We start from the raw sequence: 115,343 nt of genomic DNA, 5'->3' as shown, positions 1-115,343 counted from the left end.
TTTCGTATAACTGGCCAGATGATCGAGCATGATGGAGATGTTCTGAGCAAAGAGCATTTCTATAACGGAGGAACGCCACTTTTCCCGGTCGCCGGCCATGGAGAGTCCCTCTATGTTTTGAAGGGAGAAGGAGGGAAGCCAGCTGTGCTTTTCCTGTTCATCGATAATGATCACGTTTTGAACCCTCATATCAAACTGCTTGTTTCTTATGGAGAGCGCATAAAGGGATGAAGTCAGGCAGCAAAAGACGTACCGTTTAAAAAATAAAGAAGCAGTGACTCTTTCTTCCTGAGAACCTATTTTTTTGCCTGCTTCTTTTATGAAAGCAAGCATATTCTCTTCTTCCAGTAAGTATTCTGCAGCAAATGCCGCTTTTTGTTTTGAAAAAGAGAATTGAAAGCGGCAGTGGTTCTCGATATAGATTCTTTCTGATTCGGACCATCCGATAACATTACGCATATTGAGCTGAACGTGTGCCATGACCAGCTGTTCGCCCCTTTCCGTAGGGAATGCACATTGGGGTTCCGAACAATGGATCATTGACAATTTTGCACTGCAGGCGGAAAACGTCAGAAACCAGCTTCTCGTCCATGATGTCTTCCGGACGGCCTTGTGCAAACACGGTGTTATTCTGAATTGCTACAAGATGGTGGGCATAGCGGCAGGCTAGATTTAAGTCATGCAAAACCATAACGATTGTCCGCTGCTCTCTATGGTTTAGTTCAAAGAGCAGATCGAGAATTTCAATCTGATGTGTCATATCCAAATACGTCGTCGGTTCATCCAGAAGGATGGTTTCTGTTCCTTGAGCAAGCGTCATGGCGATCCAGGCACGCTGTCTTTGCCCACCAGAAAGAGAATCAACACTTCTTTCGGCAAATTCGAGCATGTTGGTCGCGTCAAGGGCATGATAAACTGCCTCTTCGTCTTGTGTTGACCACTGTTTTAGCCAGGACTGGTAAGGGAATCTGCCTTGCTTGACAAGCTGCAGCACAGTCAATCCTTCGGGTGCTACAGGACCCTGAGGCAATATGGCGAGCTCTTTGGCTACTTCTTTAGTTGATCGTTTGGCAATGTCTTTACCGTTTAATAGAATGGACCCTTTTTCAGGTGATAGGAGACGGGCCATCGACCGGAGAAGAGTAGACTTTCCACAGCCGTTACTGCCGATCAATACGGTGATTTCCCCTTTGGGTATGGCTATTTTTAAATCTTTTATCACAGGATTTTTTCCATAAGACAATGTCAGTGATTCTGTTTTGATAGACATGAAATCACTCCTTAACCATGGTTTTTAAAAAGCAGATAGATAAAATAGGGAGCTCCTATGGCGGCAGTGAAAACGCCTGCGGGCACTTCTAATGGTGAAAACAGTGTCCGGCCGGCCAAATCAGCGAGCAGGACCAGAATAGTACCAATTAAACCCGATACTGGAAGCATAGCACCGAAGGAAGAACCGACGAGCCTTCTGGCAATATGCGGTCCAATCAAACCAACAAAACCGATAGCCCCTGTAAAAGCAACGGCAGAACCGGCCAGTGCGGTACTGAGGACAAGCAGCACAAAACGTCCTTTATGAACGGAGTGGCCGAGACTTGTCGCAACCTCATCTCCTAGTTCCTGTACATTAAGCATTCGGCTTAGTAAGAACAGGATGGGCACAAGGATGATAAACCACGGCAAAAGGCTGTTTACATCTTGCCAATTTGTTGCATAAACCGTTCCAGTCAGCCAGATGGTCGCCTGTGAAGCGGCGTAGATCGGACCCAGTATGATCATAAGGGTAGTGAGTGCCTGTGTAGCTGACATCAGACCGACACCGATTAAAATGAGCCTGACTGGGGATATTCCTTGCTTCCAGGCAAGTATATAGATGACGGCGGCCATAACAAACGCTCCAAGTACGGCGGCAAATGGCAAATAACCGATACTTACTTTCAGATTGTTGCTTTGATTGCTGAACATCGTGATGAAGGTAACGGCTGCAAAACCTGCTCCAGTTGTTATACCGAGCATATCCGGCGATGCCAGCGGGTTGCGTATTACCCCCTGCAGAATCGCTCCTGCAAGGGAAAGGGAAGCTCCGGCAATAACGGCGATCAAGATCCTTGGAAGCCTGAACTGCTGGATGACGACATCGTTCATACCTGAGCCGGTTCCCGTTAATGACTTGAGTACTTCAAGAGGGGAAATGTACAGTTCCCCGATACCAATGCTGACAGACATGATTCCTGCCATAATAAGAAAAAGAACGATGGATACGATCAAAGCTTTTTTATCAAATAACATGGAATATCTCTTGGATCTAACGGTTAAATACTTGCTCATTTGAAGTTTCCTTTGCGTGCGATATGAATAAAAAAAGGTGTGCCGATTAAGGCGGTCATTACACCAACTGGCACTTCTTCGGGCATGATGATGTATCTGGCGCTAATGTCAGCTGCTATCAAAAGAATTCCGCCAAGAAGTGCCGCATATGGAATGACCCAGCGGTGGTCATTGCCAACAAGATAACGTGCGATATGGGGCACCACAATACCGACAAAGCTGATAGGACCGGCAACTGCAACCGAACCGCCAGCGAGAAAAACGATAAGGACGCCGGCCAGTATTTTAAATAGGAGCGTATGCTGTCCAAGGCTTTTGGCAACGTCTTCTCCGAGCAGAAAAATATTCAGCTGTCTGAACATCAGCATGGAACCCGCCCATGCGAGAAGAAGATAGGGCAATACAGGATAGAGCCATTCCAGCTTTCTCCCTTGTATGGACCCTGCGAGCCAGAACAGCACTTCTTCAAGCGCCTTTTCATTGGCCACGAGCATCCCTTGTGTGAGAGAGGCAAACATAGCAGCGATAACCGCTCCTGCAAGCGTCATTTTAACCGGCGTTAAACCGCTGCGCCCGGCTGATCCCAATATGTACACGGCAAGAGCTGAAACCGCAGCTCCTGCAAAGGCGAGCCAGGTGAATTGCTGAAGGGAACTGATGTTGAAAAATGAAACGGCTATGACAATAAAGAAACCTGCCCCCGCATTCAGACCGAAAATATCGGTTGAAGCGATTGGGTTCCGAGTGATGGCCTGCAGCATTACACCGGCTAAGGCCAGTGAGATGCCTACTGCTGCGCCAATAACTGCCCGCGGCAGCCTTGCGTTTAGAATGATCAGATGTTCATTCGAACCATTAAAATGGGTAAAAGCCTCAAGCACTGTTTTCCAGCTCGTATTGGTATACCCGAGCACTACACTTAAGGCCATACAAGCTGCAAGAAGTACGGCCCCGGCAAAAAGGAAGGCCGTCTTGTATTTGGTTGTTTGAATAATTCCGTTCATAATTACCTCAATAATTTGAATTTACATTTATAGTGTAGTAAAGGCGAACTGCCATGTCAATGATTTTGAAAATCATTATCAATTAGTATTGACAGTTGTTTTTGACATCGGGTATGATGCTAATTATAAATGAAAATCATTATCATTTGAAGGGGAGAAAGAAATGAAGGCGTTAAAATCTACATATTCAAAATTAGGAATCATACTTACGGTTCTATCGGTCATGCTGTTGGCTGCTTGCGGCGGAACGGGTGAAAAAGAAAAATCCGGAAGTGAGCCGAAAGGATACAGTGTTAAACATGCGATGGGAACGACAAAAGTTAATAGTGCAAAGCGTGTTGTTGTATTGACGAATGAAGGAACCGAAGCCGTATTGGCAATGGGGGTTAAACCAGTGGGTGCGGTGAAATCATGGCTTGGGAATCCCTGGTACGACCATATTAAAGCTGACATGAAAGGTGTCGAAGTCGTTGGGGATGAAAGCCAGGTTAACCTGGAGAAGATCGCTTCTTTAAAACCAGACCTTATCATCGGGAATAAGATGAGACAGGAAAAAATCTATGATCAGTTGAACAAGATTGCGCCAACCGTCTTTTCGGAAGATCTTCGAGGCAACTGGAAAAACAATTTCAAATTATATTCCAAAGCATTAAATAAAGAAAAAGAAGGAAACAAAGTGATCAGTGATTATGATCAGCGAGTGAAAGATATTAAAGAAAAAGCAGGCGATAGCTTGAATAAAGAAATTTCTGTCGTCCGCTTCATGCCTGGAGTTTCCCGCATCTACCTTACAAATTCTTTCTCAGGGGTGGTTCTAGATCAATTAGGCTTCAAACGTCCAAAAGTGGAAACCAAAGATGACTTTGTGGCTGAAGTGACAAAAGAGCAAATCCCGCAAATGGATGGGGATGAACTATTCTATTTCACGTATGAAGCAGGAGACGGAGGAGCGACAAAACAAGAAAAAGAATGGACAAACGATCCGCTTTGGAAGAACTTAAGCGCTGTGAAAAAAGGACATGTCCACAAGGTGTCTGATGCTATCTGGAATACAGCCGGTGGTGTTAAAGCAGCAAATCTTATGCTCGATGACATCGAGAAATATCTAGTAAAGTAATAGAAAACATTCAAGTCCGCAATGATTTTAATGCGGGCTTTTCTTTATGTAGAAATGGAAGTATATATGTTGGCTTTCCAGTTTTGTTTGCGTGCGAGTTTTGTGGATTTACGGTCCGCTTTTGGGAGTTTACGGTCCACTTTTCCAGGTTTACGTGCGAGTTTTCGCGTTTTACGTGCCAAACACGGCACGTTACATGCCAGACAACGCATCAGCCTCACTGACGTCTCATCAGATAGGCAGTCCAGGCGCTTGCGCTTTTCAATAAAATGTCACAATTTCCCTTAAGAAAGGATGTTAATTAGCGTATCATGAAGATATAGATACATCCTAAAATGGCAAGGGAGGTATAAATGGTATGAAAGAAAACGAGCTGGAAAAGGAACTTCAGAAGAAAGAAATTCTTATGAAGGATGAAGACACAGGCTGGTATTACGAAGACCATCTAACTGCCATTGTAAAACGTGCCGAAAAAGAAGGAGCCTTTGATAACCTTAAGGGAAAGGGCAAGCCGTTAGTTTTTGAGGATAATGATCTTACGTACAATCCGGAAAAACAGCTGAATAAAATCTTGAAGGAAAACAACATTCTGCCTAACTGGGTCAAGCTTGGAAAAGAGATTGAACAGTTGAAGGAAGAAGTTAAAACCTATACCGTGGAATATAACATCAAAAGAACAGTGGAAGAAATTAATAAAAAAGTTACAGCTTTTAATTCATCATGCCCGCCTTCTGTACAAAAACGCAAGGTTACGGTGGAAGAATTTTTACAATGAGGAAAGCGATATCACGTCATCAACTGCCGGTTATGAGATAACCGGCAGTCTTTTTTGAATATTTTTATAAAAAGATAAAAATAGACGGCTGCTTTATTTTGTCTTATAGTTTACTGCAGAAGGAAAACATCCAGGAGGCAATCTATGCTCTTTTTATCACTGCCGCAATCATTTTTGCAGATGAATACGATATTTATTTCGATTTTAATTGAGGCACTGCCCTTTGTAGTTCTCGGTGTTTTTATGGCGGGAATCATACAAATCTTTGTTTCGGAGGAATTGGTGGCAAAGGTTATGCCAAAAAATCCAATTCTTGCAGTTTTGTTCGCCTCGTTTTTAGGCGCCCTTTTCCCAGCATGTGAATGCGGGATCGTACCGATTGTCAGGAGATTGGTCTCCAAGGGAGTACCCATCTATGCGGGTATTGCCTTTATGCTGACAGGACCCATTATCAATCCGGTCGTCCTTTTTTCAACCTATGTCGCCTTTGGAAGCAACTGGACCATGCCTTTATACCGTGCTGGCGGCGCTGTTGCTGTTTCAGTGGTGGTAGGTCTGATTCTTGCTTTCTTTTATAAAGGGGACGGTTTGAAGATTCGGATCGAACATCATCATTCTCTTAAAAAGCTTACGGTTAAACAAAAGATCGGGGAAACCCTGAATCATGCTGTTGAAGAATTCTTTTCGATGGGTAAATACTTAGTAATCGGCTCACTTATTGCAGCGGCTGTTCAAACGTATGTAAAGACATCCACATTGCTTGCCATCGGTCAGGGACAAGCTTCATCTTCTCTCGTTATGATGGGACTTGCCTTTGTCTTATCCCTTTGTTCGGAAGCAGATGCGTTTATTGCGTCCTCATTCAGAAGTACGTTTTCCACAGGCTCCATAGTGGCGTTTCTTGTGTTCGGGCCGATGCTTGACATGAAGAATCTCTTGATGATGCTCGGGACATTTAAGACAAAACTGGTTCTGATCGTCGTTGCATCACTGTCTGTAGTTGTATTTTTATATTCATTGCTGTTCTAAGGAGGTGGCACTATGATTCGAGGATATCTATTGATGGGATTTACATTTTTGATCATGCAGCTTCATGCATCAGGCAACATCAGCAAGTACATTAATATGAAGTACTCGTACCTGTCATTCAGTGTCATGTTTGCTTTAGCGCTCCTGACCATTGTACAGTTTCGCAATGCCGTAAAGAATGATGAGAAAGATGCCAGCTGCGATTGCTGCGATCACAGCCACTCTGTTGAAGATACATGGTATAAAAAGCTGTTCGTTTATTCGATTTTTGCATTTCCGGTGATTACGGGAATCTTCCTTCCTGTCGCTACGATGGATTCCAATATTGTTAAAGCGAAGGGGTTTCACTTTCCTGTAAATCAGGAATCCAAAGGCGATCCGTATGCTCAGAATCAATTTTTGCGGCCGGATACAAGCGTATATTATGGCAAGGATGCCTATGATAAATTGATGAGAAAAGAGAAAAAGAAGTACTCTAAATACGAAACACTTGCCTTAAATGATACAAATTATCTAAAGGGCATGGAAACCATCTATAATTATCCAGGTGATTTTGATGACAAGAGTATTTCGTTTAAGGGATTTGTTTATAATGATTCAGATACGAAAAAAAATCAGCTTTTCGTTTTTCGATTTGGAATTATCCACTGTGTAGCAGACTCCGGAGTATTCGGCATGATGGTTGAGATGCCCAATGGTGTAAAGCTGAAAAATGATGAATGGATTACCGTTAAAGGCAAGATCTCGGAGATTTATTATCAGCCTTTTAAAACCAATATCCCTTATGTCAAAGTGGACTCCTGGTCAAAAACAACTGCACCGAAAGAACAATATGTTTACCGGGGCAATAATTAATCGTAAGAAACCGCAGACCTAAAAAGGGTCTGCTTTTTTTTTCAGCAATCAAGAAGTGATGTCTAGCTCAAGCGCTTGTTGGACTTGAACAAGGCGCTTGCGCTTTTCTTGTATGAATGTTTTTTTCAATATGAAACAAGCTATAAGAAAAGAGCAGGAGTGATGATGTTGGAAAAGCAGCCGTATTACGTCAATGTAGAAACAGGAGAGGTACATAGCGATAAAACAGCTTCCAGTTTTCAATTTGAGATTGAGGCGACAGCTGAGGAGGCAAGCCGGCTTACAAAACTGTTCAGAGAGTGTGACGAATCAGCCACAGATACCTTTTTAAGATCTCATGTTCCATACGTTCCTTATCATAATGATGCTGATAACCACCGTTACGATCAGACGTTGAAGGACATATACCAGTTCATACATGATCATGGACAGCCATTGACAAAAGAGCATATCGAGTCGATGGGGATTCTTGGCGAACGCCAATAAAGAAAAAGCTGCTCGTAACGCCAAGTTTAGCGTAGGGAGCAGCTTTTCTTATCACGAGTACATGAAGAATGCGGCGTAAATGATAATAATTACCGCAATTGAAAAGAAAATAAAAGCCAATAGAACTGGATTGAGGACAACGGTATGCCTTGCGATGGCAGCATTAACATTGCCGTCTGCTGCATTTTTGGTCCGTTTGGACTGCAGTACCTTCCATGTCCAGACCAATCCGCCGCCGCATAGAATGAGGCCAGCAGCCATGAGAATCCATAGTAACACGTGAGTTCAGCTCCTTGCTTTTGTGGTTGTTTCTAGTCTTTTAAAAGGAGGAGCTGATTATTCATAAGTTACAGAAGGAGGGGCTGGTTAAACGGTCAGGGGTTCAAGAGAATAGAGTTTTTCCTTTACTAAAGTAAGGACTTTCTCCGCATCCTGCTTGTTATGGACATCGTATTTTTTACTTTCGATGATCAAGACAGGCGTTTTCGTATAATTTTGAATCCAGTCTTTATACTTGCCGTGAAGCGTCTTATAATATTCCAGAAGCTCGGGATGGTTCTCTATCTGTTCATAATCCCGGCCGCGGTTTTTGATCCGGTTTAAGGCAGTATCCAAATCACTGTCCAAATAAATAAGTAGATCTGGACGCTGTTTCGGTGAAGAACTGATTTCATTCATTAGCGTTTCCAGCAGATCCACATACGTTTCAAATTCCAGTTTGGTCATATTTCCCGCTTCATAATTCAGTTCCGCGAAGATCAGGTCTTCGTAAAGACTGCGGTCAAGGACATGGTGCTGATCAGACATTGCCTGCCGAATAGTTTTAAACCGTGTATTTAAAAAGTAAATTTGAAGTGGGAAAGCCCACCGTTCAGGATTTACATAATAGTCAGGCAAAATGGGGTTATCGCCTACACTCTCGTAAAAAACCTGGCTTCCGAGAGATTCACTGATCAGTTCAGCGAATGTTGTTTTGCCAGTTCCTATCATTCCAGCCATTAAAATCACTAAATAAGCCCCCTGTATGTATCCATTTCTTGTTATGTATATTGATTGTGTCTATATATGGTGCTGTAAGTGCAAACACCTTCTAAATATATCACTTTTGTGGAAAGCTGAATAGTACATTTCTGGCGGCTGCTTTGCTATTATAAGAGAAAGAGTATGTTTTCATCACTGATTAACTGCAAGGAAGGTGTGTATCATGACCATCAAACTAAAAGTATACTCTGATTATACTTGCCCATACTGCTACTTGGCAGAAACAGCAATCAAGAGAGCAGTTGAAGGCAAGGACGTTAAAGTGGAATGGAAGCCGTTTGAACTGCACCCTTTTCCTTCAGACCGAAAGGCAATTAAAGAATGGAGTGCAGATTGGGAAACTTCTGTATTGCCCCATGCTAGAGAGTTGGGAAGAACAATTAATACTCCCGATCTTCCAGCGTTACCTTATACCGGCTTAGCTCATCAAGGTTTTATATATGCAAAAGAACAAGGCAAAGATCAATTGTATTCACAGCTCGTCTTTTCTGCTTTTTTTGAAAAAGGCAAGGACATTGAAAAGAAAGACGTCTTAGCGGAGATCGCGATGGAAGCGGGGCTGGATCGCTCCGGATTCCTAAGTGCTCTTTCATCAGAGGAATTCAAAGAAAAATTAGTACGTGAACAGGGAGAAGCGAAGGAAGACAACATTACGGCTGCTCCCACGATCGTAATCGGAGAGCGTGTGTTAAAGGGGCTGTATCCACAGGCTTCCATTGAAAAAGCGATCAGATGCACGATCAGGGATCAGAAGATGCAATTCTGCGAAGGTGACGAATGCCAATAGAATCATAAACAAAAAAAGAGCCTCACAGGTATGGCCTGTGAGGCTCTTTTTTCATTCTACGATGAAAAAGGGGTTGATAGGGATGAGTACAATATATCAAAGCTTAAAATTGATATAGGGAATGTGTGATTTTTTTGATATGAGTATGAAATATCACGAAAAAATAGAGGTGTTTGTCAATGTTGATGATATTTAAAGGTGTGCTTGATCTGCCGGCTCTTATCCTCTCCAGCGATCACACCCTACTGTATAAAGATAGAGATTTGAGGGTCTCTTTCAAGCATCAGTATGCGTTAATTGAATAGAGCCAAAAAATAAAAAAAGCCCTGGTCAGAGGCTTTTTTTACGCTTCTATTTAAAAAAGGGGGGTTACATTCTATTAGACGAATCCACTCTGAAAAAGTTTCAAATAAATTAAAAAAAGATAGGTAAAGAATGTAAGTCATGTTAAATTAAATTAAAAAGAGAAAAAGCTTCACAATGTAAAAAGATATGGGGTATGCGCGATGAGCAGAAAAACATTTATGCAGCACTGGCATCCTATTGTAACTACTATTATAATGGGGACTTTTTTCTCCAGAGCAGCTTTTTTTATGACGATGCCATTTTTGGCTATTTTTTTATACAAGGAGAAGGGCATTGATCCTCAGACTGTCGGACTGATCATCGGTATCAGTGCACTGACAGGCACCTTTGGCGGTTTCATTGGCGGTTACTTATCAGATCGTATCGGCAGGTTCCCGGTCATGATTATTGCGATCTTTACTTGGAGCGGTGTTTTCGCGGGTTTTGCGATGGCAGATACTGTTTGGAGTTTTTTTGTGCTGAATTCCATAAACGGTCTGTGCAGATCGTGGTTTGAGCCCATTTCCCGAGCATTGTTGGCCGACGTGACAACAAAAGAAAACCGGTTGAGTGTGTTTAATGCCCGGTATTTTACCATTAATGCGGGAGCCGCGATCGGGCCAGTGGCAGGTACATATTTAGGCAGTTCAACTTCGATGGCCACCTTTTTTATCACTTCCGCCGTCTATTTTCTTTATGCAGTGATCGTCCTGATGCTAATGAAAAAATATAAAGGAAGTCTTCAGCCGCAGCAGGAGAATAAATTGACCATCAAGAAGGCAGTAAGTGTGATCAGCAGAGACAAAGTTTTGTTGTATTTTCTTCTTGGAAATATAGCAGTTCTGATGGCGCAATCTCAGATGGATTCCACGCTCGCCCAGTATATGGGGAACTCACCCCAATTCCATCATGGAGTGACCTTATTTTCTTATCTAATTGTGACGAATGCTGTGAGTGTTTTAATCCTGCAGTATCCGGTGACGAATTATGTAAAGAGATTTGATCCGATGTTTGCCTTGCGGATAGGAAGCGCTGCTTTCAGTCTGGCCCTGCTTGGTTTCGGATTATCCTCGAACTGGTTATTTCTCGTCCTTTCTATGGTTGTTCTCACTCTTGGGGAGATTATTGTATTTGTGATCAGTGATGTTTTGCTGGACGACTTGGCACCCGATCATATGAGAGGAACATATTTTGGGGCAATGTCCTTCCGCTCTATCGGCTTTAGTGCAGGACCCTGGATCGGCGGCCTTTTGCTGAAAACATTTGGTTTTAGCCATGGTTTCTATGTATTCGGATGTTTAACGCTCCTTTCCCTTTTGGCCTTGCCTTTCTTTCAGGTAGGACAGAAAGTAAAAAATAAAAACAGGACGGAAAATCAGCACACTTCCAATTTTGTTTTATGAATGGAGCAAATGTATTAAAGTGACAGGAGGTGTATGAGATGGACGTTATCAAAGCAATTCTCTCCTTTTTAGGCAAAATTGTAATGATGATCGCCTGCCTGTTCACCCTTTATATGCGGCTGGACGGCATGATGGGGATACTATTAGCCGTAGTGCTTCTTGCCGTTTGTTTTATTTGGTTTATGCACGGATTTTTGGGGCTGATCAGCGGCTCACCTGATAAACGGAAAATGGTATCTCGAATGGGATTAGCGATTGGAGCAGGTGTGGCAAGTGCTGTTCTTTCTTTGTCCAATTATTCCTTTTACTCTTTTTTGCAAGACGGAACGATCAATGCCCAAGTAAAAAAGGATTATTATCAGGAAGCATTCCTATACAAGTATGATTATTTGCAGCGGAGTATGAGGCATCTTTCTTCTCTCCAGAACAAAACGGAAAAGAATGTGGATCTCTATTATCCTGCGGAAGATTCAATCTATGCCAAAGAGCTGATCAACCAGAGCCAGGCCACTGAAAAAGCAGTCAGTGCAGTCCTGCACTTAAATCATGTCCCAAAAGTCAGGGTGATTCTCTACCATAATCCTTTAATCATGAAGCAAAATTTACCGCCAAATCATTATGAATCGTTAAATGGGATGTACGTGCCTAAAGAGAGTACCATCCACCTTCTCGTTCCTCCTGCTCAAACTGAACATATGCGGACGATTAAAAAACTGTTTGCCCATGAATATGCCCACCATCTTATCATTGCGTATTTAACGGAGAGAGGCACTGATAATCAAAACGTTCCAAGATGGCTGGAAGAGGGTCTCGCTGAATATATCAGCTATAAAAGCATCGGCCGGGAACCGGTTTTCAGGCCTTTTGAACTGGTTCCATTTGAACAATTGAGTTCGGTCAAAGATTGGGAAAAAGCGAATAAAATCAATTCACCTTATAAACCGTATGAGCAGAGTTACTTTGCTATCGATCAGCTGCTTCATGATTATGGAAAGAAAAGCATCTTAAAGCTGTTATTTACTGGAGATCAGCAAGCTTTTTACCATGTTTTTGAGAAGGAGACGGGAAATACGCTCGCATTCTTTCAATCCAGGTTTCTAAAAGATGAAAATGACATCTATCGGATAAACCGCAAAAAAGTTTTTCTGAACCGGTAAAAAGGGTGACCCTATTACAGGATCACCTTTTATTATGGCGGTTTTTAATTTTTCGAAGTACATAAGGAAGGACTCTTTTTTTTCCTTCTCTGATTAAAAAAGCAACTAGGATTCCTTTTACTCCATTTCTTACACGCGGCATACTATCGCTCCTTTCTCTACCATACCCTGAATTTGGCGGAAGAAACCCAGGCAAATACTTTCCTGTTTGTAGCCCGATGCCTATACATACAGGACAGGGGGGCATAGGATGATAGGGTAATACAGAAAGGGAGTTGAGAGAATTTGAACGAAAGGCAATTTCAGTTTCCATCATTTCCGGGCGGACAGGGAGGGCAGCAGTTTCCGTCATTTCCGGGTGGACAGGGAGGCCAGCAGTTTCCGCCATTTCCAGGTGGCCAGCAGCAAGGCCCAGGAAGCCAGCAAGCTGGGATGTATCCCCCAGGACCTCCGCCAACTGCTGTTCCTCAAGCTTCACCAGCATTGCTTTCCGGACAGCCAGGTACCTTTGCCATTGATCCAGGTGCTATAAGGCCTTGTTTATACCGATATGTCTATATCTGGTTGAACAACGGACAAAGTTTTTGGGCATGGCTTACGTTTGCGGGATTCCGGTCGGTCGCAGGGTTCAGATGGAACGGATTCAGATGGAACTACTTTGGCATTGATTCAAACCGTATCGCATACTTTGTATGTTCCTAACACAGAGGAAGCCGTTTTTCGGCTTTCTTTTGCTATAGAGCGATCGTATTTTAGCAGGATTAAAGACCGATACATAACAGCCGATATAGAAAGAGAGGCACATGACAACACAAGAATGATGTAACTAATCTTAAACGGATTCGTCTAACTCTATGAGGTGATAAAATTGAAAAATAAAATATGGATTGCCGGGCTGTGTGCAGGGACTCTTGTTTTCGGAGCTGCCGGCTGCAGTTCTGAAACAACAAAAAAAGATGAAGCGGCCCCATCAGAAATACAAAAAGAAAATAAGAATAATGAACAATCAGACAAACCAGCTGATACAAAAGCGCAAATGATTACCGATGAGGGAATCTATACAAAGAAAATGGATGATCAAACGATTGAAATAAAAACAGCTTCCAACGGGACTCTCCTCCTGCAGCTGACAGATGCATCCAAGGAGGCTATTAAAACAATAAAAACGGGTTCTACCGTTTCCATATCTTTTCAAGCAGAAAATCATCAATACACAGCCGAGACCATTAAATTGATTAAGGCTCCAATAGCTCAGCCATCTAAGCCAAAGCCTAGGCCTGAGCAAACCGTTCTTCCGAAAACAAAAACACTTATTGTGAACGTTGAAGGAGAACAAGATAAACGAACTGCCAAATTGGCTGAAAGTGACCAAGGATATTACTTCTACAAATTTGATCATTTTGATTTTACAGCAGAGGAGCCGGGCCGGGACCTATTATACTCTCAGATGGATGAAGAATATTTTGTAAGGATCGAGCCTCTTGACGATGCTGCCAGTTTAGCAGACATTAAATCATTGGGAATAAAAGAGTTAGAAGAGATAGGGAAACCAGATGAGGTAAAGGGATCTGACGTAGACAGCGGAGCGTTCGGCAGGGCGAAACTCGTACTAAAGACAGCTTCCGATGAACTCATCAAGTATATCATCGTCCAGGAAACAGACGGACATCTAGTGAAATACACCGTTCACTTGCCTGTCCGTGAACCAATTGAAGGAATCGAGCCGTCGTTCTGGTCAATGCTTGGTTCTCTGGCGTTTAAAAAGTAAGATAAAGGAAGAAAGAAAGAGCATGAATCATGCTCTTTTTTTATTTTTAAAGCTCTGTTACTTTCATTTGTTTCACAAATCAGCCGGCTCTTATCATCGCCGGCCATCCCCCCTTATTATTGGAGAAAAAGACTTGAGGGTCTCTTTTAAGCAGTATGCGATGTCAAATATGATAGAAAATCAACAATATGCTTTAACTAAGCCATTTAAAAAAAAGTACAAGTTTGTTGAAAAGGTGTCCAATGTTTTGTTTTGAGCATATAGTGTTTATTATCATTAAAAAAGTTTCCTTGAGGAAAAAGGAGGAAAAGCATGAACTGGAGCAGCAGGATGTCCTTGAAGAAGGTTGAACATTATACCCGTTTTTTGCACCGATTAGGTGTATTTAATGAGGGGGAAAAGAAAGAAATTCTGGATAAAATCCATCAATATAAACAGAGAAAAACGGTTTAATTCGTCTTCCTTAGACAGACACAAACGGAGGGCTGCCGGAATAGTTTGTTAGAAAGGGTAGAGAGGGGAAATCCCGTATGCGTCAATGGATGTTTCAATTCTTTCTGGCTCTTCTGGCGATCACCTGTTTTGCTGTCTATTATTTTGTTACGCATGCCAGCTATTATTTCTACATTATTTCTATAGCCAGCAGTATTCTTTTGACATTGCTGAGCTATAGGCAAGTAAATGAAGATTCTGACTGAAGATGCATATTTTGTAAAAAAAATGAAGGGAAATAGGGAATTCTGAAGAATTATCTATATATTACCGGAGAGGGGGCAATACATGAATGATAGAACATTTGATCATTAATTTATTGGTCATCCTCGTTCCGATAATTTGCCTGCAATTTGTTTTATTCGAGAAAAACACCACAGTAAACCGGACTAGAGCATCGTTTCTGTTCCAAGTTATTAATGCAGGTGTTGTTCTCGTTTGTATGACATTCCCTGTTTCTTTTTCGGAAGGTGTTTTTTTCGATCTTCGTTACGTCCCGCTGTTCATCAGCTTTCTATATGGAGGAATCGTACCAGGATGCCTTACAGCTGTTCTTTTGATAGGGTATCGGTTGTTCCTGGGAGGCGAGGGTATGATCATTGCAGTCCTCTTCACCTTGGCAGCCGGGCTTATAACGAGCAGTCAGTATCAAACGTATCATCTGCTTCCGATCAAGAAAAAATTAAAGAAAATTACAGACATTACATTGGGAATTACACTTTCCAAGCTGCTTTTTCTCATGCTTTACTTGGCATTATTCCATTCGTTGAGCTGGGATATGAAGAAGGCTATGATTTATGCATTTTATCCTTTACTTCAAACAGCGGCACTTATTGTTGTCATTTCCTTGATTGAAAATATCCGTTATGCACTAAATTTTCGGCTGCAGCAATCTGAAATGCTTCATTCTGTAGGGCAGCTCGCAGCCTCTGTAACCCATGAAGTCCGTAATCCCATGGCTGTTGCGCGCGGCTTTATGCAGATTTTCCAAAACGAAAAATACATACCTGAAGATAAAAAGATTTTCTTAACGATGATGATTGAAGAAATTGACAGGGCACAAATGATTATCTCTGATTATTTGTCACTCGTTAAGACCAACTCTTCAAGGATTGAGCGGTTGAATGTTTCCGAATTAATATCCTCGTTAAGAAGTGTCATGTTTCCATATGCTCTGTTAAAGGGTGTAGATCTTGTTCAAAAACCTGGGGATGTTATTCATGTGGTGGGAGATCCCGTAAAAATAAAACAAATTTTGATGAACATTATTAAAAATGGGATTGAAGCAACTCCGGAAGGGGGAACGGTAACGCTATCCGCTTTTATAGAGGACAAAGAAGTGATTATCAATATATCAGATACAGGGATTGGCATGGGAAGGGAACAGTTGAAAATGCTTGGGAATCCATTCTTTTCTACCAAAACAAGCGGGACAGGTTTAGGATTGATGGCAAGTTACCGAATGGCAGCTGAAATGAACGGAAGGATTGAGGCTGCCAGCGAAATCGGTAAAGGGACTCATTTTAAAATTTTTTTTCCAAAATAAAAAGGACTGGCTAACAAGCCAGTCCCTCAATTTAAGTTGATTATCTTTTTACAACGTTGGCAGCCTGTGGTCCACGTGCACCATCAACGATTTCAAATTCAACTTCCTGGCCTTCATCTAATGATTTGAAGCCATCGGATTGAATTGCTGAGAAATGGACAAATACGTCGTCTCCACCTTCAACTTCGATAAAACCAAAACCTTTTTCTGCGTTAAACCATTTTACTTTACCTGTTTGCATTACTATGCCTCCTAAAACTTTGCACGGTGTGCTTTTTTTACCATAGAACCTTTCAAACATTTACTTACAGCACATAAATATGTAATCAAAGTCTAAATGGTTGGAACTACTATATCATAGAAAAATATCATAGGCAAGTTGTTTTGTCAGAAAAATTAAAAAGCCTTTACTCCTCTGAAGGATGATGATCTTCCGATGGACGGGAAAGAGGGTGAGAAGGTTGTACGGCTACTTTTCCTGTAGCTTTTACGATTTCGTTCAATATGTTTATTCTTGATTGATCATTAAAATTTTGTGCTTTTACGTAAGCATAGCCATTTTCATTGGAAACATATCTCGGGGGAAGCTGATTCAGTGTAATGGCATAAACATCGGTCTTGCATAGATCACATTTACATGGGAGTTCGAGCTGCTTCCAATAATAATTTAACGCTTCTTCAACAAGAATTTCCATCGCGTTTCTGACTTTCATGGCTTTATTTACCCCTTTAATAAGATAGAACTAGAATAGCTTATTTTTACTACATCTGTAAATTAATTAGTTAAAGGATGATTCCTTTTACCTAAATTTACAAATAATATATTATTTTCTGAAAATTGGATTGAAATCATATATGATTTTCGATTATCATAAATTTATGGAAAATAACAACAAAATCAGCAAACAGCAGTATGCCTATAAGGTCATTAAGTCACGTATTCTGGATGGACGTTATCCGCCGGGTTACAGGATTGTGATCGACCAGCTGGCAAGAGAACTGCAGACAAGTGCCATCCCAGTTCGTGAAGCCATTCGTAATCTGGAGACTGACGGGCTCATTCATTTTAAACCCTACAGCGGCGCTGTTGTCACCCCCTTCAATGAAAAAGAGTACCTGGAAACGCTGTCTGTCCTGGCTGTTTTAGAAGGCCATGCTACTGCAATTTCAGCACAGCATTTCCCCCGCCACAAGATTACCGACCTCATTGCGATCAACAACCGGATGAAAGAGTCATTGGATGAATTTGATTTTCTCATGTTCGGAAACTTCAACCGGGAATTCCACAGCTTAACCTACCAATACTGCGATAACCACTTCTTAGTTGAAAACATCAAATCCATCTGGAACAGGCTCGACCGTGTAAGAAAGATGGGGGCGGCCACCAAGCCCTCTAGAGCAAAAAAATCCATCGAAGAACATGAAAAGATTATTGAGATGCTTTTTAACCGTCATTCTTTTTCAGAAATCGAAGCCTATGTCCGGACCCACAAATTAAACACCGTCCAGTCATTTTTGGAAGAAAAAAAGGGTGAGGAAGAATTACGGAATTATCCATAAGGAGGAGAAAAACAGAAAGGTTGGCACTAAGCACTGCTGGTGTTCGGGCTTCAGTGTCTATGAGCACTTAACCGGAAACTTCAGCTACTTACAAAGGAGAGATGATAATTTTGAAAACTGGTCAATTTGATGAGATAAAAAGCAGGTTGAAAGGGTCTGTTGCTCCTATTATTACGCCTTTTCAAGAGGATGACAGCCTTGATTTGGAAACTCTTCGTGATTTGATCAACTGGCATATTGAAAGCGGGAGCCATGGAATTTCGGTTACGGGCACAACAGGAGAACCGAGCTCATTGACGCTGCAGGAAAGAGAGCAAGTGATGGAAACGACGATCCAGTCTGTTGCCGGGAGGGTGCCAGTCGTTCCGGGAACAGGGTCAACCAATCATCAGGAAACAATGCATCTGACTAAGAGAGCCCAGGAAATGGGAGCAGATGCCGCGATGGTTATTGTTCCTTATTATAACAAGCCCTCACAGCATGCCTTATATAATCACTTTAAAGCTGTTGCACAATCTGTTGATATCCCATTGATCGTTTACAACATTCCAGGAAGAACAGGTGTGAATCTGGAAGTTAAAACACTCGCCAGGCTGAAAGAGGACTGCCCGAACATCATCGGAGTGAAAGAGTCGAACAAGGATTTTGAACATGTGAACCGTGTTCTTCTGAATTGTGGAAGAGACTTCCTGCTGTTCTCCGGGATTGAGCTGCTCTGCTATCCAATGCTTGCGATCGGCGGAAAAGGCTATATCAGCGCAACAGCAAATGTTCTGCCAGGGAAAGTTGCAGAAGTGTATAATGCCTGGGAAGCTGGCAACATTGAAGAAGCCATGCAGCTTCATTATGAATTGATGCCGCTGAATGATGTGCTGTTCAGGGATACCAATCCGGCACCATTAAAGGCGGCATTGGGAATGATGGGTAAAATTAAGCCAAGGCTGAGACTTCCGATGGATCTGCCGTCTGACAGCATTCAAGAAGAAATTCGTACGGTGTTAAACAGTTATGGTCTATTGAATAAAGTTGGGAGTGAGATGCAATGAAACACGCACGTATCATATTCGAGGGCAGAGAGCGGACTGCCACGGTGAAGGATGACCAGCTATTGCTTAGCTGCGGACGGACCATCTCCATGGATGAAGCAGAGGCTTGGCTTCCTCCGCTCAAGCCAAATAAGATGATTGGCTTGGCATTAAACTATGCTGATCATGCGGAAGAACTCGGCTTGGATAAACCCGCTGAACCTGTTCTCTTTATTAAGCCGAACAGTTCTCTTGTCGGACATAAAGCACCGGTATATTATCCGGATGGCGCTACCTATATGCATTATGAAAATGAACTGGCTGTGGTCATCGGCAGGGAAGGCAGAAATATTAAAGCAAAGGACGCGATGGAATTTGTAAGCGGTTACACCATTGCGAACGATGTAACGGTTCGGGATTTCGTAAACAACATGTACCGTCCGCCAGTTCGGGCAAAAGGACATGACACCTTCGGACCGCTTGGGCCATATTTTGTTGATGCGGCGGATATCCCCGATCCTAACAATCTCGAACTAAGAACCTATGTAAACGGTGAACTGAGACAGCAGGGCAACACAAAGAATTTGATCTATACCATATCTGAGCTGATCGAGTTCATTTCTTCCTTTATGACCCTTGAAGTGAATGACATCATCTGGACAGGGACTCCAAAGGGGATTTCTCACATTCATCCAGGTGATTCAGTACGGCTTGAAATCGATTATATCGGAAGTTTGGAAAATAAAATTCTTGATGGCCGCAATACTGGTACCGCGGCAGGAGGGATGAAGCATGAGCAGCAGCTATGAAAAAACCGTCCTTCATTATATAAATGGTGAGTTTGTACCTTCAGCATCAGGAGAAACGTTTACAAATATCAATCCTTTTACAAATGAGGCGATTAATCCCGTAGCAGAAGGAACAAAAACAGAAATCGACTCGGCCGTTAAATCGGCGAAGGAGGCCTTCAAAACAGGAACCTGGGGAAAAATGAAGCTCAGTGATAGGCTGAAACACATTCATAGGATCGCGGACCTCATCGACCGGGATATTGAGCAGGTGGCACATCTGGAGTCCCTGGATACCGGCCTTCCGATCTCACAGACAAAGAAAATGGTTGCAAGAGCTGCGGACAACTTCCGTTTTTATGCCGAGATGGTAAAGAACAGAATGGTCGGTGAAGCCTACCATGTGGACGATGAATTCATCAATTACACCATCCAGAAACCTGTAGGTGTAGCAGGCTTAATCACCCCTTGGAACGCACCGTTCATGCTTGAAACATGGAAAGTTGCCCCGGCTCTTGCTACGGGGAACACGGTTGTACTCAAGCCCGCTGAATGGTCGCCGCTGACGGCCAACAAGCTTGGAGAGATCATTCATGAGGCAGGCCTTCCAGAAGGTGTGTTTAATATTGTTCATGGGTTTGGCGAGACTGCCGGTGCAGCATTGGTCGCACATCAGGATGTACAGCTGATCTCGTTTACCGGTGAGACGAAGACAGGTTCGGAAATTATGCGGAACGGAGCAGATTCTCTTAAACGGTTCTCCATGGAGCTTGGCGGAAAATCACCAATCATTGTGTTTGACGACTGTGACGTTGAACGTGCCCTTGATGCGTGTGTATGGGGGATCTTCTCTTTCAATGGTGAGAGGTGCACGGCGAACTCCAGACTGTTTGTTCAGGAATCAATAAGTGAAACCTTTATCAGCGCTTTAAAGAAAAGAGTTCTCAACATTATTGTTGGCGATCCTTCCCATGCAGATACCGAAGTAGGCCCTCTTATTCATAAGGATCATTATGAAAATGTAAAACGCTATCTGAAAATTGCTGAGGATGAAGGCAGTGAGGTATTTGCTGCTGAAGTGCCAAAGCATCTTTCCAAAGGCAACTTTATTCCGCCGACCCTCCTGTTGAATGTGAAGAATGACATGACGGTGGCACAGGAAGAAATATTCGGTCCGGTCTTAACGGTGATGACCTTTCAGACAGAAGAAGAAGTGGTCGAGATGGCCAATGATGTGAAATATGGTCTTGCCGGCTATGTATGGACGAACGATATGAAAAAAGGCCATCGTGTCGCTGGTGCCGTTGACGCTGGAATGCTGTGGGTGAACTCACAGAATGTTCGTGATTTGCGAATCCCATTTGGAGGTTCTAAATCATCCGGCATTGGAAGAGAAGGCGGGCATTATGCTTTTGAATTTTACACAGAAATGAAAGTCGTTCATGTGGCCGTCGGTGATCACCATATTCAGCAGTTCGGAAAAAAGAACATAGCTGCTTCAGCGAATACCAACGCCTGAGACCAGAATGCTAGCAAGCTACTAATATCCGGGAGGGAATGACATTGCCTGCACGCACGGGAGAACAATATATCAACGGTTTAAAAACGGCAAACAACAACGTTTGGATTCATGGAAAACGAGTAACAGATGTAACAGAACATCCTGCCTTAAGGAACGTGGTACGTTCGATTGCCAATCTATTCGATCTCCAGCATGAAAAAGCGGATAAAATGCTCTACACCTCAGATACAACAGGAGATAAAGTCGGTTTATCTTTTATCGCCCCTAAAACCAAGGACGATTTAATCGCGCGCCGTGAAATGTTTACAGAATGGGCGCGGTACACGGGCGGAATGATGGGGCGCACACCAGATTACTTGAATACGAGTGTCATGGCGTTTGGTACAGCAGATTCGTTTTTTGCTCAGGGAGACCCGATGTTTGCGGAGAACGCCAGAAACTATTATCACTATTGCCGTGAAAACGATATTAGCCTCACACATACGCTCATCCATCCGCAGACTAACCGTTCGAAAAAACAATCAGAACAAAAGGATCCTTTTCTGTCTGCAAGAATCGTAGAAAAGAACAAAGAGGGAATCGTGATAAAAGGGGCGCGTCTGTTAGCCACGCTGGGCGGTGTGACGGACGAGATCGTCGTGTTCCCTTCTACCCTGAACAAAGCGGCATCTGAGGATGATCCATACGCAATGGCTTTCGCGATTCCCAACAACACAGAAGGCTTGAAGTTCCTGTGCCGTGAATCATTTGACCAAGGAAGAAACCAGTGGGATCACCCATTGAGTTCAAGATTTGAAGAGAGCGATGCGATCGTTGTGTTTGATAACGTGCTTGTTCCGTGGGACCGTGTGTTTGTCGGGGGAAGCTCTGACATCTGTAATCGTACGTACGTGGAAACAAATGCGATCGTGCATATGGCCCATCAGGTAGTAGCTAAAAATACGGTAAAAACGGAATTCGTTCTCGGCATCATCTTAAGCATTATGGATGCGATCGGCATCGATGTGTTTCCGCACGTAAAAGAAAAAGCGTCAGAGGTCATGCTCATTCTTGAAACGATGCAATCTCATCTGTTCCGTGCTGAACAAAATGCATCCCTTGATGCCTATGGAAACATGACCCCGGATTTCGCTCCGCTCAATGCAGCTCGAAACTGGTTCCCTAAAATGTATCAGCGGATGGTGGAAATCGTACGAATCTTAGGGGCCTCGGGCTTAATGGGGATACCGACAGAGTCTGACTTTGAAGCGGAAGACATCGGGGAACTCGTACACCGCTACACACAGGGAGCGAACATCAATGGCTATGAAAGGGTACAGCTTTTCAGGCTTGCATGGGATGTTTGCATGAGCTCCTTTGGCGGCAGGCAGGCGCTTTACGAATATTATTTCTTTGGCGATCCCGCACGCATGTCCAACATTTATTATGATGGCTTCAACAAGGAACCGTACAAACAAATGGTCCAGGAATTCTTGAGCCGTGTGAAAACCGCCGACCACAACTATGCTCGTATTTAAGGAGGTGCTTTATGGACTTTAATATCATTCGAGTGGCCCGGATAGTCATGAACGTGACCGACTTGAACGCTTCCCGAGATTTCTATGTCAATGCGTTAGGCTTTATTGAGACGGACAGCGACGGACAGCACATTTATTTAAGGGGCCTGGAAGAACACTGTCATCATTGCCTCGTACTGAAGAAAGCGGATCAGCCAGGTGTCCATTCCATCGGCTATAAAGTTTGGCATGAAGAAGATCTTGAGAAGATTGAGAGACTTTTCAAAGGAAGAAATCTTTTTACGCAGTGGGAGGAGGAGGGTAAGCAAAGAGCGCTGGGCCGCGTTCTTAAGGCAACAGATCCTTCTGGTATGCCGCTTGAATTCTTTTCAAAAATGGAAACGGTGGAACGCTGCCTGCAAAAGTACGATCTATACAAGGGAGCACGTATCCAGAGGATTGACCATGTTAACTGCATGGTACCTGATGTGGAGAAGGCTGTCGCTTTTTATACTGATGAACTTGGCTTCCGCTGTTCAGAGTATACGGCTACAGAGGACGACAGAACATGGGCTGCCTGGCTCCATCGCAAACCATCTGTCCACGACATCGCCTTTATGAACGGAGAGGGGCCCCGTCTGCATCATATCGGTTTCTGGCTTTCTGATCCCATGAGCCTTATTCATTCTTGTGATGTGCTGGCAAGCATGGGATATGCCGATTGTATCGAGAGGGGACCTGGGCGCCATGGTTTATCGAACGCCTTTTTCCTCTATATTCGGGATCCTGATGGAAACCGGCTGGAACTATATAATGGAGACTATTTAACGTGCGACCCTGATTTTGAGCCGGTTAAATGGGATATTAATGACCCCCGGCGCCAGACGTTCTGGGGGCATAAGGCACCTGACAGCTGGTTTGAAGAAGCAACGGAATTTATTCAGCAGGAGAGCGGCTTGCCTGTCGGACAGTCTAAAGCTGTCCTTGCTCAGCAAAAACCTGATTTTGTGACATGATACAGCGTGGAAATAGAGAAGAGCTGTCATAAGAGTAGTTATCTTATGACAGTTTTTTTGAAATTTCTTGCTGTATCCGTTACTTACCAAACCAGTTTATGAGAAGATAAAATGGTACATAAAAATTCTCGGATGAAGAAGGGAGCACTTTCAAATGGCCAAACCGGAAATACCTGCTCAGCTTTCCACAGAACTTTTTGAATATCTGCAGGGGGAGAAACTTGTGCTGCTCGGTACGGTAGATGCAGAAACGAAGGCCCCAGGAATTTCTGCCATATCATGGGTAAAAAGCTGTGACGAAAAAAGAATCAGGTTTACAGTAACGAACAACTCGAGAATTGTGGCTAACATTAAGAAGAATCCACAGGTTGTCTTAACCATTGTCGGATTGGAGAGCGTGTATTCCATCAATGGGAAAGCTGCTGTTCTTGAGGAAAAAATGGAAGGTGTGCCACTAAAACTTGCCAAGATTGAAGTGGTGATCGATCATGTCTTTGAAAGTATGTTCTGGGGAGCAAAGATTGTTCAGGAACCGGAGTATGAAAAGACCACGAACGCGGAAAAGGCAAAAGAACTCGATCTGCAGGTATACGAAGCACTAATGAAATAAGATAGCAAAAAAACTATCCGTTCGTTCTGAAGTGACCCCAAAAAGCTGTCTAACTTTTTGGGGTCACTTCAGAATGGATGGTTTTTTTTGTTGCGTGTTTACTAGGACTAATTGAGTGAATATGGTAAACTAGGTGAAAAGTCTGTCTAATTTTGGCGATAATTTAGATGGGCATAATGAGATTAAATAAAGGCTGAAATGGAAACGATGATAGCTATATAGAAGGGAGACCGGGCTATGAATTGGAGTGAGTGGAAAACTTATCTTTCGCAGGAAAACATACTGCATTTTTTAGAGCAATACCGGGATTTAGGCTTCTTGCCCGGCGTGCTTCTCCCGCTGCTTGAGGCCATTATTCCCGTATTGCCGCTGTTCATTATCGTAGCTGGAAACGCTGCGGCCTACGGATTCTGGATGGGAGCCCTCTTTTCCTGGCTGGGCGCAGTAATCGGTTCGCTGATTGTGTTCTTTTTGGTACGGAAATTGGGCCAGCAAAGATTTCTTCATTTTATTACAAAGCATCATAAGATTGAAAAGCTGCTGGGATGGATGGAACGCCGTGGTTTCGGCACACTCTTCCTCATCTACTGTTTTCCATTTACGCCTTCTGCTTTGATCAATGTCATTGCCGGTTTGTCCCGGATCAACCAAAAGACATTCATTTTATCCGTATCTCTTGGGAAGCTCGTAATGATCGCCATCATCTCCTTCATCGGCTATGATTTTTTGGATGTGATAAAAAATCCATTGAAACTAGGGCTCACGGTATTTGGCATCTTAGTCCTCTGGCTTGGCGGAAAAGTTGTCGAATCGAGAATGAAACAAAGCCATCAGGCGTAAATCAACCATTGATTTGCGCCTTGCGCTGTTTTTAGCAAGTTTGCTGGGAACAAATAGATAAACAAAGAATATAGTAAGTTTACACCTTACTTATTTGCAGGATGGGAAAGGATACGCATGATTACTTATAAGTCAAAAAGAGATATTGAACAAATGCACAAAGCCGGACAGCTGCTGGCGAATTGCCATAAAGAGATCAAGAAACTCATCAAGCCGGGTATTTCAACACTTGAAATTGATGCTTTTGTGGAGAGGTTTCTTAAAGAACACGGAGCAACTCCTGAACAAAAAGGTTATCAGGGATATCCTTTTGCCACTTGTGCTTCTGTGAACGATGTCATCTGCCACGGATTTCCGAACAAGAAGAAACTGAAATCAGGAGACATCGTGACGATTGACATGGTCGTGAAATTAAACGGCTGGCTTGCTGATTCCGCGTGGTCGTATACTGTAGGGGAAGTATCTGAAATAGCGCGCCATCTGATGGAGGCCACCGAAAAATCACTTTATCTCGGCATTGAAAAAGCTGTGATTGGCAACCGGATCGGAGACATCTCTCATGCCATCCAGCAGTATGCAGAAGGAGAAGGGCTTTCAGTCGTCCGCGAGTTTATCGGACATGGGATCGGACGGGTGATGCATGAGGATCCTCAAGTGCCGCACGCCGGTACAAAAGGAACAGGCACCCTCTTAAAAGAAGGAATGGTCCTTACGATCGAGCCGATGCTGAACACAGGCAAACGCTATGTGAAAATAGATAATGACGGATGGACCGCCCGTACGTTTGATGGCTCGCTATCCACTCAATATGAGCATACGATTGCCATAACAAAAGAAGGTCCGCTCATTCTGACTGCTCAATAATATGCAATGTAAATAAAAAGATAAAAACACGAGGAACTGGCTGGAAAAGCACTGGTTCCTAGTGTTTTTTTATCTTATGAAACTTCAGTAAGTGAATATGTCCATCTGAGTCGGGAGATTTCATACTGTTGTATGCCTGAAAAGCATACACTCAGCTATTGCTTTGTTTAAGATGAAAATACCCGCGAAAATAGAGCATTTACACGCCGATACGAAGAAAATACCCGCCAAAACACCATTATGGTTAACTAGGCGGCTCTAAGCGGTCCACAAAAAAACTGATCCGCGAAAATTCACGGATCAGTTTTTTCTATTTTACTTATTCTCCATTTTTTTTCTCAGCTGCATCCACTGTATGTTTCAGCAGCATAGCGATAGTGACTGGACCGACACCGCCTGGAACAGGGGTGATGGCTCCGGCATTTTTCTCGCATTCTTCGTAATCAGCATCGCCAATGTTGCCCGGATTATAGCCGGCGTCCATGACAACGGCCCCTCGCTTGATCCAATCTCCTTGGATGAACTTAGGCTTTCCTACCGCCGCTACGACAATATCGGCCTGTTTTATGATCTCATCCAAATTTTGAGTGTAGGAATGACAGGTGGTTACGGTAGCGTTTCGGTTAAGGAGCAGCATGGAAACCGGTTTGCCGAGTATAGGGCTCCTGCCGACAACGACAGCGTGCTTGCCTTCAATCGAAATGTCATAGTAATCCATAATGGCCATAATGGCTGCAGGCGTACAGGATGGATAGCTGCCAAATCCGAACGAAGTCTGTCCAAATCCCCAGCTCGTTACGCCATCCACATCCTTTTCAATGTCGATCGCTTCAAACGCGGCTCTTTCATCAATATGGGAAGGTACAGGATGCTGAAGAAGGATGCCATGCACGTTCTCATCCTGATTCAATTCATGGATAGTGTTTAATAGATCTTCCGTGGTGATCTCTGCTGAAAGATGAATCCTTTTTGATAGGATCCCTAGCTTTTCACAAGCGTTGCCTTTCATTTTCACGTATGTAGCAGAAGAAGGGTCTTCTCCTACTAAAACAGTTGCCAGACACGGTGTGGTGCCTTGGCTGGTTAATGACGAAACTCTTTCTTTTAACTGTTCTTTAATTTCTGCTGCGACACGGGTGCCATCGAGTATTAGCTTGTTTTCCATCCAATTACCTCCTGAGAATAGAAAAAAGGCAAGGAATATACACAGTGATTCCTTACCTTTGCCCAGACGAACGGCTTTTTAGGTTAAAAAAATGCAGCTTCCTTGTGGTCAATTCCACACGTTCTCGTCAGTTGCTGCCCTCTTATTTCTTATGTTGCTTTCATTATACATCAAGTTTTCCCACAGATTCAATACAGCAGAACACGTTTTTAAAAATCAATGTTGCATTCGCAGTTTCTTGGAGATTCTTATATAATAAGAACGATATCAAGGGGGTGACATTCGTGTTCAAGGAAATGACGGAAAATCAGATCCTGCTTTTTGTTATAAAAAGTTTAAAAGAACTTCGAAAGAAAGAGTTCCAGGAATTAATGGACGAACTGCACCCATACGACATCGCGGAAGTCTATAAGACGCTGCCGGAGAAACACCGGCATAAATTTCTTACGTTCCTGACAACAAGGCAGCTTGCTTCTCTCATTCAGGAACTGGACAGCCATTTTCAGATCGAGATTCTTCATAAATTAGGAGTCGAACGATCATCCCATATCATGAATGAGATGGAAAACGATGACCTGGCGGACTTGCTAAGTAATTTCTCATTTGAAGAGATTCAGGATTTTCTAGCATCCATGAAGGCGGATGAATCCCGTACGGTCCAATCACTCATGCAATATCCTGCCGACACCGCTGGCGGGATTATGACCAATCGGTTCGTCTGGATCCCGCAGATGTTTACAGTTCGCGATGCGGTCGATAAACTGAAGACGTTCGCCGGATTTGCTGAAAATATTTATTATTTGTATGTCATCAATGAAGAAAAGCAGCTCGCCGGCGTCGTTTCCTATCGTGATCTGCTGCTTGGAGACCTCAACGACCGGATTGAAGACATCATGTTTACCCGGGTCATCTCTGTTGCTGCTGACATGGACCAGGAGGAAGTGGCCCGCACGATTGAAAAATACGATTTCATTGCTGTTCCGGTAGTGGACGATAATGATGTTTTGCTTGGAATCGTAACGGTAGACGATGTGCTTGATGTTTTGATCGAAGAAGCGAATGAGGATATTGAAAAGCTATCAGCTTCGGGAAAATCCATTGATTTTAACACCAGTGCCTTCGTTGCTTCTTACCGCCGGCTTCCGTGGCTGATCTTGCTCCTGTTCATCGGTATTATCTCCGGAAGTATTATTTCTGCTTTTGAGGATACGCTGTCAAAGGTCGTATCGCTCGCATTCTTCATGCCGATGATCGCTGGAATGACCGGAAATACGGGTACACAATCACTCGCTGTCGTGGTCCGTGGGCTTGTTTCCAATGACATCGATAAAAAGGTCGTCTGGCGCCTCATCCTCCGTGAATTTGGAGTCGGGCTGATCATTGGCACTACCTGCGGAATTCTTATCGCACTCGTTGCTTTTTTCTGGCAGGGAAATGCCATTTTGGGATTGGTGGTTGGAAGCTCGCTGTTTTTGACTCTTATTATTGGAACCCTTGCAGGAACGCTGATTCCGCTTCTTTTATATCGTTTTAACGTCGACCCAGCCGTCGCTTCAGGGCCGCTGATTACAACACTCAACGATATTTTTTCATTGCTTGTCTATTTTGGGACTGCGTCGATCTTTATTTCTCATCTAATATGAAACAAAACCCGCCGCCCTCGGCGGGTTTTTACTCTGCTTTATCTGGTTTCAACAATAATGGAAGTGTCGTATACGTGTCAATGTAGGAAGGAGAGATTAGATGAATCATGTCATACTGTACTGCCACCCATCTAAAGAAAGTTTCAACATGGCTTTGCTGGAGACTTATACAGAGGAATTAAAGAGGAGCGGGCACACAGTGGCTGTCAGAAATCTGTATTCTTCTGGATTTCAGCCGGTTCTGACACAGGAGGAATATGAACAGTCCCTGGCTTATATGTACAGCACTGATATAAAAAAAGAACAGGAGCTGCTTACCTGGTGTGACTGCCTTACGCTCATCTATCCGGTCTGGTGGGGAGGCATGCCTGCGTTGCTAAAAGGGTATATCGACAGGGTATTCAGCTATGGATTTGCTTATGAACTGGATGGAGAAGAACCCATTCCGCAGTTAAAAGGAAAATCTGCAGTTTCAATCTGCACGACTGGAACGCCTTCTGAGATCTACGAAAAGAACGGTATGCATTATGCAATGAATCTCGCGCGGGATCATAGTATTTTTGAATTTTGCGGAATGGAGGTCAAGCGATCCATCTATTTTGGCAACGTAATCCAGTCTCCCGAATCAGAGAGAGAAAGAATGCTGCAATGCGTTCGAAGCCTAGGTTCGTCTTTCTAAAGGTGCGGAAAAGAATTTGAATTTAAAATCTCTGCACTGAAAAAGGCAAAAACACTTGTTGGTTAAGTGTTTTTGCCATTTCTAAGACTAAATCATTCGGTTTAAATAGTCTATCATTCTTTCCATTTCCTCATCAGAGAGCCCGGAGAACTTTTCTCTGAAATAGCCCCGGCGGATGGAAGCCAGTTTTTCTGCAACAGAATGGCCTTTTTCTGTTATTTTAACGTATACGATTCTTCGGTCAGTAACCGAACGTTCTCTTGTGATCATACCTTTTTTTATTAGACGGTCTGTTACTCCGGTAATGTGGCTTGAAGACACCTTCATTTCTGCTGCCAGTTCAGATGCAGTAAGGAAATCTTTATCTTTTAACAGATTCAGTACTCCGAACTCATTGGAGGGGACATCATCAGAAAAAAGGTCATTGATGTCTTTCCTGAATGTCCGAAAGACGGTTTGGAAGCTGGTTTCGAGCTCTGCAATAGATTCCGTGCGTTTATCACTCATATCATTCACCTATTCTACGTTTAGTTCAATATTGACGCTTCTATTAAATATAGTATACTGTGGCGGCCATTTACTCAAACATTTATCTGTTATTGACACAAATTTTCCTGTTTTGGAACTTCTTTTCTCGTTTCCAATATGGTACCCTCGAAGTGGAAATGAAATAAGAATGAGGTTGGAAGATGAAAAACAGTACATTATGGTTTTTGCTGCTTGGAATTGGTTTTCTCGCAGGAATCATCTACTGGGTGTGGGTGTTCGCAGCGAATTAAGGCGGAGGAGTTGTCTGTAAAGGCAGCTCCTTTTGTTTTTTTTTGCCTACTTATAGGTAAAAAGGAAATGAGGGATAGGTTTGATCGGGAATCGTTACAGTATCACTTCTATGCTGATTGATAAAAAGTGGAGGCACAGGCCTGGCGGCAACAGAATACCGAGGTACGCGATTGCCCATGATACTGGAAATGAAGGCTCCACTGCCCTGCAAAATTTCAACTATTTTAACAGCAGGCATTTAGCTGCTTCTGCTCATGTATTTATTGATGATCAGGACATCCTGATCATCATCCCGCTGCGCGAGAAAGCCTGGCATGTCAGAAGACAGGTGTCTGATGCGAACGACTGGGCTATAGGAGTGGAGTTGTGCTACGGCGGAAAGATTTCATGGGTAGAAGCATACAAACGATATGTCTGGTTTTTTTCCTGGCTGTGCCAAACCTATGAATGGAATCCCACTCTGCATATTAAAGGACATTTTCAGCTGGATCCCGGCAGGCGGAAAGACCCTGTGAACGCGTTAAAAAGGAACGGGAAGAGTTTTGAAGATTTTCTTCAGGATGTAAAAGATCAATTGGAAAGCATAAAAAGTAAAGGAGAAGGCGTGCATCGGGTTAACGAAAAAAAGCATGACAGGCTCTATCGTGTCCAAATTGGCTGTTTTAAACAAAAAGGGAATGCAGAAGAGGCAGCACGGAAAGCCATAAAAGCAGGATTTGATGCGATTATTCATGTGGATGAATCTTCATAAAATGGCGCGCTGCCTATTGCAATACAAAATTTAAAAATGGTATAATTGGAACAAATATACTTTTGGATCAAAGGAGGGGTAGGAATGCTGAATGGTGTACGTTGTATGGTGGATTGGCTGACGGTTGAAGTACGCTCTATTACACATGTAATAGCTGTCAACGGGAGAAGTCTGTCCAAATTTCATACAACATTAGTGCATCAGTAAGTTTTCCATACCCATTCCTCATCAACGGATCAACCATGGGCAGGTATGCTTGCCCATGGTTTTTTGTGTTTTAATTTATTTGAAGAATGGGTAACCACCAAATTTGAGGAGTGTTTACCTATGATTATTTGTTCCGCGAACGGACTCACAAAAAGCTTCGGAGGACATACCGTATTTAATAATTTATCTCTGGAAATCCATAGCACAGACCGGATAGGCCTGATCGGGCGTAACGGAACCGGAAAAAGTACATTATTTAAACTGCTTGCGGGTACAGAGCATCCGGACGAAGGAAGTGTTCATCTCAAGAAAGGATCGGTGGCAGGCTATTTGGAGCAGGTGCCGGTCCGATCGGATAATGCCTCGATTTATGAGGTGTTTATGCAGTCCTTTTCTGAACTTCATGAAATTCAAGAAAAAATACATGCTCTGACTGCAAAAATGAGTGAGACTCCAAACGAAAAACAGCTGGATAAATGGCTGAATCAGCTATATGGTTTGCAGGAGACATATGAAGAAATGGGGGGGTATTCCATCGAATCCAAGATTAACGGAATCGTAAAAGGCCTCGGTCTTGAAGCTGTAAAAGACCAGCCCTTCTCTTCCATCAGCGGAGGCGAAAAGACAAAGGCAGGGCTCGGATGCCTGCTTCTGAAGGAGCCGGATCTGCTTTTGCTTGATGAACCGACCAACCATCTTGATTTAAGTACGATGGAATGGCTTGAAGACTATTTGCTGAAATACAAGGGGGCTGTCGTCATCATCTCCCATGACCGCTATTTCCTGGATCGTACCGTGAACAAAATTTATGATCTGGAAGACGGAGAAGTGATCCTCTATCACGGGAATTACAGTGCTTTTTCAGCTGAAAAAGAAAAACGCCTGCTTGCTGAATTTGCTCAGTATCAAGAACAGCAAAAACGAATAAAAAAAATGCAGGAGGCCATTAAGCGTCTGCGCGACTGGGCGATCAGGGGTGACAATGGCGATCTTCACAGACGGGCCCGCAGCATGGAACGGGCTATAGAAAGGATGCAGAAAATCAAACGTCCGTTACTTAACCGCAGAAAGACAGAAATCTCGTTTCAGATGAAGGATCGAAGCGGAAAAGAAGTCCTTTCTATGCTGGATGTGACGGCAAGCTATCCTGGCAGGGAAATACTGAAACAAATTGATCTTTTTATCCGTTTTGGTGAAAAGGTTGCAATTGTAGGCAACAATGGGACAGGAAAGTCTACCTTGTTAAAAGCGATCTTAGGGGAGCAGGAAGTCACTGGTCTTATCGAGATTGGAAGATCCGTTAAACTTGGATACCTTTCCCAGACCGGACTGAACAGTCACCCGGATGAAACGGTATTGTCTGCTTTTCGTGAAGCTGTTCCTGTTGATGAAGGGGCAGCAAGGCATTTGCTTGCCAAGTTTTTATTTTATGGACAATCCGTGTTCAAGAAGGTGAGGGATTTAAGCGGAGGAGAGAATACCCGCCTTCGCTTTGCACAGCTCGTCCACCAGGATGTTAATCTGCTGCTGCTTGATGAGCCGACCAACCATCTGGATATTGATTCACGTGAAGTCCTGGAGGATGCTCTGGAAGAATATAACGGAACTGTCGTAGCTGTCTCGCATGACCGGTACTTCTTAAATAAGCTCTTCAACCGTGTGGCCTGGGTTCATGAAGGAGAGATCAAAGAATATTTAGGCACTTATGATGAGGCTCGTCGTCAAAGGTAGGAAATCGTTTATTGTAAGCCTTCTATAGTGTATGATGATAGGACAATATAAACGATATGAGGGGTAGACGATGGACAAGAACTTAAGAGCTCTGGGAGACTGCATTATTCAGCATAAAGTGGAACTTGCTGAGGCCGTAACGCAGAATCGGATAAAGAATGGGATCAATCCGCCGAATGACCAGCAAAAGCAGCTTTTAATCGATTGGCGCATCGAACTGTTTCAATTCATCGGTGAAGCATTATTCTCAAACCTCGAACAATCAGAAAAAAGATTTTTAGAATGGGGAAAAAAAGCGGGGAAACTGCGGTAGAAATCAATTTGTCCCTTGATACAGCCCTCGATTCTACACGGCTTTACCGGACAATCATCTGGGAATTCATTGGAAAAGAAGTGGAAAGAAATAATTACGATAACCATACAGTCATGAAGGCTATGACTATTATTGATCCATTATTGGATAAGGTGGTTTATTCTTTCAGTGTGGCCTATGTGGACTATAATAATCATCTGCTCGACTTGGCCAGAGAGGCACTTGAAGAGCTGTCTGTTCCTGTTGTCCGCCTTACGCAGACCGTCGGGGTCCTGCCTCTCGTCGGCCCCATTGATACCCACCGCTCGAAATTGATCATGGAGATCGCTCTTAATGAATGTATGGAGATGCAGATTGAGCACCTTTATATTGATTTATCAGGTGTTCCAATCATTGACACGATGGTCGCCCATAACCTTTTTCAAGTGATTACATCCTTAAAGCTTCTCGGTGTGGAGGTAACATTGACAGGCATGCGGCCAGAACTTGCTCAGACCGTTGTTGCTCTGGGAATTAGCTTTGAGGGATTTTCCATCGCAGGAAGCCTTCATCAGGCACTGGGACAGAAAGGATTATTGCAAAGCGTGTAATAATATTAGGGTTTATGCCTATCCTTACTAAGGGTAGGCATATTTTTCTAGTTGCATAAAGAACGTTTGTTCGCATATACTGTGAATAAATAAATGGTAAGGCGGTGGCTAAAATGAATCGATTGCTGATGCGTTGTGTGTCTGAACGTTCTCCCTTTATGATGATCTATCAGTCTGGCGGGCAGTTTACTAAGCGTTACGTTTTTCCGGTTTCATGTGAAGGAGAAACGTTAACCGCCTATTGCTGTCTTCGAAAACAAATCCGTACGTTTAAGCTGTCTAATATTTTGTCGGTTGCCGGAAAAACGGGTTGAACGGCGATCGGGAGGAACAAAAATGTTATATGGCGATGAAAGAGATCGTATACTAGTAGATAAATATATTATGTATCCTATGCTGCTCACCATCTTTAACCGTGATTTAAAAGTGATAGCCGTTTCTCCTTTCAAATTAAGGCAGCCGTATGTCACCCTCATCGAGAACGTGATGAATGCCATCAGTTTTGAATTAAGAGATGTGAAAAAAGAAATGATGGCCCGTAAAATTAAAGTAACGGATGGAAGGCCAGTAGATGACATCACAGAATATCAGATTTTTATCCGGGGATATCAGGAAGTCATGAGGTTCCCGAACGTCCATCTTCGAAATAAAGCAGAATTGCTGATGAAACATTTTCTTTTTGGTACGATGATAGAGCGCAAATAGCAAAGCTGTTCAAAGCTTTCGGCGAGAGACTTAGGAATCGGGCCAGGTGAATCATGAAAAAGTATACAGAGTTATCAGAGGAGTTAACACAAGAAGTAAAAATAATTAGCAGGAATCCCGGTGATCCTGTGGAAGTTCTGTTCGCTCCTCAACCGTGGGAGCTTCTGGGCTGCGGCAATTATGCTGCCGTTTTCGTCCATCCTGATTTCCCTGACCAAGTCGTTAAGATTTACGGCAGAAATCATGAAGACCTGCTTGAAGAGATATCTGTTTACCGGCAGCTGGGTGAGCACCCTGGATATTCACGCTGTTACGGATATGGAGAACGCCACTTGATCCTAAAGCGAATCGAAGGAATAACACTTTATGATTGCCTGCATAAAGGGGTGAAAATTTCCGAAAACGTGATTCGTGACGTGGATGAAGCACTGTGCTATGCTCGAAACCGCGGCCTTTTTCCCCGGGATGTTCACGGGAAAAATGTAATGATTTCTAATGGGCGGGGAATCATTGTGGATGTTTCAGATTTTTGCAAGAAAGAGGAATGCTATAAATGGAAAGATTTAAGAAAGGCTTATTATAAAATCTATCAGCCGTTCTTTTATAGATTCCCTCTTAGAGTTCCTTATCCGGTACTGAATGGTGTACGAGTCGGCTATCGATGGTACAAAAGATGGAAAACGAAAAAATAGGTCTAAGGTTCGTGTTTGATGTTGGTAAAAATAGGTTATATGGTATATAATTACTATATTGGATAAATAGAAGAGACCTTTGTCTCAGAGCAAACCATCTGAAAAGGTGGGACGCAAAGCCGCGGGCCTAATGTTTGTAAAAACTATGGCAGCCGGGTTGCCAAAGGGGAAAGAGCGATTTCCCTGCAGGGGAGATGGCTTTTTGTTATGTTCGGCCAAATACATCTTGTTCTAAAGCCGGTCACTTCTTAAATACTATATTGAATAGAGGGATCCAACCTATGCCAGAAACGGACATTGCCGACCTCAAAAGCCGTCTTTATAACCTTCATATCGAATCCATTCCCAGCATTATCGAGAGGCACCTTCTTCATCTGGAAAAGAATGAACTGTTTGTTCCCTTCCTGACCTATACAGATTCAGAATACCAGATGCATCTTAAATGGATGTTAACTGCCTTGATAAAAGGCATTTTTATACATAATGAAGAATTTAACTCCTGCATGGAACGAATTGAAGATCGGGGTTTCAAGCAGGGACATGATTTTGCCGGGCAAAGGGCTATCCCCCATCAGCTCCTTCCTCTTTTAGCAAAGAGTCTTAGGCAGGCGGGCAACAGTGTTATTCAGAACCTGATTAAGGAAGAAACAGCTGAAAACAAACTGTTTTTCCTGGAGAGATGGGGACATGCTGCCAATTCTTTAATGATCGGGGTTTTAAGCGGTTATTTTTCAAAGCAAGTAACCGATCTGAAAGAGCTGAGCATCAGAGACCCATTAACGAACCTATATAACAGGCGCTACTTTTATCATTGCCTGGAAACAGAGGTCCTGAAGGCAAAAAGGGGCCAATATCCACTGTCACTGATTATGATGGACATCAATGATTTTAAAGAGATCAATGACCAGTTCGGCCATCATATGGGAGACGAGCTGCTGCAGCAGATCGCTTTCTTTGCGGAAAAGCTGAAAATGGATCTCGGCTTTCGGTTTGGAGGTGACGAGTTTGTATTCTTGATTCCCGGCCATACTGAACAAACGGCCTATAAGCTGGCCGGCCAGATTGATCTGTATTTGCGTTCGTGGAATGAAAAGGTCTCGCTGGCCTATGGAACCATTTGCCTTCATGCGGATGCGGTTGACAATATTGATCATTACCTGCGTCTTGCGGATGAAAGAATGTACATGAATAAAAGAAACATAAAGCAATAATGAATAGAATGTTCAGTGCCTGCCTTGTTCCAGTTAAAGGCAGGCTTTTCTGCAGTCGTTATCATTCTTTTACATACTGTTTTATGAGATAATAGGTTTAAGATTATTAGGTTGACAGAGGTGAGGATATGAGTTTGCGCTTTATTCTTGGAAGAGCCGGAAGCGGAAAGAGTGACCGCAGTTTAAGCGAGATCAGAGAGTCTCTTTTTGCAAATCCGGAGGGAAAACCCATTATCTATTTGGTGCCCGATCAGATGACATTTCAATCCGAATATGAGTTGGCAAAGACACCTGGCCTCGAAGGAATGATGCGTGCCCAGGTGTTCAGTTTTTCCCGTCTGGCATGGAAAGTCCTCGGTGATGTCGGAGGGATGACCAGACTTCATATTACAAGTGTCGGAATGAACATGATGCTCAGAAAAATAATAGAAAACAAAAAACAGGATCTAAAGGTATTTAAAAAAGCGTCAGATCAGAATGGATTCTATGAACTTATGGAAAATATGATCACTGAATTCAAGCGATACTGCGTGGATGCCGAGCAGCTCGACTGGAACGCTCAGACGCTGCTGCAATTTAACAGCGACGCAAAAGGAACTGTTCTTCAGGACAAGCTTACGGACCTCGCCCTGATCTACGGGGAATTAGAAAAAGCATTGGTTCATAAATACGTGGATACCGAGGATTATTTAAGGCTGCTGGCAGAGAAGATTCCTTATTCAGAGTATATAAAAGAGGCTGAATTCTACATAGACGGTTTTCACCAGTTCACGCCGCAGGAACTTGAAGTCATTCGGATGCTGCTGAAACATGCAGATCATGTAACAGTTGCCCTGACTCTTGATTCATACGAAAGTGCTGGACATCCCCATGAGCTTGATCTGTTCTATACTCCGAAAAATACACTTCTCTCCATTAAAAAAATAGCACAGGAAGAGGGTGTGTTTGAAAGAGAGCCGGTTATTCTGGAAAAAACGCCAAGGTTCAGCGGCACACCGTCTCTGGCTCATTTAGAAAGCCAGTTCGACCGCAGGCCAGCTATGGAATTTGATGCGCCAAACGGTATTTCTGTTCAATCTGCCGTTAATCGGAGAACGGAAATCGAGGCCGCTGCCAGGGAGATCATCCGCCTTGTCCGTGATGAAAACTACCGATACAGGGAGATCGCCCTCTCCATTCGAAACATGAATGATTATTACGAACTGATTGAAACGGTCTTTGAGGAATATGAAATTCCCGTCTTTTTAGATCAGAAGAAACCGATGCTTCACCATCCACTCGTTGAATTGATCCGGTCGTCGCTGGAAGCTGTGACAAGCAACTGGCGGTACGAATCGGTTTTCCGTGCTGTAAAAACAGATCTGCTTTATCCTGTAGACAGTGATTTTTCATGGGCAGAACTTCGCCATGAAATGGATGAACTGGAGAATTATGTGCTCGCATACGGCATTCAGGGATATCGCTGGATAGAGAAGAAGCCGTGGAAGGTGCAGCGTTTTCAGGCGCTGGAAGAACATGGATTCGTCCAGACAGATGAGGAAAAAGAAAAGCAGGAGCGGCTGAACGAAGTCAGGCATATGGTTGCGTCTCCGCTGGACAAACTTTCACATGACTTGAAAAACGCGGACAATGTCCGGGGGTTCTGTGAGGTGCTGTTTCTTTATCTTGAACGTCTGCATATCCCGATGAAGCTTGAACGTCTCAGTCAAAGAGCACAGCAGGAAGGCAAGCTCAGGATTGCGCGAGAACATGATCAGGTCTGGGATGCAGTCGTAGAGCTTCTAGATGAGATGGTAGAGATTACGGGTGAAGAAAGCATCAAGCTTGATCTATGGATCAAAATGCTGGATACAGGCTTAGAAAGCCTAAAGTTTGCCCTCGTACCGCCTGCCCTCGATCAGGTGCTCGCCGGAACGATGGACCGCTCCCGTTACTCAGGCGTAAAATGCCACTTCATATTGGGTGTCAATGACGGGATTCTGCCGGCAAAGCCGAAGGAGGAAGGAATACTTTCAGAAGATGACAGGAATGTTCTTGAAAAGAACGGCCTCCCTCTTGCTCCTGGTTCAAGAAGACAGCTTTTAGATGAACAATTCCTCATCTATCTTTCACTGGCGAATGCCACAGACAAGCTGTATATCTCTTATCCGCTGGCAGATGAGGAGGGGAAGAATCTGCTTCCTTCCATGGTGATCGGCAGGGTGAAATCACTGTTCCCTGGACTTAAAGAAGAATTGATTCAAAGCGATCCGGAAAACGGCAACGATTTGGCTTATATCCAGCATCCTCAAAAGGCGATTTCCTATCTCAATACCCAGCTGCGTGAATGGAAGAAAGGCTATCCCATCTCAGGGGTTTGGTGGGATGTTTACAATTGGGCTACCGTTCAGGATAGGTGGAAATGGCTGGGAGAAACCGTGCTGGGAAGTCTATTTTATTTTAATCAGGAAAACAACCTCACACCGGCTGTAACGAAAGAGTTATACGGAAATGAGATTACGGCCAGCGTTTCAAGGATGGAACTGCACCAGTCATGTCCTTTTTCACAGTTTCTTTCCTATGGGCTGAAGCTACAGGAAAGAAAGCTGTATAGATTGGAAGCACCTGATATCGGTCAGCTGTTTCATGCTGCTCTAAAGAACATGGATGATTTTCTGGGCTCCAACCACATGAGCTGGCGCGATCTTTCCATGAAGGATTGTTACCGCATTGCGGGAGACATGGTGGAAAGCCTCGCATTAAAACTTCAGAGCCAGATCTTGCTCAGTACGAAACGCCATTTATATATAAAGAGCAAATTAAAGGATATTGTCGGCAGAGCGTCCCATATGTTAAGCGAGCATGCGCGAGCCAGCGGCTTTGCTCCAATCGGCCTTGAACTGGGGTTCGGCAAACAGGAGCCCCTTCCGCCGCTTAAATATCAATTGCCAAACGGCACAACCATGGAGATTATCGGAAGAATTGACCGTGTGGATTCCGCCGAAGGGTCAGACGGACTGATGTTAAGAATCATTGATTATAAATCAAGCTCGACAGGGTTAAACCTCTCAGAAGTTTATTATGGGATCGCCCTGCAGATGCTTACGTATCTTGATGTTGTCATCAGCCACTCCAAACAATGGCTCGGAAGGGAAGCACACCCGGCCGGTGTTCTGTATTTCCACATCCATAACCCATTAGTTTCAAACAAAAAGCTGCTGACGCTTGAAGAGGTGCAGCACGAACTTTACAAGAAGTTCAAAATGAAAGGCTTGGTGCTGGCAGATACTGAGACGGTGCAATTGATGGATACGGTCTTTGAAAAGAAATCAGATATCATACCTGTTTCCATTACTTCGAAAGGTTTTCATCCTACTCACTCATCTGTAGCAACCGAGGAAGAGTTTTCAACGATGACGAATTATGTTCGAAAGGTCATTAAGGATGTCGGCACAGACATTACGGAAGGGGTCATAGATATCTCCCCTTATCAAATGAAAAGTAAAGTGCCATGTACCTTCTGCTCCTATCGTTCGGTATGCCAGTTCGACCAGTCGCTCGAAGAAAATCAATACAGGCTGTTAAAAGACGAAAGTGATGAGAATATATTAGCCAAAATGAACGAGGAAGGAGGAAGCAGCGATGATTAAAATAGCAGAAAAGCCCGCAGACAGCTTATGGACAGATGACCAGTGGCAAGCGATTCAATCGAGAGGGCAGGATATTCTTGTTGCTGCTGCAGCAGGATCGGGAAAGACAGCCGTGCTTGTTGAGCGGATTATTTCGATGATCAGAAAAGAAATCGCTGATGTCGACAGACTGCTCATCGTTACCTTTACAAACGCCGCCGCTGCTGAGATGCGAAAAAGGATAGGAGATGCGATTGAAAAAGAGCTTTCTCTGCATCCGGCCTCGCTCCATCTGCGAAGGCAGCTCGGTTTGCTGAATAAAGCCTCCATTTCCACGCTTCACTCCTTTTGTATTGAAGTACTGAGAAAGTATTATTATCAGATCGATCTGGATCCGGGCTTTAGGATTGCCGATGACACCGAAGCAGAATTAATCAGGCAGGAAGTATTGGAAAATCTGTTTGAAGAAGAGTACAGCAAGGGAGAGGGCCATGCGTTCTTTGATGTGGTTGATGCATACAGTTCAGATCGGAATGATATTGAACTGCAGCGCCTTATTCTAAAGCTCTATGATTTTTCAAGAAGCCATCCTGAACCGGCACAATGGCTGCAGCAAATGGCGGCTCAGTATGATGCTGGTGAAGTGGCGATAATCGATGATCTGCCTTGGACGAAAGAGCTGCTGGAAGATGTGGCGATGCAGCTGAAAGGCTTAGGAACCGTGCTTGAACGTGCACTTGACACAGCACGGTCTCCTGAAGGACCTGCCGCATACGGAGAAACGATTGAAAACGATCTGGTTTTTGTAAAGCGCCTTGAAGCCGCTGCAGTCTTATCCTGGCAAGAGCTTTATGACGTGTTTCAATCCGGTGCTTTTGCAACGATGAAACAGGTGCGCGGAAAAGAGGTAGATCCTGTTCTCAAAGAAAAAGTAAAGAAGATGCGGGACCAGGTAAAAAAGAAAGTCTCTCAAATTAAAGAAGATCTGTTCAGCAGGCCGCCGGAGTCGTATGTGATTCACTTGCAGGAGATGGCCCCGGTTGTAAAATATCTCGCAGAACTGGTTCAAGAGTTTGGCCGCCGTTTTTTAAAAGAAAAGCAGGAAAAGGGGTTGCTTGATTTTGGGGATCTTGAACATTTTTGCCTTGAGATCTTGAGCGCGCCTTCTTCAACAGTTGAGAAACCTGTACCTTCTTCTGCAGCGCTTGAATACAGAAACCGTTTTGTAGAGGTTCTGGTTGACGAGTATCAGGACACGAACCTCGTGCAGGAAACCATTGTCAGGCTGGTCAGCAAAGGAAAAGGAGAACAAGGGAACCTGTTTATGGTCGGGGATGTGAAGCAGAGCATTTATCGTTTCCGCTTGGCTGAACCAGGACTTTTCTTATCGAAATACAAGCAATTTTCCAAGCAGGGTGATGGAGGAAACGGACTGCGGATCGACCTGGCCAAAAACTTCAGGAGCCGTTCGGAAGTACTTGATGCTGCTAACTATATTTTTAAGCAGATCATGAATGAGTCTGTTGGCGAAATCGCATACAGCAAGGAAGCTGAACTTTCTTTTGGTGCAAATTATTATCCGGAAACCGATAAAGTGGAAGCAGAACTTCTGCTCATCAATAAAAGTTCCCCTGTACTTGATGAAGAGGGTGAGGCGACCGGTGAAAGCGAGAAATCGGACAGTGAAACAGTACTGCTTGAAGCAAGGGTAATGGCAGAGAAAATTAAACAGCTGATCGGCACAGAGAGTAATGCCTCTTATCAGGTTCTTGATAAGACAACAGGAAACATGAGGCCGGTAAAATATAAAGATATCGTTATTCTGCTCCGTGCAACGAGCTCCTGGGCTCCCATCATCCTGGAAGAGTTCAAGCGCCAGGGCATCCCTTCTTACGCGGAGCTTTCTAGCGGGTATTTCGAAGCTGTGGAAGTCAACATTATGCTTTCCCTGTTAAAAGTCGTTGATAACCCGCTGCAGGATATCCCGATCGCTTCTGTACTGCGTTCTCCAATTGTAGGGTTCACCGGGGATGAAATGGCCGCTGTCCGGCTGGCAGATAAAAAAGGCACCTATTTTGACGCAGTGACAGAATACATCGCCACCGGAGAAGATGAAAACATCATCAGCCGGCTCCAGCACTTTACGAAGAAGCTCGGTCAGTGGCGTGAAACCGCGAGACAAGGTTCTCTCGCAGAATTAATTTGGAGAATCTACCGGGAAACGGGCTATTTTGATTTCGTAGGGGGCCTTCCTGGTGGCAAACAGCGGCAGGCTAACCTTCGTGCGCTATACGACCGGGCAAGGCAATACGAAAAAACATCGTTCCGCGGGCTCTTCCGATTTCTTCGATTTATCGAACGGATGCAGGACCGCGGGAAGGACCTGGGTGCGGCCCGTGCACTTGGAGAACAGGAAGATGTCGTGCGGGTAATGACGATTCATAAGAGTAAGGGTCTGGAATTCCCGGTTGTTTTTGCAGCGGGGTTAAATAAACAGTTTAATACGATGGACCTGAAGGAGAGCGTTCTTCTGCATAAAGAACTCGGGCTTGGCACACGGTATATTAATCCGAGATTCAGGGTGGCCTATCCTACGCTTCCGCAGCTAGCGATTCAGCGCAGAAAGAAAATGGAGCTGCTGGCAGAAGAGATGAGGGTATTGTATGTCGCCTTAACACGGGCGAAAGAAAAGCTTTATCTGCTGGGGACACTCAACGATCTGGAGAAGTCTGTCAATCAATGGGGAGAAGCACTGGGAAGCGAAGAATGGCTTCTCCCGGACTATGACCGCTCACAGGCAAAAAGCTATTTGGACTGGATTGGCCGCGCGGTAATCAGACACAAAGACAGCGGCGATCTGAGAAACCATTTGCAAAGTGCAGAACATGGAAGAGGCGAAACGTATATTGACCCGGCGAAGTGGCGGATCGATATCTTTGATGCTGCGGATTATGAAGAAGAACACGAAGGCAGAAAAATTCTTCAGGAAGAAATTCTATCAGCTATTAAAGAATACAAGTCTGTCGATCTCGGTTCTGAGGAAAAAGAAGAAGCAGAACGGCGTCTGAACTGGGAATATGGCTACAAACTATCGACGGCGACTTTATCGAAGCAGTCGGTCACCGAAATTAAAAAACAGTATCAGTTCCTCGATGAGTACAGCGATCGTCCGTTGGCTGGCGGCTTTTCGTCGGCAAATGCGAGCAGGCCTAGGTTTATGCAGGAAAAAACGCTGACAGCGGCAGAACGGGGAACGGCCATGCATGCTGTTATGCAGCATATTGATCTGTCCTTGCAGGCTGAACCCGAACAGATTAAAGAGCTGCTTGCAAAAATGGTGAACAAGGAACTTTTAACAGACGAACAGGCTGCTCATATTGACTTTGGCGCCATTTCCAGATTCTTTGAAACCGACATTGGAAAAAGGGTAAGCCAGGCACCAAACATCATAAGAGAGATGCCGTTCAGCATGGCGCTCCCCGTGGAGGAAGCCGCGTTGACATGGCAGGGTACAGCCAAGGAAACTATTCTTGTACAAGGTGTTATCGATTGTATGATTGCTGAAGAAGATGGGTTTATTTTGATAGATTATAAGTCGGATACCATCAGCAACCGCTTTGCCGGAGGATTTGATGGAGCGAAGCAGATATTGCTTGAACGGTATCGTGTGCAGCTGGAGCTATATGGAAAAGCGATAGAGCGGATCTTAAAGAAGCCGGTTAAAGAGAGTTATTTGTATTTCTTTGACGGAGGCCATTTATTGCAAGTGAAATAGAGTGGCAAATGAAAGAAAAGGAGGGAGCAGAATGAGGCTGCTTCACACGGCAGATTGGCATTTGGGAAGAACACTGGAAGGGCGCAGCAGACTGGAAGAACAGCAGCAGTTTCTCGATGAACTGGTCAGCATCGCAGAGGAAGAAAAAGTAGATGCAGTGATCATGGCGGGTGATGTGTTTGATACAGTCAACCCGCCGGCTGCAGCGGAACAGATGTTTTATGATACGATGGCACGGCTGAGCGATAAAGGAAAACGGCATGTGATCGCCATTGCGGGAAATCATGACCATCCTGACCGTCTTTCCGCTTCCTCACCCCTTGCAGGAAATCTAGGCATTACACTTGTCGGGCTGCCTGGGACGGAAATGTATTCATATGGCATTAAGCGCACACAGGAGAAACTGAATGTCTGTGCTTTGCCTTACCCCTCAGAATCAAGATTAAGAGAAATGCTTTCTGATTCCGGAGAAGAACTGCAGTTACGAAATGAGTACGATAGCTGGGTCGGAAAATATTTTCAAATGATGTCGGGCCATTTTTCACCTGAATGCGTCAATATCGCGATGAGCCACTTATATGTTGCAGGCAGCAACGAGAGTGACTCAGAACGGCCAGTACATATAGGGGGAGCTTATACAGTCGCGGCTGAAACACTGCCGGAAGCTGCACAATACGTAGCTCTTGGCCATCTCCATCGGCCCCAGAACGTCAAGAGGGCCAAAACGGCCGCGCGGTATTCCGGTTCGCCGCTCAGTTACAGTTTTTCGGAAGCAGGCCACACGAAATCCGTCACTATTGTTGATGTTGAACCAGGTAAAGCTGCTGAGATAAAAGAGATTCCGCTGACATGCGGAAAGCCGCTGGTCGTCTATCAGGCAAAAGGAGTAGCAGAGGTTTACCGCTGGCTGGAGGAAGGGCTGAACAGCAGTGCCTGGGTGGATCTCTCTATCTCTGTGCAGGACAGCATCGCGATGGAAGATATACAATACATCAGAAAAGCCCATAAAGGCATTATTCATATCAAACCCATTTTTGAAAACAGCACTTCACAGGAAATGACTGTACAGAAGAAGCTGCCCATCGACGAGCTGTTCAGTAAATTTTACGAACGTCAGACAGGCGGCGGTATTCCGGATGAAAAGGTGATGTCCCTTTTTCTCGAGCTGATTTCAGATGAAGAAGAGGAAAGGAGTGCTGCAGAATGAGGCCGATCTTATTGCAGGTGGCAGGTTTGCAAAGCTTTCGCGAAAAACAGAGCATCGATTTTGATACGCTGTGCGGGGGAGGGGTCTTCGGAATCTTCGGCCCAACCGGCAGCGGCAAATCCAGCATTCTTGATGCCATTACCCTTGCGCTGTATGGAAAAGTAGAACGGGCAGCTGGCGGCACACAGGGCATACTGAACCATGCCGAGGACACACTTTCTGTATCGTTTACATTTGAGCTTGGTGTTGGATCAGCTCCTTCACGGTATAAAATTGAACGGAACTATAAGCGGACGGGAGAGCACACGATTCGCACCAGCACATGCAGGCTGCTCGAAAAAGAGAATGATAGCTGGGTGGTCCATGCTGATAAAGAACGGGATGTAACACAGCAGGTGCAGCAGCTTCTTGGACTTACCATTGAAGATTTCACGCGTGCAGTTGTCCTGCCCCAAGGAAAATTTGCTGAGTTTTTATCGTTAAAGGGAGCAGAACGGAGACAGATGCTTCAGCGGCTGTTTCAGCTTGAAAAGTACGGAGACAGTTTAAACCAGAAATTAAAGAAACGTGTGGAAGAGGCAAAAGGGGTCAAGGATCATCTGTCTGCAGAGCAGGCGGGTCTTGGCGATGCCTCCAAGGAAGCCCTCAAGGATGCTGAGATGGCCTGGAATCAAGCTCAGCAAGAGGTAGCTTTAAAGAGGAAAGAGACAGAGACACAAGAACAAAGCTACGAAAAAAACAGACAGATCTGGCAAGCACAGGTACAGCTGAAAGCTTTGGAAGAGGAAGAAGCACGGCTTCAAACAAATGCCGGCAGGATTCAAACCTTTGAACAAAAATTGCAGAACGCAAGGACTGCAGATCTGTTGATGCCCTATGGTGATGCCGCTGAAAAGGCCGAGCAAGAATGGGCTTATTATATAAAAAGAGAAGAAGAACTGCGCGTTCAGACCTATCAGGCGAAAGAACGGGCGGATGATACAGATCATAGGTATGAAGAAGCAAAAAAAGAAAAAGAGAACCAAGAACCGCTTCTGATCGCAAGGAAAGAACAGCTTCTTACAGCCATAGAAATGGAAATAGAAGCGCGTTTGAAAAAGAAGAGCGCACAAGAAAAAAAGCAAATTCTAACAGAACAGAAGCAACAGCAGCGTTCGGTCCACAGCCAGCAGAAAGCGGCAGAAGAATTATTGCATAAAGCCATTAACCGGCAGAATGAACTGCAAATGCAGTTAAAAGCAACAAGTGTTTCTTCCGCAGACAGAGAGAGGATTAACCGTGCAGCTGAGTATGCTTTGGAAATGGACTATACAGCCAAACAGTTCAGGGAAGCAAATGCAGCCTTTGATAAAACCATTAAACTCCTGGGTACAAACGAAGCCGAATCGGAGCGGCTGAACGAAAAGAAAAAACAGCTTGAAAACAAGATTCAGCAAACAGGAAACCGCATTCTTGCACTTTATAATGAGCTGTCCGATCTTCAGTATGGTCAAGAACTGATGACTCATACGGCCGAGGAAATGGAAGAGCAGCTCGTGTCTAAAAGAGAGCTGGACCAGGCGAAAGTCCTGGCGGCAAAACTTTCTGAACAGTTAATGGACGGTGAGCCATGCTTGGTTTGCGGATCACTGGACCATCCTCATCCAATGGAGCATTTTAAACCTGACGAAGAGGCAGCCGGACAGATCCAGCAGATGAAAGTGATACAAAGGGATTCAGCAGAATTGAAAAATGAAATTCTATTGATGAAAAACAGGATGGAACGGATGTCCGAAGATCTCCATCAATTTCTAGAGAAATCTGAAGCTGCAGCGGGCCTGATTTCTTCTCCATCAGAAAAGCAGATATCTCTTCATTCCCTTTCAGATCTAAATCAGCAGCTGCAGGCTGCAAAGGTGAGTGTCAAAGGATTGCGACAGGACATCCTTCAGATCGAAGATGAAACGAAAAGTATCCGCTCTGAGTTCCATGAATTATCTTCCGTTGAACATAAGGTAAATGCACAGCTTGATAATTTACAGAAGGAAGCAGAGGAACGCAGGGAGAAGCTTGATGAGCTGGAGTCTGCACTGAAGCAGCAGCAGACCGGTTGGAAAGAGCGTTTTCCAGACCTTCCTCCCGGCCAGGTAAAAGAAGAAAAAGAACGGGTACGGTCGCTGGATGCCCAGCGGGAGAAGATAGAAGAAGGTCTTCTAAAAGCAGTGCCTTTTATTGAAGAAAAAGAAAAAATTATCGAGGATTGCCGAAAACAGAGCATCGATATCGACCGCAGCATTACTAAGCTTGAAATAGAGCATAGCAGTCTGCTTCAGGAATACACGCGATTAAATGAAAAGTCAGAACGAATTACGGGCGGACAGGATGCGGAGGCTTATCTTCAGCAGACTGAGCAAAAACTCAGCAGTCTTTCGGAACAAGTGACACAGCTTGAAGCACAAAGAAAAGCGGCTTTGGATCATTATCATACAAAGGATAAAGAATGGCGTTCTGCTTTGGATGCAAAAGAAAAAAGTGAACAAAGAAAAGAAGAATGTCTTATCGCATGGGAAGAAAAAAGAAAGTCTTCTCAGTTTGAATCACTGGAGAAATTAAGAGAATGCATGGCATCTGAACAGGTTCAGAAATCATGGAAGTCAGAGATTGATGTGTATTATGATCAATGCAAACGGACGGAATCAGAGAAACGAAAAATAGCAAATGAATTAAATGGAGCATTGTTAACGAAGGAGCAATGGGATGAAATCACCGCTTCTTTACAGCGTGTTAAGGAAGAGCTTCAGACCTCCATTCAGAAGATGGGAGAAGCAGGACAGTATCATAAGGACCTGGAAATGAGACATGTCCGCTACAATGAGCTTGAAACAGAAAAAAGAGAAGTGGAAGAACAGCTTAAAACTCTCGGTAAACTGCAAGCCGTCTTCAGAGGCAACAGCTTTGTTGAATATGTTGCAGAAGAGCAGCTTGTTCAAGTAAGCCTTGATGCTTCAAACCGTCTTGCCCAGCTAACCCGCGGCAGGTATGCGATTGAAGTGGACTCGTATAATGGATTTGTCATCCGAGATGATGCGAACGGCGGTGTTAAAAGACCTGTTTCAACGCTATCCGGTGGTGAAACGTTCCTGACGTCCCTTGCGTTGGCGCTTTCCTTGTCCACACAGATCCAGCTTAGAGGGAAATATCCGCTTGAGTTTTTCTTCTTGGATGAAGGGTTTGGCACGCTCGATCAGGAGCTGCTGGACACGGTCGTCACGGCATTGGAAAAGCTTCATACAAACGCTTTGTCAGTCGGCATCATTTCTCATGTGCCGGAACTCAAAGCAAGATTAACGAAGAAATTGATTGTCACCCCTGCTAATGCCGTAGGAAATGGCAGCCGGACAGCAATTGAAAATACGTAAAAAAATGCGTTCCGATTTAGGAACGCGTTTTTTTAGTAGATGATCCCGTGATCCACGATATTCACAGTGACCTTCGCGGATAGAGCAATTTGGGGAAAGTCCTTCTCCCAATCGATTTTTTTCCAGATCTGAATGATAGGCGTCCAGCTCTCGGCCGATGCCAATCGTGTAAGAATTTGCCTTTTAAAATCATTCGGAATAGAGGGTTTTGTAAAAATAAAAATACGTTATTTGCCAAATCAAGACAAAATAGATAAAAAAATTGTGATATGATGGAGGAAAAAGAAAGTAATGGAGGGGGACCATAAGTTGCCGGGTGAAGTGCATATTTTGAAAAGTCTGGTTCAGCCCAGGGAGCAATTTGGTTATTTCCGCCGGTTTAACAGAGCGGAAGGATTTTTTTTGCGGTTTTTGATGATCTGTATCGTAAGTGCCTTTATGACTGCGATCAGTTATTTTCTTTCAGCAGAACATCTGCTGGATATGCCGATTGTAAAAGAAGTGAAATTAACAGAAACCAAACTGCAGGCAAGCAAATATTTATTAATGGTGGCAGGAGGCTTGATAGGCTTAATAACGCCTGCTGTTGTTATATCTTTGATGTCGATTGTTTTTCTTCCCTTCTTTAGAGAGGTTGGTTTTAAGAAACTCTTTGTTCTTCAATCGATTGTTTATTGTGTTTTCTTAATTTCCGCCCTCATTAAGCTTCCGTTTCAAGGGATGCTTGACACGAATGAAGTACTCAGCCCGTTAAGTCTAGGAGTCATCGCCAATTACATGACCAATAACGCGTTTATCATATCCCTTTTTGGATTTATGTCGCTATTTACCGTTTGGGCATTTTATTTAACGTATACCGGATTAAAACAGGCGAGCTATAAATCGAAGACCTATATCATTGCTGCTGTATCGCTTTTATACATAGGGTTCATACTGTTGTCCTCACTGACCTATGCAATGCAATATGGCCAGCTTACTTTATAATGGGGGCCCACATTGTGAATAAAAAAATCATTTTTTTAGGAATTGGAGTGTTCTCCGTTCTATTACTGGCATTGAATGGATGGATTTTCTCGAAAGACAAAAGTGCATTTGCCAGAGTCCAGAATGTCCACCTTGCGTCTGCAAATGTGATGGATATTAAGCGGACAGTCATGACAAAAGGTGTTGTCGTTCCGGCAGAAAATGAAACATTCTATGTCCAGGATAAGCTAGGATATGTTAAAGAGATGGAAGTAAAAGCAGGAGACGAAGTTACACCTGGCACTGTCCTTTTTACGTATGAGAATCCGGAGCTTGAGAAGGAAGTCCGCAGCCTGGAACAGAAAAAGGAAGAAACTGCAGTAAAAGAAACGTATTATAAAGATCTGCAAACAAAGCTTCAGGCACAGGCTGATGCGCTTGGTACGGATAAAAAAGAAGAAACAAAGAAGAACCAGCTTGAAAAAGATCAGGCGAAAGCAAAAATGGAAAGTGAACTGGCCGCTGCAAGGAACTCTTCCATCGATGAGCAGCTTACAAAGCTTGCTGAAGAGAAAGAAAACTTATCCATTAAGAGCAATACTCAGGGAGTAGTGAAGAGCGTCAATCAAGGCGCCTCCGAGGGAAGTATGCCGATCGTAGAGATCGTTTCCAAAGATGATGTTCAGATTAAAGGAAATCTGACAGAAGAAGATTCCCTGATCGTAGAGGCAGGTGAAAAAGCGGTCATCCTTTCTCCAGCTATTGAAGACAAGCAATGGAAAGGAACTGTTTCACAATTTCAAGATGCCAAAAAAAGCAATGAAGGATCAGCTTTTCCTTTTACGGTAAAAATGGATCAGGCGAATAACTTAAAGATCGGACAGCATCTGCAGCTGAAGCTGAAACCTGTTATAAGAGAAAAAGCCGTTGTCATCCCAATGTCATCCCTTATAAAAAGCAAAGGAAAGCCATTTGTTTACACGGTGCAAGAAGGATACTTAAAGAAAAGGGCAGTACGCACAGGTTTATCATACGGGAAATGGATAGAGATTAAAGCAGGAATCCGTCCGGAGGAAAAAGTTGTCTCAGACCCAACGTCATACTTGACGGAAAATACGGAAGTCAACGTTCCTAAAGCGAAAAAAGCTAAAGACAGCAAAAAGGATGCCCCTCATTAAGAGCATCCTTTTTTTATTTATACAGAATGCAGTTCTTCAAGCACAATGCGCTCAAGCGGAATGGTGTAATGTTCCGGTTCATGGGTCTTCGGATGGTAATAGATCAAAGAAAGAACAGGGTTTTCTTTAATTTCATGTGTCTGGAGGTAGTGCTGCAGATCAAATGGAACTAGATCGAGCACGGTATGCTTTATAAGATCCTTCTCACTTAAACCATACGCTTTGAACTCTTCCGAAACAAGTTCAGGATGATTTTTAATCCAGCGGTTATAGTGGTCTGTTTCTGTTTTAGAAAGGGTTTCCTTCCACCACGAGCGGTGCGGACGGTGTTTTTTACGAGAGAAATAATCGTATTTCATTAGACTCTCGATCACCTCTTCATGTACTGTCCCGCTATGCTGCAAGAACTCCTTAAGCCGTGCAAATAAATCCTCCAGCTGGTGTCCAATACGTGACCAGCCCTTGCTTTCCCAATAATCTCCGTATTCCTGGAAAAAATCGAACGGTGATTCGAACACATGATGGATGAGATAGTGAAGCGTCTCGTCCATTCGGTGGTCGTTCCAGTATTTTTCCAACACATCCTCTACACGCTTAATCTTTATGATTTCGTCAAACGAAAGCACGTTATTGCCCAAAATCTCATAAGGAGAGTGATTCATATAAACATAGTCATGACGGTCAGCAGTCAGGCGCAAACCGGTTCCTCGAAGCATCTTTAAGAAGCCGAGCTGTACTTCTTCCACACCGAATGCGAAAACATCATTAAACGTTTTACGGAAGGAAGCATAGTCTTCTTCTGGAAGCCCGGCGATGAGATCAAGATGCTGTGCTATCTTTCCGCCTTCTTTGACGGTCATTACCGTCCGCGTAAGTTTTTCGAAGTTCTGTCTTCGCTGTACAAGTTCGTTGACATGATCATTGGTGGATTGTACGCCGATTTCAAACCGGAAAAGCCCTGCAGGTGCATTTTCATTAAGATAGGCAATGACCTCAGGCCGCATAATATCTGCTGTGATCTCAAACTGAAATACCACGCCAGGTCTCCTGTTTTCAATAAGGAACTGAAACATTTCAAGCGCGTAGTCACGTTTGATATTAAAGGTACGGTCAACGAATTTGATCGTCTTCGCTCCATTATCCATAAGAAAGATAAGATCGTCCTTTACTTTTTGGATGTCAAAATACCGGACACCCACTTCAATGGAAGAGAGACAGAACGCACAGGAATAAGGACAGCCTCTGCTTGTCTCAAAATAGGTCACCCGCTTGGAAAGCTGATCCAAATCTTCATGGAAACGGTAGGGGCTTGCAACGGTTTTGAGATCTAATTTTTCGCGCGGCGGGTTAATCGTTGGCTTTCCTTCTTTTCTCCAGGCCAAGCCCGCTACCTTTTCATAGCGTTTTTCTCCGGAGTGCTCTGAAAGAAAATGTTTAAACGAGATTTCACCTTCGTTTACGATAATGAAATCAGCATCTGGAATTCTGTCTAACCAATGGGCCACGTCATAGGAAACCTCAGGGCCTCCAAGGATAATGGCTGTTTCCGGGCTGATCTTTTTGATCATCTCGATGACTTTTATCGTTTCTTCAATATTCCAGATGTAACAGCTGAAGCCAAGTACATCGGGCTTTTTCATATAGAGGTCACTCACGATGTTAATCGCGGGATCTTTAATGGTATACTCGGCCATTTCAACTTGGAAATCCGGTTCGCTATAAGCCTTTAAATACCTGAGTGCTAGGCAGGTATGAATATATTTTGCATTGAGTGTGCTCACTACAATGTTCACAGCAATCCCTCATATCTGTTAATTTTATTCAACAAATTATTTTATCATAAAAAAATAGGGAAATAAAACGGATCTGTTAACCGAATATTTTGACGTTTAAACAATCGCTCGGTTATAGTTTTAATAAGGGGCAGAAAGGCGGATTTCGGATGGATGAAGTGCTGTCAGAGGAAGTGATTGAACGATTTATTGAGAGGCATCCGGATTGGAAGCTGACAAACGGAAAATGGCTGGTGAAAAAATACCGATTCGAAAATTATTTGAACGGGATTGAATTTGTCAGTGAAGTGGGACAGCTTTCAGAGAGTTTTCAGCATCATCCTTATATTACAGTGAACTACAAGCTTGTCACCGTTAAGCTTACAACGTGGAGTTTGAGCGGGCTGACGCAGACAGACCTCAAAATGGCCGTCCTTTTTGATGAAGCATTCAGTAAACTCTAAAGAAAGAAACGGAAGGTGAAGCCTATGAAATTAGTAACAGCTCGCTATCAGAATGATTTATTTTTAGGCAAACTGATCGAGGAACGAAATGTAGTGTTCAATCTTAGTATGGCTGCGAAAGAAAAAAACATGGAATTACCTGCAACCATGCTGGAAGGAATACAGCTCGGTGCTGCATTTTTGGATAAAATCAATCAATTATCAGACACTTTTCACGAAAACCTGCTCTTTACATACGGTCTTGACGACCCTGATCTACAATGGCTCGCTCCTATTCCGCGGCCGGCAAAGAATATCTTTTGTGTTGGAAAAAATTATAAGGATCACGCCATTGAGATGGGCAGTGAAGCCGATATTCCAGAACATGTCATGATATTCTCTAAAGCTCCTACGTCTGTTATCGGCCATGGAGCAGGCATTCCAAGGCATAAAGGTATTACAGAGGAGCTCGATTATGAAGGTGAGCTGGCAGTTGTCATAGGGAAGATAGGAATCGGCATCCCGGCGGAAGAAGCGATGGACTATGTTTTCGGCTATACAATTATCAACGATGTAACGGCCAGAGACTTGCAGAAGCGCCATAAGCAATTTCTAATCGGAAAGAGCCTGGATGGTTCCTGCCCGATGGGGCCATGCATCGTGCCGAAGGAATACCTGGGTGATCCCCATGAACTGAAGCTGATCACCAAAGTGAACGGCGAGGTCAGGCAGGATGGCCATACGAAAGACTTTATTTTCACCATACCAGAAATTATTAAAGCGCTTTCGGCCGGCACAACCCTTGAACCTGGTGATATTATCGCAACGGGGACACCGGCTGGAGTAGGTAAAGGATTTAAGCCGCCTAGACTTCTTAACAGTGGAGATCAAGTGGAAATTACGGTAGAAGGAATCGGAACCCTCAGCAATGAAGTAATCTAGGACGTTTTAAGGTCATGTAGAAAAGGAAGAGTAGAAAGACATTCAACGATTGAGGAGGCAAGGCCGATGGAAAAAGTACTGTATATTAATGGAGAATGGACCGGCAGTGATTTAAAAAAGATTGAGGTGTTAAATCCCGCGAACGGAGAGCTTGTTGGAACGGTTGCTTCGGCTGGCAAGGTGGAAACCCGTGCAGCGATCGAAGCTGCCCATGAAGCTTTTGGCCCTTGGTCCCGCTTAACAGCCTATGATCGTTCGGCCTATTTGGACAGGCTTTATGATCTGATGATTGAACAGAAGGAAGAGATCGCGGAAATCATGACAAAAGAAATGGGTAAACCATTGAAGGAGTCGCTGGGTGAGGTTCAATATGCAGCTTCTTTCATTCAGTGGTATTCAGAGGAAGGCAAGCGTGTGTATGGCCGCTCTATCCCGGCTTCTGCTGAAAACAAAAGGATGCAGGTGATCAAACAGCCGGTTGGTGTCGTAGCGGCGATAACGCCTTGGAACTTTCCGGCGGCGATGATTACCCGAAAGCTGGGCCCGGCTTTGGCTGCAGGCTGCACATTTATTGTAAAGCCACCGAAAGAAACTCCGCTGACGGCTATTAAACTGGTAGAACTCTGTGAAAAGGCTGGTTTTCCAAAAGGCGTTGTAAACCTGCTAACTGGTCCGTCTTCGGTAATAGCCGAAGAGATTATGGACAGTGACAAGGTGAAAAAGGTGACTTTTACAGGATCGACGGAAGTAGGAAAAATGCTGATCGAGCAAAGTGCCAAGACTGTAAAAAATGTATCCATGGAACTAGGCGGCCATGCTCCTTCAATCGTCCTGGATGATGCGGATCTTGATAAAGCGGTGAAAGGCATCGTCGCTTCCAAATTTAGAAACGCAGGCCAGACCTGTATTTGTATCAACCGTGTGTATGTCCATGAGAACAAATATGAAGAGTTTACAAAATTGCTTGTTGAAGCGACGCGCAAGTTGAAAGTCGGAAATGGAATGGATGATGGCACAGACATTGGTCCGATCATCAACAGAGACGGCTATGAAAAAATCAAAGAGCATGTTGATAATGCGGTTGAAAAGGGAGCAGCTTGTGTTTTGGGCGGAAAAGGTACGGACGAAGGCAATGCCTGCTTCTATGAACCTACTGTTCTAAAAGATGTAAACCATGACATGCTTATTATGAATGAAGAGACATTCGGGCCCGTACTTCCTGTGCAGAAAATCAGTACAGATGAAGAGGGAATCAGGCTTGCAAACAGCAGTCCATTTGGCCTTGCGGCGTATGTTTACACAGAAAGTATGTCGAGAGGCACACGTTTGATCGAAGGGCTTGACTACGGCATCATCGGCTGGAATGATGGTGTCCCTTCCGCTGCTCAGGCACCATTTGGAGGATTCAAGGAAAGCGGCATCGGCAGAGAAGGCGGTACGGAAGGAATGGAAGCGTATCTTGAAACGAAGTACGTTAGCATTGTCATCTGAATTAATTTTTAGTGAGCGCAGGAAGTGGGAGGGGATTAAATTATGGATTTAGGGTTAAGAAATAAAGCAGTGCTCGTTCTTGCCTCCAGCAAAGGACTTGGACGGGCAACAGCGATGAAATTTGCCGAAGAAGGTGCGGCTGTCATGATTACGAGCCGTGATGAAAAAGCTTTGATGGTAACTGCGGATGAGATCAGAAAGAAAACAGGAAGCCGGATTGAGTATGCTGTATGTGATATTACTCAAAAAGAAGAGATTACGCGGCTCGTGAAAGCGGCCGCAGACGCGTTCGGGAAAATTGATGTCCTCGTAAACAACGCTGGTGGACCGCCGGCTGGGACTTTTGATTCGTTCGGGGATGAAGAGTGGGAGTTTGGGTTCAATCTTACCCTTATGAGTTTGGTTCGTACTGTTCGTGAGGTTCTTCCTTATATGAGGGAGAATGGTGGCGGCAGAATCGTTAACATTGCCTCTTCTTCATTTAAACAGCCGATTGATGGGCTCATTCTATCCAACACGTTCAGGACTGCCATCAATGGCTTGTCGAAAAGCTTATCTCAGGAGCTGGGCAAGGACGGCATCCTCATTAACACGATCGGCCCTGGCCGTATCGGTACCGACCGGGTGGCGGAGCTAGACAGTAAAGCTGCAGATGCGAATTCAGTGAGCCCTGAACAGGTGAAGGAACAGATGGAAAAGAGCATTCCGCTCGGCCGATATGGTACACCAGAAGAATTTGCTAAGACCATTGTTTACTTAGGCTCGGAAGCCAACACCTACATTACAGGACAATCGTTCCTGATTGACGGAGGTATGGTGAAGGCGCTATAAAAATCAGTAGTCCAACAAAAAAACAGGCTGGAAGTACTTCCAGCCTGTTTCTGCTTATTGTGTTAAACAGATAATACTTTTTTTATACGATCGATCGCCCAGTCCAAATCTTCGTTTGAAATGATGAGCGGTGGAGCAAAACGGATAACGTTTTCGTGTGTTTCTTTGCAGAGGAGCCCTTCTTCTTTCAGCTTCTCGCAATATGGGCGGGCCGCTTCGCTAAGCTCAACCCCGATGAATAATCCCCGTCCGCGGACTTCTGTAATGACCGGATTATCAATCGATTTTAGTTCGTTCAAGAAGTGCTCTCCTAGCTGCAATGAACGCTCAACCAGATTTTCTTCTTCAATAACTTCAAGAGAAGCAACAGAAACAGCAGATGCAAGCGGGTTTCCGCCAAACGTTGATCCGTGGCTGCCTGGATTAAATACGCCAAGAATATCTTTATCAGCAGCTACACAGGAAATTGGCATAACGCCGCCGCCTAATGCTTTTCCGAGAATGTACATGTCTGGAACAACTTCTTCCCAGTCGCAGGCAAACAGCTTACCTGAACGGCCTAATCCAGATTGAATCTCGTCCGCTACGAAAAGGACGTTGTTTTCTTTACAAAGCTCTCGTGCTTGTTTTAAGAAACCTTCCGGCGGGATCACGATTCCTGCTTCACCCTGGATCGGTTCCATGATGAAAGCTGCCGTATTCGGTGTGATCGCTTGCTTCAACGCTTCAAGATCACCGTAAGGAATCAGTTTGATGCCAGGGAGCATCGGCCCGAATCCGCGTTTATATTCTTCATCAGAAGACATGGAAACCGCTGTCATTGTACGGCCGTGGAAGTTGCCTTCACAAGCGATGACTTCTGCCTGGTTGGCAGGAACGCCTTTTACGTCATACGCCCAGCGACGGACAGTTTTAATAGCTGTTTCAACCGCTTCAGCACCTGTGTTCATCGGAAGAACCATGTTCTTTCCTGTAAGATCAGTTACTTTCTCATAAAAGTTACCAAGCTGATCATTGTGGAAAGCACGAGATGTTAACGTGATTCGGTCTGCCTGATCTTTTAAGGCTTGAATAATTTTAGGATGTCTGTGCCCCTGGTTTACCGCAGAGTAGGCACTGAGCATATCCATATATTTGTTTCCTTCCGGGTCATAAACCCAAACACCTTCGCCTTTGGAAATGACTATTGGAAGTGGGTGATAGTTATTCGCCCCGAATTGTTCTGTTTTGGAGATGATGTTTTCTGTTTTAATCATATCTCTCACTCCAATCTGTAGTTTATGGTGAATCCTTTTACATTATAGCAATGAAAAGGCTTTCTTCCTACCTTAAATTCTCGTATTTCCCGAGCTGAAAAAGTTCGTGGTATAGTAAAGTGGAGGATTATACATAGGAGGAAATAAATATGTTGCATATGCATGTCTTTTCGTGGGGTATGGCGCTTATTCTGTTCTTTGTGACTTATAGCCTATACAAAAGAAAAAATAAAAAAATTTCTAAAATTCTTCATATGATTTTGCGCCTGCTCTATGTAACGACCATTTTTTCGGGTGCTGCGCTCATTTATTTGTGGATTCAGGCCGGTGCCGTGAATATTGGTCCGCTTATTGTTAAAGGTGTACTTGGGCTGGCTGTCATTGGACAGATGGAGCTTATGCTTTACGGTGAAAAACGCAATGAACTGAAAAAAACCCGCTGGATCACCTTTGTTCTTGCGCTGGCTCTTGTGTTTTATTACGGCTATTCTGTATTGCCGATGAGCTTTTAATGAAGCGATGATGTTTGTGTAAACAAATGAGCAGCCGATGCCGATATAGAATACAGAGAACTGTATATTGGCATTTGAATAGATCGAGGTGCTCATGATGAAGAATGATAACGAAGAAATAATGGCACTGTCTCATTTAGTGAAAGCATCAACTGTTGAAATGATTAAGCTAAATGCCAGCCTTCAAGAATCTGAACAGCGCTATAAATCTCTGTTTGATCATAACCCTGACTTGATCTACTCTATGGATCTCACAGGCATGATTACGAGTGTGAACGCCTCTTTGACCAGAATGCTTGGGTACAGACAGCCGGAAGTATTGAAAACAACGGCGATCACCTATGTTTCAGAGGAAGATAAATTAAAGGTAAGCAACTGCTTTAACCTCACCATACATGGGCAGACGGAATGTTTCACAGCTAAGCTTTATCATAAAAAAGGGCATGCGCTCGAATTCTGCATCACCAACCTTCCGATTATCGTTAACGGAGAAGTGGTTGGTGTTTATGGGATCGGTAAGAATGTTACTAAGCAAAAGGAAGCAGAAGAAAAAATCGTTCACCTTGCGTTTCATGATCTATTGACCGGACTTCCAAACCGAATGCTATTTGAACAGCATCTGGAAAACTGCTTAAGGAAAACCATGGAAAACGGAGAAAAGGCTGCGGTTGTTTTTATTGATCTTGATCAGTTCAAAATGATTAACGAGAGTCTTGGGCATCAAGCCGGAGATCATTTTCTTAAGTATGCGGCAAAACAGCTGAAAAAAACAATCGGACGGCAATGCATGCTGTCACGATATGCCGGAGACGAATTCATGGTTGTCATCAACGAGCTGTCAGGTGTGGAAGAAGCCGGAAGGGTAAGTGAGAAACTATCAGAAACTCTGGCTGTTCCTCTTATTTATAATGATCAGGAATTTGTTCTGACAGCCTCGATGGGAATCAGCATTTATCCGGATGATGGACTTACTCCGGATGTTTTGATCAAAAATGCCGGAATTGCTCTTCACCGGGCAAAAGCAAAAGGCAGGGGAGAGCGGGAGTTCTTTAAAGGCGAGATGAACGAGTTCACGATTGAACGGCTTGCCATGGAGAGCTTTCTCCGGAATGCCATTCCAAAAGGTGAACTGTCACTGTATTTTCAGCCCCAGATTAGTTTGGATGATGGCAAGGTCATCGCACTCGAAGCTTTGGTCCGCTGGAACCATCCTCGTCTTGGAATTGTTTCCCCGGGGAACTTCATCCCTCTTGCTGAAGAGACCGGACTGATCGGGAACATTGGGAGATGGGTATTAAATGAAGCATGTCAGCAGCTGAAAAAATGGCATGAGACGATGAACAGTGAGATCTCGATATCCGTAAATGTTTCAGGCAGGCAATTTCAAAAGCTGGATTTTGTGTATGAAGTGAAAGAAGCGCTTCAGCGATCTAAAATTGACCCAAGGTTCCTTCATTTGGAGCTGACAGAAAGCATGATGGTGGAAAATGTACAATATGGCATTAACATCATGAAAGAACTGAAGGAGCTCGGCATTAAAATATCCATCGATGATTTTGGCACGGGATATAGTTCATTGAGCTACTTAAAAGAATTTCCGATCGATATTCTTAAGATTGATCAATCATTCATCCGCAACCTTACGAAATCTGATCACAGTTCCACAGATGCAGCCATCGTCAGAGCGATCATCACGATGTGCAAAGGGCTTTCCGTAACAGCTCTTGCTGAAGGGGTGGAAACAAAACAGCAGCTTCTTGTGCTGAAGGATTATGGCTGTGATCATGTACAGGGGTTTTTCATCGGGAAACCGGTCTGTGCGGCAGAAATCGAAGAATTGTTTCATACGTACCATACAAAAAGCTCGTGACCCAAAAGGGCCGCGAGCTTTTTTTAGCTATTAAAAAAGTTTGCAAGCTGTTTTTTATAATTTCCTGACGCAATTCCCCTCTCGGTAATGATGGCGGTAATGTACTCATGGGGAGTGACATCAAAAGCCGGATTGAATACCTTCACGCCTTCTGGTGCGATGGGTTCTCCCTGAAAGTGGGTCACTTCTTCTGCCGGTCTTTCCTCAATGGGAATATCATCTCCTGTTGATGTTTTCAAATCGATCGTTGATAGAGGAGAGGCTACATAAAAGGGAATGCCGAGTGCTTTTGCCTGCAAGGCTAGTCCGAACGTCCCGATTTTATTTGCGGTATCTCCGTTGGCAGCGACTCTGTCACAGCCGACGATGACCGCAGCGATGTTTTTTGTTTTAAGTGTATGGGCAGCCATGTTATCCGTAATCAATGTTACATTAATTCCTGCCTGCTGCAGCTCCCAGGCTGTTAAACGCGCCCCTTGAAATACCGGTCTTGTTTCATTAGCGTACACCGAGAGGTCCCAGCCTTTTTCTTTTGCTAAATACATGGGAGCCAGAGCTGTACCATACCGGGAAGTTGCAATTCCGCCAGCATTGCAGTGCGTCATCAAACAATCCCCGTTTTTCAGCAAGGTCAATGCGTATTCCCCGATTTTACGGCAAGTTTCTTCATCTTCCCGCTGAATGAGAAGAGCCTCTTGCTCGATCAGCTGAACCGCTTCCTCAGTATCTCGGGCTTGTTCGGCAGAGCCTGTGACCCGGTCGAGGGCCCAGAACAAATTAACCGCAGTGGGCCGGGATCCGGCAAGGTAAGCTTTTTGCTGCAACAGCTTTGACTTGAACTCGTCATACGGCATGGATATGTTGGCCTTTGCCCATAACACGATTCCAAAAGCTGCGGCGATTCCAATGGCAGGTGCGCCTCGCACTTGCAATTTTTTTATGCAATCCCACACTTGTTCAATTGTCGTAACATTAATGTAGACGGTATGGCGGGGAAGCTGCTGCTGATCAAGCAGCAGAAGATGATCCCCTTTATATCTCAGTGATGAAATCCAGGTTTCTGTCGTACTCATAATCATTAAACACTCCTGATGTATGTGATAAAATCATCGATATTTTTTATGCTCTCAGCGTTCTTTACCCAATCGCTTCCAAGCTTCAGCACACGTTTTTTTAACTCGATTTGGCCATTGAAGTCTTCAATGGAATCAAGATCTTCGACATGGGCAAGCCCAATCGTGCGGCGGATCACTTCACAACCGGCAAAACCAATCATATCTGTAAAAATGCTATTTAAAATCTCTTCCTCAAATCCAGGAAGTTTGGTTGCAGACTCTACACCCTCTGTTTTCCACAGTTCTCTGTAACGGGCAGTGAAGGTTTCCCAAGTGTCTTTGATCACGCTGAGCAAATAGCTCTGATATTCTTCGCGCCTAAGAGAGTCAGAGATATGAAAGGACTGTGAGGCATGATTCAATGCAATATTGGCAAAAAAGTGGGCGATATCAAAGCCTTGAGGCCCATAATAAGCAAACTCGGAATCTATTAATTTTGTAGAAGTTTCGGTAACGAAAATACTTCCGGTATGGAGGTCACCATGCAACAGAGCCTCTGCACGCGTCAAAAATTTATATTTTAGAGAGGCAGCTCTCTGTTTGAGGAGAGTATCACTCCATAGTTCGGAAACGGCCTCCTTCAGCTCGGAAGGAAAATCGTTGGTGTCGATGTCATAAAACGGGTCAGTAAATACAAGGTCTTCGGTAATCTTGCAGAGTTCAGGGTTTGTAAACGTCTGGACAAGCTCTTTCTTCTCGAAAGGATGCAAGTAAAAATCACTCGTATAGAACAGGCTTTTGGCAATAAATGTGCCGATGTGCTGTGCGAGATGAGGATATTTGACCCCTTCGATCAGACCTTTCCGCAGAATCACGTGAGAAGATAAGTCTTCCATTACAGTGAGAGCGAGATCCTGGTCTGTATAAAAAACTTCTGGAACATGCTCAGGAGCAAATTCTGCTGATTTTATTAAAGAGCTGCTTTCAATCCTTGCCCTGTCCAGTGTAAGCGGCCAGCTTTCTCCCACGACTTTGGCATAGGGAAGTGCCTGCTTTACGATAATGGATTTACCTGTATCTTCTTCGATTAGCCGAAAAACAAGGTTAAGATTACCGTCACCAATCTCATTGACTTTAATGTTTTGATAATCAGATAACAGTTCGAGTTTTTGTGCCAGCTCCACCACGGTTTGTTCATTCAGTCGTTCGTAAGATTGTTTGAGGGTTGTTGCCATCTATACTACCTCCGGAATATTTTGTATGTAAAAAGGCCTCTTTTCTGTAAGAAAAGAGGCCTGGATGTATAGTTTCCACGCCTCTTATCTTGCAAAACAAAGTTTTGCTGGAATTAGCACCGTGCCATACTGGATCTCCAGGCTTCTAGTAATAGACGCCCCATTTCACAATGGTATTACGGTCGGTTGCTGGGTTTCATCGGGCCAAATTCCCTCCACCTGCTCTTGATAAGAGACAACAAATATAAAATTGTTAGAAAAAACAGAATGCAATAATAATTTACAATGGCAATCATACAATCTTATCCATTGTCTGTCAAATCTTTTTTAATAAAATTCTGGACGTCTGTCTTCAAACACAGGGATTCTGTTTCTTACTTCTTCAACAAGATCAGTGTCGACCTCAGCAAACAAAATGGTCTCTTCTTCTCCGTCTGTCTCTGCAATAATTTCTCCCCAGGGATCAATGACCATCGTGTGACCTGCGAAAGTGTTGTTCTTATCACTGCCGACCCGGTTGCATGCCACAACGTAGCATTGGTTCTCAATGGCTCTTGTTATTAGCAGGTTCCGCCAGTGGCTCAGCCGCTGCGCCGGCCACTCGGCAGGAACAAACAGGATAGAGGCGCCTTCAAGAATATGGGCGCGAATCCATTCAGGGAAACGGATATCATAGCAGATGACACCGGCAGCAGGAACGTTTTCCAGCATGAAATTTCCTTTGCGGGAGCCCGGAGCAATATATTTTTCTTCCTGCATTAGCCGGATCAGATGGAGTTTACTGTATTCGCCGGTCTGCTCACCTTTTCGGTTAAAGGCATACATGGTGTTATAGATTCCTTCATCCGTTTTCTTAGCGATGGAACCTGCAACAATGTTCACTTGGTATTTGCTGGCAAGGCCGCTCATTAATCGTTTGATCTCATCGCCGTTTGTATCTCCTATCTCATCTAACCTTTCTAGATCATAGCCTGTAGTCCACAGTTCAGGAAGAACAATCACATCAGGTTTTTTCATTGCTGCCTGTTCAATTCTTTCTGAAGCCCTCTTAATATTTTCCTTGGGATTGCCAAGCTGAATATCCATTTGAATCGCTGCAACAGTAAGTTTCATGCTATCCTCCATTAAAACGTTTTGACAGATTTTAATTAAGCGTATAACATAATTGATTAGAATTTCAAGAAAATTACGAAAGACAGGATGTGTAACCGTGAAACAATTTCAGCAAGCAGAAGCTTTATCGCGGCTGCCCGAACAATTTTTTGCAAAGCTGGTAGCCAAGGTGAGTGCTGCTGCTTCTAAAGGGCATGATATTATCAACCTTGGCCAGGGAAACCCTGACCAGCCTACTCCTCCGCATATTGTGGCAGCTTTGCAGGAGGCTGCTCATAACCCGCAATATCATAAATATTCTCCGTTCAGGGGTTATGATTTTTTAAAAGAGGCAGTTGCTGAACATTACAAGAAAGAATTCGGCGTAGACGTTGATTCTAAAAAAGAAGTAGCTGTCTTATTCGGAGGTAAAGCGGGTTTAGTAGAGATTTCACAATGTTTTTTGAACAAAGGTGACCTAGCCTTGGTCCCGGATCCTGGATATCCCGATTACTGGTCAGGACTTGCCATGGCGGAAGCTGAGATGAGCATGATGCCTCTTAAAGAGGAAAATGATTTCCTGCCTGATTACGCTGAAATCTCACAAGAGGATGCAGAACGGGCAAAACTCATGTTCTTGAACTATCCGAATAATCCAACGGCGGGAGTAGCCACAGTGCCGTTCTTTGAAGATACAGTAAGCTTTGCTGAAAAGCATAATATTTTAGTCGTCCATGATTTTGCCTATGGAGCCATCGGATTTGAAAACGAGAAACCGGTCAGCTATCTGCAGGTTCCTGGTGCGAAAGAACAGGGTATCGAAATCTATACGATGAGCAAGACGTATAACATGGCTGGCTGGAGAGTAGGCTTTGCCATCGGGAACGAGAGTGTGATTGAAAGCATTAATCTTCTTCAGGACCACTTCTATGTCAGCCTTTTTCCAGCTGTACAGGAAGCTGCAGCTAAAGCACTCCTGGGGCCGCAGGAGTGCGTGGAAAACCTGGTCGCCATGTATGAAAAACGGCGTGATGTGTTTATTTCAGGATTGAAGGAGATCGGCTGGGATGTGACTGCCCCTAAAGGATCCTTCTTTTGTTGGCTGCCTGTTCCCTCAGGATTCACATCTGAAAGTTTTGCAGATTATCTTCTGGAGCATTCACATGTCGTTGTTGCACCAGGCATCGGTTTTGGCAAAGAAGGAGACGGTTATGTTAGAGCAGGGCTATTAACGGATGAGAACAAGCTGAAGGAAGCCGTTGATCGGATAGGTCAGCTAAAATTATTTTGATAGTGTTGAACATTTAAGAGATTGACAGATTTTTTGTTACCTGTCATAATCACAAGTAATTCTAACATTCGAATAATTTTATTTATTCTCTTATCAAGAGCAGGTGGAGGGACTAGCCCTATGAAGCCCGGCAACCGGCTTATCCTTTAGGATAAAAACGGTGCTAATTCTTGCAGCGGCAGCTGACAGATGAGAGGAAGCGGTATCTCTATGTTTATTATGCCTCTTCCCTCGGGAAGAGGTTTTTTAAGTTAAGTGTAAAGCGAGTACAAAATTCAGCTGGCATAGAAGTAATGTCCAGCTCCAGCGCCCAGGGCTGAAAACATGTTTCTTGTTTTCGGCTCAGGTCCTCGGAGGACGAATTGAAAAACACAATTCGTCTTTGGTCGCTTCACTCTTACTTCACAACACAAAAAGCGTGTTGCTGTGTAAGAGTTCCGTCGCTTGTCGGACCTTAGCAGGGCGATTGCGCCTTTCTAATATAAATCTATGCTTTCGGAGGGATTTCAGCATGTCGACAATAACTGCAACCTATCTGGTTCATGATCCAAAAGGCAACTTTGAGAAAAAAGCTGAAGGAATTGCACTCGGACTGACGGTCGGTTCATGGACGGACTTGCCGGATCTTCAGAAAGAACAGCTGCGAAACCATAAAGGCCACGTAGTGGAAATCAATGAATTGCCCGAAGATACGAGGGTAAATCAATACTTTGGCTCGTCCAGAAAACAGGCTCTTCTTAAAATCGCGTATCCTGCCGCTAACTTCACAGCGGACTTGCCGGCAATCTTGACGACTGTTTTCGGTAAACTATCGTTGGATGGAGAAGTAAAGCTGATCGATCTTGATTTTTCCCCTGAATTGGCTTCGGCTTTTCCTGGACCTTCTTTTGGAATTGATGGAATTCGCAATCAGCTAGGGGTTTTTGAAAGGCCTCTTCTAATGAGTATTTTTAAAGGTGTGATCGGCAGGGATCTTCAATATTTCAAGAATCAGCTGAAGGAACAAGCGCTGGGCGGAGTGGACCTCGTAAAAGATGATGAAATTCTGTTCGATAATCCGCTGACACCATTTGAAGAACGAATAAAAGCTGCTAAAGAAGTATTAACGGCAACTGAACAAGAGACCGGACATAAGACACTGTATGCAGTGAATTTGACAGGGCGTACGTATGATCTGAAAGATAAAGCAAAAAAGGCGGCAGAGCTCGGGGCAAGCGCATTGCTCTTTAACGTTTTCGCCTATGGGCTTGACGTCTTGCAAAGCTTAGCAGAAGATCCGGACGTCAGCCTTCCGATCATGGCACATCCTGCCTTATCAGGCGCCATTACACCATCGGAATTTTATGGGATCTCCAACCGTCTGCTTCTTGGTAAGCTGCTCCGCCTTGCAGGAGCGGATCTCGTATTGTTCCCGTCACCATATGGCAGTGTCGCCCTTCGAAAAGAAGATGCAATCGGCATTGCAGGCGAACTGACTGAGAAGGATGCAAACTGGAAAGGGGCATTCCCGGTACCATCAGCAGGAATCCATCCTGGTTTAACACCGCTCTTGCTTCAGGATTTTGGCATTGAAAGCATTATTAATGCTGGTGGGGGTGTTCACGGCCATCCAGGAGGGGCTGTGGATGGCGGAAGAGCTTTCCGGGATGCAATCGATGGATTGATGCTAAACAAATCTCTTGAACAGATCAGCCAGGAAAGTAAACCTTTAAAAGAAGCGCTTGATTTGTGGGGCGGATTGGTAAAGGCATGAGCAAAACGAAAATTATCTTTTGTGATTTTGACGGTACGATTACCGAAAAAGATAATATTATCGATATCATGAAGAATTTTGCTCCGAACGGCTGGGAACTCATTAAAGAGCAAATTCTAAATCAGGAGATCTCTATCCGGGAAGGTATAGGGAAACTCTTTTCCCTTATTCCATCCGACAGGAAGAATGAGATTGTGGACTATGTACTCTCAACAGCAAAAATTCGAGAAGGATTTAAAGAATTTGTAGCTTATACAAAAGAGCACAATATCCCACTGTTTATCGTCAGTGGTGGAATTGATTTTTTCGTTTATCCAATGCTTCATGGAATAATTAATCAAGATAAGATTTATTGCAACGGGAGTAATTTTCATGGAGAGGCAATACAGATTCTTTGGCCGCACTCCTGCGATTCTTCTTGCGGCAATGATTGTGGATGCTGTAAACCTACTATACTGAGAGGCTACGATTCTTCCCGTTATGAAAAAATTGTGATCGGTGATTCCATTACAGACCTGCAGGCCGCCAAGATTGCGGATAAAGTGTTTGCCAGAGATTTCTTGATCGAGAAATGCGAAGAACTCAGCATTGCATACGATCCTTTCTCTACTTTTTATGAGATTGTACAGTATCTTGAGGAAAAGGAAGTGAGAGTTTGAGTACGCTTGATGCGCTATGGACAGAACTGGCGGACATTAAAGATGAATTGGCATTAAGGGACTGGTTTCCAGGAACAAGCGGAAACCTGTCCATTAAGGTAAGCGATCAACCGCTTACTTTCTTGGTTACCGCAAGCGGAAAGGATAAGCGAAGAAGGACGACTGAGGACTTTCTATTGGTGGATTCAGAGGGAAATGCGGCTGATCCGACACATCTCCGCGCTTCAGCTGAAACCGGCCTTCATTCAAAAGTATATCAGCTGACCGATGCGGGCTGCTGTCTCCATGTGCATACTGTGGACAATAATGTGATTTCAGAATTGTATGCAGGAGAGGGGCAGGTTTCTTTCAAAGGGCAGGAACTGATCAAGGCCTTTAACATCTGGGAAGAAGATGGGTCCATCACGGTTCCCATTATTGAGAACTATGCGGATCTTAAGATATTGGCCGAAAGCTTCGGAAAGGCAATTGGTCCTGATACAAGAGCTGTCCTTATTCGAAACCACGGAATCACCGTTTGGGGCAAATCGGGATTTGAGGCGAAAAGGCACTTGGAAGCAATAGAGTTTCTATTTTCCTATCATATTAAAATGAAATCAATAATGCAGTTTCATGATGGACAACCATCACTTATATAAAACGAAAGAGCATAGGGGGATGCCATATGGCGCAATTACGTTTTCATGATAACAATGAAAGATATGAAGAACTTAAGAAGGTTAGTGCTTATCTTGAAAGCCAGGGAGTAATCTACGAAAATTGGGATATTGAAAAACTTCCTGCACACCTGAAAGAAAACTATTCTTTAAGTGATGAAGAGAAAGCAGAAATCATTCAGGTCTTCAGAAAAGAAATTGATGAACTGTCAGAAAGGAGAGGATACGTGACAGAAGATATAATTGCCCTGTCACCGGATACTCCAAATCTTGATGAGCTGCTGAAAAACTTTTTGGCAGAGCATCACCATTCCGATGATGAAGTACGATTTATTGTGAGCGGACACGGTATTTTTGCGATTGAAGGGCCAGAGGGACGATTTTTTGACGTCGAGCTAGAGCCAGGAGATCTCATTTCTGTACCTGAAAACTATCGCCATTACTTTACACTCATGGATGACCGCAAAGTTGTGGCCGTCCGAATCTTTAAATCAAAGGAAGGCTGGGTGCCCCTCTACGGTAAACAGGAAACTACCGTTAAATAATCAGATTACACCCTAGACTGCAGCAAAGGGAGCTTCCTTTGCTGCAGTTTTTTTAATGGCTAGCTTGCAAGCTTTTCAATCTTGCATAATTACCCACTCATACCGGTGAACCATTATCACTTACCTGCATAAAGTAAGTATTGGGCGCTTATGGAAGGATGAATCAGCATCCGAATGGAAAGGGTGATGACGGTGTGCGGGATTACTGGATGGATAGACTGGAAGCGCGACGTTTCACAGGAAAATAAAACATTGATTAAAATGGCAGCTACATTATCGAAACGCGGTCCGGACGCTTTGAACGTATGGAGCCGCACTCATGCAGGCTTCGGCCATGCGAGGCTGGCGGTTGTGGATCTTGAAGGCGGCGCACAGCCGATGACGAGGGGAGAAGAGAACGCTCCTTGCACACTTTGTTATAATGGTGAGCTTTATAACACAGAGGATTTAAGAAAAGAACTGTTGAAAAAAGGGTATCGGTTTGAAGGTCATTCTGATACCGAAGTGCTTCTCATTTCCTATATTGAATGGGGAGAAAGCTGTATTGATCACTTTAATGGGATCTTTGCTTTTGCGATCTGGGATTCCCAAAAGGAAAAATTGTTTCTTGCACGAGACCGTCTTGGTGTCAAACCGCTGTTTTACTCTATAGCGGGAGGGCGTCTTTTGTTCGGTTCGGAATTAAAAGCGATCCTGGCTCATCCTGATGTAAAAGCCGAACTGGAGAGCGAAGGTCTTCAGGAAGTTTTCGGGCTGGGGCCATCAAGGACTCCGGGACATGGTGTGTTTAAAGGGGTCAGTGAACTCAGGCCCGGCCATGCTTTAACATTTGATAGAAACGGTCAAAGGCTTTGGCGGTATTGGAACGTGAAGAGCGAGCGTCATCCTCATTCGCTGGAGGAAACCATATCCAATGTGAGAGAGCTGGTGGTGGATGCTGTTCAACGGCAGCTTGTTGCCGATGTGCCGGTTTCCACCTTTTTATCGGGAGGCCTTGACTCAAGTGTGATATCCGCGATTGCGGCAGAGCATTTTAAATCAGAGAATAGAGGCCGGCTCCACACGTTCAGCATCGATTATGTGGATAATGACAAGTATTTTAAAGCGAGTGATTTCCAGCCGAACGCCGACGGTCCATTTATCCAAAAGATGGTGGAAGCCACAGGCTCCGTCCATCACAATTGTGTCATTGACACAGAGCTGCTGGTCAATCACCTTCGGGAATCAGTAGCAGTAAGGGATCTTCCGGGAATGGCAGATGTTGATTCCTCATTGCTTTGGTTCTGCAGACTGATTAAAGATCATTCCACGGTTGCACTTTCCGGTGAGTGTGCCGATGAAATTTTTGGCGGTTATCCATGGTTTCATAAACCAGAAGTTATGAACCGGCCCCTTTTTCCATGGATGAGTTCAACGGCTGAGCGTGAAGATCTGCTGCATGATCATTGGAAGAATAAGCTCAATCTATCTTCCTATGTGAAACAGCGGCACCAAGAATCACTCGCGGAAATGCCAAGGCTTGATGGAGAAACGGGAGTGGAGGCGAAACGCAGGGAGATTTTTTACTTAAACATGATCTGGTTCATGACAACATTGCTCGATCGTAAGGACCGAATGAGCATGGGGGCAAGTCTGGAGGTCAGGGTGCCGTTTGCTGACCACCGGATCGTTGAATACGCCTGGAACATACCGTGGGAGATGAAGATGCTGGAAGGGCGGGAAAAGGGCCTTCTCAGAAAAGCGCTTACCGGAATCCTGCCAGATGAAGTTCTTCATAGAAAGAAAAGCCCTTATCCGAAAACACATAATCCAAACTATACGCAAAGTGTGAAAGAGTGGCTTCAGTCGATCATCGATAACAGCAGTTCACCTATACTGGAATTGATAAAAAAAGAAAAAGTTCAGGCGATTATTGATACAAACGGTGAAGCATTTAAAGTTCCTTGGTTCGGCCAGCTAATGACCGGGCCACAGCTCATGGCCCATCTGTCTCAAATCGATACTTGGCTGAACGACTATAACATTAATATTATCGATTGAAAAAGGGGCTGTCCAGAANNCACATTTTCTTCGTGCGATATAACGCTGCAGAAGCTTTCCTTGTCCTGCGGGACTTGCGTGACAGGTGAGACTCCCGCCGGTGCTTGCACCAAGAGGCTCACCGCACGCCCCGCGGAAAGTGAGCAGCCTGGAACGGAAATCAACAGCTTACAGACTTCTTGGACAGCCCCTTCTATGTGTGAGCTGCGCCGGGCTGAATATCCAATACGTTCTTCCGCTCCCAGATTCTTGACCGCCAGCGCCAAAGCATAAGAAGTCCGCGCAGCCATTCATCTACGAAAAAGGCGATCCTTATGCCAAGCAGTCCCATCTCCATCGAAATTCCTAAAAAATAAGCAAGCGGGACACTGATTCCCCACATCGATATGACTCCCATCAGTGCAGGGAACTTAGCGTCTCCGGCCGCCCGAAGTGACGAGATAACCACAAGATTAAACGACCGGCCAGGCTCTAAGATAACTGTGACATAAAGCAGCGCGGCCCCTGCGGCTATAATGGCATGATCATGTGTGAAAATGGAGAGAAGACCCCTTGAACACCCAAAACAGGAAATCCAAAAGTGTGGAATGGAAGATGCCGCATACTTTTCAAAGCTATTTAAGAAACTGGAAGGGATCAGCCCGCGAGCCTATAGGAGAATGTCAAACCTTTTTTAATCCGGATGAGAGTTTCACTTTTTTATGCAAGAGCCTGCATTTCCCTTCTAGGATGAAAAATTTTATCATCAACCCTATTTTTCATCTTCCCATCCTTCCTTGCCATTCAGACAATATCCTTCACAGCCTTTCTCCTACCAGCCATCGTATAACCCACAGCAGGATTTAAGTAAATTCGGCCGCTATCGCATGGTTTTTCATTGGTATCATTTAAATTGGGATTTTATTGATCAAAAAATTGAGGTAAATCAATATTGGAAAAATTGTATGCCGGCGGGAATTAAGGTTGATCAGCAGGGAAATTATTATGTGTCCGATCAAATGTTTGGCAATGTCACTGACATTGATTGGAATTATCCGGGAGTGATGTAAAGTCCTATCTATATGCCTGATGAAAAAAATTTCATCCGGGGGAAAAAACCCCTTTGGTTCATGTGCGCCATGTTAGTGTTCATGATCAAAGGGGCTTTATTGATGAATAGGACTAGGACTAGCAAAAATCCAAGTACATTCTGACTGCTTTACAGGACGCTAGCACTGTTCTACGTTAACTTAATTTTAAAATCAAGAAATCATTGGCATTTACAACCGCATGAGCTGGGCTGATGTTTTCTCCGGTCCAAAGGTTAATGGCATTGTTGAAGCCGTCAAATAGACCTTCTTCAAGCGTTATGGGTTCGCTCTCTGTATTAAAGGCGAATAAAAGGGTTTCATCAGCAGATGTTTTCATATAAAGAAGCGTTTCAGGTGTATGGCTCGCTTTGATAAAAGAGAGGGTTCCACCATTGCCAAAAGCAGAATGATCAGATCTGAACGTGTTCAGTTTTTGAATATCTTCAAATAAAGAGCGGTCCTGTTTTTCCTCATTCCACTCCATGCACTTTCTGCAGCCGGGATCCATTTCGCCTGTCATTCCTACTTCATCTCCATAATAGATGCAGGGAGTTCCAGGGAAGGAAAGCATGAGTGCGTACAGTTGGCGGACTCTTTCTTTATTTTCCTTGGCTAGTGTCAGTACCCTTGGTGTATCATGTGAATCAAGAAGATTAAAAGCAACCTCATTCACGTTTGCAGGATAGGATTGCAGAACGTTCGTAATCTTGTCGGCAAACTCGATTGCCGTTATTTTCTCTTTGGCAAGAAAATCTAGAGCAGCAGTAGTAAACGGATAGTTCATAACCGCATCAAACTGATCACCCTGCAGCCAAGGCATGGAATCGTGCCAGATTTCTCCGAGGATATACGCATCAGGCTTTACACTCTTCACAGTGCTGCGGAACTCGCGCCAGAATTGATGATCCACTTCGTTGGCCACATCCAGCCGCCAGCCGTCAATGTTAAATTCCTCCACCCAATAGCGGGCTACTTTCAATAAATAATCTTTTACCTCAGGATTTTCAGTATTTAGCTTCGGCATGTTCTTTTCAAAGGCAAAGGTGTCATAGTTCGGTTTAGGCTCTGTGATGACCGGAAATTCGCGAATGTGGAACCAGTTTTTATATTGCGAGTTTTCCTGGTTTCTGAGAACATCCTGAAAGGGTTCGAAGTAGAAGCCGCTATGATTGAAAACAGCGTCCAGCATTACTTTTATGCCTTTTTCATGGCAAGCATCCACCAATTGCCGGAAGGTTTCTTTTGTTCCAAACTGCGGATCGATTTCAAAATAATCGATCGTGTCATATTTATGATTCGACTTTGCTTTGAAAATAGGGGTGAAGTAAATGCCGGTTATTCCAAGGCTGGCGAGATGATCAAGGTGCTGGAGGACACCCTCAAAATCTCCACCAAAAAAATTGGTCTTGGATGGTGCAACTGAGCCCCATGCCAGTGCCCCTTCAGGATCATTGGCAGGGTTGCCATTCGCAAATCGTTCAGGGAAAATTTGATACCAAACCGTATTCTTTACCCATTCAGGTGCCCTGAATACATCTGCTTTGTTAAGGAAAGGGAAGCAGAAATAATACGATGTATCATCCATAGGTGCTTCTTCATAAAAGCCTTTTTCCGTATAGACCAGCTTCTCATTCTCATTCATCAGCTCAAATCCATAACGAAGTCTTCTAAACTCGGGAGATACTTGAATGAAGTAATAATCGAACCATTCATCAGATCCCGATTTGGTCATCTCACTTTTCTGGATTTGCCAGCGCCCGTCTATCCAATTATAAGGGTCGCCATAGATAAGATGTACAGACTGAACATCACCTTTTTTCGTTCGTAAACGGATGTGAAGCGTTTTTTCGTCATAGGCATAGGCATAGTTATTCTTTGGTCTATGGTACAGGACTTCTCGCTGCATATCATCACTCCTGACTAGTTTTTGCAATCGGTTGCACGTATAGGATATAAAAAAGGTACAAACTCTGTGTGGAGGTTGTACCTGCGGTAGCATTGCCCCGATGCAATTAATTTCAACTTTAATGTAGTATATACTGAAATTGATGTCAACGAAAGAGTTGAAAGCGTTTTATAAAAATTTTTGAAAACAGTTGTCAAAAAAAAAAAGGGATGTATAATGAAATTAGGAATTGATGCAATCGTTTTCACAACACGTTAGGCGAAGGCCTAATCCTTTTTTTGATTTGGTTGTGCAAACGGTTGTTCAAGATCTTAAACAAAATAGGGGGAACAAGAATGAAAAAGATAATGGCCTATATGTTAACGCCAGTGCTTGCTTTTGGTGTTCTTTCTGCCTGCGGTCCACAAGACAGCAGCGGAAGCAGCAGCAATACAGGAAAAGCAGAGAAAAAACCGGATAAATTAGTAGTCTGGGAAGATACAGATAAAGGTGTAGGCCTTGAACCAGCTGCGAAAAGCTTTGAAAAGAAATACGGAATTAAAATTCAATTTAAAGAAATGCCAATGCTTGATCAACAAGATAAGCTTCGTCTTGATGGACCGACTCACAAAGGTGCGGACGTTATCACAACACCACATGACCGTATTGGGCCATTGGCTACTGAAGGTTTGATCGAGCCTCTAAATATTTCAAGTGATATTACAAGCCAATATACTGACTCATCAATCTCGGCTTTAACGTTTAAAGGAAAACTTTATGGTCTTCCAAAATCTACTGAAACACCTGTTTTCATCTACAACAAAAAGTTTATGAAAGAAGCGCCTGCAACACTTGACGATCTTTACAAGTTCTCTAAAGGCGACAAAGGCGGCGCGCAATACGGGTTCTTGGCAAACTGGACAGATTTCTACTTCGCACATGGCATCTTAAGCGGTTACGGTGGTTATGTATTTAAGGATAATAATGGAACACTTGATACGAAAGATCTTGGTTTAACAAACAAAGGCTCTCTTGAAGGTGCTGATTACATTTCCAAATGGTACAAAGAAGGATTATTCCCTAAAGGTATCATCGGGAAAAAAGCAGGACAAACCATTGACGGTCTATTCAATGAAAAGAAAGTTGCGTCTGTAATGAACGGACCTTGGTCATTCCAAGGCTATAAAGATGCAGGAATCGATATCGGTGTTGCACCAATGCCGAAGCTTCCTAACGGCGAGTATGTAAAAACATTCATCGGTGTTAAAGGCTGGAACGTAAGTGCATATTCTGAGCACAAAAAATGGGCTCAAAAATTTGTAGAGTGGATAACGAACGAAGAGAACGCGAAAATCCGCTACGAAAAAACTCAGGAGATCCCTCCGATCAAAGCTCTTATGAAAGATCCAATCATTGCTGATAACGAAGCAGCAAAAGCAGTTGCAGTCCAATCAGAACGCGGTATTCCAATGCCAAACGTACCAGAAATGGCTGAAGTTTGGGTACCAGTAGGAAACGCGCTGCAGCTTACTGCAACAGGTAAACAAGATTCCAAGAGAGCATTGGAAGACGCATCAAAAACAATCGAGCAAAACATTAAAGCAAAACACACCGGTAAATAATATAGAGGGAGGCGGTACCCAGTATATTCTGGGTACTGCTTTCACTATAGGTGCATCTTCTAATACCTGAAGGTTCAGACATTGAAAGATGCATCTATATCAAGTGTTTCAGAAAGGGGGACAGCCTACATCATGGAGGCGTTAGCAAATCAATCCAACCATCGTAAAACTGCGGCTTTGCTCTCTATCATTCCTGGGATCGGCCAGATATATAATAAACAAAGAATAAAAGGGGCTTTATTCCTTATTCTGGCATCTTCCTATTTCGTTGTTTTCGGGAACCTGTTGAACATGGGGCTCTGGGGATTCTTTACCCTCGGAACAGAGCTTCCGCGTGACCATTCCATCATCCTTCTCGTCCAAGGGGTCATCGCATTTATCGTGATTGGTTTCGGCATCGCTTTTTATGTGTTTAACATTTACGATGCGTTTCAAAATGGCAAGAAGAGAGATCAGGGCTTTGCAGTCACAACTATTAAAGAGCAATATCAAAATGTGATTGATAAAGGATTCCCTTATCTTTTAGTAGGGCCGGGCTTTTTTATCCTGATCTTTGTTGTTGTATTTCCGATTCTGTTCATGGTTTTCCTTGCGTTTACCAACTATGACTTGTACCATTCACCGCCTGCCAAACTGGTAGATTGGGTAGGATTTCAGAACTTCAGTGACATGTTTACGATGGATATCTGGAGAAATACATTTGTATCTGTATTTGCCTGGACAATTATCTGGACATTTACAGCAACTACTCTGCAGGTTGCCGTTGGGATTTTTCTTGCGGTTGTTATTAATCAAAAGGATCTTAAATTTAAAGGAATCATCCGTACGTTATTAATTCTTCCATGGGCAGTTCCTGCTTTCGTTTCTATCCTAGTGTTCAGTGGAATGTTCAACGACTCTTTTGGAGCCATTAATAACGATATTCTGGCAGCTTTTGGAATCGATCCCATACCGTGGCTGACCAATCCGCAATGGACGAAAGTCGCGATCATCTTTATCCAGACATGGCTGGGATTCCCTTTCATCATGGCAATGACAACCGGGGTACTCCAATCCATCCCTGAAGAATTGTATGAAGCAGCAACCGTTGATGGAGCGACAGTTTGGGATAAATTCAGATCCATTACGCTTCCGATGATTCTGGCTGCTACTGCACCGATCATCATCACACAGTACACGTTCAACTTTAACAACTTTAACGTCATTTATCTCTTTAATGAGGGCGGTCCAGCAGTTGCTGGACAAAGTGCGGGCGGAACAGACATTTTAATTTCATGGATATATAATTTGACCATGACTTCTGCACAGTACAGCAAAGCTGCAGCTGTTACAGTTCTGCTGTCTGTCGTTATCGTTACGGTTGCGCTTATTAACTTTAAGCGAACGAAAGCATTTAAAGATGAAGGAATGATGTAAGATGAGCATTAAACGAGGAAAAATTATACGTCTCACTCTGTCCTATCTGGTCATTCTTGCTGCGATTACAATAGTGATCTATCCGATCCTCTGGGTTATCGGATCATCACTAAATCCCGGAGACAGTTTAACGAGTTCAACGATTATACCGGAGCATGCAACACTGCAGCATTACAAAGAACTGTTCACGAAAACTCAATATTTAACTTGGTATTGGAATACATTGAAAATTTGTATCAGCACTATGGTTCTTGCTGTAATCTTTATCGGTCTGACAGCCTATGCATTTTCTCGCTACCGTTTCTTCGGGCGAAAAAATGGTCTGCTTCTATTCCTTGTATTGCAAATGATTCCTCAGTTTGTGGCAATTCTTGCAATCTATATCCTTGCAAACCTTGTTGGACTTCTTGACACACATTTCGGACTTGTTCTTGTGTACGTTGGGGGATTGATTCCTATGAACACCTGGCTGGCAAAAGGTTACTTTGATACGATCCCAAGAGAACTGGATGAATCAGCACGCATTGATGGAGCAGGACACTTCCGCATTTTCTGGCAGATCATTCTTCCGCTTGCCAAGCCGATTCTGGCTGTGGTTGCTTTGTTTAGTTTCATCTCGCCATTTGCGGACTTCATTCTTGCGTCCATCTTGCTCCAGTCAGATGAGAAAAAGACTTTGGCTGTAGGTCTTTTCAATATGGTATCCGATGAGTTTGGAAATTCCTTTACACTGTTTGCAGCTGGATCTGTATTAATTGCAGTTCCGATCGGACTCTTGTTCCTTTCATTGCAGCGTTTCTTCGTTTCTGGGCTGACGGCTGGAGGAACAAAAGGCTAAAAGCGCCTCAATATATGAACGGGAAAAAGCTGCATACGCTTTTCCCGTTTTTTAAGGACGGGTACCGAGTTTTTACGTTTGATCATGAGAGGTTTCCTAATCCGAAGAAGCTGGTTCAGGATTTGCTTGAAATGGGTATTCGTGTGGTTCCGATTGTCGATCCGGGTGTCAAAGAGGATCCGGAGTATAAAACTTATCAAGAGGGAACGTATGAAGATCATTTCTGTAAATACATCGAAGGACACCCTTATTTTGGTGACGTTTGGCCTGGAAAGTCAGCATTTCCTGATTTCACGAACACGAAAACAAGGGAATGGTGGGGTCAGAACCACAAATTCTACAGTGATATGGGAATCCACGGCATCTGGAATGATATGAATGAACCGGCTGTCTTCAATGAGACGAAGACGATGGATGTTAAAGTGTTGCATGGGAATAACGGCCATCCGAAAACGCACAGAGAGCTTCACAATGTGTATGGTTTATTAATGGGTGAATCCACCTATAATGGTATGAAGAAGCTGATCGGCGGAGACAGGCCATTTCTATTGACCAGAGCCGGTTATGCTTCGGGAACCACCCATCGAGCGGTATATCTCCCACATGGCACATGGCATGATTATTGGACAGACACCGTATATGAAGGCGGTCAGCATGTCCTTATAAAGGCGGAACTGGATATATTGCCGATCTTTTTGAAAGCCGGCTCTATCCTGCCGCATGGTACGGTAAAACCAAACTCTGCCGAAAAAGAAACGAAGATGACGTTCCATTTGTATGCAGAGCTTGATGGAAGTACGGAGTATAGCTTGTATGAAGATGACGCCAAGACTTTTGCTTATGAAGATGATCACTTTGCAGAAATAAATATCAACTGTTCATTTTCCAAAAATTTGATTAAAATAGAACTTAACCAAGAAAGCAGCGGCTATACTCCTGATTGGACAGAATACGAGGTTGTTATCCACCATCCTGCGCCAGATACAGAAATTAAGTTAAATGGACAAACGGTGAAAGGCAACAGGTTAAATGTCAATGATACAGTAATCTTTAAAGGAACGTTGCAGCATGATTGAGAGTAAACACGGAAGGAGGATGATGATGACCGTTACGATTAAAGATGTAGCTAAACTCGCAAATGTAGCCCCATCCACCGTTTCGCGTGTCATTGCCAACAACCCAAGGATATCTGAAAAAACAAAGCTCAGAGTAAGGGAAGCGATGGAGCATTTAGGGTATCATCCAAACTTTAATGCAAGAAGTCTCGCTAACCGTTCAACCCAGGCGATCGGTCTTGTTATGCCCGGTTCCGCAGACAAAGCGTTTCAAAATCCATTTTTCCCGGAAGTTATCCGCGGCATCAGCACCATTGTGCATGAAAAAGAATATGCACTGTATATGTCCACAGGCCAGACAGAAGATGAAATTCATGATGGGGTCGTTCGAATGGTCCAGGGCGGCAGAGTGGACGGTATTATCCTCTTGTATTCAAGCGTAGATGATAAAGTAATGAACTATCTGATCGAGAAGAAGTTTCCTTTTACACTGATCGGCAAGCCGTTTAAGAATGAAGATGCGATTACCCACATTGATAATGATAATTTTAAAGCGGCAAGAGAGATGGCAGACTATTTGATCTCGCTCGGCCATGATAAGATCGGATTCGTTGGTGGAAGTTCTCATTTGGTTGTAACCATCGACCGGCTTCTCGGCTATGAAAAATCGTTGAGAATCCACCAGATACCATACCGTGATGAATACATTATTCATGAAGAATTTTTAAAAGAAGGCGGCCAGGAAGCGATCAGAAAGTTGATGGCACTAGAGGAACCCCCGACTGCTCTTCTCGTCATGGATGATCTGATGGCGTTTGGTGTACTGAGTACACTCAGCGAGATGAACATCTCTGTACCTGATGGCATTTCCGTACTTAGCTTTAATAACGTGATGCTGGCAGACTTTTCAACACCAGCGTTAACCTCTGTTGACATCAATATTTTTCAACTGGGATATGAAGCAGCAGAGTGTCTGATGGATCTTATCGCAAAACCAGACCTCAAACCAAGAAGGGTGGCAGTTCCGTACCGGCTTGTCGAGCGGCAGTCTTGTATGGCAATATCTGCCCCAAAAGAGAAAACCATATAAAAAAGAAGGCAGCCTGTTTATGGTTCAAATAAACAGGCTTTTTTCTTTGGGAATGAATAGATCGATGATATTCCAGCGCTCGTCGGGCCTTAACGGGTACTTATTAAATAAACCTGTTGCTTAATGTTTATGTAATCGTATACAATAAGGATGGGACTTAGGACAAACGTTTGCGCAAAACGAAAACAGGGAGTTATTGAAATGAAAAAGAAATGGTGGAAAGAAAGCGTCGTCTATCAAATATACCCTCGAAGCTTCATGGACAGTAATGGGGACGGAATTGGGGATCTTCAAGGAATTATTTCAAAAATGGACTACTTAAAGGACCTTGGAATCGATGTCATATGGCTTTCGCCAGTATATAAATCTCCGAACGATGATAACGGCTATGATATTAGCGACTATCAGGAGATCATGGATGATTTTGGTACGATGGAAGATTGGGAAGAGATGCTGGCAGCCTGCCATGAACGGGGAATCAAGCTGATCATGGATCTTGTCATCAACCATACATCTGATGAACATCCTTGGTTTATTGAATCACGTTCATCTAAAGACAATCCTTACAGAGACTTTTATATTTGGAGGGAGGGGAAAGGCGGCAGAGAGCCGAACAACTGGGAGAGTATCTTCAGCGGCTCAGCATGGCAGTACGATGAACAGACCGATGAATACTACCTGCACCTGTTCTCGACGAAACAGCCAGATCTTAACTGGGAAAACGAAAAGGTCCGTCAAAAGCTTTATGAACTGGTTCAGTGGTGGGTCGATAAAGGAATCGATGGATTCCGTGTGGATGCGATCACGCACATTAAGAAAGCTCAAGGGCTCGAAGATCTTCCGAATCCGGGCAATAAACGCTACGTTCCTTCCTGGGACGGCCACCTCAATCAGCCTGGAATCCAGGATTTCCTGAAAGAGCTGAAAGAGAATGTCTTCATGAATGATAAAATCATGACGGTGGGAGAAACGCCAGGCGTTAGTCCTGAAGGTGCAAGAGAGTACGTGGATGAAGAAATCGGTAAATTTAATATGGTCTTTCAATTTGAACACATGGGTCTTGATCAAACGGAAGAAAGTAAGTGGGATCTTGCTCCTTGGAAGCTCTCTGATTTGAAAGACGTACTTACCAAATGGCAAAAAGGCCTTGAGGGAAGCGGATGGAACAGCCTATATCTTGAAAATCATGATCAGCCGCGGTCAGTTTCCAGGTTTGGCAATGATAAAGAATACCACAATAAATCAGCCAAGATGCTGGCCGCTTTTTATCAGTTCATGCAGGGAACACCTTATATTTATCAGGGACAGGAGATTGGGATGACCAACGTACAGTTTGAGTCGATCGAAGACTACCGTGATGTGGAAATCCTGAACCTGTACAGGGAAGCTCAGCTTGACGGAAAGAGTGTTCCTGAAATCATGAAGTCCATTTATGTGAAAGGCCGTGATAACGCCAGAACTCCAATGCAATGGAAAGACGCTAAAAACGGTGGCTTTTCTGAAGGGACACCATGGATTTCTGTGAACCCGAACTATCCTGAGATTAATGTGGTACAGCAGTTGGCTGACGAGAATTCAATCTTAAACTTTTATAAAAAGCTGATCCAGCTTAGAAAAGAACACAGCATCATTGTCTATGGAACGTACGACCTGGTTCTTGATGGCCATCCTGACGTATACGCCTACACTCGTACGCTAGATAATGAAAAGCTTACGGTGCTTTGCAACTTCAGCAGCCAATGCACACAAGTTGAGCTGCCAGAAAGCTTAAAAGATGACAAAGCTGTGTTGCTGATCTCGAATTATGAGTACAGCGGCAGTGGTTTGAAGAACTGTGAACTGCAGCCGTTTGAAGTTCGGGTGTTTTACAGCAAATGATGAATAAAAAAAGATCCTGGCCCATGCCAGGATCTTTTTTGTTATAAACCTTGTTCCTTCAGCCAGTCCAGTACCGGCCCGAAGTGCTGGTTGGATTTTGCATCTTCAAATTCAGCAAACGGATCGCCATTTTCCAATATTCTCTGGTGGATCGAGTCCAGCGGAAAGGTTTCTGGGCGAAGATTTCTATTTAGTTCTTCCCAGCGAAGAGGTGTAGCGACGAGTGCTTCCTCGTTGCCCCTCACAGAATAAGGGGCGATGATGGTTTTTCCTTCCGCATGCTGAATGTAATCAATATAGCATTTGTTGCCTCTGTTTTTCTTAAGCCGTTCAACAGTAAACCAGCCTGGTTCTTTCGTAATAAGATATTGAGCCATAAAATGGGTGAACCTTCTTGTTTCATCAAAGGTAAACTGGTTTTCAGGCAAAGGGATATATACTTGCAGCCCTTTGTTTCCGCTTGTTTTGACAAACGCTTCTAACTTCAGCTTTTGACAAACCTCATGGATAAGCAAGGCAGCTTCGACTGAGAGCACGAACTCATCCCGTGATGGCGGGTCTAGATCCATGACAATCTCAGAGGGTGCTTCAGTACCGATTTTACGAAAGGGGATATGGAGCTCGAATGCCAGCTGATTTCCTAGCCAAAGCAGTGCAGGCAGGGTGTTGCAAACAATATAATGAATCTCGTCTTCAACAACGGTCTCGATAAAGTCAGGAGCATAATCAGGACAATTCTTCTGATAAAAACGTTCATCATTGACCCCATGCGGATAGCGGATGACCGTCAGTGCCCGGTTCTTTAAAAAGGGAAGAAGGTAAGGCGCTATCCTGGCCAAATACTCAAGATAGTGAAGCTTTTGAAGTCCTTTTTTCGGCCACAAAGGCTTATCTGGAGAGGTGACGGCTACTTTAAAGCCGTTGATGTTCAGCTCCTGCTGCTGATTGCTTTTTCCCATGTACAATCCTCCCAGCTGACATCGAGTCTAAAAGCAACAAATCTTGGATGTCTCAGCTGATCTTTATAGATCTCCAAATATTGAAGTTCAACACATATTGATGGTAAAACCTTGATAAAATTGCTGTCTTCCCCAGACTTGTTGCTTTTTATGACTTCGATCAAAACTCTGCGTTCTTCTGAAGATAAGCCATGAGAGAACAAGCCGACAGAAACCGTTTCACCATCTTTACGTGCAGCAACATGAAAGTAGCCGTTCTTCTTTTCATAGGCTGTGATAAAAAAGATGCCGGTTTGTGGGTTTTTTATTTTTATCCATTGTTCTGACCGTGATCCTGGAACGTAATTGCTTTTGCACCGTTTCGCTATAATCCCTTCACTCTTTTCTTTTTTGTTGAGAGACCAGAGCTCATCCCCATTACTGAAAAATTCGATGGGTTTTGTTTTCATTTCTTCGCGTGCAGACATTTTTTTGAAAATCTCTTGGAGCTTTTCTTTTCGCTGAAGCAAAGGGGTTTCGGTTACTCGCTCTCCCCGTACACTCAGCACATCAAAGACAAGGTAGGTGGCAGTATGATCTGCAGCGGCCCGTTTGATTTTGTTCAGATCCTTTAACCTTCCCCTTTTTTGCAAAGCTTCAAATGATGCCTTATAGGGGGTTTCCAAGATGCATAATTCTCCATCGAATATGAGTGGGAGGAGGGATTTGATCTCCTCAGTCATTAGGATTAAATCATTCACGACTTCTGGAAATGAAAGGTTTAATGAATGGCCGTTTCTGCTGTAAAGATCGACTCCTGATTCGGTCCAATGGGCAATGCAGCGGTAGCCGTCATATTTTATCTCATAAATCCATTCGGATCCCGTTGGCAGATCACTCCCTAAGGAAGCAAGCATTGGTCTGATCGGTATAGGCATTTTATTTTAAGCTTTCTTCTTCTTTGGTTTAGCCTTTTTTGTTTGAGTTTCCGGTTTCTTTTCTGTTGTCTTGGACTGGTTGATACTCGCCTGCAGTGCTTCCATCAAGTCAACCACATTGGTTCGCGGCCGTTCTTCAGACACTTTGATTTCTTCACCGGAAATCTTGCTTTCTATGATGTTTAGAAGCGCTTCACGATACTCGTCTTTATATTTCCCAGGCTCGAAAGGCGTAGACAGCTGTTCGATTAACTGCTTTGCCATTTCTAGTTCTTTGTCATTCACCTGTATGTCCTCATCCAGTCCTGGAACATGCTCGACATTACGAACTTCATCGGGGTAATATATCGTTTCCATGACAAGCCCTTTATCATAAACCCTTACGGCAGCCAAACTCTCTTTTGAACGAATCGTAATCTTTGCGAGTCCGATCCTTCCGCTTTCTTTCATTGCTTCTTTTAACAAAGTGAAAGGTTTTGCGCCATTCTCTCCGGGGCCGATGAAATAGGAACGATTAAAGTAAATCGGGTCGATCTCTTCCAATGAGACAAAATCAATGATTTCGATCGCTTTATTCTTAATCCCGGCGATTTTGTCGAGATCTTCTTTTTCTACAAGCACAAATTTTCCCGGCTCATATTCATAGCCTTTGACGATGTCTTCTTGCTCGACAGGCTGTTCACAAACCGGACAGGTTTTTTCATACTTGATCGGATTATGGCATTTTTTATGAAGATACCTCATCTTAATGTCTTTGTCCTCAGTCGCTGCAAACAGCTTTATTGGAATATTAACCAGGCCGAAACTGATGCTTCCCTTCCACATGGTATGCATTGTCTACACCCTTTCCTAGTGTTCTTGTTCTAGTGTGTGACAATTGCCTGCCATTTTATCCAAATAAAAAAAGCCGATCTTTATCGGCTTTTCAGAATGTGAGAAACAGCTTGCATTGAGGCTATGACTAGCTCCAGCGCAAATTTTGAAAACGGGATTCATGTTTTCAGCTAAGGTCCTCGTAAGACGAAATATAAACACCATTTCGTCCCAGGTTGCTTGAGCTTTTCTTAATCTATCCGTTAACAACCGTTCCTCCGTTGATGTGGATAGTCTGACCTGAAACATAGGATGAATCGTCACTTGCCAGGTAGACATAGGCTGGTGCCAGTTCTTCAGGCTGGCCCGGACGCTTCATAGGGGAGTTTTTTCCAAATACATCCACTTCTTCTGCAGTAAAAGTAGAAGGGATCAGTGGTGTCCAGATCGGTCCTGGGGCAATTGCATTTACTCTAATGCCTTTTTCGACGATTGAATTGGAAAGGGCGCGAGTAAACGACACGATTGCTCCTTTGGTCGATGAGTAGTCGATCAGTTTAGGGTGGCCCTTATAAGCAGTTATGGAAGCGGTATTGATGATGGAACTTCCAGCCTTAAAATGCTTTAAAGCGGCTTTCGTCAGATGGAACATGGAGAAGATATTTGTTCTAAAGGTTTTCTCCAGCTGCTCTGCTGAAATATCCTCAATGCTGTTCTGTGGATGCTGTTCACCAGCATTATTAACAAGAATGTCTAGCTGTCCAAATTCTCCGACCGTTTTTTCAACGGCTTCCTTGCAGAAGTTTTCGTCTCCAATGTCACCGGAAAATAAGAGGCAGCGAACGCCTTCCTGTTCGATCAGCGATTTTGTTTCTTCAGCGTCATTCTGTTCATCAAGATAGATGATGGACAACTGAGCGCCCTCTTTTGCAAAGGCAATCGCGGCTGCCTTACCGATCCCGCTGTCGCCTCCTGTGACTAGGGCGACTTTACCTTTGAGCTTGCCGCTGCCTAGATATGTTTTAGCTTGAGATTGCGGTTTTGGATTCATTTCCGATTCTGTTCCCGGCTGATGATTCTGGTGCTGTGCCGGAGGATCAATTTTTCTTCCTTGCTGGTCGCTCATTTTCTCATCCTTCCTTTGTCCATGGTTTGAATACGACATTATTCTTCCACATCTCTTATGCAATCAAACCTTTTTAAAAAAAAGGTAGACAAATATTGTTCATCTTTTCAAAGTGTTGCATAATGAAATAAAAGATGACAAAGAGAGAGGCAGTGGTTTCATGGTTGGTGTTGAAGCGTTGTCCAGCGAACAACTGTATCGAGCAATAAATCACTTTCGAACGCTTCATGAAAAGATTGTTTGGGAATGGCTGGACCATGCCTTAATAAAAAAAGAAGACCCTTTTTATGAAGAGGTCGTTAAGAACGGCAACCGCACCCTTGATTTGCTTTATCAGTATATAGAAAAACCGGATATTGCCCTGATTATGGACCTTACAAAAAAAATTGCTCCTGAGCGGATTGAAGCCAAAACAGACATTAGTGAATTTGTTTATAACATTAACATAGGCAGGCAAATCGTAAACGATAAGGCACTGAACTCCATTTTTCTTCCTGAAGAAAAGAAGTGGATCATCATGACCATCAACCATTTTTTTGACCAGCTTCTTTACTATGCCATAAAAGAGTTTTCATCATTGAATGATGTTATCATCGAGAATAAAAACCAGTTTATTCAGGAAATGCACAGTGACAGGCTTACGATATTAGGGCAGATTGCGGCAAGCTTTGCACATGAGTTTAGGAATCCGTTAACTTCTATTAAAGGATTCATTTATCTTTTGGAATCAGAGCTTGTACCGAATGAAAAAACCGACCATTATATTTCTATCATCAATGATGAGATGGAAAATCTGCAGGACAAGATCAGCCAGTTCCTATTGCTTTCCAAGATGAAAGGACTGGACGACCTTATCGCTATCTTTGATCTATCTATCTGTTTGCATGAAATGATCGACTTTATGTACCCTCGTTTTCTAGAAGCGAAAATTAATCTAATGGTAGAAATCTCTCCGGATCTAAAGGTTGAAGGGGACAAGAACCAATTGAAACAAGTCATCTTGAATATACTGAACAACGCCGTAGAGGAGCTTTGTGATCTTCCGGAAGAACGAATTATTAAAGTAAAAGCCTATCGATCATCAGAAAAAATCAGGCTTGAAATATCAAACAATGGTTCACAGATTCCAGCCCACCTGCTCGAGAACATTTTTGAACCTTTCATTACAACCAAGGAGCTGGGGACCGGACTTGGATTATCGGTCTGCAAGCAAATTGTTGAAAAGCATAATGGCCAAATCCTTGTTGACTCCAATGCTTCATATACAACCTTTTCCATCAGTATTCCAGAAGCAATCGAAAGAACATCTTTATAAGGTGTTTTTTTTTTTTGCAATGAAGTAATGTCTAGAATCGATGCTTGACGAACGGACTTTAGCAGAGGCTTGCACCTTTCTTATGATTCACAAATCTGACATAAGAAAAGTGATTGTAATCACTATGAGGATATTTTCGTTTTCTTATAATGAACATGTAATCAATATTGAAACCAAAGGGGACTTTGTCATGCTGGATCAAAAGACAATTGAAGTGATTAAATCAACCGTACCTGTGCTTAAAACTCACGGAAAGGAGATCACTACCCGTTTTTATAAAAATTTGTTCACTAAACATCCGGAACTGTTAAATATTTTTAATCATGCCAATCAAAAACAGGGCCGCCAGCAGACGGCTTTAGCGAACGCCGTTTATACGGCTGCTGCCAATATTGATCAGCTGGAATCGATTATTCCAGCAGTGAAGCAAATTGCCCAGAAGCATCGAAGCTTAGGGATTCTGCCTGAACATTATCCGATCGTCGGCGAAAACCTTCTTATAGCGATCAAGGAAGTGCTTGGCGACGCTGCAACTCCTGAAATTATAGAGGCATGGGGAAAAGCATACGGTGTAATTGCAGACGCGTTCATCGGAGTGGAAAGCCAAATGTATCAGGAAGCAGAACATCAGCCAGGAGGCTGGGAAGGATTCCGGAATTTTATCGTGGATCGGGTCGAAGAAGAGAGTTCAGTTATTACCTCTTACTATTTAGTCCCGGAAGATCAAAAAGCCATCGCTGCGTTTAAACCTGGACAATACATCAGTATCAAGTTTGTGATCGATGGCGAAGAATACAATCATATTCGCCAGTACAGCTTATCAGATGCTCCGGGAACCGGCTATTATCGGATCAGTGTCAAGAAAGAAGCGGGCGGCTCCCATCCAGGCAAGGTTTCTGTTTATCTTCATGACCATATTAAACAAGGGGATATTCTGCAGGTAAGTGCTCCTGCCGGAGAGTTTTATCTTGATACAAAAAAAGCAACTCCTGTTGTGCTTCTAAGCGGAGGAGTGGGTTTAACCCCGATGGTCAGCATGCTGAACACATTGGCTCAAGAACAAACAGAGAGAAACATTACTTTCATTCATGCTGCCATCGACAGTACATTTCATGCATTCAGGGACCATGTCAAGAATTTGGCTGCAGAGCTTGATCATATTAAAAGTTATGTCGTCTATGAGAATCCAACTCTTGAAGACGAAGAAAAAGGTTTGTACCACAAAAAGGGCTACATCGATCTCAACTGGCTGAAAGGACTGAATCTCGATTCTAATGCGGATTATTATTTCTGTGGACCACTTCCATTCATGAAGGCTGTGTATCACTGCCTAAGGGATCTTGGAATCCACGAACAGCAGATTCATTTTGAATTTTTCGGGCCAGCAGCAGAACTTACAGAAACCGAAAAAGTAAAAGCATAAAAAAAAAGCATCCGCAAAGGATGCTTTTTTTAAATTTACAAATGATCGTTTTCTTTAGAAAACGAATGTTTACCAGCTGCTTTGTTTTTTTGTTCAGCTTCATTTTTTAACTGCTGATCCGCTTGACGATCGTTTTTTTTCTTATGATTGTCTTTCGTGTATTTATGTGTCAAAAGTCTCGCCTCCTCATGAATTAACATGAGCGGGCAGGAGTAACTTTATGCATCGGAATAGGGCTTTGTAAGAAAGAACATGGCAATGGTGCCTGGACCCGCATGAGAGCCGATGGCACAGCCGATCATGGATATCATAATCTGTTCACAGCCGGTTTCTGCTTTAATCATTTCTTTTAAGGCATTTGCTGCTTCTTGATCATCGGCATGGCTGATCCCGATAATTTGATCTTCAAATGAAGTTCCCCGTTCTTTCATCAATTCGATCATCCGGCCAAACACTTTCTTTTTGCCACGGATTTTTTCGATCGGATAGAGTTTTCCTTCCTTCATATGAAGAACCGGCTTTATTTTCAGCAGGCTTCCCATTACTGCTGCTGTCCGGCTAACACGTCCGCCTCTTAATAAATATTCCAAGTCATCTACGGTAAAAATATGCTCAGTATGGCTGAGGTAATAATTCGCTGTGTTTATTACTTCTTCTAGATTTTTTCCTTCCTTCGCAGCCTTTGCCGCCTGATAAACAACAAGGCCAAAACCAAGAGAAGCACATTGGCTGTCGATAACACTGATATTTGCATGAGGATATTCCTCAAGCACCTCCTGGCGCATGAGTTCAGCGGTCTGGAAAGTTCCGCTTAAGCCTGAAGAAAGCGTGATATAAACACAAGGCGTTTCAGTTTCTGCGCATTTTTGGAAGGCTTCCTTAACAAGCAAAGGAGGAACCTGGGACGTTTTAGGTGCCGCACCTTCACGCATCTGATTATACAGCTGAAGCGGCTGTATGGTTTTACGGTCATATTCTTCATGGCTATGAATGGTTACGACTAAAGGAAGCATATTAATTTCAAGTTCGTCTATTATGTGCTGCGGCAGATCACAGCCGCTGTCTGTAATGATCTGGACTCCCATATCAATCACCTTCAATTATGTATGATATCTTCAGTGTATACTTCACTATTGGTAATGGCAATAGAATGTTTCAAGCTAAAACCTTTGTGCCTATTGACTCCAGAAGTTAATTCTGATAAAAAAGTATAGTTGGGAAGCAATGAATCGAAAGGAAATTTAATAATGAATTACACACCCATGCAAGAAATCAAGAAAATTATCGTCATTATTTTAGGTGCTGCGTTGAATGCAGCCGCCCTTAATTTATTTTTAATACCCGCCAAAGTGTATGCGAGCGGATTTACCGGTGTGGCACAGCTCGTTTCTAGCTTGCTTATCCATTCACCAGTTCCTATCTCAACTGGGATGCTTTTGTTTGCTCTAAACATTCCGGTAGCTATTCTAGGATGGATGAAGGTTGGTAAATCGTTCACCATCTACAGCTTTTTTTGTGTTTTTATGATGTCTTTTTTTCTTGAAATCATTCCTGTTGTTGAAATCTCAAAGGATATTTTGCTCAACGCAGTATTTGGAGGAGTGATTGCAGCTGTTGGTGTTGGCTTTACGCTAAAATATGGTGCTTCAACAGGCGGCCTTGATATCGTTGCCATGATTTTGTCACGTAAACACAACCGCCCGATCGGAACATATTTTCTTATTTTAAACGGCTGCATCATCCTTGCGGCCGGGCTGCTTTTCGGGTGGGAGAAAGCCCTTTATACACTCGTTACTTTATATGTTAGTACACGTGTCATCGATGCAATCCATACCCGCCATGAGAAACTGACGGCTATGATCGTGACAAGAAAGGGAAGCGAATTAAAAGAAGCCATCCACTCAAGGCTGGTTAGGGGAATTACGATTGTCCCTGCAAAAGGAGCATTCTCAAACGAAAACAAGGAGATGCTAGTTATTGTCGTAACCCGTTATGAGCTATATGATTTAGAAAACATCATTAAAGAAGTCGATCCAAGTGCATTCACCAATATTGTGAACACGACTGGAGTTTTCGGGTTATTTCGAAGAGATGATTAATAGAAAAAAGAGTACCTTCAGGAAATTTTACCTGCCAGGTACTCTTTTTTTTTTCATTATAACGTCTCCAGAACTTTTTGAATTTGGGGCACCAGTTCGTCCCAATCACTTTCAGGAAATTTGTTTACGGTAAGAAAGTCTTGAAAACCGAAGATGGATTCCACACCATCAATGCCAATAAGGGATTGTGCCAATTCTGAATCAGGTGTGTCTCCTGCTCTGGCTGATAATCTGCCTTCTAAAAAGGGCTGGCTTGCTGAAAATTTAAGAGCATTTGGGTTTGGGGTTGGTTGTATTCCAAATTCTACTGCCATTCTTCTCATCTCCTGTTATTAAAAATTAAAACGATACCTCTGTGATACAATATCATGAAAATCAAGGGAGTTATACAGGTGTTTCGTGACTGAATTGTTGATTCCTGTTTCCAGCTCTATGGACTTAATCCCTTCACGTTCTGCCCAATGGATCAGATGCAGCAAAATTTTGCGGGCAATCCCTTTGTTTCGCGCATTTTCACGGACGAAAAGTTCGTTTAACCAAAGATAGGGGCCGCCGAGAGGCAAACTGATTCCGATGTTGTAGAATGCAACTCCGAGAATTTCTCCTGCTTCCTCGGCGATGATGACGCCTGAGTTGGAATCCTTCTGGATGGCAAGAGAAATGCCGTTTAATACTTTTTGATAACTGCCATCATCCTCTGAACGCGTCCGCTGCTGAGAGATCAAATCCGCGATTTTCTTGGTTAAATCCTCAGTGGCGTCAGCCGGAACTTCATAGACAAACATTAAAATCCTCCATGCAAATAGGTTTTGTAGCTACATTATAACAAAATAATCACTTTGCGACTGTGAGCAAATGAATTTTACAGGCGAATATTTATAATGAAACTAAAAAATGGCAAGGGGGGAGTTCATGAAAACATTGGTGTGCTTCGGTGACAGCATCACTTCTGAGGAAAAAAGCGATGATGGTACACTTAGGCTGACTTCAAGGGTGCGTTTGTCCCTGCAGAAATGGAATGTTATTAATGCAGGTGTACCCGCTGAAACCACACGATTGGCGTTAACCCGTTTTCAGGAAGACGTTTTACGGCATGACCCTGATCTGGTGACCATTCTTTTTGGTGCAAATGACGCGAGCAGCCATCGTTTAATCGAAGTGGAAGAATATAAAAAAAACCTGGAATACATGATTGAAAAGCTTGGTCCATCAAAGGTCATCCTTGTTTCTCCGTCACCGGTTGACGAACGTTTTCAACATGCGAGATCAAATGAGGAGTTGAAGAATTACGCGTTAGCGGTAAGGAAACTGGCAAAAAAGTACAATACCCATTTCGTGGATTTATGGACAGAGATGATCAACAAAGATTATTGCAAGATGCTTAACAATGATGGCCTGCATTTTAATAAAAAGGGCTATAAACTCCTTGCAGATCTCGTCATCCGAAAAATGGAAAAGCTGACAAGTTCCCAAGCTTCGAAACGAATGTTACTGCTATAATGGGTAACCCATAAAAAAAGGCTGAGAGAAAACTCTCGGCCTTTTACTGCTGGTCTTGTGTGCTGCTTTTTGTCTGGTCAAGCTCTTCCTGCAGTTCAGCAAGCTGCTGGCGTTCTGCATCAGAAGAGTCAGCCATGGCGGAAGAGATAATATTTTGTGCTACTGAAACGTCTTCGTTGCTGAAGTCATTGTTTTGCTGGCTGATTTGCTCATGCTGTTCGTGTTGCCCCTCTTCATTTTTCCCAACCAGATTGGAAACTGCTTCTCTTGCTCTCTGAAAAATATTATTACCCATCGGTTAATTTCCTCCTAATGTAATATTTTTTTGAACTTCTTGCTTCGTTTCTTTAATGTCTTCATTTAGCTGCTGCTGAACGTCATTATGCTTTACTTCATCAGCGCCTTGCTGTATAGCACGTTTTGATTTGCTGTGCTTGCTCATTCATCTTGGCCTCCTAACGGTTTATATTAGTTTTTACACAAGCACGAGTTTTATGTAGAAAGCTCACCCTTCCAAAATTTATAAAAACCCGGCAAAGATTAGTCTTTGCCGGGTTTAATGGATTACATTATTTTAATGACAATACATCTTCTAAGTAAAGGGCGATTCCATCTTCTTCGTTTGTTGCCGTTACAAAGTTTGCGATATTTTTCAATTCGGAAATGGCATTGCCCATTGCGATTCCGTGTCCTGCATATTCAATCATTTCCAAGTCATTGTCTTCGTCGCCAAATGCAATGACCCTTTCTGTTGGTATGTTGTAATATTCGGCGATTTTCTTTAATCCTACAGCTTTGTTTAAACCGGCACGTATGATTTCTATGATGTTCCAAGGAGCAGCCCATACACGCTGGTCGATTACTTCAGCATGTTCCTGTTTCAGCTGGTCCCGTAATTCAGCAACGTGATGATCCTGAGGATGAATCAAAATGGAGGTAGGGTCATCAGTGAGCATGTTTTGAAGGTCCCCCGTCTGTGCCGGGTTCTCTCCCATGATAAACGTATTGACAATGACCTCGTCTTCTTTGTGCAAATACACATCATCCAATACTTCAGCCATAATATTTTTCACAAGAAAGTCTTCAGCAGTTTGAATGACTCTTTTCGCATGTGAAAGTTCCAATGGGGAATGGTACACACCAAACTTCTTATCGTGGGGGTGATGGACAAATGCGCCGTTAAAGTTTACAATTGGTGTGTTTAAGCCAAGTTCATCATAATACATGGTGCTTGCACGATAAGGGCGGCCGGTTGAAATGCAGATGATATGGCCCTCTTTTTTAGCCTGAAGAACGGCGTTTTTTGTTCGATCCGAAATCGTTTTTTTATCATTCAGTAAGGTGCCGTCTAGATCTAACGCGATTAAATACGGTTTCTTCATTCAGATTCCTGCCTTTTCTTCGGTTCTCAAGTTTAGTGTAATGCTTTCCTTAATCACTGTCCAATATAAGGAAGTTTTACAGTATCGGCTCAAGGGTAATGCTACATACATATTGGTTCAAGAAGGAGGAGTTTCCATGAAGAAGAAATATTTGCTGCTATCTGGTTTTGCATTGTCCGCTGCCGGAGTAACATCCTACCTCTTGCGTAAGGGTTCCAACAGGACTATGGCTAAAATGATGGTCAATGACATGAAAGATAAAATCCTTCCTTTTATGAAAAAAGAGGAAAAAGATCAGAAACTGCCTGTGAATAAAGCGGGCCATCCCGATCCATATGATATCGATGATAATGAAATGGTGTCGGAAGGAAGCATGTATCCCGTGAATTATTACAATAAAAAGAAACAGTAAGGCAATGACCAAGGTAAGAAAGTATAAAGCAACTTAGCATGCATAGATGTAATGTCTAGCTCAATCACCCAGTGCTGAAAACGAACTTCAGTTTTCAGCATAAGTTCTCGAGAGACGAAAAATATTTACCATTTCGTCTTAGGTCGCTTCACTCTTACCCAACAACACAAAAAGCGTGTTGTTGGGTAAGAGTTCCAGCGCTGTCGGACTTTAACGGGCGATTGAGCTTTTCTAATACGCAAATTTCGATTAACTTGTTATGATAGAGAAAACAATAAGCAAAGGAGGAGTATATGGTAACCATAGAAACACGAACAATTGATAACATTCCGGTGCTGCATGCTTTTGAAACGGGCAAAGAGAATGAAAAGCTTCCTTTAATGTTGTTTATCCATGGATTCACGAGCGCAAAGGAGCACAACCTGCACTTTGCCTATGCCCTTGCCCAAAAAGGATACCGTGTCGTTCTGCCGGATATGCTTCATCATGGTGAACGAATGTCTGACGTTTCAGGAGATAAAAGGATGTATTCCTTCTGGGATATCGTCGTTCAAGGTATCCAGGACATACATACACTTGTTCAATCTCTTGATCGGGAAGGCATAATTGACCCAAAGAGGGTAGGGGTTTCAGGTACTTCCATGGGAGGGATCATTACATTTGGAGCTCTATCGCAGTATCCTTATATAAAAGCCGCTGTAACACTCATGGGAACACCGTACTATGAAGATTTTGCTTATTGGCAGATTGAAAAGATGAAACAGCAGGAAGTTTCCTTTCCTTTTTCAGAAGAGGCACTCGCGAAGGTCATCTCCATCATTAAGCCCTTTGATTTAACATCGTGCATGGAAAAGCTTGATAATCGGCCTCTGTTATTATGGCACAGCAAGATCGATGAAGTGGTACCTTTCAGCCAAAGCTGCGATTTCTATAGAAAAGCAAAGGCTGTTTATAAAAATCCTGAGAAAATCCAATACATCGCGGATGAAACCTCAGGGCATAAAGTATCTAGGACGGCGTATCTCGAAACGGTAAAATGGTTTGCCAAATATTTATAGATCTGAAATAACCAAAGAGAGAGAGGTGAGCATGATGCCGATTGAAAAACGGGAAATCATACCCGTCTGGGAAGCAGTACGGAGTGTACTGGATCAAACATTTGAATTGCCGACCGAAAAGATTCCTCTTGAAGTAAGTGATAACCGTTATTTAGCGGAAGACATTAAAGCTACCCATGATGTGCCTCCTTTTGATCGTTCTCCTTATGATGGATTTGCAATTAGAGCTGAAGATACAAATGGTGCATCAAAACAAGCTCCTGTAATCTTAAACGTGATCGATTCAATCGGAGCAGGCCATGTTTCTGAAAAAACAGTTCAAGAGGGAGAGGCCGTACGCCTAATGACAGGGGCTGAGATCCCAAAAGGTGCAGATGCCGTCATCATGCTGGAGCTCGTGAGCGAGAGGGACAGCAGGCATATTGAGATAAGACGAACTGTCCACCCAGGTGATAATATTTCTGAACAGGGTGAAGACACAAAACAGGGAACTCCGATCTTAAAAAAAGGCTCAAAAATTCATCCGGGTGCTGTCGCTCTTCTGGCTACCTTCGGTTATGAAAGAGTGAAGGTTATGAAGAAGCCGGTGGTGGGGATATTAGCAACTGGTACAGAGCTGCTGGATGTTGGGGAGGAGCTCGTTCCCGGAAAGATTCGAAACAGCAATGCCTACATGATTGCCTCACAGATCAAAAAAATAGGCGGTGAACCTCACATACTCGGCAAACTACCGGATGATTTCGAGCAAACGTATACGGGTATTGTCGGCGCTTTAGAACGATGTGATGTTTTAATCACGACAGGCGGCGTTTCAGTGGGAGATTTTGATCATTTGCCGGCAATCTATAAGAAGATGGGGGCAAAGCTGCTTTTTAATAAAATCGCGATGAGGCCGGGGAGCGTTACTTCAGCATCGGTTTACAAGGGGAAACTTTTATTTGGCCTCTCCGGCAACCCGTCAGCATGCTTTGTGGGCTGTGAGCTGTTCGTGCGTCCTTATCTTTTGAATGCCTTGAATGCCGAAAAGGTTCATCTTGGCGTTTTAAAAACAGAGTTACAGGAGGATTTCCTTAAACCGAATCCATTTACACGTTTTGTGCGAAGCAGAGTGGAATGGAGGGGCTCTGCACCATCTTCTGTTCCAGTAGGCTTGGATAAATCGGGTTCCGTTTCCTCCCTCGCAGACGCCAATGCGCTAATCGTTCTGCCTGGGGGAACGAGGGGGTGGGAAAAAGGATCGGAAGTGACCACGCTCTTATTAGACGGGGAAGGCAGTGTATGGCCATGGGATCTGGCAGTAAAGTCCAAGTCGTAGGATATAAGAACAGCGGAAAAACAACTTTGATTACAAACCTATTAGAGGCTGCGGCCAAGGCTGGAATCATGACCGGAACGCTTAAGCATCATGGACATGGCGGCCGGGTTGAATTTCGAGACGATGAAACGGATACCGCAGCACACCGCAGAGCGGGGGCAGTTGTTTCAGGGGTTGAAGGCGGGAATGCTTTTCAGCTTTGTCTTAATATGCAAGCAAGCTTATGCAAGCTGCTGGAACTCTATGAACCGCTGGGACTTGATTTGCTGCTGCTAGAGGGATTCAAGGAACATCAGCTGCCCCGCATCGTCCTGTTAAAGGAGAATGCAGATCTAAAACTTCTTGAAGACAGTGTGAAAATTCTTGCGGTGATTGCATGGCCGCCTGTTTCCAGGCAGCTGATATCAGCAGATCTTCCATTTTTCAGGATTGGCGAAAAGGAACAATATATAGATTTTCTTCTGGATTTGTTTAAGGGGTTGAATACATGAAACGATTTGAAATTATCACTGGACCAATTTTGATACAGGACATTATAGATAAAGTGATCAGGGCGGAAGCCGGTGCAGTAAATACGTTTATAGGAACTGTCAGAGAGTTGACGAAGGGTAAAAGAACGGTCTATTTAAAGTATGAAGCATATATTCCGATGGCAGAAAAACAGCTTGCGAAGATAGGCGATGAGATTAGTGCCCGCTGGCCGGGATCAAGAACGGCCATTTCCCACCGAATCGGCAGCCTGGATATTTCTGATATTGCTGTTGTTATCGCGGTTTCTACACCTCACCGGGCAGAAGCCTTTGATGCATGCCGCTACGCGATCGAGCGCATCAAAGAAATTGTCCCCATCTGGAAAAAAGAACATTGGGATAACGGAGAGATGTGGGTGGGAGATCAGCTTGAAACAGAGGCCTATTCAAAAGGCCATCCTGAAAGCGAGGAAGATAAAAATGATTAGAGTGTTGTTGTTTGCCGGCATGCAGGAACGCGCAGGCACGGCTGAGCTTCAGTTGGATGAAGAACGGCTCCGTATTTCTGATATTAAATCCGCATTAGAAAAAAAGTATGATTTTCCAAAAATGTTTATAGGCTGTCTATCGGCGGTCAATGAAGAATTTGCCGATGATGATACAGAAGTGTCCACAGGGGATACTGTCGCCTTTATTCCTCCGGTAAGCGGAGGTTAATTTTCGCGTTCTGCACACGAAAAACATAATAATGTCGTTTGGTCCACATGAATGCCATTTAAAAAGCCCTCTAAACAATAGATGGGCTTTTTGCATTGGCTGCATTCTCCCACGTATTCCTTCATTCTCCCACCTCCTTTTCCTTATCTTAAACGCAACGATTTGTGCAATCAACTCAGAAAAAATAAAAAATTTATAAATATACAGTTGAATTTATCTTTATACATACATATAATGAAACATACATTAAAAAAACGAGGTGGAAGTTTTGAATGTCGGTATTGTAGGAGCAACAGGCTTCGGGGGTCTTGAACTTGTGCGGCTGCTGCTGCAGCATCCCGGTGTAAAAAAGCTTACGTTGTATTCATCAAGTAAAAAAGGAGAATCGATTGAAACAATCTATCCCCATTTGAACGGCATCAAGGAGGGAAAGCTGGAAGACATCGATCCGTACAAAATTCCTGAACAGGTTGACTTTCTGTTTTCATCAGCACCTACGGGGGTCTCTGCAAGTTTGCTGCCTCCGATTCTTGAGCGGGGGATGAAGGTGATTGACCTTGCAGGCGACTTCCGCTTAAAGAAAAGTGAGGAATATAAGCAGTGGTACAAAAAAGAACCGCCCGATGCCAGGTGGGTTGATCTAGCGGTTTATGGACTATCAGAGTGGAACACAGATCTAATAAGAAACGCTCAGATGATCGCCAACCCCGGGTGCTACCCGACGGCAGCTTTGCTCGGCCTTTTGCCGCTGATCAAAAAGAGTTTAATAGAAGTCAGTACAATTATTATTGATGCAAAGTCTGGTGTATCAGGAGCTGGGGCGGTTCCTTCTGTTTCGGCACATTTTCCGTTTGCTAACGATAATCTGCAAATCTATAAGGTAAACCAGCATCAGCATATTCCAGAAATTGAACAAATGCTCCATCACTATTGTGAAACGAACAAGCCCATTACGTTCAGTTCACATTTGGTTCCTATGACGCGTGGAATCATGAATACGATGTATGCAAAAGTGAAGGAGGGGGTCAGTCCGAAGGAGATTGAGGAAACCTATATCGAGTATGCAGAACAGCATGATTTTATCAGGCTTTCTCCATCACAAGGATTTCCTTCCACCAGGCAGGTGTACGGAAGCAATTTTTGTGACATCGGCTGGTCCTTTGATCACCGGACACAGCGCATAACAGCTGTATCGGTCATCGATAACCTGATGAAAGGTGCAGCAGGCCAGGCTGTACATAATTTTAATCTAATGAATGGATTTCCGGAAGCAGCCGGATTGCCGGCAAGTCCAGTTTTTCCATAAAGAAAGGAGAGCCGATGTGGCTTCTATCGTTTCATCTCATCTAAAAAAAGTTACAGGATCAAATATTACATTGCCAAAAGGATTTTCAGCTGCGGGTATGAACTGCGGAATTAAATACAAGAAAAAAGATCTAGGTATTATTTTGAGCGAGAAACCAGCTTCAGCTGCGGCAGTATATACAACAAATAAGATCAAGGCAGCTCCCCTGGAGGTCACGAAGGAAAGCATTGAAACTGAAGGATTGCTGCAGGCTGTGATTGTTAATTCTGGGAATGCCAACGCCTTTACGGGAGAACAGGGCAGATTGGATGCCTATGCCATGCGCAATGAAGTGAGTGAACGATTTGGACTGCAACAGAATCATGTTGGGGTAGCCTCCACAGGCATTATCGGCGAGACAATGCCGATCGATACAATATTAAAAGGAATTCAGCAATTGAATCCCGCATCCAAACTGAATCAAGCGCTGGAGTTCAGCCAATCGATTTTAACGACCGATACGAAGACAAAAAACGCTTGTTACTCTTTTACTGTAGGCGAATCAGAGGTGGTGCTGGCGGGTACAGCGAAAGGATCTGGAATGATTCATCCGAATATGGCGACGATGCTTTCCTTTTTAACAACGGATGCTAACATATCTCCCGAAAACCTTCATCACGCACTGAAAAAAGTGACAGATCAAAGCTTCAACTGTATTACTGTTGATGGTGAAACATCGACGAATGACATGGTTCTCATACTTGCCAATGGATATGCAGATCATGAGGAACTCACTCCTGATCACCCTGACTGGGGAACATTCCTTCAAGCATTGACACTAACGTGCACCGATCTTGCGAAAGCCATCGCAAGAGATGGAGAGGGAGCAACGAAATTGATCGAGGTGAAGGTGGAAGGGGCGGCAAGCAATGAGGAAGCTAGAGCGGCAGCAAAGTCCATCGTTGGTTCACCGCTAGTGAAAACGGCCATCTTCGGTTGTGATCCCAACTGGGGAAGGATCGTAGCTGTCCTTGGATATGCAGGCATCGAAATGAGTCCAGAAGCGATTGATCTTTATATAGGAGATTTTCCTGTACTGGTGCAGAGTGAAATCGAACGCTTTAACCATGAAGAGATCTCTGGCTACTTAACAGGGAGCGAAATTTCCATAACAGTCAACCTCCATACAGGAAACGGAATAGGAAAAGCTTGGGGCTGCGACCTAACCTATGATTACGTACAAATCAATTCCAGCTATACGACGTGAGGAGGAGACAGGATGGATCAATTGGTAATCATTAAGTGCGGAGGGAGCGTTCTGAAAGCGCTGGAGCCTTCATTTTTTCAGAGGTTAAAAGATATGCAGGAAGAAGGAAAACAAATCATACTTGTTCATGGAGGCGGACCGGATATTACCAAATTTATGAATGTCCTGTCCATACCAAATGAATTTATCAACGGTGTGAGGCGAACCTCCGGCCGAGCGGCAGAAACAGCCGAAATGGTACTTGCAGGCCGGCTGAATCCCTGGTTTGTGTATCAGCTGAACCAGCTGGGGCTCAAAGCTATCGGAATAAATGGCAATGATGGTGCGCTATTGGAATGTGACTATCTGAAAAAAGAACAATGGGGCCATGTGGGCAAGATTTTAAAGGTGAACAGCGGAACGCTGACGCAGCTGATCAAAGCTGGTTTTATCCCTGTCATCGCATCAGTATCAAGGAATCTTACTGGAGAAATCTTGAACTTAAATGCAGATACAGTCGCCTTTGAAGTTGCCTCTGCGATGGAGGCGGAATCTCTGATTTTTGTGACAGACGTCAACGGAATTATGGCAGAAGGCAAGACTGTTCAAAAAGCGTCCATCGCTTCAATACATGAGCTGATTAATAACGGGGTCATAACAGGAGGGATGATTCCAAAAGTACAGGCGGCTATAGGATGTCTGCAATCCAAAATTAAAGAGATTCAGATCGTAGGAAAAGAAATGAAAGGGACGATGATCATAAAAGAGGAGGTATACAGTTGAGTGCACTATTTTCAAACTACGGCCGATGGGACCTGCAGATTGAAAGTGGAAGCGGGAGTACGTTGACCGATCAGGCGGGCAAGTCTTATCTTGATTTTACGAGCGGTATCGGTGTTTGCAATTTAGGCCATGTTCATCCAGCGGTCACAGCTGCGGTTGAAAAACAATTGAAAAAAGTCTGGCATACATCTAACCTGTTCCAATCTGATCTTCAGGAAGAAACTGCAGAACTGCTGGTTAAGCCTACTCATCTAAATAAAGTGTTTTTCTGCAACAGCGGAGCGGAAGCGAATGAAGCTGCTATTAAACTGGCAAGAAAATTTACTGGGAAAACAAAAATCATAACGTTTGAGCAGTCCTTTCATGGAAGAACCTATGGAGCAATGGCAGCAACAGGGCAGGATAAGATTAAAAAAGGATTCGGGCCGATGCTGGCGGACTTTCAAACGGTTCCTTTTAATGATTTTGATTCATTGATCAAATACGCTGATTCACAGACAGCTGCGGTAATGCTCGAAGTGGTTCAAGGAGAAGGCGGTGTCATACCGGGAAATGAATCCTTCTTGCAAAGGGTTCAGCAGCATTGCAAGGATCATGACATACTTTTGATCATTGATGAAGTGCAGACTGGGATTGGACGGACTGGGAAAGCTTTTGCTTTTCAGCATTATGGATTAAAACCTGATATCGTTACGTCCGCAAAAGGACTAGGCAACGGTTTTCCAGTAGGTGCTGTACTGGGGACTGAGGAAGTAAGCACAGCGTTTGGACCAGGCAGCCACGGAACGACTTTCGGGGGGAATCCGCTTGCCATGGCAGCAGCGAGTGCCGTACTAAAAGAAGTGTTCTCTGACGTATTTCTGGATGAAGTGATGAAAAAAAGCGCTTTTTTAATTGAAGAATTACAGAAAGAACTTTCTCCTTGTAAGGAAGTATTAGAAGTCAGAGGGCTGGGGTTGATGGCAGGTATTGAATTCAGTCATAAAGCCGCGCCACTCATTCAGGAACTTCAAAACGATGGGGTGCTGGCACTGCCGGCAGGAGAGTGTGTTTTGCGTCTTCTCCCGCCTCTAAACATGAGTTATGAAGAACTGGCGGAAGGCGTCAAAAAAATATCTAAAGCTGTTAAAAAGAAAAGCATCCTAGTATAACTCATTTTTTTTTACAAGAAAATGCATAAAAATCCAAATATATAAATTAATATACAAAGGAGAAGGAATGATGAAAGGATACTTGCAGCTTTCTAATGGAGAAAGTTTTAAAGGGATTTGGCACGGGAAGACGCAATGCTCGAGCGGTGAAGTGGTGTTTTTTACCGGAATGACCGGATATCAGGAGGTACTGAGCGATCCTTCTTATCACGGACAGATTGTTGTTTTTGCTTATCCTCTCATCGGAAATTATGGGATCAATAAAGAAGACTTTGAATCTATCGTTCCTCAGCCAGCCGGAGTGGTGACATGCTCTGCAGATGAAGAAGGCCATCACTATCAGAGCCAGGAGTCATTTTCAGCTTTGCTGAAGAAGCATAATATACCGCATTTGAGCGGAGCAGACACCCGGTCTCTAATAAAATTGATCCGTTCCGAGGGAGACATGAAAGGGTTATTAACCAGCAGTGAACAAACTTTGCAGGATTTCAAAGAACAAAAAGGGATGCAGGGAAGGCTGGTAAAAGAAGTAGCCGTGACAAAATCTGAGGTGTACGGCAAAGGAAAAACACATATCGTAATGATTGATTTCGGATATAAGAAATCCATTTTGGATGCCTTTATCTCGTCCGGATGCAAAGTGACCATCGTCCCTTATGATACACAAGAAGAAGTTCTCCATAAACTAAAACCGGATGGCCTTCTCTTTTCAAATGGACCGGGCAATCCAAAAGAACTGGCACCCTATATGCCAGTGTACAGAAGGCTAGCCGAGCTCTACCCTTCATTTGGTATTTGTCTCGGTCATCAGCTTTTGGCACTGGCTTTCGGCGGAAATACTAAAAAATTAAAATTTGGCCATCGGGGAGCGAATCATCCCATCATTAATGTGAGAACGAATAAAGTGGCGATGAGCTCGCAAAATCATGGCTATGTTGTGGAGGAAAACAGTTTAATTCATACCGGGTTTCAAGTGCTCTATAAAAATATCAATGATGGAAGTGTAGAAGGGATGTTTCATGAAACACATCCGGTCATGACGGCCCAGTTTCATCCTGAGGCCAATCCAGGACCGGAAGATCATGCTCATTTGTTCAGCAGTTTTATTGAACTAATCAAAGAAAAGAGGAGCGAAAAGATTTATGCCTAAGCAGCAAGAGATTCATAGTGTCCTGGTGATTGGTTCGGGGCCTATCGTCATCGGGCAGGCAGCTGAATTTGATTATGCAGGAACACAAGCCTGTGCAGCGCTGAAAGAAGAAGGAATACATGTTGTTCTCGTCAATAATAATCCGGCTACCATCATGACGGATGAAACGTATGCCGATAAAGTATATTTTGAACCTCTGAATGCCCAGTCCTTGGCAAGCATTATCTCAAAGGAAAAACCTGACGGACTTTTGGCTTCAGTCGGCGGTCAAACCGGGTTGAACTTGGCAATGGAGCTTCAGGAAAAGGGGATTCTAGAGGAACACAATGTAAAACTGCTTGGGACAAATTTGGAGTCCATTAAAAAAGCAGAAGACCGCGAGCTTTTCCGTGCATTGATGCATGAGCTTGATGAACCTGTACCCGACAGTGAAATTGTAACAACAGCTGAAGAAGCTGCTGCGTTTGCAGGAAAAATAGGGTTTCCGGTAATTATTCGTCCAGCATACACGCTGGGAGGCTTCGGGGGCGGTACTGCGCATACAGAGCACGAACTGAATGTCATCGTTAAAAAAGGTCTATCAGCAAGTCCGATCGGCCAATGTCTGATCGAGAAAAGCATTGCCGGATTTAAGGAAATTGAATATGAGGTGGTACGCGACTGCAATGATACGTGTATCACGATATGCAATATGGAAAATATTGATCCGGTAGGCATACATACCGGCGATTCGATGGTTGTCGCACCAAGCCAGACAATGACAGACCAGGAATACCACATGCTGCGTTCGTCAGCCATAAAAATCATCAGGGCACTTGGTATTATCGGCGGCTGCAATATCCAGTTCGCTCTTGATCCAGAAAGCAAAGCCTATTATCTGATTGAGGTGAACCCTCGTTTAAGCCGATCATCTGCCCTGGCTTCAAAAGCAACCGGATATCCAATCGCAAAAATAGCAGCCAAGTTAAGCATTGGTTATCAGCTTCATGAGCTGAAAAATCCAGTTACTGGTTCAACGTTTGCCAGCTTTGAACCTGCTTTGGACTATATTACGGTTAAAATGCCGCGCTGGCCGTTTGACAAATTTCCGGAAGCAGAAAGAAAACTCGGAACGCAAATGAAGGCCACCGGAGAAGTGATGGCCATCGAGAGGAACCTGGAAGCGGCTTTGCAAAAGGCTGTCCGTTCTCTGGAACTGGACACGGAAAGTATTTTTTTGCAGGAGCTTAAGACATGGGGGAGCGGGAAGCTGAAAAATCTTTTATTAGAAGCGGACGACCGCCGGTTCTTTGCGATCACCGAATTGCTCAGCAGGGGAACTTCGGTTGAAGAGATTCATGAATGGACGAAAATCAATTCATTTTTTCTTGCTTCATTTAAAAAACTGGCAGACCTCGACCAGCAGATAAAGAGCAGTTCAATGAAAGACCTGGAAGTAAACAAGCTTTCTGAATGGAAAGCTGCGGGATTCTCTGACCAGACGATCGCAGCGGCCTGGAACGTGACTGAAAATGAAGTAAGACAAAAAAGGATTCAATCAGGAATCGTTCCTTCATATAAAATGGTCGACACATGTGCGGCAGAATTTACTGCTGATACGGCTTATTATTACTCAAGCTGGAGAGGGAAAAGTGACAAATCACCAGTGGACAAAGAAAAAGTTGCTATTATCGGTTCTGGCCCAATCCGGATCGGTCAGGGAGTGGAGTTTGATTATTGCTGTGTTCATGGCGTGCTTGCTTTGCAGAAGGAAGGCTATGAGACCATTCTGATCAACAATAATCCCGAAACCGTAAGTACTGATTTTGAGGTCGCGGATACACTTTATTTTGAACCTCTTTCATTTGAGGACATCATGAACGTACTGGAGTTTGAAGGAGCCGAAAAAGCGATCCTTCAGTTTGGGGGACAGACAGCTATTAATGTAGCAAATCAGCTGGAAGAAGCGGGTATCAAAGTCCTTGGTTCAAATGCGGATCTGATCGATGAAATGGAGAACAGGGATCGGTTTTATCACTTTCTGAAAAAATGCGGCATCCCTCATGTGCCAGGGGAAACAGCGTATGATCAGCAAGAAGTGCTGACATCCGCACAGAAGATCGGCTACCCGGTCTTGCTTCGCCCTTCCTACGTAATCGGTGGGAAAGGAATGATGATTGTTCACTGTGATGAGGAACTGAAGAATTATATGAACACACAGGCCATCGAGTTTCCCGTCCTAGTCGACCGTTATATTGCCGGAAAAGAGGCGGAAGTGGATGTCTTGACGGACGGAGAAAAGGTATTTATTCCTGGGATTTTCGAACATATCGAGCCAGCTGGCATCCATTCTGGAGACAGCACAGCTATCACACCTCCAGTCAGCCTGCAAAAAAGCACGATAGAACATATCGTCACATACACCCAAATTATAGCAAGTTCTATGCCATTCAAAGGAATATTCAATATCCAGTTCGTCATCGATGGAAACCAGGTATATGTCCTTGAGATCAACCCTCGCGCATCGAGGACTGCACCAATATTTAATAAAATATCAGGTGTGAACATTATACAGGCATCAGTACAAGTCATGATTGGTAAAACATTGCCTGAAATCGGAATAGAAGCCGGACTAAATGAAAGCGATTATTTTGCTGTAAAAGCACCGGTATTCTCCAATGTTAAGCTTCCAGGACTCTCGCCAAAAACCGCACCAATCATGCGTTCAACCGGAGAGGTGCTGGGAATTGGAGATTCTGTAGGGGAAGCCGTACAAAAAATCTTTACAGGATGCAATCCAGCTGCGCGAACAGGAGATGCTTCGATGCCAGCCAGCCTTTTTGCAGACATGGAGGAAGAACTGCTTTCTATAGAAGAAACTCAACTTCTTCAAAATTGGAAAGAGAAAGGCATGGAGGTGTTCTTTCCTTCACAGCTGTCTTTTTCAGAGTGGAACCAATCGAGGCAGACGGGCATTTATTTTTCAACGGGCAGTGATGAACAATCGCATGAAAGATTAATGGAAGCCAGCCTGGCGGGCAATTATATCTTTACACAATGGGAAACATGCGCGTTCTATCAGTATGGGCTATTGTCTTATAACGAAAATCCTATCCATATCAAAGAAAAACAAGAAAGAAAGGGAGTTAAACTATGAATCCGATGGCATCCATTGCGGAAACGTCACTCAAAGGCAAGGACCTGTTAACCCTGGCGGACTGGAAGGCGGATGAAATACAACAAATCCTTCACTATGCCCTTCAGCTGAAAAAAGAAAACCAGCTAAAACACCTGCTGGGAGGAAAAACCCTAGGAATGATCTTTGAAAAATCATCGACCAGAACCAGAGTCTCGTTTGAAGTCGGCATGCTTCAGTTAGGCGGGCATGCTCTGCACCTAAGTTCCCGTGACATTCAAATGGGAAGAGGAGAATCGATCGCCGACACCGCTAAAGTGCTGTCAAGGTATCTTGATGGAATTATGATCAGAACATTTAACCATGAGATTGTTGAAGAACTTGCTCTGCATGCAGATATTCCTGTAATCAACGGATTGACCGATGATTATCATCCATGCCAAGTACTTGCTGATCTCATGACCATTCTTGAATATAAATCCGCTTTTGCAGGAAAAAAATTAACGTATATTGGGGACGGAAACAACATGGCCCATTCCTTAATGATCGGCTCGGCTAAAGTGGGACTGGACTGTACCATTGTGACTCCGAAGAATTATAAGCCGAAAGCGGAGATTGTAAGTAAAGCGCAGGAAATTGCAAAAGAATCGGGTGCGAAGATTCTTGTGACCAATGATTTAAAAGAAGGCATACAACATGCCGATATCGTGTATACCGATGTATGGGCAAGCATGGGCTGGGAAGACGAAACCAATGAGCGTCTCGAAGCTTTCAAAGATTATCAAGTAAACAGCGAATCTTTATCAGGCGCAAATCCGGATTATATTTTCATGCATTGCCTGCCTGCACACCGAGGGGAAGAAGTGACAGGTGAAATAATAGATGGAACTCATTCCGTTGTCTTTGAGGAAGCAGAAAACCGTCTGCATGTTCAAAAAGCACTGCTTGCATCTGTCATGTAAGGGGATGAACACATTGGGGCTGGGTGAATAACATGTGTTAGTAAGGAGGTGCCCCATGTTTAATAACCAGAATCCTTATTATGCTCAACAGCAAGGTTTCCAGCCGCAAGGCTACCAGCAACCGCAACCGGGCTTTCAGCAGCAAGGCTTCCCGCCGAATCCTCAAATGTTCAAAAAGATGCAGAAGCTGTGCCGGAAAAACATTCAGCGATTTGTTTCGGTAACCATGCTCGATGGCAGTGTATACGATGGATTTATTGAATTCATGGACGGACAGAATATTTATTTTGCTTCTCCCATTATTGATGAGGGGCAGGACAGTGAAAGAGAGAACAACGAAACCGAATACGATTATCCATATTACGGGTTTTCGCAGCCTGTAAGAAGCTATGAAATTGAACGGTTTATCATCCCGGTATCCAACCTGGCGAACGTCACGCCTGTTCCATATTACTAATTTCCGAGCCAGCCATTATTGGTTGGTTTTTTTGTGTGTTTTTGGGAATAGTAATCAACGAAAATGTAAAAAGGAGTGTGGAAACATTGGGTCAGAATCATCAATTTAAACATGGGCAAAAGGCTCCAAACAATGGCATCTATGTAGAAATCGGCGAAACCGGAAGCATGGTCAACGATCCGCAAGAGGTCCAGCTTAGTACGGGGGATCCCTTTCCGAAAAATTCAAATCATAACCGTGTTTGGACGTATAAACGAAAGCCATGATTCTGCTGAAAAAAGAGATTGGCGCGTAAATTGCCGGGATCGGCGAGTAAAAAGCTAAGATCGGCGCGTAAATCAACCTGATTGGCGCGTAATTTTAACGAACTGGCGCGTAAAAGAAAAAAGGACCTGGGATCAGGTCCTTTTTTCGCGGTTTTCGAATTCTTCTTTGACAGTCTTTAGAAGCTGTGGATTCGTCAGGAGGTCATAGCCGGTTAGTGCAAGTGATTTTGCACCGATGAGCATTCCATCATAGCCCTTTTCTGAATTGGCTGCAGTGCAAAATTCTCTCGTATGGAGATTATGAAAGGCATCCGTAATCTTAATATACGGGTGGATCGCTGGTATAACCTGGCTCACATTACCTAAATCGAGTGATCCATGGTCATTCCCTGTTTCAATTTCTTCGAGCGGAATGCCGAGGGATACGAGATTTTTTGTAAACGCATCTGACATGGATTCATTCGTAAGCAAGTTGGCGTAGCCGAGTTCATAATGTGAGGCTTCCCATTCACAGCCCGAACTCATAGCTGCTCCTGCAGCACAGTCTTTTACTCTTCTCACCAGGTCTGGCAATTGTTCAACAGTGGACGCACGCACATAGAATTTAGCTTGTGTTCGATCCGGAATTACATTGGGTACGGTACCGCCCTGCGTGATTACTCCATGGATGCGGACATCTGGGGTGACCTGCTGTCGGAGAGCATTCACATTGTTAAACAATGAAATGACAGCATCCAGAGCATTGATTCCTTCATGAGGTGAAGCAGCAGCATGCGCGGATTTGCCCTTAAAGTCAAATTGCAGAGCTTCCATCGCCATACTCGATCCGCTTCGTTCAAAGGCTTTGTATGGATGGCACATGAGAGCAGCATCTGCACGGTCAAAGTATCCTTTATCGGTAAGGTGAACCTTGGCTCCTCCAGTTTCTTCTGCAGGCGTTCCATATACAAGTACTTTTCCTCCGGTCTCGGCGAGCACTCGGCTAAGTGCAATTCCGGCAGCCGTACTCATCGTACCAATCAAATTATGGCCACAAGCGTGGTTAATTTCCGGAAGTGCATCATATTCTGCCAGAAAGCTGATGGAAGGTCCGGATTGTCCGCTGTCATAAACAGCAATAAATGCCGTTTCCATTCCCTCGATATTCTCTTCAACCTCAAAACCAAATGATCTTAATGTGTCAATGAGTTTATTGGATGACTGATATTCATTATAGCCAAGCTCGGGATGCTCCCAAATATAGCGGGCAACTTCTTTAAATAAGTCAAAATTGTCATCCAGGAAAGCGGTAATGGATTCTTTCATTCGATAACCTCCAGATACGTCCTTATTATGAAAAAAAGCCCTTCACGGATGTGATGGGCTGCTATTTTGGTTATTCTGCAGTTTCTGCTTCATTTGGAAGTACAGCACCGATGATCATGATAAATACGGCAAAGATCACGCCAAATGTTGTAGCTTTTGCGAAGTCGTATGCTCCGCCCTGCATGGAAGCCAGTACATAAAATGCCATGTTGCTTAAAAGTAATGACCAGATTAACGTCCAGAAATAGCGCATTTAGTTCACCTCAGCTTTATGTAAACGAGTTCTTCTCTTGATATAGTAACAAAAAATCAATGTTTTGTCTTTAAATGTTTTAGGAAATCAGCCAGGAATAGGCATATCCCTTCTCCATTTCACAGAACGGACATAGAATAAGTAAGAAAACTTTGGATGAGGGGAGAAAAGTGAGTATCGAAGAGAGATCATTCAGCTTAGATGGACAATGGAATACAATACATCTTCCTGAACAGCCAAACGGTTTTGCTGTCATGGTATTTGGAGACTGCAATCATTTTGTTGATAATCATACAAGTTTATGGAAACAGAACACTGACCGGTTCATGCTCATCCGTACTCTGATGGAAATGGGATACACCGTTTTTTACTCTCATCTATACGGACGCAACTGGGGGAACCCAGAGGCTGTAAATCTTGCGAGAAGAGTTTACCGATATGTTCTGAAATATGAAATTCTAAATCCGAAGATTCATATCCTGGCAGAAGGAATGGGTGCTCTTACCGCACTCGATTTTATCAATGATATGGAAGGATACATCCGGTCTGCCATTTTTATCAACCCCTGCCTGGATCTAAAGGGGCATTTTCAGCAGGAAAAGCAAAACAAATTATTTTTAAAGCGAATCCGCAAAGAAATCAGCCAGGCTTACGGAATAAAAAACGAACAGATCGATGGATTTCTAGACAAAGAGATTTCTCGGTTCAACCTGAAAAGCAATGTACCGATTAAAATTTTTCATGATGCGGCAGGTTCGGTTTATCCTTTCAAAGTGCATAGCCGGCCCTTTGAATCCTCTTGCCTTGAAAAAGGTTTCTCTGTTTCGCTGACCATACAGATGCCGGGTAAAAGTGCAGAACGGTATACTTCCATCCCTTATTTTTACAGCCGCTTTGAAACCATCCTGTGACTTTATTGTTGCAGGTTTTTTTATGTGCTTTTCTTAAGATGCATACTCCTTAAGTTGAAAAATACGATATAGAGAAGGATAAAGAACGGAGGATTGTTCATGAAACGAGCACTCGTTACAGGAGCAGCAGGGTTTATTGGCTCCCACTTATGTACCAAACTTTTAGAGGATGATGTGGAGGTCATAGGAATCGATGGCTCCCAATCAACCGAAAAATTAGATTATATTGGAAGAAACGCAAACTTTGAACTCATTAATCAGCGAATCGAACAGGCGGACCTGATGAAGATTATGCAAAAGGTCGATGTGGTTTTCCATCTTGCCTGTGGGATTCAGCCAAATGAACAATGGAGTAATATTGAAGATAGAGTAAAGGACCATGTTCATTGTATGCGGCTGTTAGCTGAATCAATAGACAGCCGAAAAACGAAATTCATCTTTTCCTCTTCTTATGATGTGTATGGAAAAAAAACAGGTGAAGTTACAGAGAACTCTGCAGCGAATCCGGAGACATTGTACGGATTGGTTAAACTCACAGAAGAGAATTGCATTCGAATGGCTGCTGCAAAAAAGCATTTTTCATACGTCATTCTAAGATTTCCAACAGTATATGGCCCTTGGCAGCCTGAGGGGATGACTTTTCAGCAGATCATCAGCGCAGACGAAGGAGAACGTGATGTAATGATGGTAAAAAAAGATTCTGTCACGGAGGATGCGATCTACGTTGAAGATGCTGTCAGAGCATTATGTCTGGCTGCAGAAAACGAAAGCAGAAATGTGATATATAATATAGTCAGCGGAACAAGCGGAGAGTGGCGCAAAGGATTAAAACTCCTATCTATAAAAGAAGATGAATTTCCAAAAGAAAAGCGAAACATGGTAGTTGTAGGAGAAAAGGCAGCTAAAGAACTTGGATTCCGCTCAGATATTAAAATCGAAGAAGGTTTGAAAAAGCAGATTCAGCATAGCAAGGAAAGGCTCAAAAATAGGTTTAAGGCATAAAAAGGGAAAATATGTTTTCCCTTTTTTTATTGTCCAGCTTCAGCGCCTAGGTCCTCGAGGTCGCTTCACTCTTACACCTCAACACAAAAAGCGTGTTGCTGTGTAAGAACTCCAGCGCTTGACGGACCTTATCAGGGCGCTTGCGCTTTTCCCATTATTCTTTATACTAAAAAAAGGGGATATCCGGCAAGCGAGGAAATGGGAGTGAACGTCCAAAATGCAGATCAAAACATTGCTCCTGGCAGCTTGTATACTGTTAGGTCTCACAGGATGCCAGGAAAAATCTTCACAGAACCTTCAAAACACGGGACTCCTGATTCAGGATACAATCAATGATCAGGGCTGGGGTGACAAGGGGTATAAAGGGCTTTTAAAGATTCAGGATACATATGGGAATGAAGTTTTTTATAAAGAAAAAATAGAAACAAAAAGCCAGGTGCTTAAAGCAGTAAAAGAGTTTCAGAAGAAAAAGGTTAACCTCGTTTTTGGCCATGGTAAGATTTATGCTGATATCTTTGATCAGATCAGCAGTGATTTTCCCAAGATGCACTTTGTGAGCTTTAATGGAAAAGTACATGGCAAAAATGTAACGAGCATTCATTTTAATTCATATGGAATGGGTTTTTTCGCTGGAATGGCAGCAGCCAAAATGAGCCGCACCAACCATCTTGGAGTAATTGCCGCCCAGGATTGGCAGCCTGAAATAGATGGCTTTATAGAAGGTGCTCGTTACCAAAAGCCCAAAATTAAAGTGGATAAGAATGTGGTACACAGCTGGAGCGATGAACAGAAGGCTATCAGCGCATTCCGTAAGATGGAAGCTTCCGGGGCAGATGTCTTCTATCCTGCAGGTGACGGATTTACCATCCCTGTTATTGAAGAAGTGAAAAAGAAAGCACTATACGCGGTAGGCTATGTATCTGACCAATCGGATCTCGGCCGCGCTACAGTACTGACTAGTACGGTGCAAAATGTTGAATATGTGTATGGATTTGTCGCTGACAAGTTTAATGAAGGCGATCTGAAATCCGGGAATCTGCAATATGGATTTAAGGAGAAAGCCATTTCTCTGGGCAGGTTCAGCCCGCAAGTGCCTGCTTCTTTTGAAAAGAAGATAAAGCAGGAAATTGACGAATACAAAAAATCCGGAAAGCTCCCCAACGGAAAAGTAATGAAAGAACATGTATTGGAGGAAGAACAATGAATCAAGAACTCAATATGAAATTCATGCAAATTGCCATGAAGCATCTGCCAGAAGGAAAAGAGCTTTTGGAGAAAAAAGGAATGGAATTATCCATGGAGGATATCCAGCCTATGTTGAATCTTCTGCTTAAAGTAATGAACGATGCTTATGAGCTCGGAAAACAGGATTAAGAAAACGGAAAAAGGAGCCAACTCTGTGTTGGCTCTTTTATTTTTTCCTAAAGGCATTAAAGAGCGGTGAGACCTGCTGTGCTACTTTAACGGTCTGATCAATAACCGCCATCAGCTTGTTATAATCAAACGCCCCATCGTTCGTCCGGAATGCACTTAATAAGGGATTGGGTCGCTGAAAGGGCTGGCGGTAAGCCATAGGTATAAAGGGCGGCTCACTTGGAGGCTGTTCTCTTGTTTGCCGCGGTGGAGGAAATGGGCTTCTTGCATGCATCAGCGGCCTTGGATGCCTTGGTGAAGGAGGCCCATAGCGAGGCGAATTCAAATGTACCACTCCTTATTTTCAGACTGATTACATCTCTCTCTAGGATATGCCCTGATTTGAAGTTGGTATCTTGTACCGGAAATCTCGGTACTGGACAAAAAACAAAAAATATCTTACATTAGTACCAGGTCTTAAAAATTGATACTAAGTTAGCTGGCGAACAAAATATAAAAAATAAACCAAAGGGGTAATGACATGAATGCTGGAATACTGGGTTTAGGTGCTTATGTCCCTGAGAAAGTGTTAACAAATTTCGATTTGGAAAAAATGGTAGATACAAGTGATGAATGGATTCGTACTCGAACAGGAATTGAAGAACGCAGAATAGCATCTGACGATATCAATACATCACACATGTCTGAAAATGCTGCACGAGAGGCGCTTAAAAACGCTGATATGAATGCAGAGGACATTGATCTGATTGTTGTGGCTACCGTCACTCCTGACAGGCCTTTTCCTTCCGTTGCTTGTATGATCCAGGATCGGCTGGGAGCGGTTAATGCTGTTGCTATGGATATAAGTGCAGCCTGCTCTGGGTTCATGTATGGAATGGTGATCGCTAAACAATTCATTGAATCGGGAACCTACAAAAATGTCTTGGTAGTCGGAGCTGAAAAATTGTCCAGAATTACAGACTGGAATGACAGAAATACAGCAGTGCTGTTTGGTGACGGAGCAGGTGCTGCTGTAATGTCGACAGTTTCTGAAGGCAGAGGGATCCTTTCCTTTGAACTGGGTTCAGACGGCAGAGGAGCGAAACACCTTTATCAGGACAAATATCTTTATATGAACGGCCGGGAAGTGTTTAAATTTGCTGTCCGCCAAATGGGTGAATCATCCATGAACGTTGTTGAAAAAGCTGGATTGACTAAGGATGATGTAGATTACCTTATTCCGCATCAAGCCAACATCCGGATCATGGAAGCAGCACGGCAGCGGCTTGATCTTCCGAAAGAAAAAATGGCAGTTACCGTAAATAAATATGGAAATACTTCATCAGCTTCTATTCCTATGGCTATTTCTGATGCCTTAAAAAATGGTAAAATAAAAGATGATGATCTGCTAGTACTCGTTGGATTTGGAGGCGGCCTTACATGGGGTGCAGTTGCACTTCGGTGGGGAAGATAATAGCTAACTATTCTTCAAAGGAGAGTTGAATTAAAAATGAAAAGACGTGTAGTAATTACAGGAATGGGAGCCGTTACTCCCCTTGGAAATAGTGTAGAAGAAACATGGAACCGAATTGTTGCAGGTGAATCTGGTGTTGGCCCGCTAACTCGCAGGGACCGGGATAAATTCCCGGTAAAAGTAGCTGCAGAAGCTACAGAATTCGATCCCCAGGAATTCATGGACCGCAAAGAAGCAAGAAAAATGGACCGCTTTACTCAATTTGCAGTAGCTGCCTCTAAAATGGCAGTGGAAGATGCAGAGCTTGACATTACAGATGAGATCGCACCGCGTGTAGGGGTGTGGATCGGTTCTGGAATCGGCGGAATGGATACGCATGAAGAACAATTCCGTGTTTTTGAGAAAAAAGGCTACAGAAGGGTCAGCCCGTTCTTTGTACCGATGATGATTCCGGATATGGCAGCAGGACAGGTTTCCATTATTCTTGGAGCAAAAGGTATGAACTCCTGTACGGTAACGGCTTGTGCATCAGGTGCAAACTCCATTGGTGACGCGTTTAAAGTGATTCAGCGCGGAGATGCGGATGCGATGATCTGCGGAGGAACTGAGGCACCGATCACAGATATGGCATTGGCTGGTTTTTGCCAAGCTGGAGCACTCTCCTACAATGAGGATCCTGCAACAGCCAGCCGTCCATTTGATGCGAACCGCAGCGGTTTCGTCATTGGTGAAGGTGCAGGTATTCTTGTCCTTGAAGATCTTGAGTTTGCAAAAAAACGCGGAGCGAAAATTTACGCAGAAATCGTAGGCTATGCAGGCACCGGTGATGCCCATCACATTACAGCCCCGGCTCCAGGAGGAGAAGGCGGAGTCAGAGCCATGACACAAGCTGTTGAAGACAGCGGTCTTGCATTAGAAGAAATTGATTACATCAATGCTCATGGAACAAGCACAGATTATAATGATAAGTTTGAAACGATGGCGATCAAAGAAGTATTTGGAGAGCATGCTTATAAAGTGGCTGTCAGTTCAACAAAATCAATGACAGGGCATCTTTTAGGCGCGGCAGGTGGAATTGAAGCGATTTTCTCAGTAAAATCCATTCAAAACAGTATCATTCCTCCTACCATTAACTATGAAACAGCGGATCCGGAGTGTGATCTGGATTACGTGCCGAATGAAGCAAGAAAAGCAGAAGTTAACGCTGTGCTCAGCAACTCTTTAGGCTTCGGCGGCCATAACGCAACACTTATCTTTAAAAAATACAGTGAGTAGTACAAAATCTTGGTTGATTTTTTCAACCAAGATTTTTGTTTGTGTACAAAATGATGGTTGATTTTTTCAACCAAGATATTTGTTTGTAATACAAAACCCTGGTTGATTCTATTAACCAGGGTTTTGTGTTCCTTTCGGGATTTTTCTTCCCATGCCATAGAATAAATTGGACAACCTCTGACTATACTGTTTTTAACAAAACGGTTAAGCGAGGGGTTGCAGATGTTATATTTACGAGATGTTTGGGTGAATTGGTTCGAAGGTGAAGAAAATGGCTATAACGTTTGTGAGTTCCATGAGTGGAGAAAGGATGACTTTATTGAATTGCTCGATCAAGTTCCAATCGTGAAAATGGATTCTTCACTCTTTCATTATATTGAAAATGAACTTAGCGATCTTCCAGATTCCCTTTTAGAGGAAGTACACCAAAAAGCATACGTAAGAAAAAACAACCAGAGAGTGCAGCTTGATCATTGTTTTATCATAACGGATGAGAAGAAAACGATGGTGATTGACACGATGGGCTATCGTATCCCGATACGAAAGAGCAGACTGATTCCGAGACAGGAACAGCTCGTCTATGAAATGGCGGAACAAATGGAGACCGCAACTTACACGTTCAAACCAGAAATCAAAGAAAAAGAGCATCATATCCTATCACCGGAACCGATTATCATGAGAGGGCTCACAAGAAAAGAAAGACAGTTAAAGCAGCTCTTGTTCATGGTGCTGGATCAGCTTCATACAACTAAAAATGTTGCGGAAGTGCGTTATTGGTATACGGAGTGGATGCCTGAGAATTACATGGCCATTCAGCGAATGGAATTTGAAGAAGCATGGGCAGCACTTTATTCTGAAATTAAAGACGGCTGGAGCGACCAGCATTATGCAATCTGTGAACGATTAGTAAAAGGGCAGCCTTACTTTGAAAAGATATGGGAACTTGAGAACGGGACACACGTAAACTGACCATGAAGCAATAAGGGGCTGTCCTGAAAGTCGAAAATTGACCTTCAGGCAGCTCCTTTGACGTGAAAAATCTTCAATGAAAAGTTGATTGGAGTGCAAGGTGCGAGATTCCTCGAAAATGAACTTCACATTT

At 43.7% G+C, this 115,343-nt stretch carries 115 protein-coding genes, 1 pseudogene and 4 riboswitches (1 of these 120 cut by a window edge); of the genes and pseudogenes, 84 read left to right on the top strand and 32 right to left on the bottom strand.

The annotated features are described in order from the left end of the window. The 4 genes in view from P4361_RS15735 to P4361_RS15720 are tightly spaced (at most 11 nt apart) and all read right to left on the bottom strand, a layout consistent with a single transcriptional unit that may run on beyond the window. On the bottom strand, nt 1–480 hold the 5' portion of the coding sequence (locus P4361_RS15735) for an IucA/IucC family C-terminal-domain containing protein (RefSeq protein WP_328089996.1). 291 nt of this gene lie to the left of the window's left edge; the window shows 480 of its 771 coding nt (coding positions 1–480); it begins with the start codon at nt 478–480; its stop codon lies beyond the left edge, outside the window. Continuing rightward, a complete protein-coding gene (locus P4361_RS15730; RefSeq protein WP_328089995.1) occupies nt 452–1,270 on the bottom strand; it encodes an ABC transporter ATP-binding protein in 819 nt (272 codons plus the stop codon). The genes P4361_RS15735 and P4361_RS15730 overlap by 29 nt, the downstream gene beginning before the upstream one ends. 11 nt (nt 1,271–1,281) lie before the next feature. Further along, nucleotides 1,282–2,328, bottom strand: coding sequence for an iron ABC transporter permease (locus tag P4361_RS15725; RefSeq protein ID WP_328089994.1), 1,047 nt, complete (start codon nt 2,326–2,328; stop codon nt 1,282–1,284). Then, nucleotides 2,325–3,332: an iron ABC transporter permease gene (locus P4361_RS15720; protein ID WP_328089993.1), complete on the bottom strand. Its 1,008-nt coding sequence runs from the start codon at nt 3,330–3,332 to the stop codon at nt 2,325–2,327. The genes P4361_RS15725 and P4361_RS15720 overlap by 4 nt, the downstream gene beginning before the upstream one ends. A gap of 163 nt (nt 3,333–3,495) precedes the next feature. Between P4361_RS15720 and P4361_RS15715 the strand changes: the two genes are divergently transcribed. From P4361_RS15715 to P4361_RS15695, 5 genes are all read left to right on the top strand, one after another. Next, nucleotides 3,496–4,449, top strand: coding sequence for an ABC transporter substrate-binding protein (locus P4361_RS15715; RefSeq protein ID WP_256225499.1), 954 nt, complete (start codon nt 3,496–3,498; stop codon nt 4,447–4,449). A gap of 358 nt (nt 4,450–4,807) precedes the next feature. After that, a complete protein-coding gene (locus P4361_RS15710) occupies nt 4,808–5,224 on the top strand; it encodes a DUF1992 domain-containing protein (protein ID WP_062231216.1) in 417 nt (138 codons plus the stop codon). A gap of 144 nt (nt 5,225–5,368) precedes the next feature. Next, the gene (locus tag P4361_RS15705) at nt 5,369–6,253 is read left to right on the top strand and encodes a permease (protein ID WP_062231218.1); all 885 of its coding nucleotides are present in this window, start codon (nt 5,369–5,371) and stop codon (nt 6,251–6,253) included. A 12-nt stretch (nt 6,254–6,265) separates the two neighbouring features. After that, on the top strand, nt 6,266–7,108 hold the full coding sequence (locus P4361_RS15700) for a TIGR03943 family putative permease subunit (RefSeq protein ID WP_328089992.1): 843 nt from the start codon (nt 6,266–6,268) through the stop codon (nt 7,106–7,108). Between the two features lie 162 nt (nt 7,109–7,270). Then, nucleotides 7,271–7,594, top strand: coding sequence for a hydrolase (locus P4361_RS15695; protein WP_139223396.1), 324 nt, complete (start codon nt 7,271–7,273; stop codon nt 7,592–7,594). 51 nt (nt 7,595–7,645) lie between these two features. Here the strand turns inward: P4361_RS15695 and P4361_RS15690 are convergent, their stop codons facing one another. Both P4361_RS15690 and P4361_RS15685 read right to left on the bottom strand, forming a co-directional pair. After that, entirely contained in the window at nt 7,646–7,873 is a 228-nt protein-coding gene (locus P4361_RS15690) for a hypothetical protein (RefSeq protein WP_091006413.1), read from the bottom strand. Between the two features lie 87 nt (nt 7,874–7,960). Next, nucleotides 7,961–8,593 carry a deoxynucleoside kinase gene (locus P4361_RS15685; protein WP_265410557.1) on the bottom strand — a complete coding sequence of 211 codons (633 nt, stop codon included), beginning with the start codon at nt 8,591–8,593 and terminating at the stop codon, nt 7,961–7,963. Nucleotides 8,594–8,798: 205 nt separating this feature from the next. On the opposite strand from P4361_RS15685, the gene P4361_RS15680 reads away from it, so the two are divergent. The 8 genes from P4361_RS15680 (at nt 8,799) to P4361_RS15645 (ending at nt 16,133) form a co-directional block, all read left to right on the top strand. Further along, the gene (locus P4361_RS15680; protein ID WP_091006417.1) at nt 8,799–9,422 is read left to right on the top strand and encodes a DsbA family oxidoreductase; all 624 of its coding nucleotides are present in this window, start codon (nt 8,799–8,801) and stop codon (nt 9,420–9,422) included. A gap of 506 nt (nt 9,423–9,928) precedes the next feature. Beyond that, nucleotides 9,929–11,170: an MFS transporter gene (locus P4361_RS15675; RefSeq protein WP_328089989.1), complete on the top strand. Its 1,242-nt coding sequence runs from the start codon at nt 9,929–9,931 to the stop codon at nt 11,168–11,170. Between the two features lie 38 nt (nt 11,171–11,208). Next, nucleotides 11,209–12,327, top strand: coding sequence for a DUF2268 domain-containing putative Zn-dependent protease (locus tag P4361_RS15670; RefSeq protein WP_328089987.1), 1,119 nt, complete (start codon nt 11,209–11,211; stop codon nt 12,325–12,327). Nucleotides 12,328–12,612: 285 nt separating this feature from the next. Further along, nucleotides 12,613–13,029, top strand: a complete 417-nt coding sequence (locus P4361_RS15665) for a hypothetical protein (RefSeq protein ID WP_053354847.1) — start codon at nt 12,613–12,615, stop codon at nt 13,027–13,029. A gap of 166 nt (nt 13,030–13,195) precedes the next feature. Beyond that, nucleotides 13,196–14,095 carry a hypothetical protein gene (locus P4361_RS15660; protein ID WP_328089984.1) on the top strand — a complete coding sequence of 300 codons (900 nt, stop codon included), beginning with the start codon at nt 13,196–13,198 and terminating at the stop codon, nt 14,093–14,095. Nucleotides 14,096–14,407: 312 nt separating this feature from the next. Beyond that, nucleotides 14,408–14,548 carry a hypothetical protein gene (locus P4361_RS15655; RefSeq protein ID WP_156316224.1) on the top strand — a complete coding sequence of 47 codons (141 nt, stop codon included), beginning with the start codon at nt 14,408–14,410 and terminating at the stop codon, nt 14,546–14,548. 77 nt (nt 14,549–14,625) lie between these two features. Beyond that, nucleotides 14,626–14,793, top strand: coding sequence for a hypothetical protein (locus P4361_RS15650; protein ID WP_156418809.1), 168 nt, complete (start codon nt 14,626–14,628; stop codon nt 14,791–14,793). 86 nt (nt 14,794–14,879) lie between these two features. Next, nucleotides 14,880–16,133: an ATP-binding protein gene (locus P4361_RS15645; protein ID WP_328089981.1), complete on the top strand. Its 1,254-nt coding sequence runs from the start codon at nt 14,880–14,882 to the stop codon at nt 16,131–16,133. Between the two features lie 40 nt (nt 16,134–16,173). On the opposite strand, the gene cspD is transcribed toward P4361_RS15645, so the two are convergent. Together cspD and P4361_RS15635 are read right to left on the bottom strand one after the other, a co-directional pair. Then, the gene (gene cspD, locus P4361_RS15640) at nt 16,174–16,374 is read right to left on the bottom strand and encodes a cold-shock protein CspD (RefSeq protein WP_053354844.1); all 201 of its coding nucleotides are present in this window, start codon (nt 16,372–16,374) and stop codon (nt 16,174–16,176) included. 166 nt (nt 16,375–16,540) lie between these two features. Continuing rightward, a complete protein-coding gene (locus P4361_RS15635) occupies nt 16,541–16,846 on the bottom strand; it encodes a late competence development ComFB family protein (protein WP_053354843.1) in 306 nt (101 codons plus the stop codon). A 142-nt stretch (nt 16,847–16,988) separates the two neighbouring features. Between P4361_RS15635 and P4361_RS15630 the strand changes: the two genes are divergently transcribed. The 9 genes from P4361_RS15630 to map all read left to right on the top strand — a co-directional run bounded on the left by P4361_RS15630 (nt 16,989) and on the right by map (nt 25,854). Then, nucleotides 16,989–17,693 (top strand): GntR family transcriptional regulator, encoded by a 705-nt coding sequence (locus tag P4361_RS15630; RefSeq protein ID WP_369795752.1) that lies wholly within the window; start codon nt 16,989–16,991, stop codon nt 17,691–17,693. Between the two features lie 110 nt (nt 17,694–17,803). Beyond that, nucleotides 17,804–18,739, top strand: a complete 936-nt coding sequence (gene hpaI / locus P4361_RS15625) for a 2,4-dihydroxyhept-2-ene-1,7-dioic acid aldolase (protein ID WP_254781518.1) — start codon at nt 17,804–17,806, stop codon at nt 18,737–18,739. Beyond that, the gene (locus tag P4361_RS15620) at nt 18,736–19,527 is read left to right on the top strand and encodes a fumarylacetoacetate hydrolase family protein (protein ID WP_328089979.1); all 792 of its coding nucleotides are present in this window, start codon (nt 18,736–18,738) and stop codon (nt 19,525–19,527) included. The genes hpaI and P4361_RS15620 overlap by 4 nt, the downstream gene beginning before the upstream one ends. Beyond that, entirely contained in the window at nt 19,511–21,025 is a 1,515-nt protein-coding gene (hpaE, locus tag P4361_RS15615) for a 5-carboxymethyl-2-hydroxymuconate semialdehyde dehydrogenase (protein ID WP_328089978.1), read from the top strand. The genes P4361_RS15620 and hpaE overlap by 17 nt, the downstream gene beginning before the upstream one ends. Before the next feature lie 44 nt (nt 21,026–21,069). After that, complete coding sequence (gene hpaB / locus P4361_RS15610; protein WP_062231248.1) at nt 21,070–22,545, top strand: 4-hydroxyphenylacetate 3-monooxygenase, oxygenase component; 1,476 nt, start codon at nt 21,070–21,072, stop codon at nt 22,543–22,545. 11 nt (nt 22,546–22,556) lie between these two features. After that, complete coding sequence (gene hpaD, locus P4361_RS15605) at nt 22,557–23,540, top strand: 3,4-dihydroxyphenylacetate 2,3-dioxygenase (RefSeq protein WP_328089975.1); 984 nt, start codon at nt 22,557–22,559, stop codon at nt 23,538–23,540. A gap of 154 nt (nt 23,541–23,694) precedes the next feature. Further along, the gene (locus P4361_RS15600) at nt 23,695–24,150 is read left to right on the top strand and encodes a pyridoxamine 5'-phosphate oxidase family protein (protein ID WP_053354837.1); all 456 of its coding nucleotides are present in this window, start codon (nt 23,695–23,697) and stop codon (nt 24,148–24,150) included. A 237-nt stretch (nt 24,151–24,387) separates the two neighbouring features. After that, the gene (locus tag P4361_RS15595) at nt 24,388–24,990 is read left to right on the top strand and encodes a TVP38/TMEM64 family protein (RefSeq protein WP_328089974.1); all 603 of its coding nucleotides are present in this window, start codon (nt 24,388–24,390) and stop codon (nt 24,988–24,990) included. A 117-nt stretch (nt 24,991–25,107) separates the two neighbouring features. Then, complete coding sequence (map, locus tag P4361_RS15590) at nt 25,108–25,854, top strand: type I methionyl aminopeptidase (protein ID WP_328089972.1); 747 nt, start codon at nt 25,108–25,110, stop codon at nt 25,852–25,854. A 319-nt stretch (nt 25,855–26,173) separates the two neighbouring features. Here map and P4361_RS15585 read toward each other — a convergent pair whose 3' ends face one another. Next, a complete protein-coding gene (locus P4361_RS15585; protein WP_328089971.1) occupies nt 26,174–27,019 on the bottom strand; it encodes a bifunctional 5,10-methylenetetrahydrofolate dehydrogenase/5,10-methenyltetrahydrofolate cyclohydrolase in 846 nt (281 codons plus the stop codon). A gap of 53 nt (nt 27,020–27,072) precedes the next feature. After that, a riboswitch (ZMP/ZTP riboswitch) is annotated at nt 27,073–27,164 on the bottom strand. A gap of 139 nt (nt 27,165–27,303) precedes the next feature. On the opposite strand from P4361_RS15585, the gene mgtE reads away from it, so the two are divergent. Both mgtE and P4361_RS15575 read left to right on the top strand, forming a co-directional pair. Further along, nucleotides 27,304–28,662, top strand: a complete 1,359-nt coding sequence (gene mgtE / locus P4361_RS15580) for a magnesium transporter (RefSeq protein WP_328089970.1) — start codon at nt 27,304–27,306, stop codon at nt 28,660–28,662. Nucleotides 28,663–28,762: 100 nt separating this feature from the next. Next, nucleotides 28,763–29,341, top strand: a complete 579-nt coding sequence (locus tag P4361_RS15575) for an NAD(P)H-dependent oxidoreductase (protein ID WP_053354833.1) — start codon at nt 28,763–28,765, stop codon at nt 29,339–29,341. Between the two features lie 87 nt (nt 29,342–29,428). On the opposite strand, the gene P4361_RS15570 is transcribed toward P4361_RS15575, so the two are convergent. Continuing rightward, on the bottom strand, nt 29,429–29,848 hold the full coding sequence (locus P4361_RS15570) for a MarR family winged helix-turn-helix transcriptional regulator (protein ID WP_062231261.1): 420 nt from the start codon (nt 29,846–29,848) through the stop codon (nt 29,429–29,431). A gap of 352 nt (nt 29,849–30,200) precedes the next feature. On the opposite strand from P4361_RS15570, the gene P4361_RS15565 reads away from it, so the two are divergent. The 15 genes from P4361_RS15565 to P4361_RS15495 all read left to right on the top strand — a co-directional run bounded on the left by P4361_RS15565 (nt 30,201) and on the right by P4361_RS15495 (nt 50,450). Further along, nucleotides 30,201–30,872, top strand: a complete 672-nt coding sequence (locus P4361_RS15565; RefSeq protein ID WP_328089969.1) for an N-acetylmuramoyl-L-alanine amidase — start codon at nt 30,201–30,203, stop codon at nt 30,870–30,872. Nucleotides 30,873–30,956: 84 nt separating this feature from the next. Beyond that, complete coding sequence (locus P4361_RS15560) at nt 30,957–31,079, top strand: hypothetical protein (protein ID WP_256225522.1); 123 nt, start codon at nt 30,957–30,959, stop codon at nt 31,077–31,079. A 120-nt stretch (nt 31,080–31,199) separates the two neighbouring features. Continuing rightward, a complete protein-coding gene (gene abc-f, locus P4361_RS15555) occupies nt 31,200–32,810 on the top strand; it encodes a ribosomal protection-like ABC-F family protein (RefSeq protein ID WP_328089967.1) in 1,611 nt (536 codons plus the stop codon). Between the two features lie 70 nt (nt 32,811–32,880). Further along, nucleotides 32,881–33,123, top strand: a complete 243-nt coding sequence (locus tag P4361_RS15550) for a hypothetical protein (protein WP_328089965.1) — start codon at nt 32,881–32,883, stop codon at nt 33,121–33,123. Beyond that, on the top strand, nt 33,093–33,713 hold the full coding sequence (locus P4361_RS15545; protein ID WP_328089964.1) for an STAS domain-containing protein: 621 nt from the start codon (nt 33,093–33,095) through the stop codon (nt 33,711–33,713). Before P4361_RS15550 ends, P4361_RS15545 begins: the two co-directional genes overlap by 31 nt. A gap of 113 nt (nt 33,714–33,826) precedes the next feature. Further along, nucleotides 33,827–34,027 (top strand): hypothetical protein, encoded by a 201-nt coding sequence (locus P4361_RS15540; RefSeq protein WP_328089962.1) that lies wholly within the window; start codon nt 33,827–33,829, stop codon nt 34,025–34,027. 22 nt (nt 34,028–34,049) lie between these two features. Further along, entirely contained in the window at nt 34,050–34,418 is a 369-nt protein-coding gene (locus P4361_RS15535; RefSeq protein ID WP_053354828.1) for a hypothetical protein, read from the top strand. A 53-nt stretch (nt 34,419–34,471) separates the two neighbouring features. After that, nucleotides 34,472–35,110: a hypothetical protein gene (locus P4361_RS15530; protein WP_062231270.1), complete on the top strand. Its 639-nt coding sequence runs from the start codon at nt 34,472–34,474 to the stop codon at nt 35,108–35,110. A gap of 78 nt (nt 35,111–35,188) precedes the next feature. Then, a riboswitch (cyclic di-GMP riboswitch) is annotated at nt 35,189–35,275 on the top strand. 116 nt (nt 35,276–35,391) lie between these two features. Continuing rightward, on the top strand, nt 35,392–36,321 hold the full coding sequence (locus tag P4361_RS15525; RefSeq protein ID WP_256225525.1) for a GGDEF domain-containing protein: 930 nt from the start codon (nt 35,392–35,394) through the stop codon (nt 36,319–36,321). Between the two features lie 128 nt (nt 36,322–36,449). Then, nucleotides 36,450–39,950: a helicase-exonuclease AddAB subunit AddB gene (gene addB, locus P4361_RS15520; protein ID WP_328089961.1), complete on the top strand. Its 3,501-nt coding sequence runs from the start codon at nt 36,450–36,452 to the stop codon at nt 39,948–39,950. Then, nucleotides 39,943–43,704, top strand: a complete 3,762-nt coding sequence (addA, locus tag P4361_RS15515) for a helicase-exonuclease AddAB subunit AddA (protein ID WP_328089960.1) — start codon at nt 39,943–39,945, stop codon at nt 43,702–43,704. Before addB ends, addA begins: the two co-directional genes overlap by 8 nt. A gap of 31 nt (nt 43,705–43,735) precedes the next feature. Then, nucleotides 43,736–44,911, top strand: a complete 1,176-nt coding sequence (locus P4361_RS15510; RefSeq protein WP_328089959.1) for an exonuclease subunit SbcD — start codon at nt 43,736–43,738, stop codon at nt 44,909–44,911. After that, nucleotides 44,908–48,309, top strand: a complete 3,402-nt coding sequence (locus tag P4361_RS15505) for an AAA family ATPase (RefSeq protein WP_328089958.1) — start codon at nt 44,908–44,910, stop codon at nt 48,307–48,309. The genes P4361_RS15510 and P4361_RS15505 overlap by 4 nt, the downstream gene beginning before the upstream one ends. Nucleotides 48,310–48,618: 309 nt before the next feature. Further along, nucleotides 48,619–49,293: a YIP1 family protein gene (locus tag P4361_RS15500; protein ID WP_053354821.1), complete on the top strand. Its 675-nt coding sequence runs from the start codon at nt 48,619–48,621 to the stop codon at nt 49,291–49,293. Between the two features lie 14 nt (nt 49,294–49,307). After that, complete coding sequence (locus P4361_RS15495; protein ID WP_328089957.1) at nt 49,308–50,450, top strand: efflux RND transporter periplasmic adaptor subunit; 1,143 nt, start codon at nt 49,308–49,310, stop codon at nt 50,448–50,450. Nucleotides 50,451–50,467: 17 nt separating this feature from the next. On the opposite strand, the gene P4361_RS15490 is transcribed toward P4361_RS15495, so the two are convergent. Next, the gene (locus P4361_RS15490; protein ID WP_425590273.1) at nt 50,468–52,237 is read right to left on the bottom strand and encodes a B12-binding domain-containing radical SAM protein; all 1,770 of its coding nucleotides are present in this window, start codon (nt 52,235–52,237) and stop codon (nt 50,468–50,470) included. Nucleotides 52,238–52,392: 155 nt separating this feature from the next. Here P4361_RS15490 and P4361_RS15485 point away from each other — a divergent pair, with 155 nt between their 5' ends. The 4 genes from P4361_RS15485 to P4361_RS15470 all read left to right on the top strand — a co-directional run bounded on the left by P4361_RS15485 (nt 52,393) and on the right by P4361_RS15470 (nt 55,929). Then, nucleotides 52,393–52,686 carry a 4a-hydroxytetrahydrobiopterin dehydratase gene (locus P4361_RS15485; protein ID WP_053354818.1) on the top strand — a complete coding sequence of 98 codons (294 nt, stop codon included), beginning with the start codon at nt 52,393–52,395 and terminating at the stop codon, nt 52,684–52,686. A gap of 24 nt (nt 52,687–52,710) precedes the next feature. Next, nucleotides 52,711–53,607, top strand: coding sequence for a fumarylacetoacetate hydrolase family protein (locus P4361_RS15480; protein ID WP_328089955.1), 897 nt, complete (start codon nt 52,711–52,713; stop codon nt 53,605–53,607). A gap of 66 nt (nt 53,608–53,673) precedes the next feature. After that, nucleotides 53,674–55,098 carry an NAD-dependent succinate-semialdehyde dehydrogenase gene (locus tag P4361_RS15475; protein WP_328089953.1) on the top strand — a complete coding sequence of 475 codons (1,425 nt, stop codon included), beginning with the start codon at nt 53,674–53,676 and terminating at the stop codon, nt 55,096–55,098. A gap of 42 nt (nt 55,099–55,140) precedes the next feature. Then, entirely contained in the window at nt 55,141–55,929 is a 789-nt protein-coding gene (locus P4361_RS15470) for an SDR family oxidoreductase (RefSeq protein ID WP_053354815.1), read from the top strand. A gap of 62 nt (nt 55,930–55,991) precedes the next feature. On the opposite strand, the gene P4361_RS15465 is transcribed toward P4361_RS15470, so the two are convergent. Beyond that, entirely contained in the window at nt 55,992–57,185 is a 1,194-nt protein-coding gene (locus P4361_RS15465) for an ornithine--oxo-acid transaminase (protein WP_305584428.1), read from the bottom strand. Between the two features lie 149 nt (nt 57,186–57,334). Here P4361_RS15465 and P4361_RS15460 point away from each other — a divergent pair, with 149 nt between their 5' ends. Both P4361_RS15460 and P4361_RS15455 read left to right on the top strand, forming a co-directional pair. Beyond that, nucleotides 57,335–57,697 carry a DUF1516 family protein gene (locus P4361_RS15460; RefSeq protein ID WP_062231288.1) on the top strand — a complete coding sequence of 121 codons (363 nt, stop codon included), beginning with the start codon at nt 57,335–57,337 and terminating at the stop codon, nt 57,695–57,697. A 94-nt stretch (nt 57,698–57,791) separates the two neighbouring features. After that, nucleotides 57,792–59,567, top strand: coding sequence for a bifunctional diguanylate cyclase/phosphodiesterase (locus P4361_RS15455; RefSeq protein ID WP_328089951.1), 1,776 nt, complete (start codon nt 57,792–57,794; stop codon nt 59,565–59,567). A 23-nt stretch (nt 59,568–59,590) separates the two neighbouring features. On the opposite strand, the gene mtnA is transcribed toward P4361_RS15455, so the two are convergent. From mtnA to P4361_RS15440, 3 genes are all read right to left on the bottom strand, one after another. Then, on the bottom strand, nt 59,591–60,640 hold the full coding sequence (gene mtnA / locus P4361_RS15450) for an S-methyl-5-thioribose-1-phosphate isomerase (protein ID WP_328090036.1): 1,050 nt from the start codon (nt 60,638–60,640) through the stop codon (nt 59,591–59,593). A gap of 5 nt (nt 60,641–60,645) precedes the next feature. Further along, nucleotides 60,646–61,857 (bottom strand): S-methyl-5-thioribose kinase, encoded by a 1,212-nt coding sequence (mtnK, locus tag P4361_RS15445; protein WP_328089950.1) that lies wholly within the window; start codon nt 61,855–61,857, stop codon nt 60,646–60,648. 81 nt (nt 61,858–61,938) lie between these two features. Continuing rightward, nucleotides 61,939–62,092, bottom strand: a riboswitch (SAM riboswitch). A gap of 92 nt (nt 62,093–62,184) precedes the next feature. Further along, nucleotides 62,185–62,982 carry a carbon-nitrogen family hydrolase gene (locus P4361_RS15440; RefSeq protein ID WP_425590267.1) on the bottom strand — a complete coding sequence of 266 codons (798 nt, stop codon included), beginning with the start codon at nt 62,980–62,982 and terminating at the stop codon, nt 62,185–62,187. An 85-nt stretch (nt 62,983–63,067) separates the two neighbouring features. Here P4361_RS15440 and P4361_RS15435 point away from each other — a divergent pair, with 85 nt between their 5' ends. The 6 genes from P4361_RS15435 (at nt 63,068) to asnB (ending at nt 69,893) form a co-directional block, all read left to right on the top strand. Next, the gene (locus P4361_RS15435) at nt 63,068–64,240 is read left to right on the top strand and encodes a pyridoxal phosphate-dependent aminotransferase (RefSeq protein WP_328089949.1); all 1,173 of its coding nucleotides are present in this window, start codon (nt 63,068–63,070) and stop codon (nt 64,238–64,240) included. Nucleotides 64,241–64,327: 87 nt separating this feature from the next. After that, nucleotides 64,328–64,436, top strand: a riboswitch (SAM riboswitch). Nucleotides 64,437–64,751: 315 nt separating this feature from the next. Then, on the top strand, nt 64,752–65,993 hold the full coding sequence (mtnW, locus tag P4361_RS15430) for a 2,3-diketo-5-methylthiopentyl-1-phosphate enolase (protein ID WP_256225543.1): 1,242 nt from the start codon (nt 64,752–64,754) through the stop codon (nt 65,991–65,993). After that, complete coding sequence (locus P4361_RS15425) at nt 65,990–66,652, top strand: 2-hydroxy-3-keto-5-methylthiopentenyl-1-phosphate phosphatase (protein WP_328089947.1); 663 nt, start codon at nt 65,990–65,992, stop codon at nt 66,650–66,652. The genes mtnW and P4361_RS15425 overlap by 4 nt, the downstream gene beginning before the upstream one ends. Further along, the gene (locus P4361_RS15420; protein WP_328089946.1) at nt 66,649–67,290 is read left to right on the top strand and encodes a methylthioribulose 1-phosphate dehydratase; all 642 of its coding nucleotides are present in this window, start codon (nt 66,649–66,651) and stop codon (nt 67,288–67,290) included. The genes P4361_RS15425 and P4361_RS15420 overlap by 4 nt, the downstream gene beginning before the upstream one ends. A gap of 26 nt (nt 67,291–67,316) precedes the next feature. Continuing rightward, nucleotides 67,317–67,853, top strand: coding sequence for a 1,2-dihydroxy-3-keto-5-methylthiopentene dioxygenase (locus P4361_RS15415; protein ID WP_328089945.1), 537 nt, complete (start codon nt 67,317–67,319; stop codon nt 67,851–67,853). Between the two features lie 174 nt (nt 67,854–68,027). Further along, nucleotides 68,028–69,893: an asparagine synthase (glutamine-hydrolyzing) gene (asnB, locus tag P4361_RS15410; protein WP_425590266.1), complete on the top strand. Its 1,866-nt coding sequence runs from the start codon at nt 68,028–68,030 to the stop codon at nt 69,891–69,893. A 193-nt stretch (nt 69,894–70,086) separates the two neighbouring features. Here the strand turns inward: asnB and P4361_RS15405 are convergent. Further along, nucleotides 70,087–70,440: pseudogene (locus P4361_RS15405) on the bottom strand (MATE family efflux transporter); the annotation flags it as partial. Here P4361_RS15405 and P4361_RS23270 point away from each other — a divergent pair. After that, nucleotides 70,430–70,570, top strand: a complete 141-nt coding sequence (locus P4361_RS23270) for an AraC family transcriptional regulator (RefSeq protein WP_425590265.1) — start codon at nt 70,430–70,432, stop codon at nt 70,568–70,570. The pseudogene P4361_RS15405 and the gene P4361_RS23270 sit on opposite strands and share 11 nt — an antisense overlap. 547 nt (nt 70,571–71,117) lie before the next feature. Here P4361_RS23270 and P4361_RS15400 read toward each other — a convergent pair. Continuing rightward, nucleotides 71,118–72,869 (bottom strand): glycoside hydrolase family 13 protein, encoded by a 1,752-nt coding sequence (locus P4361_RS15400; protein WP_328089944.1) that lies wholly within the window; start codon nt 72,867–72,869, stop codon nt 71,118–71,120. 335 nt (nt 72,870–73,204) lie between these two features. Between P4361_RS15400 and P4361_RS15395 the strand changes: the two genes are divergently transcribed. The 6 genes from P4361_RS15395 to P4361_RS15370 all read left to right on the top strand — a co-directional run bounded on the left by P4361_RS15395 (nt 73,205) and on the right by P4361_RS15370 (nt 80,747). Next, on the top strand, nt 73,205–74,470 hold the full coding sequence (locus P4361_RS15395) for an extracellular solute-binding protein (RefSeq protein ID WP_328089943.1): 1,266 nt from the start codon (nt 73,205–73,207) through the stop codon (nt 74,468–74,470). A 132-nt stretch (nt 74,471–74,602) separates the two neighbouring features. Continuing rightward, nucleotides 74,603–75,886 carry a sugar ABC transporter permease gene (locus P4361_RS15390; RefSeq protein ID WP_328089942.1) on the top strand — a complete coding sequence of 428 codons (1,284 nt, stop codon included), beginning with the start codon at nt 74,603–74,605 and terminating at the stop codon, nt 75,884–75,886. A 1-nt stretch (nt 75,887) separates the two neighbouring features. Next, nucleotides 75,888–76,724 carry a sugar ABC transporter permease gene (locus P4361_RS15385; RefSeq protein ID WP_053354800.1) on the top strand — a complete coding sequence of 279 codons (837 nt, stop codon included), beginning with the start codon at nt 75,888–75,890 and terminating at the stop codon, nt 76,722–76,724. Nucleotides 76,725–76,738: 14 nt separating this feature from the next. Next, nucleotides 76,739–77,800, top strand: coding sequence for a TIM-barrel domain-containing protein (locus P4361_RS15380; RefSeq protein ID WP_328089941.1), 1,062 nt, complete (start codon nt 76,739–76,741; stop codon nt 77,798–77,800). Nucleotides 77,801–77,825: 25 nt separating this feature from the next. Continuing rightward, nucleotides 77,826–78,869, top strand: coding sequence for a LacI family DNA-binding transcriptional regulator (locus tag P4361_RS15375; RefSeq protein WP_328090032.1), 1,044 nt, complete (start codon nt 77,826–77,828; stop codon nt 78,867–78,869). A 201-nt stretch (nt 78,870–79,070) separates the two neighbouring features. Next, complete coding sequence (locus P4361_RS15370) at nt 79,071–80,747, top strand: glycoside hydrolase family 13 protein (protein ID WP_256225560.1); 1,677 nt, start codon at nt 79,071–79,073, stop codon at nt 80,745–80,747. A 41-nt stretch (nt 80,748–80,788) separates the two neighbouring features. Here P4361_RS15370 and ligD (P4361_RS15365) read toward each other — a convergent pair whose 3' ends face one another. The 4 genes from ligD (P4361_RS15365) to P4361_RS15350 all read right to left on the bottom strand — a co-directional run bounded on the left by ligD (P4361_RS15365) (nt 80,789) and on the right by P4361_RS15350 (nt 84,562). Then, entirely contained in the window at nt 80,789–81,706 is a 918-nt protein-coding gene (gene ligD / locus P4361_RS15365; RefSeq protein ID WP_328089940.1) for a non-homologous end-joining DNA ligase, read from the bottom strand. Then, a complete protein-coding gene (gene ligD / locus P4361_RS15360; protein ID WP_328089939.1) occupies nt 81,676–82,623 on the bottom strand; it encodes a non-homologous end-joining DNA ligase in 948 nt (315 codons plus the stop codon). The genes ligD (P4361_RS15365) and ligD (P4361_RS15360) overlap by 31 nt, the downstream gene beginning before the upstream one ends. A 6-nt stretch (nt 82,624–82,629) precedes the next feature. Continuing rightward, nucleotides 82,630–83,457 carry a Ku protein gene (locus tag P4361_RS15355; RefSeq protein WP_328089938.1) on the bottom strand — a complete coding sequence of 276 codons (828 nt, stop codon included), beginning with the start codon at nt 83,455–83,457 and terminating at the stop codon, nt 82,630–82,632. A 235-nt stretch (nt 83,458–83,692) separates the two neighbouring features. Continuing rightward, on the bottom strand, nt 83,693–84,562 hold the full coding sequence (locus P4361_RS15350) for an SDR family oxidoreductase (RefSeq protein ID WP_328089937.1): 870 nt from the start codon (nt 84,560–84,562) through the stop codon (nt 83,693–83,695). A gap of 160 nt (nt 84,563–84,722) precedes the next feature. Between P4361_RS15350 and P4361_RS15345 the strand changes: the two genes are divergently transcribed. Together P4361_RS15345 and hmpA are read left to right on the top strand one after the other, a co-directional pair. Continuing rightward, complete coding sequence (locus tag P4361_RS15345; protein ID WP_053354795.1) at nt 84,723–85,877, top strand: histidine kinase N-terminal domain-containing protein; 1,155 nt, start codon at nt 84,723–84,725, stop codon at nt 85,875–85,877. 190 nt (nt 85,878–86,067) lie between these two features. Further along, complete coding sequence (gene hmpA, locus P4361_RS15340; protein WP_328089936.1) at nt 86,068–87,300, top strand: NO-inducible flavohemoprotein; 1,233 nt, start codon at nt 86,068–86,070, stop codon at nt 87,298–87,300. A 35-nt stretch (nt 87,301–87,335) separates the two neighbouring features. Here hmpA and P4361_RS15335 read toward each other — a convergent pair whose 3' ends face one another. Further along, nucleotides 87,336–87,473, bottom strand: a complete 138-nt coding sequence (locus P4361_RS15335) for a hypothetical protein (protein WP_175501864.1) — start codon at nt 87,471–87,473, stop codon at nt 87,336–87,338. A 45-nt stretch (nt 87,474–87,518) separates the two neighbouring features. Continuing rightward, nucleotides 87,519–88,385 carry a DegV family protein gene (locus tag P4361_RS15330; RefSeq protein ID WP_053354794.1) on the bottom strand — a complete coding sequence of 289 codons (867 nt, stop codon included), beginning with the start codon at nt 88,383–88,385 and terminating at the stop codon, nt 87,519–87,521. 162 nt (nt 88,386–88,547) lie between these two features. Between P4361_RS15330 and P4361_RS15325 the strand changes: the two genes are divergently transcribed. Further along, nucleotides 88,548–89,399, top strand: coding sequence for a YitT family protein (locus tag P4361_RS15325; protein ID WP_082315953.1), 852 nt, complete (start codon nt 88,548–88,550; stop codon nt 89,397–89,399). A 56-nt stretch (nt 89,400–89,455) separates the two neighbouring features. On the opposite strand, the gene P4361_RS15320 is transcribed toward P4361_RS15325, so the two are convergent. After that, nucleotides 89,456–89,713 carry a NifU N-terminal domain-containing protein gene (locus P4361_RS15320; protein ID WP_328089934.1) on the bottom strand — a complete coding sequence of 86 codons (258 nt, stop codon included), beginning with the start codon at nt 89,711–89,713 and terminating at the stop codon, nt 89,456–89,458. Nucleotides 89,714–89,731: 18 nt separating this feature from the next. Beyond that, nucleotides 89,732–90,184, bottom strand: a complete 453-nt coding sequence (locus P4361_RS15315) for a GNAT family N-acetyltransferase (RefSeq protein ID WP_053354792.1) — start codon at nt 90,182–90,184, stop codon at nt 89,732–89,734. A 127-nt stretch (nt 90,185–90,311) separates the two neighbouring features. On the opposite strand from P4361_RS15315, the gene P4361_RS15310 reads away from it, so the two are divergent. Continuing rightward, on the top strand, nt 90,312–90,899 hold the full coding sequence (locus P4361_RS15310) for an SGNH/GDSL hydrolase family protein (protein WP_062231340.1): 588 nt from the start codon (nt 90,312–90,314) through the stop codon (nt 90,897–90,899). Between the two features lie 43 nt (nt 90,900–90,942). Here P4361_RS15310 and P4361_RS15305 read toward each other — a convergent pair whose 3' ends face one another. The 3 genes from P4361_RS15305 to P4361_RS15295 all read right to left on the bottom strand — a co-directional run bounded on the left by P4361_RS15305 (nt 90,943) and on the right by P4361_RS15295 (nt 92,281). Next, the gene (locus P4361_RS15305) at nt 90,943–91,194 is read right to left on the bottom strand and encodes a DUF3813 domain-containing protein (RefSeq protein ID WP_328089932.1); all 252 of its coding nucleotides are present in this window, start codon (nt 91,192–91,194) and stop codon (nt 90,943–90,945) included. Nucleotides 91,195–91,197: 3 nt separating this feature from the next. Continuing rightward, the gene (locus P4361_RS15300; RefSeq protein WP_156316220.1) at nt 91,198–91,341 is read right to left on the bottom strand and encodes a hypothetical protein; all 144 of its coding nucleotides are present in this window, start codon (nt 91,339–91,341) and stop codon (nt 91,198–91,200) included. Between the two features lie 127 nt (nt 91,342–91,468). Then, complete coding sequence (locus P4361_RS15295) at nt 91,469–92,281, bottom strand: Cof-type HAD-IIB family hydrolase (RefSeq protein WP_053354789.1); 813 nt, start codon at nt 92,279–92,281, stop codon at nt 91,469–91,471. A gap of 136 nt (nt 92,282–92,417) precedes the next feature. Between P4361_RS15295 and P4361_RS15290 the strand changes: the two genes are divergently transcribed. The 6 genes from P4361_RS15290 to P4361_RS15265 all read left to right on the top strand — a co-directional run bounded on the left by P4361_RS15290 (nt 92,418) and on the right by P4361_RS15265 (nt 96,253). Continuing rightward, nucleotides 92,418–92,693, top strand: a complete 276-nt coding sequence (locus P4361_RS15290; RefSeq protein WP_328089931.1) for a hypothetical protein — start codon at nt 92,418–92,420, stop codon at nt 92,691–92,693. 293 nt (nt 92,694–92,986) lie between these two features. After that, the gene (gene yjfP / locus P4361_RS15285) at nt 92,987–93,751 is read left to right on the top strand and encodes an esterase (protein ID WP_256225573.1); all 765 of its coding nucleotides are present in this window, start codon (nt 92,987–92,989) and stop codon (nt 93,749–93,751) included. Nucleotides 93,752–93,782: 31 nt separating this feature from the next. Next, a complete protein-coding gene (locus tag P4361_RS15280; RefSeq protein ID WP_328089929.1) occupies nt 93,783–95,066 on the top strand; it encodes a molybdopterin-binding protein in 1,284 nt (427 codons plus the stop codon). Next, nucleotides 95,030–95,557 carry a molybdopterin-guanine dinucleotide biosynthesis protein B gene (gene mobB / locus P4361_RS15275; RefSeq protein WP_062231353.1) on the top strand — a complete coding sequence of 176 codons (528 nt, stop codon included), beginning with the start codon at nt 95,030–95,032 and terminating at the stop codon, nt 95,555–95,557. Before P4361_RS15280 ends, mobB begins: the two co-directional genes overlap by 37 nt. Continuing rightward, a complete protein-coding gene (locus P4361_RS15270) occupies nt 95,554–96,024 on the top strand; it encodes a molybdenum cofactor biosynthesis protein MoaE (RefSeq protein WP_328089928.1) in 471 nt (156 codons plus the stop codon). Before mobB ends, P4361_RS15270 begins: the two co-directional genes overlap by 4 nt. Further along, nucleotides 96,017–96,253, top strand: a complete 237-nt coding sequence (locus tag P4361_RS15265) for a MoaD/ThiS family protein (protein WP_053354783.1) — start codon at nt 96,017–96,019, stop codon at nt 96,251–96,253. The genes P4361_RS15270 and P4361_RS15265 overlap by 8 nt, the downstream gene beginning before the upstream one ends. Here P4361_RS15265 and P4361_RS15260 read toward each other — a convergent pair. Continuing rightward, on the bottom strand, nt 96,250–96,378 hold the full coding sequence (locus P4361_RS15260) for a hypothetical protein (RefSeq protein ID WP_255357532.1): 129 nt from the start codon (nt 96,376–96,378) through the stop codon (nt 96,250–96,252). The genes P4361_RS15265 and P4361_RS15260 overlap by 4 nt on opposite strands. Nucleotides 96,379–96,521: 143 nt before the next feature. Between P4361_RS15260 and argC the strand changes: the two genes are divergently transcribed. The 9 genes from argC (at nt 96,522) to P4361_RS15215 (ending at nt 106,668) form a co-directional block, all read left to right on the top strand. Beyond that, complete coding sequence (gene argC / locus P4361_RS15255; RefSeq protein ID WP_328089926.1) at nt 96,522–97,559, top strand: N-acetyl-gamma-glutamyl-phosphate reductase; 1,038 nt, start codon at nt 96,522–96,524, stop codon at nt 97,557–97,559. Nucleotides 97,560–97,575: 16 nt separating this feature from the next. Further along, on the top strand, nt 97,576–98,805 hold the full coding sequence (gene argJ / locus P4361_RS15250; RefSeq protein ID WP_328089924.1) for a bifunctional ornithine acetyltransferase/N-acetylglutamate synthase: 1,230 nt from the start codon (nt 97,576–97,578) through the stop codon (nt 98,803–98,805). Nucleotides 98,806–98,817: 12 nt separating this feature from the next. After that, the gene (argB, locus tag P4361_RS15245) at nt 98,818–99,567 is read left to right on the top strand and encodes an acetylglutamate kinase (RefSeq protein ID WP_053354780.1); all 750 of its coding nucleotides are present in this window, start codon (nt 98,818–98,820) and stop codon (nt 99,565–99,567) included. Then, nucleotides 99,564–100,718: an acetylornithine transaminase gene (locus tag P4361_RS15240; RefSeq protein WP_091006530.1), complete on the top strand. Its 1,155-nt coding sequence runs from the start codon at nt 99,564–99,566 to the stop codon at nt 100,716–100,718. Before argB ends, P4361_RS15240 begins: the two co-directional genes overlap by 4 nt. 70 nt (nt 100,719–100,788) lie before the next feature. Continuing rightward, entirely contained in the window at nt 100,789–101,868 is a 1,080-nt protein-coding gene (locus P4361_RS15235; RefSeq protein WP_328090031.1) for a carbamoyl phosphate synthase small subunit, read from the top strand. Beyond that, nucleotides 101,861–105,004 (top strand): carbamoyl phosphate synthase large subunit, encoded by a 3,144-nt coding sequence (locus tag P4361_RS15230; protein ID WP_328089922.1) that lies wholly within the window; start codon nt 101,861–101,863, stop codon nt 105,002–105,004. The genes P4361_RS15235 and P4361_RS15230 overlap by 8 nt, the downstream gene beginning before the upstream one ends. Nucleotides 105,005–105,009: 5 nt before the next feature. Further along, entirely contained in the window at nt 105,010–105,945 is a 936-nt protein-coding gene (gene argF / locus P4361_RS15225; RefSeq protein ID WP_425590272.1) for an ornithine carbamoyltransferase, read from the top strand. 55 nt (nt 105,946–106,000) lie between these two features. Continuing rightward, complete coding sequence (locus P4361_RS15220; protein WP_062231367.1) at nt 106,001–106,402, top strand: hypothetical protein; 402 nt, start codon at nt 106,001–106,003, stop codon at nt 106,400–106,402. An 86-nt stretch (nt 106,403–106,488) separates the two neighbouring features. Beyond that, nucleotides 106,489–106,668 (top strand): YjzC family protein, encoded by a 180-nt coding sequence (locus P4361_RS15215; RefSeq protein ID WP_062231369.1) that lies wholly within the window; start codon nt 106,489–106,491, stop codon nt 106,666–106,668. A gap of 132 nt (nt 106,669–106,800) precedes the next feature. On the opposite strand, the gene P4361_RS15210 is transcribed toward P4361_RS15215, so the two are convergent. Then, complete coding sequence (locus P4361_RS15210) at nt 106,801–107,973, bottom strand: M20 family metallopeptidase (protein ID WP_328089920.1); 1,173 nt, start codon at nt 107,971–107,973, stop codon at nt 106,801–106,803. A gap of 70 nt (nt 107,974–108,043) precedes the next feature. Continuing rightward, a complete protein-coding gene (locus P4361_RS15205; RefSeq protein ID WP_053354773.1) occupies nt 108,044–108,226 on the bottom strand; it encodes a YjzD family protein in 183 nt (60 codons plus the stop codon). Nucleotides 108,227–108,396: 170 nt separating this feature from the next. On the opposite strand from P4361_RS15205, the gene P4361_RS15200 reads away from it, so the two are divergent. From P4361_RS15200 to P4361_RS15185, 4 genes are all read left to right on the top strand, one after another. Then, a complete protein-coding gene (locus P4361_RS15200) occupies nt 108,397–109,137 on the top strand; it encodes a hypothetical protein (RefSeq protein WP_062231372.1) in 741 nt (246 codons plus the stop codon). Between the two features lie 99 nt (nt 109,138–109,236). Continuing rightward, nucleotides 109,237–110,139: an NAD(P)-dependent oxidoreductase gene (locus P4361_RS15195; protein ID WP_328089918.1), complete on the top strand. Its 903-nt coding sequence runs from the start codon at nt 109,237–109,239 to the stop codon at nt 110,137–110,139. Between the two features lie 217 nt (nt 110,140–110,356). Beyond that, nucleotides 110,357–111,343 carry a BMP family ABC transporter substrate-binding protein gene (locus P4361_RS15190; protein ID WP_248252361.1) on the top strand — a complete coding sequence of 329 codons (987 nt, stop codon included), beginning with the start codon at nt 110,357–110,359 and terminating at the stop codon, nt 111,341–111,343. Next, nucleotides 111,340–111,513 carry a ComZ family protein gene (locus P4361_RS15185; RefSeq protein WP_053354769.1) on the top strand — a complete coding sequence of 58 codons (174 nt, stop codon included), beginning with the start codon at nt 111,340–111,342 and terminating at the stop codon, nt 111,511–111,513. Before P4361_RS15190 ends, P4361_RS15185 begins: the two co-directional genes overlap by 4 nt. A gap of 37 nt (nt 111,514–111,550) precedes the next feature. Here P4361_RS15185 and P4361_RS15180 read toward each other — a convergent pair whose 3' ends face one another. Further along, nucleotides 111,551–111,838, bottom strand: a complete 288-nt coding sequence (locus P4361_RS15180; protein ID WP_082683303.1) for a YppG family protein — start codon at nt 111,836–111,838, stop codon at nt 111,551–111,553. Between the two features lie 195 nt (nt 111,839–112,033). On the opposite strand from P4361_RS15180, the gene P4361_RS15175 reads away from it, so the two are divergent. The 3 genes from P4361_RS15175 to P4361_RS15165 all read left to right on the top strand — a co-directional run bounded on the left by P4361_RS15175 (nt 112,034) and on the right by P4361_RS15165 (nt 115,210). Continuing rightward, nucleotides 112,034–112,966, top strand: a complete 933-nt coding sequence (locus P4361_RS15175; RefSeq protein WP_053354767.1) for a beta-ketoacyl-ACP synthase III — start codon at nt 112,034–112,036, stop codon at nt 112,964–112,966. A 36-nt stretch (nt 112,967–113,002) separates the two neighbouring features. Next, entirely contained in the window at nt 113,003–114,241 is a 1,239-nt protein-coding gene (gene fabF / locus P4361_RS15170; RefSeq protein WP_328089917.1) for a beta-ketoacyl-ACP synthase II, read from the top strand. Between the two features lie 222 nt (nt 114,242–114,463). Then, nucleotides 114,464–115,210 carry a YjbA family protein gene (locus P4361_RS15165; RefSeq protein WP_053354765.1) on the top strand — a complete coding sequence of 249 codons (747 nt, stop codon included), beginning with the start codon at nt 114,464–114,466 and terminating at the stop codon, nt 115,208–115,210. Nucleotides 115,211–115,343: the final 133 nt, after the last annotated feature.

Origin of the sequence: Fictibacillus sp. B-59209, from assembly GCF_036216745.1 — a bacterium.
In the GTDB taxonomy this organism is placed as follows: Bacteria; Bacillota; Bacilli; order Bacillales; family Fictibacillaceae; genus Fictibacillus_C; species Fictibacillus_C marinisediminis.
This window is presented reverse-complemented; position numbering and strand designations above follow the sequence as displayed.

Coding starts and splice junctions, on each gene's coding strand:
- P4361_RS15550 (WP_328089965.1), top strand. CDS start 32,881: ATGGACAAGAACTTAAGAGCTCTGGGAGACTGCATTATTCAGCATAAA.
- P4361_RS15575 (WP_053354833.1), top strand. CDS start 28,763: ATGAATCATGTCATACTGTACTGCCACCCATCTAAAGAAAGTTTCAAC.
- P4361_RS15545 (WP_328089964.1), top strand. CDS start 33,093: ATGGGGAAAAAAAGCGGGGAAACTGCGGTAGAAATCAATTTGTCCCTT.
- P4361_RS15185 (WP_053354769.1), top strand. CDS start 111,340: ATGAATCAAGAACTCAATATGAAATTCATGCAAATTGCCATGAAGCAT.
- P4361_RS15305 (WP_328089932.1), bottom strand. CDS start 91,194: ATGGGTAATAATATTTTTCAGAGAGCAAGAGAAGCAGTTTCCAATCTG.
- P4361_RS15190 (WP_248252361.1), top strand. CDS start 110,357: ATGCAGATCAAAACATTGCTCCTGGCAGCTTGTATACTGTTAGGTCTC.
- P4361_RS15630 (WP_369795752.1), top strand. CDS start 16,989: ATGATTTTCGATTATCATAAATTTATGGAAAATAACAACAAAATCAGC.
- P4361_RS15470 (WP_053354815.1), top strand. CDS start 55,141: ATGGATTTAGGGTTAAGAAATAAAGCAGTGCTCGTTCTTGCCTCCAGC.
- yjfP (WP_256225573.1), top strand. CDS start 92,987: ATGGTAACCATAGAAACACGAACAATTGATAACATTCCGGTGCTGCAT.
- P4361_RS15310 (WP_062231340.1), top strand. CDS start 90,312: ATGAAAACATTGGTGTGCTTCGGTGACAGCATCACTTCTGAGGAAAAA.
- P4361_RS15705 (WP_062231218.1), top strand. CDS start 5,369: ATGCTCTTTTTATCACTGCCGCAATCATTTTTGCAGATGAATACGATA.
- hpaD (WP_328089975.1), top strand. CDS start 22,557: ATGGACTTTAATATCATTCGAGTGGCCCGGATAGTCATGAACGTGACC.
- cspD (WP_053354844.1), bottom strand. CDS start 16,374: ATGCAAACAGGTAAAGTAAAATGGTTTAACGCAGAAAAAGGTTTTGGT.
- P4361_RS15650 (WP_156418809.1), top strand. CDS start 14,626: ATGCGTCAATGGATGTTTCAATTCTTTCTGGCTCTTCTGGCGATCACC.
- P4361_RS15265 (WP_053354783.1), top strand. CDS start 96,017: ATGATTAGAGTGTTGTTGTTTGCCGGCATGCAGGAACGCGCAGGCACG.
- P4361_RS15400 (WP_328089944.1), bottom strand. CDS start 72,869: ATGCAGCGAGAAGTCCTGTACCATAGACCAAAGAATAACTATGCCTAT.
- P4361_RS15560 (WP_256225522.1), top strand. CDS start 30,957: ATGCTGAATGGTGTACGTTGTATGGTGGATTGGCTGACGGTTGAAGTA.
- P4361_RS15370 (WP_256225560.1), top strand. CDS start 79,071: ATGAAAAAGAAATGGTGGAAAGAAAGCGTCGTCTATCAAATATACCCT.
- hmpA (WP_328089936.1), top strand. CDS start 86,068: ATGCTGGATCAAAAGACAATTGAAGTGATTAAATCAACCGTACCTGTG.
- P4361_RS15205 (WP_053354773.1), bottom strand. CDS start 108,226: ATGCGCTATTTCTGGACGTTAATCTGGTCATTACTTTTAAGCAACATG.
- P4361_RS15675 (WP_328089989.1), top strand. CDS start 9,929: ATGAGCAGAAAAACATTTATGCAGCACTGGCATCCTATTGTAACTACT.
- P4361_RS15680 (WP_091006417.1), top strand. CDS start 8,799: ATGACCATCAAACTAAAAGTATACTCTGATTATACTTGCCCATACTGC.
- P4361_RS15685 (WP_265410557.1), bottom strand. CDS start 8,593: ATGGCTGGAATGATAGGAACTGGCAAAACAACATTCGCTGAACTGATC.
- ligD (WP_328089940.1), bottom strand. CDS start 81,706: ATGGGAAAAAGCAATCAGCAGCAGGAGCTGAACATCAACGGCTTTAAA.
- asnB (WP_425590266.1), top strand. CDS start 68,028: ATGGAAAGGGTGATGACGGTGTGCGGGATTACTGGATGGATAGACTGG.
- P4361_RS15475 (WP_328089953.1), top strand. CDS start 53,674: ATGGAAAAAGTACTGTATATTAATGGAGAATGGACCGGCAGTGATTTA.
- fabF (WP_328089917.1), top strand. CDS start 113,003: ATGAAAAGACGTGTAGTAATTACAGGAATGGGAGCCGTTACTCCCCTT.
- P4361_RS15570 (WP_062231261.1), bottom strand. CDS start 29,848: ATGAGTGATAAACGCACGGAATCTATTGCAGAGCTCGAAACCAGCTTC.
- argF (WP_425590272.1), top strand. CDS start 105,010: ATGGCATCCATTGCGGAAACGTCACTCAAAGGCAAGGACCTGTTAACC.
- P4361_RS15695 (WP_139223396.1), top strand. CDS start 7,271: ATGATGTTGGAAAAGCAGCCGTATTACGTCAATGTAGAAACAGGAGAG.
- P4361_RS15375 (WP_328090032.1), top strand. CDS start 77,826: ATGACCGTTACGATTAAAGATGTAGCTAAACTCGCAAATGTAGCCCCA.
- P4361_RS15390 (WP_328089942.1), top strand. CDS start 74,603: ATGGAGGCGTTAGCAAATCAATCCAACCATCGTAAAACTGCGGCTTTG.
- P4361_RS15595 (WP_328089974.1), top strand. CDS start 24,388: ATGAATTGGAGTGAGTGGAAAACTTATCTTTCGCAGGAAAACATACTG.
- P4361_RS15385 (WP_053354800.1), top strand. CDS start 75,888: ATGAGCATTAAACGAGGAAAAATTATACGTCTCACTCTGTCCTATCTG.
- addB (WP_328089961.1), top strand. CDS start 36,450: ATGAGTTTGCGCTTTATTCTTGGAAGAGCCGGAAGCGGAAAGAGTGAC.
- P4361_RS15535 (WP_053354828.1), top strand. CDS start 34,050: ATGTTATATGGCGATGAAAGAGATCGTATACTAGTAGATAAATATATT.
- P4361_RS15725 (WP_328089994.1), bottom strand. CDS start 2,328: ATGAGCAAGTATTTAACCGTTAGATCCAAGAGATATTCCATGTTATTT.
- P4361_RS15465 (WP_305584428.1), bottom strand. CDS start 57,185: ATGATTAAAACAGAAAACATCATCTCCAAAACAGAACAATTCGGGGCG.
- P4361_RS15325 (WP_082315953.1), top strand. CDS start 88,548: ATGAATTACACACCCATGCAAGAAATCAAGAAAATTATCGTCATTATT.
- P4361_RS15700 (WP_328089992.1), top strand. CDS start 6,266: ATGATTCGAGGATATCTATTGATGGGATTTACATTTTTGATCATGCAG.
- P4361_RS15505 (WP_328089958.1), top strand. CDS start 44,908: ATGAGGCCGATCTTATTGCAGGTGGCAGGTTTGCAAAGCTTTCGCGAA.
- P4361_RS15230 (WP_328089922.1), top strand. CDS start 101,861: ATGCCTAAGCAGCAAGAGATTCATAGTGTCCTGGTGATTGGTTCGGGG.
- hpaE (WP_328089978.1), top strand. CDS start 19,511: ATGAGCAGCAGCTATGAAAAAACCGTCCTTCATTATATAAATGGTGAG.
- P4361_RS15260 (WP_255357532.1), bottom strand. CDS start 96,378: ATGAAGGAATACGTGGGAGAATGCAGCCAATGCAAAAAGCCCATCTAT.
- P4361_RS15670 (WP_328089987.1), top strand. CDS start 11,209: ATGGACGTTATCAAAGCAATTCTCTCCTTTTTAGGCAAAATTGTAATG.
- P4361_RS15295 (WP_053354789.1), bottom strand. CDS start 92,281: ATGAAGAAACCGTATTTAATCGCGTTAGATCTAGACGGCACCTTACTG.
- P4361_RS15645 (WP_328089981.1), top strand. CDS start 14,880: ATGATAGAACATTTGATCATTAATTTATTGGTCATCCTCGTTCCGATA.
- P4361_RS15425 (WP_328089947.1), top strand. CDS start 65,990: ATGAGCAAAACGAAAATTATCTTTTGTGATTTTGACGGTACGATTACC.
- P4361_RS15540 (WP_328089962.1), top strand. CDS start 33,827: ATGAATCGATTGCTGATGCGTTGTGTGTCTGAACGTTCTCCCTTTATG.
- ligD (WP_328089939.1), bottom strand. CDS start 82,623: ATGCCTATACCGATCAGACCAATGCTTGCTTCCTTAGGGAGTGATCTG.
- P4361_RS15655 (WP_156316224.1), top strand. CDS start 14,408: ATGAACTGGAGCAGCAGGATGTCCTTGAAGAAGGTTGAACATTATACC.
- P4361_RS15220 (WP_062231367.1), top strand. CDS start 106,001: ATGTTTAATAACCAGAATCCTTATTATGCTCAACAGCAAGGTTTCCAG.
- P4361_RS15290 (WP_328089931.1), top strand. CDS start 92,418: ATGAAGAAGAAATATTTGCTGCTATCTGGTTTTGCATTGTCCGCTGCC.
- argB (WP_053354780.1), top strand. CDS start 98,818: ATGGATCAATTGGTAATCATTAAGTGCGGAGGGAGCGTTCTGAAAGCG.
- mobB (WP_062231353.1), top strand. CDS start 95,030: ATGGCCATGGGATCTGGCAGTAAAGTCCAAGTCGTAGGATATAAGAAC.
- P4361_RS15210 (WP_328089920.1), bottom strand. CDS start 107,973: ATGAAAGAATCCATTACCGCTTTCCTGGATGACAATTTTGACTTATTT.
- P4361_RS15355 (WP_328089938.1), bottom strand. CDS start 83,457: ATGCATACCATGTGGAAGGGAAGCATCAGTTTCGGCCTGGTTAATATT.
- mtnK (WP_328089950.1), bottom strand. CDS start 61,857: ATGGCAACAACCCTCAAACAATCTTACGAACGACTGAATGAACAAACC.
- P4361_RS15620 (WP_328089979.1), top strand. CDS start 18,736: ATGAAACACGCACGTATCATATTCGAGGGCAGAGAGCGGACTGCCACG.
- P4361_RS15525 (WP_256225525.1), top strand. CDS start 35,392: ATGCCAGAAACGGACATTGCCGACCTCAAAAGCCGTCTTTATAACCTT.
- P4361_RS23270 (WP_425590265.1), top strand. CDS start 70,430: ATGGAGAGAAGACCCCTTGAACACCCAAAACAGGAAATCCAAAAGTGT.
- P4361_RS15730 (WP_328089995.1), bottom strand. CDS start 1,270: ATGTCTATCAAAACAGAATCACTGACATTGTCTTATGGAAAAAATCCT.
- P4361_RS15485 (WP_053354818.1), top strand. CDS start 52,393: ATGGATGAAGTGCTGTCAGAGGAAGTGATTGAACGATTTATTGAGAGG.
- P4361_RS15270 (WP_328089928.1), top strand. CDS start 95,554: ATGAAACGATTTGAAATTATCACTGGACCAATTTTGATACAGGACATT.
- addA (WP_328089960.1), top strand. CDS start 39,943: ATGATTAAAATAGCAGAAAAGCCCGCAGACAGCTTATGGACAGATGAC.
- P4361_RS15480 (WP_328089955.1), top strand. CDS start 52,711: ATGAAATTAGTAACAGCTCGCTATCAGAATGATTTATTTTTAGGCAAA.
- P4361_RS15330 (WP_053354794.1), bottom strand. CDS start 88,385: ATGGGAGTCCAGATCATTACAGACAGCGGCTGTGATCTGCCGCAGCAC.
- P4361_RS15380 (WP_328089941.1), top strand. CDS start 76,739: ATGAACGGGAAAAAGCTGCATACGCTTTTCCCGTTTTTTAAGGACGGG.
- P4361_RS15235 (WP_328090031.1), top strand. CDS start 100,789: ATGAAAGGATACTTGCAGCTTTCTAATGGAGAAAGTTTTAAAGGGATT.
- P4361_RS15710 (WP_062231216.1), top strand. CDS start 4,808: ATGAAAGAAAACGAGCTGGAAAAGGAACTTCAGAAGAAAGAAATTCTT.
- P4361_RS15600 (WP_053354837.1), top strand. CDS start 23,695: ATGGCCAAACCGGAAATACCTGCTCAGCTTTCCACAGAACTTTTTGAA.
- P4361_RS15165 (WP_053354765.1), top strand. CDS start 114,464: ATGTTATATTTACGAGATGTTTGGGTGAATTGGTTCGAAGGTGAAGAA.
- map (WP_328089972.1), top strand. CDS start 25,108: ATGATTACTTATAAGTCAAAAAGAGATATTGAACAAATGCACAAAGCC.
- P4361_RS15720 (WP_328089993.1), bottom strand. CDS start 3,332: ATGAACGGAATTATTCAAACAACCAAATACAAGACGGCCTTCCTTTTT.
- P4361_RS15315 (WP_053354792.1), bottom strand. CDS start 90,184: ATGTTTGTCTATGAAGTTCCGGCTGACGCCACTGAGGATTTAACCAAG.
- P4361_RS15530 (WP_062231270.1), top strand. CDS start 34,472: ATGAAAAAGTATACAGAGTTATCAGAGGAGTTAACACAAGAAGTAAAA.
- P4361_RS15350 (WP_328089937.1), bottom strand. CDS start 84,562: ATGAGCGACCAGCAAGGAAGAAAAATTGATCCTCCGGCACAGCACCAG.
- P4361_RS15195 (WP_328089918.1), top strand. CDS start 109,237: ATGAAACGAGCACTCGTTACAGGAGCAGCAGGGTTTATTGGCTCCCAC.
- P4361_RS15175 (WP_053354767.1), top strand. CDS start 112,034: ATGAATGCTGGAATACTGGGTTTAGGTGCTTATGTCCCTGAGAAAGTG.
- mtnW (WP_256225543.1), top strand. CDS start 64,752: ATGTCGACAATAACTGCAACCTATCTGGTTCATGATCCAAAAGGCAAC.
- P4361_RS15320 (WP_328089934.1), bottom strand. CDS start 89,713: ATGGCAGTAGAATTTGGAATACAACCAACCCCAAACCCAAATGCTCTT.
- P4361_RS15280 (WP_328089929.1), top strand. CDS start 93,783: ATGATGCCGATTGAAAAACGGGAAATCATACCCGTCTGGGAAGCAGTA.
- abc-f (WP_328089967.1), top strand. CDS start 31,200: ATGATTATTTGTTCCGCGAACGGACTCACAAAAAGCTTCGGAGGACAT.
- P4361_RS15455 (WP_328089951.1), top strand. CDS start 57,792: ATGATGAAGAATGATAACGAAGAAATAATGGCACTGTCTCATTTAGTG.
- P4361_RS15635 (WP_053354843.1), bottom strand. CDS start 16,846: ATGAAAGTCAGAAACGCGATGGAAATTCTTGTTGAAGAAGCGTTAAAT.
- P4361_RS15415 (WP_328089945.1), top strand. CDS start 67,317: ATGGCGCAATTACGTTTTCATGATAACAATGAAAGATATGAAGAACTT.
- P4361_RS15715 (WP_256225499.1), top strand. CDS start 3,496: ATGAAGGCGTTAAAATCTACATATTCAAAATTAGGAATCATACTTACG.
- P4361_RS15395 (WP_328089943.1), top strand. CDS start 73,205: ATGAAAAAGATAATGGCCTATATGTTAACGCCAGTGCTTGCTTTTGGT.
- mtnA (WP_328090036.1), bottom strand. CDS start 60,640: ATGAGTACGACAGAAACCTGGATTTCATCACTGAGATATAAAGGGGAT.
- P4361_RS15585 (WP_328089971.1), bottom strand. CDS start 27,019: ATGGAAAACAAGCTAATACTCGATGGCACCCGTGTCGCAGCAGAAATT.
- P4361_RS15510 (WP_328089959.1), top strand. CDS start 43,736: ATGAGGCTGCTTCACACGGCAGATTGGCATTTGGGAAGAACACTGGAA.
- P4361_RS15440 (WP_425590267.1), bottom strand. CDS start 62,982: ATGGAGGATAGCATGAAACTTACTGTTGCAGCGATTCAAATGGATATT.
- P4361_RS15300 (WP_156316220.1), bottom strand. CDS start 91,341: ATGAGCAAGCACAGCAAATCAAAACGTGCTATACAGCAAGGCGCTGAT.
- P4361_RS15460 (WP_062231288.1), top strand. CDS start 57,335: ATGTTGCATATGCATGTCTTTTCGTGGGGTATGGCGCTTATTCTGTTC.
- P4361_RS15345 (WP_053354795.1), top strand. CDS start 84,723: ATGGTTGGTGTTGAAGCGTTGTCCAGCGAACAACTGTATCGAGCAATA.